Origin of the sequence: Psychromicrobium silvestre (assembly GCF_013408295.1) — a bacterium.
In the GTDB taxonomy this organism is placed as follows: Bacteria; Actinomycetota; Actinomycetes; order Actinomycetales; family Micrococcaceae; genus Renibacterium; species Renibacterium silvestre.
Genome location: NZ_JACBYQ010000002.1, coordinates 1,316,627 through 1,431,969, shown reverse-complemented (window position 1 = coordinate 1,431,969; position 115,343 = coordinate 1,316,627). Strand labels below are relative to the sequence as shown.

Here is a 115,343-nt window from a genome sequence, read left to right as displayed (position 1 = left end):
ATGGCACCCGGAGTCTTGTGATAGGCCACCAGGAGTGCCTGCTCAATGGTCGGAATGAGCTTTTCCAGCGGAATCTCACGTTCGCGCTCCAGCAAACGCAGCGCGCTCATGTCAATATCCATCTCATTCCTGACCTTTCTGATCGGGTTCTTCCCCGAGCTGTTCGTGCGTTCCGGCATCCTCCGCCTGAGCGAATTCCACCTCGACATTGCCTCGACGGATTTTTTCGAAACCGATGAATTCGGGCTCGGAAATTTTTGGTTTCATACCTTTTTTGATGATTCGCTCCGAGCGCAGGAGTATCCCCTTTTCCTGCACCTCAACCAGCCGCCCGCTGAGATTTTCTCCTTGCAGGACGTTCACCCGAACCATTCTGCCAAGTGCCCGGCGCCAGTGCCTGAGCTCGGTGAGCGGCCTGCTCACTCCGGGAGAGGAAACCTCAAGGTCATAGGGCTTGCCATCATCTTCGGGGTCCTGGTCCAAGGCCGCGGAAAGCTGCTGGGCGATCTCCGCGATGGCGTCCAGGCTCACGCTGCCACCTTCGGTCTCCGGCAGATCAACGACCACCTGTACCGTGCGCTGCGCCCCCGCGAGGTGCTCGCTAACATCTTCCAGGTAGAGACCCTGTTCGATCACAATAGGTTCAAGCAGGCTATAGAGCCGCTGCGAGCGATCCGGCTTGGACATACTCAAAGCCCTCCTGCGCCCTCAGCGGCCGCCACGTGATGATGTTGTAAATGTATAGCTTATCAAGCGCACGGGGTGGTGAGTTCGGTATCGGATGCATTGCGGATACGAACATGGCATGATCGAAGCCGTGACTGACCCGATGGCCATGCAGCAGCCCACCGCGCCCCAAGAGTTCGACCGCGGCGCAACCGAAGCTGCCGAGGTCACCGCGGCGGCGGGCTTGGCGCCGCAAATCAGGGTCAGCAAACGCGGAAAATCAAGGCGGGCCAGCGCGCCTGCAGGGCCACCGACTCTGCCCGCGGTTGTCCCGGCAGAGCCCGAGACAAAAGTCCTCCAAACTGCCTCGACCGAATCCAGTCCTCAGTCGGAAACCGCAGTCGAGCCCGCTCAAGAGCAACCAACTCTGGAGGAACCGCTTCAAGAGACAGGGTCCGAAGAGGACACTCCAGCCAGTGAAACCCCGGTGGAGAGCTACCAGTTCGATGACTTTGGGCTAGCTCCTGCCCTGGAGCCCGCGAGTCCCCCCTTGGCGAACGTCGAGGCAGAACCCGCTTTCCTGGCAGCTCCGGGGCCAGTCGAAGAGCCGTCCCTCGCGACAGAGCCAAAACCAGCCCTGGTGCCGGTCACAGAACCAAAACTTGAACCAGAATCGACCCCGGCGGCCGAGCCGATTGAGCAGGCCCCTTCTGAGCAGGCCCCTTTTGAAGACGCCCCTTTTGAAGACGCCCCTGCTGAGCAGGCACCCAGCAGGCAGGCGCTGCGGGCCCAGGAGGCCGCAAAAAAGGAAGAGGGCAGCAGGAGCGCAGCGCGCGCCTTGGCTAAGGATGCCAAAGGCTCCGAGCACCGAATTGGTCGGAAAATCTGGCGTTGGACTCGCCGGGCGTTGCTGCTGGCTTTGCTCGCGGTGCTCTTAGTGGCGCTCGGCAGCACCGTCGCAACGAATGTTCCGGCAGGTCCCACCGCCACCGAACAAGCCCGCTCGCAGGCTCTCAATTCTTCCCAGCAACTACTCAGCGAGTCCCAGTTACTTTTGACGGCCTCGCCCAAGGCTGCGCTGCTACCCGCCCTGAAAAACGCTGAAAGCACACTCAGCGCCGCGGTTAAATCCTTGAGCCTGACGACGGCAACTGTCACCGCTTCGACCACCCCTCAGAGCACCTCTCAGGGCACCCAAAAACCCACTGTTGCGGAGTTTGTGGCGGGCTTGGATGCTGCGGCACAAAGCAATCTGAGCACCTCGGCCTCGGTTGATCCCGGCCTCGCCCGTTTGCTTGCTTCGGTGGGTTCCGGGCAAGTTATCGCCAGCCAGTACCTCGCTCAGCTTTCCGGACTGAAGCATTCGGCGGTGAGCGCCCCCACCGTGACCGCGCCGCCGTCGTCCTCTTGTTCTACTAGCTCATCGAGCAGCGCCGGAACGGCCAGTTCCGCCAGCCAGCAAGCACCCGCCAGCCAAGATGCGCTTAACGCCGTGGCACTGGCTGAGCAAAAGGCCATCTATGCCTACCAGGTGGCCGCTACCCGGATGGAAACCCAGCAAGCCACCGATTCCACCCTCAAGCTATTGGCAAGCCATCAAGCCTCCCTGTCGGCTGCGCAAAACCAGTTCCAGGCGCTCTGCCTGCAAGCACCCGCCCAACAGCCGGGCTTCCCGCTGAGCGCCGCGTTCTTGACCTCCCCAAACACCGTGCTAGCCAGCCTGGAGAACCAATTGAGCCTGGTCTACGGCGATCTGGTGGGACTGAGCGACGGTAGCTTACGGCAATGGGCGATCGCTCAGTTGCTCGCCAGCGGCAGGAACGCACTGCTCTACTCGGCTCCCCAACAACCACTTCCAGGACTGAAATTGTGAGCGTCCCCTTCCCGGAAGATCTGCAAAGGCGCTATAGCAATACCGCCGAACGCAGATCCTGGTTGAGTCGCCTCCCCGGGCTTTTGGAGGACGCCTTTCAGCGTTGGCAGGTGCGCCCCGACCTTGCCGAGGGAGAACTGCCCTGGAATGGTTACACCGGCATTGCAGTGCCGGTAATAACCCAGGATGGCTTTTCCGCGGTGGTGAAGATTTCCTTCCCTTACGAGGACATCGCGCACGAACCGGATACACTCCGGCTCTGGGCGGGCCACGGTGCCGTTCGGCTCTTGGACAATGATCCGGAGGATCGGGCCATGCTGCTGGAACGCCTTGACGCCGATCGCTGGCTGCAGGCAGCCCCGATGCCGGATGCCATCGCGGTCTGGGGCGTGCTGGTCCGCGAGCTATCAATTCGGCCGGACGGCCGCCCCGAGTGGCGACGCATCCCCTCGCTCGCGGACCAGGCCGAACGTTGGAATGACGAGCTCCCGGCGGATTGGAAGGATCTGGCCGAGCCCTTCCCACGGTGGCTGTTAGAAGCGGCCCTGGAGGTAACCCAGACCCGCAGCGCGGTGGGTCGTCGGGAAGATCGCGATGTGCTGGTACACGCCGATCTGCATGGCATGAATATTTTGGCCAGGCTCGGAACCGAGGGCTGGAAGGCCAGTGATTTCTTGGCCATCGATCCGCAGGGAATCGTTGGCGAGGCCGAATTCGCGGTAATGCCCATGCTGAATAATCGACTGCTGGATCTACCGGAGAAGAACCCGGAGCTCGCTCTCTTGGACCGGCTCAATATGTTGTGTGAGGCGGCCGGACTGGACGCCGAGGTGGCCAGGCAGTGGACCATCGCCCGCGAGGTGGAAAACGCCTTGCTCTACGCCTCGCGGAGAGACCATCAGGACGATCTGAATCGCTCGTTATGGATTGGTAGCACCTTAGCGGGACGGACCATCCCAGACCTACCGCATCCGCACCTCTTGGACCGGAAATAGCCCGCTAGAGACCCCAGGATGAAAGACTCAATGAGCGTGTAGAACGTTTTCCTGCCAGACGTCCCAGCCAAGTTTAATGATCAACACGGCAACCACCACCAGGAACACGATCCTGATGAACTTATTACCCTGCCGCACTGCCATCCGGGAACCCAGATAGCCGCCCACCATATTTGCCCCGCCCACCATCAAGCCCAGTCCCCAGAGGATTGAGCCGTGCGGTAGAAAGAACAGCAGCGCGCCAGCATTGGTCGCCATATTGACGATCTTCGCCTTGGCGCTGGCCTCCAAGAAGGCATAGCCCATCAAGCTGACCAAGGCGATCACCAGGAAGGAGCCGGTGCCCGGCCCGAGCAAACCATCGTAGAAGCCGATTACCGCGCCGATCAAACAGGCCAGCAGGTAGTGCCGGTGTCCGGCATGCTTGAGCAGCGTTTGACCACCGATATCGGGCTTGAGTGCGGTGAAAATAGCCACCGCAATAAGCGCCAGGACAATGATCGGCTTGAACACCGACTGCGGCAATTGCGCGGCCACCACGGCACCGGAAAAACTGCCACCGAGCGCTATCAACGCCATCGGTACCGCGGTTTTGAGATCCGGTCCCACCCTCCGGTAATAGGTCACCGAGCTGGTGGTAGTACCGAAGATTGAGCCCATCTTATTGGTAGCCAGAGCCTGTACCGGGCTAATCCCGGGCACCATCAGCATGACGGGCAGCATGATCAACCCACCACCACCCACGACGGCGTCCACCCAGCCCGCGGCCAGCCCGGCCACTACGACCAACAGGATGGTGTAGAGCTGGATGTTCTCGAAGCCGGAGACCATTACAGCGAGTCGCGCAAAGCCACAACCCTTTGAACCACCTGTTCTAGCGGTACGTTGTCCGCTTCCCCCGTGGCCCGGTTCTTTAGCTCCACCACACCGTCGGCCAGGCCACGACCCACGGCGAGCACTATCGGCACCCCGATCAGCTCGGCATCACCGAATTTCACCCCGGGAGAGACCTTGAAACGATCATCGAAAAGTACCTCGACGCCGGCCGCCTCGAGGTCTGCGGCGATCCGCTCCGCGGCGTCAAAAACCGCCTGGTCCTTGCCCACGGCCACCAGATGAACGTGCGCGGGAGCCACCGCAATGGGCCAGATCAGGCCGCGGTCGTCGTTGTACTTCTCGGCAATGGCCGCCACCGCACGGGTCACCCCGACGCCATAGGAACCCATCGTCACCACAACCTGCTTGCCGTTCTGGTCGAGTACCTTGAGGTCCAGGATCTCGGCGTATTTGCGGCCCAGCTGGAAGACGTGTCCCATTTCCACGCCACGAGCGATTTCCAAGGCACCGCTGCCGTCGGGAGCCTCATCGCCTTCACGGACCTCAACGGCCTCGATCACACCATCCCAGCCAAAGTCGCGACCGGCCACCAGTCCGAAGACGTGCTTGCCGTGCTCATTGGCGCCGGTGATCCAACGACTGCCGGAAACCACGCGGGGGTCCACCAGGTAGAGCAGCTTGCTGCTTGCCTCGGTGCCCAGAACAGGTGCGTCGAGAGAAAGTCCGGGGCCGATGTAGCCCTTGACCAACAAAGGATTCTTCTTTAGATCCTCCTCATTAGCCGCTTCTACCTCGACCTCGCCGCCGATGCCCAGGTGCCCGGCAATATTGGCTTCAATACGCTTCAGATCCACCCCGCGGTCACCGGGCAAGCCGATCACCACAAGCCGACGCTCGCCCGCTTTTTCCGCGGTTCCGGGCAGATCTACCGCAAGCACCACGTTCTTCAAGGTGTCGGCACCGGTATAGGCCTTGCCGTCCGCGCGGGGAACTAGGGCGTTGGCAGCCGCCACCAGGGTATCGATGGTGGGGGTATCCGGGGTATCTCGGACCTCGGCCGCGGGGAAAGTCGAGTAATCGATCTCCTCCGGGATGACCGTGCTGACAGCCTCAACATTGGCAGCGTATCCGCCTGTCGAGCGCACGAAGGTATCCTCACCCACAGGCGTCGGGTGCAGGAATTCTTCGCTCCTGGAGCCACCCATCGCACCGGAGGTCGCCTTCACCGCCACCACTTCTAGACCGAGCCGCTCAAAAATTCTGAAGTAAGCGGCCCGGTGCGCTTCGTAACTGGCTTCCAGCCCGGCGTCGTCAATATCGAAGGAGTAGGAATCCTTCATAATGAACTCGCGGCCACGCATCAGCCCGGCACGCGGACGCGCCTCATCACGGTACTTAGTCTGGATCTGGAAGAGGCTCACCGGCAGATCCTTGTACGAGGAGTACAGGTCCTTGACCAGAAGGGTGAACATCTCCTCATGGGTTGGGGCCAGCAAATAGTCGTTCTGCTTGCGATCCTTGAGTCGGAAGATGCCGTCTCCGTACTCGGTCCACCGATTGGTCGCCTCGTAGGGCTCACGCGGCAGCAAGGCCGGAAAATGGACTTCCTGTGATCCAATCGAGGCCATCTCCTCGCGAATGATCTGCTCAACCTTGCCCAGCACCCTCAGGCCCATCGGCAGCCAGCTATAGATCCCAGGAGCCGCCCGGCGAATGTACCCGGCCCGAACCAGCAGTCGGTGGCTAGCAATTTCGGCATCGACGGGGTCCTCACGCAAGGTGCGCAGGAATAAGGATGAGAGGCGAAGAACCACCGGCGTGGCTCCCTTCTGACTGGGTCTGATTCTGCAAGTAAAAGCTCGGTACCAATCTACCCGGCGTTGGGAGTCTGACAGAACGGTGCCCTAAACTCGTCCCATGGCTCCCTACTCCACCCGTTTATTGGTGCTCGGCGTGGTCCGGATCTTTGAGCCCGCCCACGGCTATCTACTCTTGCAGGAGCTCAATTCTTGGAAAGTCGATCAGTGGGCCAATGTGAAACCCGGCTCGGTCTACTCGGCCTTACGCACCCTAACCAAGGATGGCTTACTAGAGATCGTTCCACAGGAGGAGGACGACGACGGCTCGGCGGCTAGAGCGTCCTACCGAACCACTGACTTTGGGGTACAGGAGTTCGAAAAACTGCTGAAATACGCGCTCACCGATATCCTCTCCTCTACCGTGGCTACTACTATGGCCGGGCTGGCCTTTATGCCTTTCCTGGAACGGGCTGAAGTAGTGGAGCTATTGGAGCAGCGAAAGATCTCTCTGCTGGCTGCCTTAGCCGTAGAAGCCAAAATGGTGAGCGGCTTCAATGGCGACAATCCGCACGTGCCCCCGCACGTCGTCGAACTTCATCTGCTCACCAGTGAACGCTTGGCGGCTAGCCTGCGCTGGACCGAGGGTCTACTTACCCGGCTGCACTCCGGAAGCTACTCATTTCGTCATGAAACGACCGACTGGGCACCCCCGCCTAACGACCCGATCTGGGGCAGCCGCTTCCAAGGTCTAGACAGCCCGGGCCCCGAGGCTTAAGCTCAATTCATCACTCGTTGAATTTAGGCTGGCTGAGGTCAATGACAACAGCTTCACAGCAGGCTCCCGCAGCAGAGGTGGCCGGGCTGGCGATCCGAACTGGCAAAGGGTCGCCCATTTTGGACGGCATCGATTTCGTGCTGGCTCCCGGTGCCATTACCGGCCTGCTCGGTCCTTCGGGAGCCGGGAAAACCACCCTTATGCGCACCCTGGTGGGCGTGCATAAGATCAGCTCCGGCACGGTCAAGGTGTTCGGTTTAGCGGCGGGCGCACCCGCCTTGAGGGGCGCGGTGGGTTATGTCACCCAGGCCCCCAGCGTCTATCAAGATCTGAGCGTGCTGGAGAACGTCCGCTATTTCGCCGCCCTACAAGGACTCCCCCGTGCTTCCGCCCTCGAGGCCATTGACGCCGTCGGGCTCTCGCCGTTATCGCATCGGCGCGCTTCAGGGCTTTCCGGAGGGGAGTTCAGTCGCGTCTCGCTTGCCTGCGCACTGGCCGGAAAGCCGCGACTGCTGGTGCTGGATGAACCCACCGTGGGACTGGATCCGGTTCTTCGGGCCGAGTTATGGCAACGCTTCGCCGCACTCGCCCAGGAGGGCACCAGCCTGCTGATCTCCAGCCATGTAATGGAGGAAGCGAGTCATTGCCAGACCCTATTGTTGCTCCGCCAGGGCAAGTTATTGGCTCAACTCACTCCACAACAGTTGCGCGAAAGGGGCCGCTCCGAGGATCTGGAGCTGGCTTTTTTGCAACTCATCAGGGATCAGGAGGTGGCGAAATGAACTACAAACTGATCGGGGCGACGGCGGTCAGGGTGCTGGCTCAATTGCGCAGAGATCCGCGCAGTATCGCGATGATCCTGGTGCTGCCAGCACTGCTCCTCACCGCCGTCTATTTCCTCTTCGAGAACGAGAAGCTGCCGCCTGGCGCACCACGCAGCTTTGACCGGATCGGCTTGATTATGCTGGCGGTCTTTCCCTTTGTGGTGATGTTTCTGGTCACCTCGATCACCATGCTGCGCGAACGCACCTCGGGCACCCTGGAGCGGCTGATGACCACACCGATCCACAAGGCGGATCTAGTTCTTGGTTATGCCGTGGCCTTCTCCGTGATGGCGGCCTTGCAATCCGTGGTGGCCACCGGCATCGCCTACTGGTGTTTCGGTCTGAACGTCGCGGGCTCGGCCGGTTTAGTGGTGCTGCTCGCGGTGCTCAACGCCATTCTGGGTGTTTCGCTGGGCTTACTTTGCTCAGCCTTCGCCCGCACCGAGTTTCAGGCGGTGCAATTCATGCCACTTGTGGTGATCCCGCAGTTATTGCTCTGCGGTCTGTTCGTGGCCAGGGATCAGATGAACGAGGTACTGCAAGGCTTGGCCAGGGTGATGCCGCTGAGTTACTCGGTGGAAGCCCTGGGGGAAGTGGCACGGCATAGCAGCATGACCGATTTGCTCTGGGCTGATCTGCTGATCTTGGCTGCTATCGTCGTGGCTATGTTGCTTCTTAGTTCGCTCACTCTGCAACGCAAAAGGTCCTAAGTGAGTACTGCTAACAGCCTCGGCAACTCCAAACGTGGTCGCCGCCGGGGCAGCGAGGACACCCGGGAACTAATCCTCACCGCCGCGCGGGGGCTTTTCGCCGAATCCGGCTTCGACGCCGTCAGCATCCGGCAGATCGCACGGCTGGCCGGTGTGGACCCGGCGCTGATTCATCACTATTTCTCCTCAAAGGATGAACTCTTCGAGGCTTGTGTGGAACTGCCCGCCAATCCCGCCGAGGTACTGGCCGAGATCGGTGACTACCCACCCAATCAGCGCGCGGAGCCGCTGCTGCTGGCGGTTTTGGGTCTCTGGGAATCCCCCGCCCAAGCGGCATTGCTGGCTTTACTGAAATCCGCGGTCAACTCCCCCGGTCGAAGCGCCCTGATGCGCCAAGTTCTGGGCAAGCTGATGCTGCCCCGACTGATCCTCGGACTTGAGGAGGATCCTGAGTTGCAGCGTTTACGTGGCTCGCTTGTGGTGAGCCAGGTCTTCGGCTTAGTGATGACTCGGTATGTGCTCAAACTCGAACCGCTCAGCTCGGCACCGCTTCCCGAGGTGGTGCGTTGGGCGGCCCCCACGGTCCAGCGTTACCTGACCGGAAACCTCGACGGCGGAGAGCTCTCCGGCGGGCTGCCAGAATTTGTCGATGGGTAGTCCTCCCCATCGCTACCTAAAAGGCTTATGCCTAAGCTTGAACGGTGAGTAGCAAGGTACGCCCGGGATGAACGGTGAGATGCTTGGCGCTAGCCCAGAAGAGTTGCGCTCGCTCTCCGGGGATTTTGTGCGGGCCGCTCAACTGCTCAGCGAGGCACGAGCGGCGCTGACAGCCAAGATTAACGGCCCGCTGCAGTGGCACGGCCCGGATTCTTTCTTCTTTCTGCACGCCTGGAACTCTTCCCACGCACCCACCCTGCAGCGCGCCGTAGAAATGCTCCAGAGCACGTCCCGTTCGCTCCTCGATCAGGCTGCCAAGCAGGAGCAGACCAGCGCACACTAGGGCTTCGCCCCGGCCAGAACCGCCCCAAGTCAGCCAAACACCGGCTAAATGCCCAAAAAAAAGTTATGGATTTAGGGGGTTTGCATTTCCACTACTTAGCGCTACTATGTACTAGTAGCTAGTAACACTGAGTAGTTAAAGGGGGTGCCCGATGGGCAAGCAAATGACGGAGATGCTCAAGGGGACATTGGAAGGCATCGTTCTCGCCTTCCTGGTCGGAAAGCCGGCTTACGGATACGAGATCACGACGCTGCTCCGAGAGCAGGGCTTCACCGAGATTGCCGAGGGCACCGTGTACGCGCTGCTCGTCAGGATCGAGCAGAAGGGCCTGGTGGACGTCGAAAGACGGCCGTCCGAAAAAGGTCCGCCACGCAAGGTGTACTCGCTCAATGCGCAGGGCAAAAAAGAACTAGACGAATTTTGGAACACGTGGAGCTTCCTGTCCGAGCGACTGGAACAGCTCCGAGAAGGAGGAAAGTAAGATGGCCGCAAAATGGATCGAACTGGTAACCGGCTCACTTGAGCAGAAAAAGCAGTACAAGCAGGCCAAGGCACGGCTAGACGCGCTGCCCGAGCCATACCTCACCGTGGCGAACGCCTTCAACCGGTACTTCATGTACTACGGCGGCGCCACCGAAGGCGACACTATCGTGCGGATGTACGACGACCTCGCGGACCTGTGGGAACGCGCTGCCGTCGACGGTACCCCGGTGAGCGAGATCGTCGGCGAGGATCCCGTCGAATTCGCCGAGAGCTTCGCCCAGGCCTACGGAGGCAAGCGTTGGATTGACAAGGAACGGGCCCGCCTAGTGGAGGCTGTTGTTGAGGCGAAAGCGAAGGAGACCGGATCATGAGCCTCACCTCAGCACCGGGAGCTGCCATCCGGGTGACGGGCATGGAAAAGTCCTACGGATCTTTGCAGGTGCTCCGCGGCGTTGACTTCGAGGTGGCCCGCGGCAGCATTTTTGCCCTTCTCGGCTCGAATGGAGCCGGGAAGACCACCATGGTGAAAATCCTGTCCACGCTGCTGAAGCCGGACGCTGGCACCGCCACCGTTGAGGGATTCGATGTAACAACGGAGCCGCTCGAAGTTCGCCAGTCCATTAGTTTGACCGGACAGTTCGCGGCGGTCGATGAGATCCTCTCCGGCCGGGAAAACCTGGTGCTCGTAGCCAAACTGCGGCATCTGAAGGACCCGGGCCAAATAGCGGACGAACTTCTTGCCCGCTTTGACCTCACCGATGCAGGGTCACGAAAGGTAGCCACCTATTCAGGGGGGATGCGTCGTCGTTTGGATATCTCCATGAGCCTGATCGGGCAACCCAAGGTGATCTTCCTGGACGAGCCGACCACGGGGCTCGACCCCGAGGCGCGACTTGAGGTGTGGCAGGTAGTTCAGGAGCTCGCCAACCAGGGAACCACCGTGCTACTCACCACCCAGTATCTCGACGAGGCCGAACAACTTGCCGATCGGATTGCCATTCTTCACCAGGGGCGGATCATCGCGAACGGCACCCTTGCCGAATTGAAGCAACTACTCCCACCGGCGGAAGTTGAGTACGTCGAAAAGCAACCAAGCTTGGAGGATATCTTCCTCACGCTCGTTGGGGGCGAGGGCGCGGAGGATTCGAGCAAGCTCGAGTCAACTAAGGACCAGCCATGAGCCAGCACTTCTTCGCAGACACCTCCGTTTTACTCGGTCGTTCCATGCGTCACATCTTCCGCAGTGTGGACACCATCATTACCACCGCGATCACACCGATCGCCCTGATGCTGCTGTTCGTCTACGTCTTCGGCGGAGCGATCAAAACCGGCACCGAGAACTACGTCAATTACCTGTTACCCGGGATCATGCTGATCGCCATTGCCTCGGGCATTGCCTACACCGCCGTTCGATTGTTCACCGATATGAAAAGCGGCATTTTCGAACGATTCCAGTCCATGCCGATCGCCCGATCCTCTGTGCTGTGGGCACATGTGCTGACATCACTGGTTGCCAACGGAATCTCGGTGCTGATCATCGTCCTGGTGGCACTGTTGATGGGATTCCGCACCTCGGCAAGCGTTCTGGACTGGCTGGCCGTTGCCGGAATCCTGGCGCTATTCACCCTAGCGCTGACCTGGCTGGCCATCATCGCTGGTCTCACGGCTAAGTCCGTGGATGGTGCCAGCGGGTTCTCCTACCCGCTGATCTTCCTGCCCTTTATTAGCTCGGCCTTCGTGCCCACCGAAACCATGCCTACTCCGGTTAGAGTTTTCGCCGAGAATCAGCCGGTCACTTCGATCGTCAACACCATTCAAGATCTCTTCGCAGGACGGCCCATTGGGGGTAGCATCTGGATCGCTCTCGCCTGGTGCCTGGGCATCCTGGTGCTGGCCTACATCTTCGCCATGATCAGTTACCGGCGCAAGATCAGCTAAGCACACCGCGAAGGCTCCTCGCTGTCCCTCGGGGGGGGCGAGGGGCCTTCAGCCGCTGGCCACAGGCTTAGAACAACACCGTTGCAAAGGTCCCGATCCGCTCGAACCCCACTCGCTGATAGCTAGCCAGGGCCTTGGTGTTGTAGTCATTCACGTACAGGCTCACCACCGGTGCGAGTTGCCGAGCTAACCGGACGACGGCGGCCATATAGCCTGCGCTCAGCCCCAGTCCGCGTTGGTCCGGTCGCAACCAGACCCCTTGTACTTGGCTGGCTTGCCTCGAAACGGCTCCTAAATCTGCTTTGAAAATCACTTCGCCGCGTTGATCGAGGTGGCTCAGCGAATGCCCTTGCCTGATCAGGTTGGCCACCCGGCGGCGATAAAACTCCTCGCCGCCCAGATAGGGAGAATACCCAACTTCTTCTTCGAACATCGCCACCGCGGCGGGCAAGATCTGATCGAAACTGTCCATCAGGCTCGGCTGCAGTCCCGGGGCAGGATCGAGCGAAGACTCGCCAGCCATTGCCATCAGTGGCTGGCACTCGCGTATCTCGGCGGCACGGAAACCCAACTCGCTGAGCCTTCGAAAAATGTTCAGCACCGCTTCTGCTGGCCCGTAGATGCTGGCATGTCGCCTACCTAAACGGCTCAGGTAGTCGCCGAAGGTCGGGGCCAGTCGCTCCGTCACTCCAAGTGGGATCACATTGGCACCGACCCAGCAGGCGGCGAGCAATTCGCCGTCGTCGGCAAAATATCCCACCGTCTGTGCGCCTAGGACACTGGGGACGGCGCTGGCATGCTGATCGAGCTGTGCGGCCATAAAGACGTTGGCTACCGGGTCCCGATCCACCAGGGCGCGCAAGGCAGCCGTGTCCGGGTGGCTGAGCACCCTGATCGGTGAATCGGCGGGTTGATCCCGTTTAGGAAACGCTGACCACGGGACTGCCCTTGACGCCATTTTGGCCATCAATTCCACCCGCCTCTTCCGTTTCCTCGGCAATTCGCATGGCTTCTTCGATGAGTGTCTCAACAATCTGATCCTCGGGGACAGTCTTGATGACTTGTCCCTTCACAAAGATCTGCCCCTTGCCGTTACCGGAAGCCACACCCAGATCTGCCTCGCGGGCCTCACCAGGACCGTTCACCACGCAGCCCATCACGGCCACCCGGAGCGGGACTTCCATACCCTCCAGGCCTGCGGTGACCTGCTCGGCCAGGGTGTAAACGTCCACCTGGGCGCGGCCACAGGAGGGGCAGGAGACGATTTCGAGCTTGCGCGGGCGCAGGTTGAGGGACTGCAAGATCTGGTTGCCGACCTTGATTTCCTCGACCGGAGGAGCCGAAAGCGAAACTCGGATGGTATCGCCAATGCCCTTGGAAAGCAGTGCCCCGAAGGCGGTAGCTGACTTAATGGTGCCCTGGAAAGCCGGACCGGCCTCGGTGACTCCTAGGTGCAGGGGCCAGTCACCGCGCTCGGCCAGCAACTCGTAGGCTCGCACCATGACCACCGGGTCATTGTGTTTGACCGAGATCTTGAAATCGTGAAAGTCGTGTTCCTCAAACAGTGAGGCCTCCCAGACAGCGCTCTCTACCAGAGCCTCCGGGGTCGCTTTTCCATACTTCTCCATCAGCCGAGGGTCCAGCGAGCCAGCGTTGACGCCGATCCGGATCGAGACGCCGTGATCCTTGGCCGCTTGCGCGATTTCCTTGATCTGGTCATCGAACTTCCGGATATTTCCGGGGTTCACCCGAACCGCCGCGCAACCCGCCTCGATGGCCGCGAAAACGTATTTGGGCTGGAAATGAATATCGGCGATCACCGGAATCTGCGATTTCTTGGCAATGATCGGCAGCGCCTCGGCGTCATCTGCGGAGGGGCAAGCCACCCTGACGATATCGCAGCCGCTCGCGGTCAGCTCGGCGATCTGTTGAAGGGTCGCATTGATATCCGTGGTGGGCGTGGTGGTCATCGACTGCACGCTGATCGGTGAATCCGAGCCGACTCCTACCGAGCCGACTTTGATCTGTCGGGTCTTCCGTCGGGGTGCGAGCACCGGCGGCGGTGCGGCGGGCATTCCTAGACTGATTGAGGTCATTGTTTGGACTCCATTGCGTGGTTCACGTCCGGCCCGACGGTTGCGGCGGACGTCCTTCTTATTCTAAGCTCCCTCGCGCTCAGGCGTATTCCTTGAGCAGTCCAATCAGGGGATTCCAGGCGCTGATGCGGGAACCGGCAATGCAACCTTGCCGGGCGAAGGGGTCCTGCGCCAGCACGCTCTTGAGTTCTTCCTCGTCGGCGGCGCTGAAGATGATCAACGCACCGCTGCCATCTGCATAGGGACCGGAGGCGAGCACCACCCCGGCGTCTACTTGGCTGGCCAACCAGCTGCGATGATCGGGCCGATGCTGATCACGCAATTCGGCGGCTTCCGGGGCATAAACATACTCAACGGCAAAGGCACTCATATCTCCACCCTACACATTCCCCACCCCTCCTCCCCCAACTCAACCCAGTTGTCCCACCGGGTGTTGCAGGAGTGAAGGATGTTGCTGATTTGAGCCGACTTCTGCCCCAGCAGTAACACCCAGTGGGATAGCTGGGAAGGGATTGGGGCGAATCGGCTCGAGATGGGTGCGGTTAAAGCATGGCGATGAACCAACGGGCCAGAATTCCTACCAGGGTTGCCCAGATCAGGGAGGCCAGGGTGCCGATGATGAATCGCTCGCTTGCGGCCGGGCTCTCTTTCAGCTCGGGATACCTTCCCAAGCCCTTGACCGCAATAACGTAGGCGATCGCCACGGGTTGGTCGAAAACGATGCAGAGTACGACGGCGAGGCGCTCCAGAATCCCGATCAGCAGTCCGCCACGAAGCACCTTCGCTTCGGTGAGAGGCTCCGGTGCCGCAGAAACGGGTGTCGCCGAGACGGCTTCCTGCCTCACGGCGGGGAGCTCCGCTTGCGGCGAATCCGCGGACTCCAAAACACTCTCCTCGGAAACCGGCCTGGCATCCACGCTGCGCGCCAGTCGAAGCACTAAGGCGGTCAACGGCCAGCCTAAGAACGCTGCGGCTAGCAGTGCCGCGATCAGGATCAGCGTTGTCATACCCCTACCCTACGATTACCTGCATTTGCCCGACAGTCCGGCACCCTTAGCTCCACTCCTGCACGGTGCGATCGGCGAGGTCCAGCAGCAGCGCAGCAGCCTCCCGTCCGGACCATTCCTCCAGCCAGCCGGATCTGCGCACCGCATTGCTGACTGCCTGTGGACTGATCTGCAATGCGGTTGCCACTTCGACCTGATTTCCGCGCACCCCCGGGGTGAGCTGGTCCAGGATCCGCCATTCCGCAGCGCTCCGGGCAACCACCAGGCCGCCGAGCAGGCGGAGCACCGCCTCGGCGGCGTCTACTTGTTTGCTCGGGACGGCTCCTCGAACCGCTAGCGGCACCCGGTTTCCGGATTTCTTTGCCTGTTCCACGGCCTCTCGGGCAGCAATGAATGCGCTGCCGCTGGCTTCTCTGGACGTCTGGGGCAGAGGTGATCCAATCTGCCCCACCCCGATGCCGATATGCCAGTGCCCCGCCCGCAGCGCCAGCATCGAGGCCTCCACTACTGCGGCGGCCTCGGAGAGCACGGCCTGGAGTTCGTCTCCGGTAGAACGATCGAAGGGCAATACGGTACTAACCTCTGCTAGCTGGCTGATCAGCAGCGGGACCAGATCGTCGTTCTTCCGGCTATTACGTTGATCAATCGTCATAACGAACATAAATCAACTGTAATCAATTGCTCTTAGAAGATCAACCGCTTTAATTTGATATTTGAAAATCAATCGCTGGCGATCGAAACGGGACAAGGTTAGCCAAAGAGATTGACCGGTTTGACGATATCGGCGTAGATCAACAACGCACCCATCACCAGCATCAAGCTGGCCACCACATAGGTCACCGGCAGCAGCTTGGCGATGTCGAAGGGGCCGGGGTCTTTCCGTTTGAAGATCTTGGCGACCCGCCGCCGTGCGGCCTCGTAGAGCGCGCCCAGCACGTGACCGCCGTCGAGCGGCAAAAGCGGGATCAGGTTGAAAACGCACAGCGCGAAATTCAAGCCAGCCATCAAGCCGAGCAGCGTGGCGAAGCGTGCGCTCAGCGGCACGTCCTCCATGGCCGCAACCTGACCGGCCACCCGACCGACGCCGACCACGGAGACCGGGCCGTTCGGATCACGCGGCGCGGAGCTGAAGGCAGCTTGGGCCACCGCAACCAGACGTTGGGGAAGATTGAACACGACGCCGGCCACCTGGGTGATATTGCTGCCCACCGCGGGGAGCACAGCGGTAATCGGCTGCTGCACGTTCTCGGTGGTTGGGCTGACCCCGAGGAAACCGACTTCCTGGGTGACGGCTTTGCCGCTGGCGTCCTTCTCCGGGGTACCGGCAGCGGTCAGTACGGGGCGGGCGCTCAGCACTGGAGTGATGGTGAGCTGAAGCGGCTGACCGTTGCGCTGCACGGTCACCGAGACGTTCTTACCGGCCGAGGAACGGATCCATGAGCTCAGTTCATCCCAGCTGGTGACATTCTTCCCGTCGAAAACGGTAATGGTGTCACCGGGCTTCAGGCCAGCCGCAGCGGCCGGTGTGGGTGTGCAGTTATTGACATCCGGGGTGGTCTCGCCGTCTTTGACCTGGCAGGCGTTGACCACCGAAAGGGTGGTGGTGTACTGCGCGGTGCCGAACCCCATCAGCAGCACCGCCATCAGCACGGTACCGATCAGCAGGTTCATAAAAGGGCCGCCGAGCATGATGATGATCTTTTTCCAGACCGCGAGCTTGTAGAACACCCGGTTCTCGTCCTCCGGCCCAACTTCCTCGTGCGCAATGGCGCGGGCCTCGGTGGCGAGTTGCTCGAATCGCCCGCTCCGTCGTTTGGAGTTCTTCACCCGGCCGGCGCCGGATTCCGCCAGGGTCTGGAACATGCCGGTGCTGGAGGGTCGAATGCTGCCGTCCGCTTTGTTCGGTGGGTACATGCCGATCATCGAAACGTAGCCACCGGCGGGAATGGCCTTAATGCCGTATTCGGTCTCGCCTTTTTTCTTCGACCACAGGGTGGGGCCGAAGCCGATCATGTACCGGGTGACCCGGACCTTGAAGAGCTTCGCGGGCACCAAGTGGCCCACCTCGTGCAAGGCGATAGACACGCCGACCGCGAGGACCACGAAGAGCACCCCGAGAATGAAAAGCAATACCGTCACTGTGTGTACTTACTGTTGTTCCGATGAGTTCTGCAGAGTCAAACGTTCCTGGGCTCGCGCACGTGCCCAGGTTTCAGCTTCCAATACGGATTCTAGGCTCAACGTGGAATCCGCTGAATGTTCGCTGAGGATCGCTTCGACCGTGTCCACGATATCCAGGAAGCCGATTCGGCCGGCATGGAAGGCCAGCACGGCCTCCTCATTGGCGGCATTGAAAACGGCCGGGTGGGTGCCGCCCTGCTTGGCAGCGTCCTTGGCAAGTTCGACGGCGGGGAAGGCGGCGGTATCGAGCGGTTCGAAGGTCCACTCCGTGGCCTTGCTCCAATCACAGGGCTGTGCGGCGCCGCGGACCCGTTCCGGCCACGCCAAACCGAGAGCGATCGGCAAACGCATGTCCGGCGGCGAGGCCTGGGCAATGGTTGAACCGTCAATGAACTGCACCATGGAATGCACCACGGATTGCGGATGCACCACCACTTCGATCCGATCCAAGGGGACATCGAAAAGCAAGTGCGCTTCGATCAATTCCAGCCCCTTATTGACCAGGGTGGCCGAGTTTGTGGTCACCATAAGACCCATGTCCCAGGTGGGATGTTTAAGCGCCTCAGCAGGAGTGACCCGGCTGAGCTCGTGCCGCTTCCTGCCCCGGAAGGGGCCGCCCGAGGCGGTCAGGATGAGCTTCTCTACTTCCTGTTCCGTGCCGGAACGCAGGCACTGCGCTATCGCGGAGTGCTCAGAATCAACTGGAACCAGCTGCCCGGGAGCGGCGGCATCCTTGACTAGTTGACCGCCGACAATCAGCGATTCCTTATTGGCCAGCGCCAAGATGGCACCCGACTTGAGCGCGGACAGGGTGGGAGCCAGGCCGATAGAACCGGTGATTCCATTCAGGACGACGTCGGCCTCGAGTCCGGCAATGGTGGCCGCGGCCTGCGGACCGGCTTCGATCTGTGGCTGATATCCCGGAGCCAGTTCGTGGATTTTCTTCAGTAATTCGGCCGGGTCACCGCTTGCAATGCCTATCACTGCTGCCCGAGTACTGACCGCCTGCCGAGCCAGCAGGTCCAGATTGGCTCCCCCGGCGCTCAGGGCGGTGACCAGGAACCGCGGCGCACCCTCCTCGTCAAAGGCACGTTCGACGACGTCGAGCGCCTGAGTGCCAATCGAACCGGTCGAGCCAAGAATCGCCACCCTACGCGGGGCGGCATTACTAATGGCAGGGTTCTCACGGCGGGCATCAATCGACATGTTTCCAGTATCCCGCATTCATCGAGTGTGGAGATCTGCACGTTATAAACCGGTTTTAGCGTGCAGATCTCCACACTCGGCGATTCAAGAGGACGCCCTCCGCAAAGTCTGCTCGGCCTGTTTGAGCACCGGGCCATCGATCATCCTGCCCTGGAAGCTAAAAACACCATTCTCTGCTTCGTCCGCAGCCATCAATAACGCCTGGGCATATTCGATATCGGCTCGTGGCGGCAGGTACGCCCGCCGAAGATGCTCAACTTGAGAAGGGTGAATGCAGGCGGTAGCGGAAAAGCCACAAGCCACCGCATCCTGTGCCTCTTGGTAGAGTCCGTCGATATCCGGGATGTTCAAATACACCGCATCAATCGCCGCTTTACCGAAAGCGCCCGCGGCCAGTAGCACCTGGGACCTGGCCTGTAGCGCCACTGCCCGGTAGCCGCCGTCGTCCGTTCTGGAGGAGCTACCGCCCAGCGAAGCCACCAGATCCTCGGCACCCCACATCAGCCCCACCACATTGCGGGCTTGAGCAATTTCGGCGGCTCGCACCACGCCGAGCGCGGTCTCGCAAAGGGCAAGCACCGAATAATCGGTGAGCGCGGCGACAATGGCCTGGCCGCTCTCCGCTTTCGCCACCATCACGGTCCGGTACGGGGTGGCCCGCAGCGCCTCCGTATCGAGGGCAAATTCCGGGGTGCCGAGCGGATTCACTCGGACGATGGTTCGCTCCGGATCGAGCAGGTTTTCCTGCAGCGCCTGCCGAGCCGCAGCCTTGGCCTCGGGGGCGACGGCGTCCTCCAGATCTAGGATCACCGCATCCGCCCGCTCGGCTGCTTTCGCATAGCGCTCGGGCCGATCCGCCGGGCAGAACAGCAGCGAGGGCCCCATCTCAAAGGGCGGGTAAATCACCGTCATGACTGGGCCTCTTTTCCTGCTTCTTTCCCTGCTTCAGCCTTGCGCTGAGCTTCCGCGTCCACCCAGATCAAACACGTCCTACTGGCCAGCCCCACCACCTCGCCGTGCTGATTTTTGCCGGTGTGCCGCATCGTGACAATGCCCTGTCCAGGCCGGGAGCCGGAGAGCCTCTTCTCGGTGACTTCGGTCTCGGTGTACAGGGTGTCCCCGTGGAACAGCGGGTGCGGGAAGCTGATCTCGCTCATCCCAAGCTGGCCAATAATGGTGCCCTGGGTTAACTGGGTTACCGATTGGCCCACCATCGTGGAGAGCGTGAACATCGAGTTCATCAGGCGCTGCCCAAAGGGCTGTCCGGCGCTCCAGGCAGCATCCAGGTGCAGCGCCTGGGTGTTCATGGTCAGCGTGGTGAAAAGGACGTTATCAGCCTCGGTTACGGTGCGTCCGGGCCGGTGGGCATAGACGACGTCGGTCTGCAGCTCAGCGTAATAGAGGCCGCGCTGCTCGACGACGGGAAGCGATTCGCCCTTCGATTCAGGCATCGAGCTCCACCTTTAACGGCGCCCCGGTGGCCGCGACCACATCCTCGACGCTCAGTCCGGGAGCGACCTCGCGGAGCACCAAGTGCTTCCCGGCACCTTCCTCATCGGCCACCACATCAATCACCGCCCGATCGGTAATGATCCGGTCCACGCAGCCCTTACCGGTCAGCGGAAGCGTGCACTCGGCCAGAATTTTTGGCTTCCCGTTCTTGTCCACGTGTTCCATCATCACGATCAGCCGTTTGGCACCAAAGACCAGATCCATCGCGCCACCCATGCCTTTGACCATTTTGCCCGGGATCATCCAATTGGCCAGATCACCGTTCTGCGCCACCTCCATGGCACCGAGCACAGCCACATCAACGTGACCGCCGCGCACCATGCCGAAGGAAGCCGCAGAGTCGAAGAAGGCGGCGCCCTGGTTCACGGTGACGGTTTCCTTGCCTGCATTGATCAGGTCCGGGTCCACGGCATCCTCGGTGGGATATGGCCCGGTGCCTAGAATCCCGTTTTCGGAGTGCAGCACCACCTCGACGCCTTCCGGAATGTAATTCGGGATCAGTGTGGGCATGCCGATGCCCAGGTTCACGTATTGGCCGTTCTGTAGTTCCTGAGCCACCCGGGCAGCCAGTTCGTTACGACTCAGTCCTTTGATTTCCAGCGCCATTGCCTTAGCCTCCTACGACTTGATTGGGCCCACTGCCGCTGGGGTCCCCGGCCGAGCTCGCGAGGTTGGGGAGCGGCAGGGGATGTTCGGCAGCGATTTTCGCAGTGTCCGCGGCCGAGGCCGAAACCGTCCGCTTCTCAATTCGTTTCTCCGCCTGCGGCGAACCCGCGGGTACCTCTACGATCCGTTGCACAAAGATGCCGGGCAGATGAATCTGCTCGGGGTCCAACTCACCGGGTTCCACGAGTTCTTCCACCTCGGCGATGGTGACCTTGCCCGCCATCGCACAGAGCGGATTGAAGTTCATTGCGGTGGCGTGAAAAACCAGATTGCCGTGCCGGTCCCCTTTCGCTGCGTGCACCAGGGCAAAGTCGGGAGTCAGCGATTCTTCCAGCACATAGTCGGCACCATTGAATTCACGAACTTCCTTAGCTTCGGAGGCGATCAGCACATTGCCCTCGGCATCATATTTCTGCGGCAGGCCGCCGTCGGACACTTGGGTGCCCACACCGGCGGTGGTGAAGAAAGCGGGGATGCCCGCTCCCCCAGCTCGCAGCTTCTCTGCCAGGGTACCCTGCGGGGTGAGAACCACCTCCAGCTCACCGGAGAGGTACTGCCGGGCAAATTCCTTATTCTCCCCCACATAGGAGGAAATGGTGCGCCGGATCCGGCCGTCCTTGAGCAGGATACCCAGCCCCCAGTCGTCCACGCCGCAGTTATTGCTCACCGTTTCCAGCTCGGAGGTGCCCTGAGCGTGCAGTGCATCGATCAGCGCCACCGGGATGCCGCACAACCCAAAGCCGCCGACGGCGAGCGAAGCGCCGTCGGGAATGTCCGCGACCGCCTCTGCGGAGCTAGCTACTGTCTTGTCGATCATCGTCGATCCCTTCGCTGTTCGGAGGCGCTGTTCAGACTCTTTGTCCAGAAGCTTAGAGGCCCAATTCCCTGGCGATCAGCATCAGCTGAACCTCGGTGGTGCCTTCACCCACCTCCAGTATCTTCGAATCGCGGTAGTGACGCGAGACGGTGAACTCATTGATGAAGCCGTAACCGCCGAACACCTGGGTGGCGTCCCGGGCATTGTCCATGGCAGCCTCGCCGGCCACCATCTTTGCCATCGCGGCTTCGGTCTTAAACGGCTTACCGGCCAGCATCCGGGCTGCGGCGTCGTAGTAGGCCAGTCGGGCGGTGTGCGCCCTGGCCGCCATCCGGGCAATCTTGAACTGGATGGCCTGGTAGCTGCCAATATTGTTACCGAAGGCGAAACGCTGCTTGGCGTAGCGAACGGATTCGTCCACGCAACCTTGTGCTGCACCGGTAGCCAGCGCGGCAATCGCGATCCGGCCCTCATCCAGAATGGAGAGGAAGTTCGCGTAGCCTCGACCCTGCTCACCGAGCAAATTTGCCTCCGGGACCCTCACGTCCTTCAGGGTCAGCGGGTGCGTATCGGAGGCGTTCCAGCCAACCTTGTTGTAGGCCTTCTCCGCGGTGAACCCTTCTGTATCGGTGGGTACCAGAATGGTCGAAATTTCCTTCTTCACGCTACCGTCAGCCCGGGTGGATTCCCCGGTTACCGCGGTCACCGTGACTAATCTGGTGATATCGGTTCCGGAGTTCGTAATGAACTCCTTATTACCGTTGATCAGCCACTCACCGTTATTCAAGCGAGCCCGGGTCTTGGTGCCACCGGCGTCGGATCCCGCTTCCGGCTCGGTCAGCCCGAAACCGGCGAGCGCCTGAGCGGAGGCCAGCATCGGCAGCCACTGCTGTTTCTGCTCCTCGGTACCGAAGCGGTAAACCGGCATGGCACCGAGCGAGACTCCGGCCTCCAGGGTGATAGCCACCGACTGGTCCACCCGGCCCAATTGCTCCAGAGCCAGAGCCAGCGCGAAGTAATCGCCGCCCATGCCACCGTATTCCTCCGGGAACGGCAACCCGAACAGGCCCATCTCCCCCATCTGCTTGACCACTTCGTAAGGGAAGCTGTGTTCCTCATCGTGTTTCGCGGAGACCGGAGCCACCACTTCATCGGCGAACTCGCGGACCGTGTCACTCAGGTCCTGGTACTCCTCGCTCAGGCCGTAGCCCTCGGATGTGGTCATGATTGCTCCTCGATGGATTCTGCCTGGCTTGTGACCGGCTTGGGGTGAATAGTGGCGACGATCTGATCCGCTTTGACCAGGTCACCGGTGCGCACAGAGAGCTGGACGATGCCGGCCACCCCGGCGCTCAGTTGGTGTTCCATTTTCATGGCTTCGACGGCGAGCAGGCTCTGCCCCTCGGCGACCTCTTCGCCGTCGCTGACCGAAATCGAGACCACGGTGCCGGGCATCGGCGAGCGCAGCACCGGATCGACCGTACCCTCGGGACGACCCATTGAATCGTTCTTGGCCTGCACAAGTTCCCGGCGGCTCACCTTGCGCAAGGCAAAGCTCGCGCCGTCCCGTCCGAGCCACAGGGTTTCGTCCGATTCGTCGAAGGCGAAGGTCCAGTGCTCCCGCTGTCCATCGACGGTCAAGGCCAGTTGGTCGCCGTCGAGCTCCAAGTCGCCATCGCCAACCGTTACCAGGTGAATATCGGCACCGTAAGCTATCGAGAAGCTGAGCTGCCGGTGCGCCCCGACCCGCCAGCCGTCGGCACGGTTCCAGACGCCGTCGCCAATCAGCCGGGCCGCGAAGAATTGGGCCGCTGCTTGGAACTCAGCCGCCCCGGGAGCCGCGAATTCAAAGGCCCCGGCCGCCAGTTTCCGCTCGATCATGGTGGTGTCGAGCTTGCCCGCCCGCACGTCCTGATCATTGATCAGCATCCGCAGGTACTCGGTGTTAGTACCCACTCCGAGCACCACGGTATTGGCGAGGGCGCCGTCCAAGGTGTTCAGCGCCGATTCCCGGTCTGGACCCCAGGCAATGATCTTGGCCAGCATGGGATCGTAATTCGAACCGATTTCCAGCCCGTCGATCAGTGCGGAGTCGTTGCGGATCACCCCACCTCGGGGCTGGGTGGGGCCACTGCCGCCGGGGTACCCGGCCGAGCCTGCGAGGTTGGGGAGGGACTGGGTGGGCCCACTGCCGCCGGGGTACCCGGCCGAGCCTGCGAGGTTGGGGAGCGGCTGGGTGGGGCCACTGCCGCCGGGGTACCCAGCCGAGCCTGCGAGGTTGGGGAGCGGCTGGGGAGGATCGTGGTGGACCAGCACGGTGCCGGTCTCCGGCAGGAAGCCACGTTCCGGGTTCTCCGCGTAGAGCCGGGCTTCCACGGCATGCCCCTTGAGTACGACGTCGGCCTGAGACATGGTGAGCGGCTCACCGGCCGCGATCCGCACCTGCCATTCGACCAGGTCGAGCTGAGTCACCATTTCGGTGACCGGATGTTCCACCTGAAGTCGGGTATTCATCTCCATGAAGAAGAACTCGTCCGGGGCTTGATCGGAGACCAGGAATTCCACCGTACCGGCGCCGCTGTAGTTCACGCTGCGGGCGGCATTGCACGCTGCTTCACCAATCCGGGCTCGGGTCGCTTCGTCCAGCAGCACCGAAGGAGCTTCCTCAATCACCTTCTGATGCCTTCTTTGCAGCGAGCATTCCCGCTCGCCCAGGTGGATCACGTTGCCGTGGTTATCCGCCAGGATCTGCACCTCGATATGCCGTGGGGTAGCTACCAAGCGTTCTAGGAAAAGGGTGTCGTCGCCGAAGGCGGAGGCCGCCACCCGACGCGCGGTTTTGAGCGTCTCCGGCAGCTCCTCAGCGGAGAAAACAGAGTGCATGCCCTTGCCGCCACCACCCGCGGAGGGCTTGATCAGGATGGGATAACCGATCTGTTCGGCGGCCTCAATCAGGGCTTCATCACTCAGCCCCGGCTCGGCTATCCCCGGCACCACGGGTACGCCATGTTCCTGGACATGATTCTTGGAGCGAATCTTGTCACCCATCACGTTGAGCGCGCCCACGTTGGGGCCAATAAAGGTAATGCCCTCGGCTTCAAGCGCTTGGGCGAAGGCCAAGTTCTCGCTCAGGAAGCCATAGCCGGGGTGCACGGCCTGCGCTCCGGATTTCCGGCAAGCCTCCAGGACGGCCTCGATATTGAGGTAACTCTCGGCAGCCGATGCGGGGCCAATGCACAGCGCCAGGTCCGCTTCCCGTACGTGCCGGGCTCCGGCGTCGGCCTCGCTATAGACCGCGACCGAACGGATGCCTAGCTGGCGCAGGGTTTTGATCACCCGGCAGGCGATTTCGCCCCGGTTGGCCACCAAAACCGTCTGAAACATGCTCATCCTTGACCGATCACATCCTGAACAGGCCGAAGGAGGTCTCCGGCAGCGGGGTCTGGGAACACACTTGGAGGGCTAGGCCCAGAATGTCCCTGGTATCGGCCGGATCGATAATGCCATCGTCCCAGAGTCGGGCGGTGGAGTAATAGGGGCTGCCCTGCGCCTCGTACTGTTCCTTGATCGGCGCCTTGAACGCCTCCTCGGCCTCGGCCGACCACTCTTCGCCGCGGCCCTCTAGCTGCTCGCGGCGCACCGTGGCCAGCACGGAGGACGCCTGCGCCCCACCCATCACCGAGATCCGGGCGTTCGGCCACATCCAGAGGAAGCGTGGGCTGTAGGCGCGTCCACACATCGAGTAATTCCCGGCGCCAAAGGAGCCGCCAATCACCACGGTCAGTTTCGGTACCCGACAGCTGGCCACCGCGGTGACCATTTTGGCGCCGTTCTTGGCGATGCCACCGGCTTCGTAATCCCGTCCGACCATAAAACCATTGATGTTCTGCAGGAAGAGCAGCGGAATGCCACGCTGATCGCAGAGCTCAATGAAATGCGCCCCTTTGAGCGCGGATTCGCTGAACAGCACGCCATTATTGGCCACGATCCCCACCGGGTGCCCATGGATGTGAGCAAAACCGGTGACCAAGGTACTGCCGTAGTTCTTTTTGAATTCGTGGAATTCACTGCCGTCCACGATCCGGGCAATCACCTCGCGGACGTCATAGGGAGCCTGCACATCGGTGGGCACGGCCCCGTAGAGTTCCTCGGGTGCGACGGCGGGTTCCCGGCTCGGCTGGGTGTCCCAGGCTGGCGCTTCTGGTAACGGCAGCGTGGAGACGATGTCTCGGACGATTTGCAGGGCGTGCTCATCGTTTTCCGCCAGGTGGTCGGTGACTCCGGAGATCTTAGAGTGCAGTTCGCCACCGCCCAGTTCTTCGGCCGTGACGATCTCACCGATTGCTGCCTTCACCAGTGGCGGGCCGCCCAAGAAGATGGTGCCCTGGTTCCGCACGATCACGGTTTCGTCGCTCATCGCCGGAACATAGGCTCCGCCCGCGGTGCAGGAACCCATCACCGAGGCAATCTGCGGGATCTTGGCGGCGGAGAGCCTGGCCTGGTTGTAGAAGATTCGGCCGAAGTGTTCTTTATCCGGGAAGACCTCGTCCTGTTTGGGCAGGAAGGCTCCACCCGAGTCAACAAGATAAATGCAGGGCAGCCGGTTTTCCAGGGCGATCTCTTGAGCGCGGAGGTGTTTTTTGACCGTCATCGGGTAATAGGTGCCGCCCTTGACCGTGGCGTCATTGGAGACCACCATCACCTGGCGGCCATGTACCAAGCCAATACCCGCGATCACCCCGGCTCCGGGGCACTCGTCATCGTAGAGCCCGTCGGCGGCGAGCGCGGCGACTTCCAAAAAGGGGCTGCCCTCGTCAAGCAGTTGGTCAATGCGTTCGCGGGGAAGTAATTTCCCCCGGTCCAGGTGGCGCTGCCGGGACCGTTCCGGGCCGCCGAGGGCCGCCGTCGCCAATTTTTCTCGCAGCTGCACAAGGAGTGCCCGATGTTCCGCCTCATTGCCTACAAAGCTCTCGCTTCCCGGCGCGACCGACGTGGTCAGGGTCTCCATTGACTTCCCCTCAACTGGACGAACCTTCGGCTAGCCCAGGAAAGCACCTGGGTTAGTGTTCGCTAACTGAGTTTTAGGTTAGTCTTTATTAACTGTGGTGTCCACCACGGAAGGCGGAGTTGTGGAAATCCATATCGACGAGGCGGAAAAGAACCCGGTTGAGCCCGAGGTGGGTTCCGCCGATTCCATGCCCACCCAACGCAGCCAAGCCAAGGCCAGCCGCCGCGAGGCTTTACTAACCGCCGCGGCAAGCCTGTTCGCTCAACGCGGCTTCAACGGTGTCTCCATTGAGGAGCTCGGCGCCGCCGCTGGAGTCAGTGGTCCGGCCGTCTACCGTCATTTCAGTGGTAAACAGGCCGTATTGGCTGCCCTGCTGGTGGGAGTCAGCGAGGATCTACTCTCCGGCGGACGCTCGGTGGTTGCCTCCCATCAATTGCCCACTGAAGCGCTGAGTTCGCTAGTGAGCTTCCAGGTGGACTTTGCCCTAACTAACGCGGACATCATCAGGGTTCAGGACCGCGATCTGGCCAGTATGAGCGCCGAGGACCGCCACGCCGTCCGAGCCCTGCAACGCGATTACGTGCAGCTCTGGGTCGATACGCTCAGCCGCCTGCATCCGGAATCCGAGGACGCGGAGCTGCGAATCCGAGCACACGCCGCCTTTGGTCTGATTAATTCGACGCCTCATTCGCTCCGCTCACACAACCGTTCCGGAAGCGTCCCGGCCAAAACGGCTCGCCCGCTGCTGGAGCAGATGGCGCTAGCCGGGCTATTGGCCTAGTTCCAGCACTTTCACCCACGCCGAGTGTGGAGATCTGCATCTTTTGACCGGGTTTTACCGTGCAGATCTCCACACTCGGCGGAGGTTGGTGGGAGGGAGCGGAGGTCGGGGAGCTTAGATCATGGTGATGAGCATGCCCGGATCGGCAAGAATGGTGCCAATATCCGCCAGGAACTTCGAGCCCTGCTCACCATCCACCAAGCGATGGTCAAAGGACAGGCTGAGCGTCATCACCTGACGAAGCGCCACCTCGCCCTGATATTCCCAGGGCTGACGGCGCACCGCACCCATCGCCAGGATCGCGGCCTCCCCCGGGTTCAGGATCGGGGTGCCCGCATCAATACCAAAGACCCCAATATTGGTGATCGAGATAGTACCGCCGGAGAGCTCGGCGGGACTGGTCTTCCCGGCCCGGGCGGTCTCGGTCAGCTCGGCAAGAGCCTGAGCAAGTTCGGTCAGCGAACGCGATTCGGCGTCCTTGATATTCGGCACCATCAGCCCGCGCGGGGTGGCCGCAGCAATGCCTAAGTTCACGTAGCTCATCGTGACGATTTCCTGGTTCGCCTCATCCCAGCGGGAGTTCAGCGAAGGATTGCGGCCGACGGCGACGCACAGCGCCTTGGCCACGATGGTCAAGGGAGTGAGCTTGAGACCCGCGAAGGCTCGGCTGACCTTGAGCTTAGCCAAAAGCTCCATGGTCGGGGTGACGTCCACGGTCAAAAACTCGGTGACGTGCGGCGCGGTAAAAGCGCTGCTGACCATCGCGGCTGCCGTGTACTTGCGTACCCCCTTGATCGGCGTGCGCACCTCGCGGGGCAGCCCGGCAGCCGCTTGTCCCGCAGCAAACGGGGCGGCAAGCTGAGCTGAACCAAGAACCTCCGAGCTCACAACGGCGGCCTGGACATCCTCGCGGGTGATCAAGCCACCCACCCCGGTACCGTTCAGAGCGCTCAAATCCACGCCGAGATCCCGAGCCAATTTGCGCACCGGCGGGGTTGACCTCGGTCGCTCTCCAACGTTTTGGACAACGTTTTGAACCAGGTTTTGGACCACCGCCGCGGCAGGCAGCGACACCGAAGCCGCCGGTTCAGCGGCAGCCTGGGCCGCCGTCGTCGAAGCAACAGCTAAAGCAGCCCCCGGACGTGCCCGTCTGGCGGGTCTACCGCCCTTTTCCGGCTCCGCGCCGTAACCCACCAGGGTGGGAACTCGTTTGCTGTTCTGCTCCTCGGCGGGAGCGTCCGGCGCGGAATCCTCGGAACCTGCAACTTCGAAGGAGACAATCGGATTGCCCACCTCCACCACGGTACCGGGCTCCTCGTGCAGCCTAGAGATCACGCCTTCGTAAGGCGAGGGAAGCTCCACCACGGCCTTGGCGGTTTCCACCTCGGCGATCACCTGGTTGAGCTTAACGGCATCCCCCACGGCAACTTTCCAGGAGACGATTTCGGACTCGGTCAGGCCTTCGCCCAGATCCGGAAGAGTAAAAACCTTGATCATGCCTGGCCATCCAAAGAATCGAGCGAGCTCAGTGAGTTATGGCGTCCGAGAGCCCGGTCCACGCCGTCCAGGATCCGGTCCAGATCCGGCACGTGGTGTTTTTCGAGTTTCGACGGCGGATAGGGCACATCGAAACCGGTCACCCGGACCGGAGCGGACTCCAGGTAGCTGAAGCAACGTTCGGTCAGGCTGCTGGCAATCTCGGCACCCAGTCCACCGGTCTGCGAAGCTTCATGGGCAATCACCAGACGACCGGTCTTGCGCACCGAGGCTTCCAGCGGCGCGTAGTCGATGGGTGCGAGCGAACGCAGATCGATCACCTCAACGGAAATACCTTCATCCTCGGCGGCGAGCGCCACGTCCTTTGCGGTGGCAACCAGCGGGCCATAGGCCACCAGGGTGACGTCGCTTCCGGCAGTAACCACCCGAGCGTTACCCATCGGCAACGCACTGGACAGCTCGGCGCCCTCATCCACCTCGCCCTTGGTGTGGTACCGACGCTTCGGCTCGAAATAGAGCACCGGATCGTCGCTGGCAATAGCCTGTTGAATCATCGTGTAGGCGTCCTGCGGATTGGAGACGCTGACCACACGCAGACCCGAGGTGTGGGTGAAGTAGGCTTCCGGCGATTCCGAGTGGTGCTCCGGGGAGCCGATGCCGCCACCGAAGGGAACCCGGATGGTGATCGGCATTTTGACCTTGCCCTGGGTACGGTAGTGCAGCTTGGCTACCTGGGCCACGATCTGGTCGAAAGCCGGGTAGATAAAGCCGTCGAACTGGATCTCCACCACCGGTCGGTAGCCACGGAAGGCCAGTCCGACGGCGGTGCCCATGATTCCGGACTCGGCAAGTGGGGTGTCGATCACCCGGTGCGCGCCGAAGTCCTTTTGCAAACCATCGGTGACGCGGAAGACGCCGCCGAGCTTGCCGATGTCCTCCCCCATCAGCACGACCTTGGAATCGAGTTCCATGGCTTTGCGTAGGCCCGCGTTAATCGCGCGGCCAAAAGTCAGCTGGGTCATGAGTTGGCTCCTTCGGCAACGGCGTTCTCGGCCTGGTCGAAGCCGGCTAGATAGCGCTGGTAGTGATCCCGTTGCCGCTCCAGTGCGGAATTCGGCTCGCTATAGACGTGGTTAAAAACGTCGAGCGGCTCCGGATCGGGAAGGCTGATGGTGTTGGCGCGCAAATCCTTCGCCACGGCATCAGATTTCGCTTCCACGGCTGTTTTGACTTCCTCGGTGAGCAAACCCTTGGATTCCAGCAGAATGGCGAGTCGGGCAATCGGGTCCTTGGCCGCCCAGTCTTCCAGTTCATTGGCGTCGCGATACCTGGTTGGGTCGTCCGCCGTCGTGTGCGGTCCCATCCGGTAGGTGACCGCTTCAATGAAGCTGGGGCCACCGCCCTTCCGTGCCCGATCCAGGGCAATTCGGGTTGCCGCCAGCACGGCGAGCACATCGTTGCCGTCCACTCGCATCGAGGGGATACCGAAACCTGGGGCTCGATCTGCAATGACCTGATGAGCTTGCAAGCCCACCGGCTCCGAAATGGCCCAGTGGTTGTTCTGGCAGAAGAAGATCACCGGAGCTTGGAAGGAAGCCGCGAAGACCATGGCCTCGTTCACATCACCCTGGCTGGTGGCGCCGTCGCCGAAATAGGTGATCACCGCGGAATCGGCACCATCGTTCACAATGCCCATGGCGTACCCCGCGGCGTGCAGCGTCTGCGCGCCAATAATGATCTGCGGGGTGGCCATATTGAATTCGAAAGGGTCCCAACCGCCGTGGGTATTGCCACGCCAGATTTTCAGGGAATTGACCAGATCTAAGCCGCGGACGTAGGCAACGCCGTTCTCTCGATAGCTGGGAAAGACGAAGTCCTCCGGAGCAAGTGCTCGGGCGGAGCCGATCTGCGCGGCTTCCTGTCCCAGTAACGGGGCCCAGAGCGCCAATTGCCCCTGCCGCTGCAAGGCGGTGGCCTCGGTATCGATCCGACGAACCACCACCATATCCTCATAGAACTGGATTAGTTCCTGGTCGGTGACGTCCTGGACCCACGGATCGAAGTCCGGGTTTACCAGCCTCCGGCCATCGGCCGTGATCAGCTGGATGAAGTTCTCATCGGCGGGTACCTGGCGTCCCGCAAGACCGGCCAGGCCAGCAAGGCTGGAATCCTCTCCGCCGCCGGGTGTTTCGGATGACATGACGTCCCCTTCCTCCTCGGACCTGGGTGCGGTGCCGAGCATTGTTCTCGATGCCGGGAATCATGGTGGATTCTCGGTGATCTACCGGCCCAGCAGCCGCTGTTTTCAACCGCCGAGCCACCCCGATCCCCCTCGATCGGTTCTACTGTGACGATACTCACAGCCCGCATTCAGCACAACTGGCGATTCAAATACTCATCATTATGCTCAAGTTTTGCCCCTCGAACTGTGCTAATCTTGCGCACTATGCGAGCTTTAGATAGTACCGATCTGCGACTGCTCATGACCCTGGTTCAGGACCCCCGGCACACCGTGGTGGCGCTAGCTCAGAAACTAGGACTCTCCCGAAACACCGTCCAAGCTCGGATGACCTCGCTGGAGCGAAAGAATGCCTTCCTCTCCTTCGATCGGCGGATCAACCCTGCCACTCTGGGTTACCCGCTGACCGCGTTTATCACGGTGCATGTGCAGCAGCAGAAGCTGAGCCAGCTGGCCGGAGAGCTTTCCGAGATCCCGGAAGTTTTGGAAGCGCACGGACTGGCCGGCGAAGCCGATCTGCTGGTCCGGGTGGCGTCCCGGGACGCCGAGGATCTGTTCCGAATCACCGGCAAGATTCTGGCTTGTGATGGAGTGGAGCGCACCGATACCGCCCTGGCGATGAACGAGTTCGTACCTTTCCGGATCGAACCGTTGCTAAAACAGGCGGTGGCGAGCACTTAGGCCAGCAACCTCTAGTCGATAGAGGCCATTAATTCGATTACTCGATCGAGGAAGGCGTCTACCTGCTGTTCTTCGTAGCCTTCTTTTCCGTTTGCTGCACCGAAAACAGCCCGCCGCGGCACATCGACGCTCAACGGCTTATCCTGCTCGAAGTATTCGATCAGCTGCCCGCAGAGCAGATCCACATCGGCAATCCGGTAGCTGCGCACGTTCCGGCGAGGACGACGGAATCGCTCCCCTTCCGCCCGGTGCAGGCGCGCCCGCAACACTCCGGACAACCTGCCGATCTGCGCTAGCCAGGCGTCCTCGCCCTTGCTAGTGATCAGCGCATCGCGTTCGCGCTGTGCAAAAACGTCTTCCAACCGGTCCAGAGCGGCGTCCACGGCCTGCGGTTCGTAGCCGCCGTGCACAGCGTCGAAGGTCATCTCGCGGACATCTCGGCTGCTCAGTGCCTTCTCACCATCCTGCTCGGAGGTGTAGATTTCGCGTGCCTTCGCCAGGAACTGATCAACCTGTTTGGGGTTGTAGCCGTAGTTCTTACGATCGACTCGGGCGAAGGGCGAGGCCGCAGCCTTGTCCGGAAGTGTCTCTGTCACGGGTACATTCTATCCAGTAGACCGGCTCAGAACAGCTCAAGCAGGGCATAAATCAGGAAAGCCACCGGCGCCGCGAACAGGATTGAGTCGAGCCGGTCCATCAAACCACCGTGACCGGGCAAGATACTCGACATGTCCTTCACTCCGAGTTCGCGTTTAACCATGGACTCGGCCAGGTCACCTGTGGTGGCGGCGGCCACCATGCCTAGGGCTAGCAGCACACCGACCCACCAGGGCTGTTGCAGAAGGAAGATCGCAGCCAATACGCCGACTATCGCCGCTCCGAGCACGGATCCGGCAAAGCCTTCCCAAGACTTTTTCGGGCTGATCTTGGGAGCCATCGGATGTTTCCCGAAAAGCGCCCCGACCAGGTAGCCGAAGGTGTCATTGGCCACCACCAGGAGCAGCATGGTGGAGACCCGCAGCGCTCCAGCGCTGGCCGTCCAATTTCGGAATTCGAAGAGGCTGGCCAGATTATTTGGGTCCCGCAGCACCAGTAAGGCAAAACTGATCAGAAACGGCACCCAGGCGAGCACAAAGATACCCGCGAAAATACTTTGTCCGGCACCTGGCACCGGGTCCAGGGTGCGCCAGATCAGGATAGCCAGAGCACAAGCGCTGAGCGCGAAGAGCAGCCCCTCGGCTCCCGCATAGTAAGCAGCCACCGGCATGGCCAGCACGCCGACCATCATCGGCACGAGAGGCACCCGGACATCGCGTTGCAGCAGTCCCCGGCTGAGCTCCCAAACCCCTAAGGCGGCAGCCAACACCACCATGGCTAAGAATGCTGGCGGATAAAGCAGCAGGCCGACCAAAACGGCGACTAACAGGAGAAGGCCGACGCCGATTGCGGCTGGAAGGTCGCGACCGGCACGGGATGCCGGGGCCGTCGTGGTTTGAACGGCGCCGGGCTCACTCACCGGGCTCTCCGCCTTCGGGGGCAAGGCTAGCGTGGGCTCCCCTATCGGGGCGACCGGAGCCATCGCAAAGGCACCTTTGGGCAGTTCGGTGAGGGGCGACGTCGGGCGCGGTATGGCAGGTACCGATCTGGCCCGGGCAGCGGGCACCGCCGGAATCGCACCGGTCAAAGGCGCCTTGTGCGCCTCGGCCGAGGATGCCCGCGAAGGCACCTGCTCCGTCGAAGACTCGGGAAGCCCGGCACCAGACTGTCCGGTGGCTTGCTTTTCCGCCTCGCGTTCGGCGGCGCGCAGAGCCCTCCGGCTAGGTAGGGGCGCTGGTTCGGAGGGCTCGCTCATGGCTCAGACCTCGAGGAGTTCGGCTTCTTTGCGCTTGAGCAGCTCGTCGATGTTGTCGGTGTGAGATTTGGTCAACGCGTCGAGTTCTCTTTCGGCGCGTGATCCCTCGTCCTCACCGGCGTCGCCGTCTTTGACGATCTTATCGAGCGTCTCTTTCGCCTTACGGCGGATATTGCGGATCGAGACCTTTGCGTCCTCGCCCTTACCCCGGACGATCTTAACGTAATCCCGGCGACGCTCCTCGGTAAGCTCAGGAATCACCACTCGGATCACGTTGCCGTCGTTCGAGGGGTTCGCCCCAACCTCCGAATTGCTCAGCGCCTTCTCAATATCCGCCAGGGCGGAGCGATCATAAGGGCTGATCAGCAGGGTACGGGCCTCCGGCACGGAAAAGGAGGCGAGTTGCTGCAAGGGTGTGGGGGTGCCGTAGTAGTCGACCATCACCTTGGAGAAAAGGCTCGGATTGGCTCGGCCGGTACGGACCGAACTGAAGTCTTCTTTGGCCACCTCGACTGCCTTGTCCATCTTCTCTTCGGCCTCGAGTAGGGTTTCTTCAATCACTGATATCTCCTGGTTTGAAAGCTGCTCACATTCATACTACGGCTACTAGGCGGTGACCAAGGTTCCCAAGCTCTCGCCCCGGATTGCCTTGGTGACGTTGCCATCGCCTTCCATCCCGAAGACCAGCATGGAGAGATCATTGTCCTTACAGAGGCTGAAAGCGGTCTGGTCCAATACCCGGATATCGCGCTGTAAGGCTTGGTTATAGGTCAATCGCTCCAGTTTGACGGCGCTCGGATCCTTCTTCGGATCGGCGGTATAGACACCGTCCACCCCGTTCTTAGCCATCAGGACGATATCCGCGTGTACCTCAAGCGCCCGCTGAGCCGCCACCGTATCGGTGGAGAAGTAGGGCAGGCCCGCACCGGCACCGAAGATCACCACCCGCCCCTTTTCGAGGTGTCGGATGGCGCGGCGGGGAATATAGGCTTCAGCCACCTGCCCCATTGTGATGGCGCTCTGCACGCGGGTTTCCACTCCGGCCTGTTCCAGGAAGTCCTGTAACGCCAGACAATTCATCACGGTACCCAACATGCCCATGTAATCCGCCCGGGAGCGGTCCATACCGGATTGGGAAAGTTCGGCGCCGCGGAAGAAGTTTCCACCACCGACGACGACGGCCACCTCCACGGTGTCAACGGTCGCCGCGATCTGTTGCGCAATGCCCCGGACGGTCGCCGGATCGACACCTAATTTACCGCCGCCGAAAACCTCGCCGGAGAGCTTCAAAAGCACCCGCCGCTTGGTTTTGGCTGGAATGTTCAGTGGTTCTTTGCTGTTCTCGGTGCCAACAGTGCTCTCCATAGCGCCTTCCCGGGGGCTCGCGATGCTCTTATAGGGCCTGAGCTAGATTATCGTGTTCCGACCCCGCCGGGCGAACCGTGGTTGTGCGTTGACCGCAAGCTTCGGTCAAAACGGGGTGGATCAACGGAACAACTTGCAGCCACTTACGGCTATAGAGCGGCCTCCGGCGTTGCAACACACTGCAATAAGAGTTCAACAGCTCGCTGCCCGATCGGTCGGTGCACTATCGATTCCTTGATGAGCACCGAAATCTGCCGTACCGGTTCCGGATCGACCACCGGAATAGCCCGCACCGTGTGCGGCAACTTCCGAGCCGCGAGCCCGGGCAGCACGGTAACCCCGATTCCCTCGGCCACGAACGCAATAGCGGTGAAGTGGTCCTGCGCCTGAACCTGGAACCGAGGCGTAAATCCGGCGGCGTCACACGCGCCCATGATGACATGCCTGCACATTCCATTCGCGAAGTCGTTATCCACCCAGATTTCGTCCCTTAGCTCGGCAAGCGATACGGCTGCCCGCCCCGCAAAAGGATGTTCTTGATGCACCACGGCTACATAGGGGTCATCGGCGAGATGTTGTTGCCGATACCCAGTGGGAAGAGGCCGCTCGTAGTAGCGCGATTGCACAATCACATCGATATCGGGATGGATGGACTGCTGACCATCGGGGAATTCGTTGAGAATCAAGTCCAGCCTCAACTGCGGGAATTCATCCATTAGCTTTCGAGCCATTCTGGGCACCCAGCTCGAACCGGCGGAAGCGAAGTAGCCCATCGTCAATCGACCTGTCACGCCGTCACGCAGATCGGCAACCACACCGGACAAGCGACTCAGACTTGCTATTACCTCGTCGCTCTCCACGGCCAGCGCCTTGCCGTAGGAGGTGGGCACAATCCCCCGCCCGGAGCGTTCAAAAAGGGTCAGGCCGGTCTCACGCTGCAGCAGAGCCACTTGCTGACTCACCGCCGAAGGTGTGTAGCCAAGCTGGCTGGCGGCAGCCTGAATGGAACCGTTGGCGATAACCGAGCGAAAAATACGCAGCCGATGCGGATCAAGCATGACTTAACCATACAGCAACGCTTAACTGTTAGATAGAAACAATCGCTTGTGCTGAAGTATTGTTGCCCCTCAGCATGAAGTATGAAAACTTTTCAACACTGGTTTCGCTCTCAGGCTCGCAGGTTAACGCTTAGCCAAGGCAATGCGGGCTTCCCACTCGGCGGCCAGACCCCTTCGGATCGGGATTATGCCCGCATCTCGCACGATTTGCAGGCGGTGCAGCAACATCAGGACAATGCCCACACCGGGAAACCTTGGAAGAAGGTTCGATAAGCGATACTCGGCATCAGCTAAAGCGCTATTCGGCGTTCACCGATCACGGTCAGGGCGGCAACCCCGCCGGAGTGGTACTCAATGCTGAGGCGCTCGACGCCGGGGCGCGGCTGGCTTTAGCGAACGAGGTCGGCTACTCGGAGACCGCCTTTGTGGAACAAGGCGAGGCACCCGATCATTACCGGGTCCGCTACTTCAGCCCGAAGGCCGAGGTGCCCTTCTGCGGCCATGCAACTATCGCCACCGCGGTCGCCCTAGCGGAACTACGAAGCCCTGGATTACTCGACTTCAGCACCCTAGCCGGGCCCGTCGCCGTCGAAACTGCACTCACCCCGGAAGGCATCAGCGCCACTTTGCGGAGCGTTCCGAGCCGGATTGACCCCGTGGCACCGACCGTCTTAGCTGCCGCCTTACGGAGCCTCGGCTGGGCTGAGGCCGATTTAGATCCTCGATATCCACCACGAGTCGCCTATGCAGGTGCCCAACATCTAGTCCTGGTGGTAGCTAGCCGAGCACGGCTAGCGGCCCTCGACTATGACTACGCCGCCCTTTCGGAACTGATGTCGGCTCAGGACTGGACGACGCTCCAACTGGTCTGGGCGGAAAGCCCCGCCCTGTTCCACTCCCGTAATCCCTTCCCACCCGGCGGGATTATCGAGGATCCGGCAACCGGTGCCGCCGCCGCAGCATTTGGCGGCTATCTGCGCGCACTGAAGCTGACCGAAGCAGCCAGCCAGTTCACCATTCTGCAAGGCGAAGAGATGGGCAGGCCCAGCAGATTACTCGTTGATTTACGCCCCGGCGAAGCTGGTGTGCGGGTCACCGGCCTTGCTTCCCCCATCATCACCACGGGCTGAGCAGGCGCAGGCTGGGCAGAACAAGGCTGAGTAGAACAAAAAGGCCCCAGGAACGACCCAAGAGGGTCGTTCCGGGGGCCTTTTGAAGGAAACTTAGGCGCCTACGCGGAAGCGAGCGAAAGCAACCGGAGTCGCCTTGGCCTCTTCTAGCACCTGAGCGATGCTCTTCTTGGCATCCTTGGCGAAGGGCTGATCCAGCAGCACATTCTCCTTGAAGAAGCCGGTCAAACGACCTTCCACGATCTTGGTCAGGGCAGCCTCGGGCTTGCCCTCGGCACGAGCGGTCTCATCCGCAATCCGGCGCTCGCTATCAACGAGTTCGGCGGGCACCTCTTCACGGGTCAGGTAGTTCGGGCTGTAAGCGGCGATGTGCACGGCAACATCGTGTGCAGCAACAGCAGCCTCGTCACCAGCACCCTCGACGGCGAAGAGCACGCCAACCTGAGCGGGCAGATCCTTCGAGGTCTTGTGCAGGTAAGCATCAACCACGGCACCGGTTACCCGTGCCAGGCGGCGGACGGCGACCTTCTCACCCAGCAGCGCGCCAGCTTCGATCACCAATTCGGAAAGCGGCTTGCCTTCCACCTCGGCGGTCAGCAAGCTATCGACGTCTTCGGCACCCGAAGCCACAGCAGCAGCCAGAACCTTGTTCGAGAACTCGATAAAGGGAGCAGCCTTGGCTACGAAGTCGGTCTCGCAGTTGACCTCGACCATGACGCCGACGCCGTCATTGACGGTAGCGGCAACCAGGCCTTCGGCGGTGGAACGGCCTTCACGCTTGGTGGCGCCCTTGAGTCCCTTGATGCGAATCAGTTCGAGCGCCTTTTCGGCGTCGCCGTTCGCCTCGTCCAGGGCCTTCTTGACGTCCATCATGCCAGCGCCTGTGCGCTCGCGGAGAGCTTTGATATCAGCGGCGGTGTAGTTCGCCATATGAACTCCTCAGTTATGGGTGAATAAGTTTCGGGCAGAAAACTGCCGGAACACCAACGGCCGTTGAGGCTTGGCTAGCATTCCGGCAGCATCCCGCAGCAAAATTACTTGCTTTCGGTGCCTTCTTCGGCAGCAGCTTCCTCAGCAACGGCCTCTTCGGCAGGAGCAGCAGCTTCCTCGGTAAATACCTCGGCGGCCTTCTCGGCTTCGGTTCCGGTGATGACCTCGGCGGCTTCCTCAGCGGGAATCGCCTCGGACTCGCTCTGTGCGGCGGCGTGGCCTTCGAGCAGCTCGCGCTCCCACTCAGCCATCGGCTCGGCAGCGGCGGTTCCCTCATCGGTGCCAGTTGCCTTGGAGTTACGGGCAATCAAGCCCTCGGCCACGGCGTCAGCAACCACGCGGGTCAGCAAGTTGACGGAGCGGATCGCGTCATCGTTACCCGGGATCGGGAAATCAACCTCATCGGGATCACAGTTGGTATCCAAGATGGCGACCACCGGGAGGTTCAGCTTCTTAGCCTCGTCAATGGCGAGGTGTTCCTTCTTGGTGTCCACGATCCAGATCACCGAGGGGACCTTGGTCAAATTGCGGATACCGCCCAGGTTGGCTTCCAGCTTGGTCAGCTCACGCTTGAGCAGCAGGAGTTCCTTCTTGGTGTGACCGGAGGCGGCGACGTCTTCGAAGTTGATCTCTTCGAGTTCCTTCATCCGCTGGATCCGCTTGGCCACGGTCTGGAAGTTGGTCAGCATACCGCCGAGCCAGCGGTGATTAACGTAGGGCTGGCCCACGCGAGTAGCCTGCTCGGCAATGGCTTCCTGAGCCTGCTTCTTGGTGCCGACGAACAGCACGGTGCCGCCGTGGGCAACAGTGGCCTTGACGAACTCGAAAGCCCGGTCGATATAGGACAGCGACTGCTGCAGGTCAATGATGTAGATGCCGTTGCGCTCGGTGAGGATGAATCGCTTCATCTTCGGGTTCCAACGACGGGTCTGGTGACCGAAATGTACGCCGCTGTCTAGCATCTGGCGCATAGTGACGACGGGCATGCCGACGCTCCTTAGAGTTGAATTTACGGTTATTCCTAGTGCCCAGGAGGCGCCCTTTTCCTTCAAAACCATTGCTAGCTCCGAGGGACCGTGGGGCGTCAACCCGCTCATCGCTGTAACCTGATGATTGCGGAGATGGGCACGCGTAGTCAGCGCACCTTGGGAAGACCCCAGACGCCCTGCTGGTATTAGTGTACAGCAAGGCACAAGGTCACCAGCTCCCGCAGCGTGGTCTCGGCGACGGCCCGAGCCGCCAACTTCTCCTGCACAAGTAGTCCTTAGGAGCGCTTTCCCCACATTGCACGATTCCGTACTAGTCAGCGCAGCGGAACTGTAAAAATCTGGGAGGGTGTTCAACTCTCCCCCAGCACCGCTACCTCTGCCGGTTCTTCCACCAGTCAAAAGTCGCTGGCGTCCACCACCAATCCTGCAGACTGCCTTCTTCCTGCTAGCAATCCTGGCTCTAGTCTCAGCCCTGCTGCCCGCGCCACCGCGAGCAGCCCTCGCTGCGAGTAACGCCTCATGGAGCTGGCCAATACAACCGCGAGCAACCGTGTTGAGAGGCTTCGAGCCAACCGCGCAACCGTGGCTCGCAGGTCATCGCGGCGTGGATTTAGCTGCGAGTCCGGGAACCAAGGTGTATTCCCCCGCTGACGGTACGGTCATCTTCGTGGGCTGGGTGGTGGATCGAAACGTGCTGACCATAGATCACGGTGGCGGCTTGCGGAGCAGTTTCGAACCGGTAGACAGTAAGCTCCACGAAGGCGAACGAGTGACTCGCGGTCAGCTCATCGGGGTTCTAAGCGCCAGTGCGGCCGGTGGGCCCAAGGCGACCGGTGGGCATTGCGCACCAGCTAGTTGCCTGCATTGGGGCGTCCGCCGCGGGGAGGTTTATCTGAATCCCCTGATCTTCCTGGGTGACAGGCGCCCTTCGGTGCTGCTCCCGCTCGGCCCGGCGGACGCAGCTTTGACGCCCGCCGGAGGAGCAAGGACATCAGACGATAGCGGAAATCCCGGTGATCGCTCTCGCCGTCACCAAGGAGTTGATCTCGTAGGTGCCCTCGTAGGAGTAGATAGCTTCCGCATCGGAGAAGATCTTAGCCATCTCGTAGTCGGTGACAATACCGTTGCCGCCCAGAATACTGCGCCCCAGCGCCACGGATTCACGCATCCGTGCGGTGGTGTAAGCCTTCGCCAAAGCCGATTGCTCATCCTTAGCCTGACCCAGATCTTCGAGCTGCGAGAGCCGTACCATCATGGACATCGAGGCTACGGTGTTGCCGAGGATCTGTACCAACTGATCCTGCACCAATTGGAAAGAGGCCAGCGGACGACCGAATTGAATACGCTCGACGGCGTAGCGGCGAGCCACGTCGAAGGTCGCCAACTGCTGGCCCACAGCCTGCCAAGCCACCGCCAAACGGGTCACCTTGAGCACCTTATTGGTGTCCCTAAAAGAATTGCCGTGCGCCAGCTTGAACTCCTCCGGTACCACCACATTTTCCAAGGTGATGTCCGCGTTCTGCACGCTGCGCAGGGCGATCTTATTCTCAATCTTCGTCGCGGTATATCCCTCGGAGGCGGTATCTACCAGGAAGGCTTTGACCTGATTATCAGCTTCATCGCGGGCGTAGATGACAACCCAGTCGGAGAAGGTGGCATTACCGATCCAACGCTTAGCGCCGTTGAGGATCCACTTTCCACCCTCCTTACGTGCGGTAGTCCGGGTGCCACCTGCCACATCGGAGCCACCCAGGGGTTCGGTCAAGCCGAAGGCCCCGATCTTCTTCAGAGAGTAGATATCCGGAAGCCATTCAGCCTTCTGCTCTTCGGAGGCGAGAGCTTCGATTGATCCGGTGAACAAGCCGTCGTGAACGCCCATGAAGGTGGCAATGGAGGTATCCGCTCGGGTGAACTCAGCGTGCACCAGACCGGCAAAGAGATTGCTATATCCCTGCCGACGCACCGGACTCATCACGTCCAACTCGGCTAGCTTGGGGATCAGGTCCATCGGGAATTCCGCACGATTCCAGTAGTCAACCGCAATCGGCTTAACCTCTTTAGCCAGGAAGTCCCGGATCTGCTGCAAACGCTCGCGTTCCCCATCAGTGAGCAATTGCTCGAAGGAGTAGAAATCGCCATCGGCATAGGGCAGGTTGTTCACATCTACAGCACTCTTGGACATAACGATCCTTTGCAAAAGAAAGATAGGTTACTCAGAAGTAACCTATCTCAGATCTCGTCCCCGGTAAAGCGCTTGAGCCCCGTGCTCCGCCGGAGTTATCCCGCCTTCTCGCCACCGTTGGTCATAAGGATCATCGAGTATCCTCGGAGTTGCCCCTAGGCGCTCTCGGCGTGGAGACTAACTGAGCACTATTTGTCGGCGGACAGGAATAGGGTGGCAACCATGACGACGTGGACATTTGCTGAAATCGAAGAGGCTTTCCGCGCCTCCTGGAGCAATGAAACCACCTGCCTGGACGCAAAGTCACTGGCTCGGTGGACCCCCGGAAATCCTGCGCATGGTCAGTGTGGACCAACGGCTTTAGTAGTCCAGGACCTCCTCGGTGGAGATCTCTTACTCGCCGAGGTGACAGGTGGCGAGGAAGCCGCGGAGGTGCATTATTGGAATCGGCTTAGTGAAGTAGAAATAGATCTCACCAGGGAGCAATTCTCAGCCGATCGAATCATCGGAACACCTCGAATCGTCGTACGACCACCCGAAGGGCCGCGAGCGCACCGCGCCGAATATCAGCTACTTCATTCCAGGGTCTTCGCCGCGCTCGGCATAGCCCACCAAGACAAATAAAAACCGTAAGCCAGTCGCGAAAGAAACGCTGCTGACCCACGGCTTTTGGTAGGGCTACTCGGACTTGAACCGAGGACCAAGGGATTATGAGTCCCCTGCTCTAACCAGCTGAGCTATAGCCCCGTGCGTTGACTCTCACGATGTAGATCGTGAAAAGTTCAACTGTGCCATCTTAGTAGAAATCGACAGAAACTCTAGCCGCTTACCATCAGGCTGGCGGCAGTCGCTGCGACCGAACCTAGACGATTTTGTCCTCGTAGCTCGCCCCATAGTAGAGGTCTTCGAAGGTCTTCAGGGTGGCCTCGATGCCATGCCGGTCTGCTACCGCCCGGCTGGCCGCTCCCATCACTTCTTGATCTGCCCGAGGCAGGGAGAGGATCCGAGTGAGCTTCTCGGCCAGATCAGCACTGTTCCCGGGCTCAAAGAGGAAGCCATTCTTCTCTTCGTCGATCAGATGCGGCAAGGCCATGGCATTGGCCAGCACCAAGGGCGTGGAAGCACTCGCCGCTTCCAATGAGACCAGTGATTGCAGCTCTGCGGTACCGGGCTGGACGAAAACGGCAGCCCGAATATAGGCTTCGCGGAGTTCCTCGTCCGGGGCAAAACCCAGAAAGCGAACTCGGTCCGTCAGCCCTAATCGACTTACTTGTTCCTCCAGCATCGGCCTGAACTCGCCGCCACCGACGATCTCCAAATGTGCATTCAGCTCGGCGGGCACCTTGGCCAGCGCGTCGATGAGCACATCGACGTGCTTCTCCTCTGCCAACCGGCCGGCGAAGAGCACCGTGGGGTAATCGTAACGGGTGATCTGCTCGTCTTCCGCGGCCTGGTAGGCGGCTGCATCGATGCCGTTGGAGACCGGGAGCACCTTACGCAGGAAGGCGTGATCGTGCATTGCCTTGGCTGCGAGCGGCGTGGGCGTGGTCACCACAGCCGCCTTACCCATCACCTTGCCCATATCGCGCCAAGAGTTCTTGGCCACGATCTTCAAGAACCAATCGGGGAAGGGCAGGAAGGGGTTCAGGTTCTCCGGCATGAAGTGGTTGGTGGCGATCACTCGGATGCCCCGGCGCACGGCTTCCTCAATGGTCGCCTTGCCGATCATGTAGTGGCACTGAATGTGTACGACGTCGGGCTTTACCCGGTCGAAGAGCAACGCGATCTCACGCTTGATCTCCCAGGGGTAGCACAGCCGGTAGGTCGGGTGAGTGAAAATCGAGTGTGAACGGAGCCGATGGACTTGCGCTTCCGGACGCAGCTCGGTGAAGCTCGGCCCGGTGTCGTTACGGGCGGCCAGCACATGCATCTCGTGTCCGCGAGCACCCATGCCCTTGGCCAGCCGGTAACAGAACTGGGCTGCGCCATTGACGTCCGGCGGGTAGGTATCGGCCGCGATAAGCACCACCAAGGGCTTCCGAGATTGGCTGGCTTGATCGGGTGTCGAACTCACGTATGGCTCCTGAAGTCACTGCCCTGCGGGCACTACTGATTGGGCATTATTTGCGTTGCGCCCGCTTGGCCGCATCTCTCGCGTCCCGCTTTCGTTGCACCACATCGGGGTGATGCCGCGAAAGCACAATGACACCAACGATAGCAAGCAAAGCCGCCACCACCATGGCAATAGCGATCACGGCGGGCACGTTGGGCTGCAATTCCTGCAAAATAGCGATGCCGATCGCGATGCCCACAATCGGGTCAATCACGGTAAGCCCAGCAATCACCAGATCGGGTGGTCCGGAAGCGTAGGCGCTCTGCACAAACCAGGATCCTAGGCCACCCGCCACCGCAATAGCGATCACCGAGTACCACTGCAGATTGAGCAGGAACAGCCCGTTTGGATCGAAGAGCTGTTTGGAGATGATCCTGGTCAGTACGGCAACAAAGCCAAAGAGCACACCCGCGCCAATAATGTAGAAGAAAGCTTTGAGTCGGCGCCTCCACAACAGCACTGAACCGCCCAGGACGCCTACCACGATGATCAAGAGCAACACGATGGTGAGCTCCTCCTCCACCGTGACATGGGTGTTCTCTCGGACCACATTGACCGCGAGCAATACGAAGGAGGCGCTTCCGGTCACACAGATCGTAATGGCCACCACGGTGGCTCGATTGATCCGGATGCCCTGGTCCTTAGAGTTGACGATCGTGGTGATCACCAGGGCGATGGCTCCAATCGGCTGAATCACGGTGAGCGTGCCCAGGCTCAGCGCCACCACGTTAAGTACCATTCCGGCCCCGAGCAGCAGCAAGCCCAATACCCAGCGTGGATTGCCCAGTAAACGCAGGAAACCGTTACCACCCAGAGCCAGGCCGCCGGTGTTCGCTTGCACCGCGCTGCCCTGACGCTGCGCCCCGAAGGCAAGGAAAAATGCCCCGGCTATCGCGCAGGCTACCGCCAACCAGACCATAGAGGGTTACGCCTCGTGATCCGGCGTCGGGCCCTGCGCAGCGGGTCGGTGTAGCTCGTGATGCTTGCGGACAATGGCCCAGAAGTAGTTATAAGCCGCGATGAGGTGACCAATAATGCCGAGGGTCAAAATAATCCAGGCGATCCAGCTGAGTACATTCGGCTCGTGTCCCAGGGCCTTCGCGAGCAGCAGCATGGGGGTGCCAATGAGCAGTGCGGCTGTGCGTAGTTTGCCAATGATGCTCACCGGCAAATCCGGGTGCCAGCGGAAGAAGACTAAAGAAACGGTGAAGAGTACCGCGTCCGGCACAATGATCACTGCGAGTAACCACCAAGGGGCGACGCCGGCCACCACCAGGGTGATGGCTACCGTAATCAGGGCAATCCGGTCGGCAAGCGGGTCAAGAATCCGGCCGAGCTTGGAGGTCTGATCAAAACGTCGGGCGATGTAGCCATCCACCCAATCGGTGCTGCCCATGGCGGCCAACACCACGACGCCCCAGCCGTACTCCTGTTTTGCTAGCACCAGCCACATGAAGAGCGGGACGCCAAGAAAGCGGACCACGGTAAGCACGTTCGGGATGGTGAAGATGCGATCATGGTCCACGATCGGCTCACCTGGGCGGGCCCCAGCACCGATCAGTCTCATTCACGCTCCCTTCAATGTTTGTGGTGGTTTCCCTAGGAATGCCTCGGGGCGATTACTTCTTGAACAACTTTCTCAGCAGAACGAAGAAAGTCGTGGTGGACACGGCGGCAACGCTCAAGGGAAGCCATTTTTGCCGGACCAGGTTGACGGGCGAACCTGGATCGTCCAGCAGTGCCTTAGCCTGCTTTTTCACATCCATCCGCTCAACGAGGTCCTCACGCAGTCCCAGCAGATGCGCACGGCGGGCGGTAAGCCGCTCCCTCAATTCTGCCTCGGTGGGTACCGGATCAGCCGCTGCTGCCTTAGCCTCACGCTCGGCCTTAGCAGCTTCCGCCTGAGCTAACTTCTCGGATTTGAGAGCGGCTTTCTCTTCCTTGCTCAGTTCCGGCTTGACCAGGGTCTGGGGGTCGAAGCTAACACCCTCGCGCATCACACCCAGATCATGTTTTAGCCCACGGATCGCTTCTTCCGGCATCAACGGAAGCGCCTTCTTGAAGAAACGCAGCCCCAGCAACGCTGAAATCGCAATAATCAGCAGGAAGAAAGCTGCCACGATCAAGGCCGCCAACCAAGCGGGCAGCACCGTGGCCAAGCCCATAATTGCGGCGACCACCAGGGCAATGACCAGCAGTCCAAGAAACACCAGCGCGGCCCCGAACATCCCAGCCGCGATGCCAACCTTGACGCCCTTGGCTTTCAGCTCTTCTTTTGCGAGCGAGAACTCGTCGTTGAGCTGCCTTGGCGCCAATCTGAGCAGTGTCCGGGCGTTGCCCAGCAAGGAATTGTCGCCGGTATTGCCCGGGGTCTGGGCTTGTGGACTGCTCATCGGTCTTGCCTCCATGGCTCTGCTGCTGCGGTAGAACGCATCTACCCATCAAAATTACCATTCAGCGGGCACACAGCGTTCCACAGGAACTTAGCGCGAGGTCCCGCTTCGGGCGGAGTGACAAGGCAATAACATGTAAAAGTGACCATCCCGACGCACTCAGCTCCGCGCCCACGCTGGTGGAGCGTCCGGTCTCTGGCGCTTCCGGTGATCCTGCTGTTGCTCTTCTGGCTGCTCGGCGCGTTGACAAATTCCTTGCTGGACGGACCGGCGGATCCGGTGCTGCACAGATTTGCCCTGGATTTCAGCACCGCCGCCCTGCAACCCTGGACGCTGATCAGCTCAAGCTTCTTCGCCACCGGACTCGCCGACTACCTGATCAGTAGCGTATTGCTACTGGTCGGGATCGCCTTCGCCTGCCGTTTCGCTGGGAACTGGCGCACTATCTTAGCCTTCGTATTGGGCGCTACGCTGAGCTCATTCCTACTCAATCTGATGATCGACTGGGGTGTTTCCAACGATGCCCAGTGGCTCGGGTACCTAGGCGGCGATTACCAGGTGGGCTGCTACGCCGGGCTCTGCGCGGCAGTCGGTATGGCGACGGCGGCGCTGGAGTCGCTATGGCGCCGTCGCCTTCGGCTATGGCTACTGGCTGGCACCATTATGTTCACCCTCTATCTTGGCGTTGGGCAGAGCATTCTTGCCTTTCTTGGCGCACTGATCGGCATCCTGCTCGGTTCGCTGCTCTTACGCAGCCGGGCGGAACATCGGCTACGCCACTCCAGCCTCCGCGAGACCCGGGTGCTGTTGGCTACCGTGGTAGCCGTGTTCGCGATCGGGCCGTTGATCGCCCAGTTCACCGCGAATTTCTCGGCTGGGCCGCTCTCCTTCGTCAATGAGCTGACCTTGCAGAGCAGCATGAATAGCCAATCGGTTCAGCAAGCCTGCAACGGCCAGGCCACCTGTGAAACCCTGCAATCCATCGTGGGTGCCAGCAGCCCTGGCGCCGTACTTCTCACCTTGATCCCGGTTTTACTCTCCCTGGTCTGCGCTGAGGGACTACGCCGAGGGCGGCGGCTTCCGCTCTGGATCACCATTGCCGTCCAAGGCTATCTAGCGGCTCTTTCGCTGCTGGTTACGGTGCTTTATCTGACCGATCCGAGCAACGAGCAGTCCCCCGATCTGCTCAGCTTCCTCGCCGTGTATCTTGCCCCTATGGTGCTCGCTCCGCTGGTGACCGTGCTGGCGCTGCTGCTGAACCGGCATGCCTTCCAGGTGCGCTCCAGTCCGGAGAGCGTTCGCGGCCTGGCGCGCACCGGCCTGGCGCTCGCGGTCAGCTTACTGCTGGTCTACGTGGTGGCCTGGTTCGCCGAGGACAATCTCAGCACTGATGTGCTCGGCAGCCTACTCAGCCAGCTTCCACATCTACTCATCCCCTTTCCCGGCCCGCTGGATAGCAATCTGCCCCAGGGGTTGATCTGCACCCTGCTCTACACCTTCGGCGCTGCCGTCATCTGGCTCATAATGCTGTACCTGATGGTGCGCGACTACTGGCGTTTCGGTGGGCAAGGAGCCGATCAGGCAGCTGATCGCGCCATTGCTGCTGGATTGATCCGCCGCGGTGGTGGTGCGCTTTCCCATATGGCACTCTGGGAAGGAAATTACTATTGGTTCACCGCGGACGGCCAGGCCGGCGTCGCCTATCAGGTCCATCACGGGGTGGCCCTCACCGTTGCCGATCCGTTTGGTGAGGAAGCCTGGCGGGCAGCCGCAGCTCAGGGTTTCGTGACACATTGCATCGAACAGGGCTTGGTACCTTGTTTCTACTCCGCCTCGGCCGCGCTAGGACCGGGAGTGGCGGAACTAGGTTTCCGTCCGCTCGAGGTGGCGGAGGAGACCCGGCTCGAGGTGACTTCCCAAGCCTTCCGAGGCAAGGAGTGGCAGAACGTACGCACCGCCCTGAACAAAGCCCGCAAACTCGAAGTGCGGAACATCTGGGGCACTTTCGCCTCCTTCAGCCCAGCGGTGCGCAGCCAGATCGCTCAGCTAAGCGAAGAGTGGGTGGCGGAGAAAGCGCTGCCACAGCTTGGCTTCACCCTGGGCGGACTAGAAGAGCTGAAGGATGATTCGGTGCTTTGCTGTGTGGCCATGGATGAAGCCGGGCAGGTATTGGCGGTGACGAGCTGGTTGCCCGTCTATCGGGAGGGCCAGATAGAGTCCTGGACCCTGGACTTCATGCGCCGCCATCCGGATTCCTTCAATGGCGTGATGGAGTACATGATCGCCTCTGCGGTAAGACACTTCCAGCAGCAGGTCGAGGTGATCTCCCTCTCCGGCACCCCGCTGGCCAGCGCCGTTAGCGAGGGCGGCGGACGCCCCGAGGACGCCATGTCCCGGCTACTTTCTTTCCTGGCCGCAGCCCTGGAACCCTTTTACGGATTCCGCTCGCTGGCCGCTTTTAAGGCGCGCTTCCAACCCAGTCATCGCACCATGTTCATGTACTATCAGGATCCCCTGGCGCTTCCCTCAATCGCTTTGGCCGTCACGGAAGCCTACCTACCCGGCCAATCAGCCCGGCAGCGCACCCAGATGCTACGGCAATTGCTGTCGAAATAATCCGGCACCGATCTCATACCTGGGTTTGAGCGGTCACTGCCAAGGTTCATGCCTAGCGGCGAGGTGACGACGGCGTTGGCGCGGAAGAGTGGAAACATCACCTCCGCACCACGAAAGGCCCGTCATGATCACGGCAAGCAGCAACGCTGATTCGCTCGGTAAGCTAACCAATCTGGGCGCGCTCGCCGGAGTCGGAGGTTTCGCCTTGATTGGCTTGGCGCTCATTGTTCTGACCGTCAGCCTGATCGGCTTGGCCGGATTATTGGCGCAATATCAGGACTCCCGAATCCGTGGCTTGCCCGCCTGGTGCTGGGCCGCCGTCGTACTTCTGGTCCCGCTGCTGGGCACCGGGCTGTGGGCGTTGCTCGCTCGACGCCGGAGCACGACCGAAAGAACCGTGCCTCGGGGTGAATCCGCTCTGTTCCTGAGCCCGCTGCGGAGCTAAAATTCAGCTGTGTCCTCTGCACCGCATCCGGACCCACAGCCTGCCATTTGGCTGCGGGTAGATAGCACTTTGCTGCCATTGTGGTGGGAGCGGCTCTCTGCGCAGCTAAGCCCGGTTGCGGCGGCGAGCTTTGCCGCCGGATTATTCGCCGAGGATCGACGCCGACCGATTGCTCAGTGGCATAACCCCGCTCTGGGTGCCGCACTGCTAGTTGCTCCGGAAACCGCCGCCGAATGGCCGCTGCAGCGGTTCGGGATCTTTTACGCCCCGGCTTCCGGCGGAGTTCTCAGAGTGCATTCCGAAGTGCATGGCTGGCAGCCCAGGAACCCCGCCGATCCCGCCACCGAGGCTGAGGCTTTCCACAGCGCGATCGTCGAAGCCGAGCGGTTCCTTCAGGTGGAAATGGACTTCGTCTGAGTAGGCTTCCGACGGCGGGAAACAAGTCTCAGTGCCAGCCCGCAGCCAAAAAATCCAATTGCCCAAGCACTCATCCCCAACTCCGCCCCGGTATTAGCCAGATAGGCTTCGGCGGGGTCGATGAACCAGGTATCTACCGTCGAGGGGAGGGACGATATTGGCTTTTCGGGCGGGATGAGCGCCACCGTGGTTCCGGTGTTCTGCACATGACCGGCGTCGATATCTGCCTGGGTCACCCGATAACTGGCCATCGCGGTCACCTCCTGCCCCGGCAATAATCTCCCAACGGGCCCCGGCCACGAATAAGTCAAAGCAGATAGTCCCGGGAGATTGTCGGTGATCTTCACTTCGGTCAGAGTCAGGTTTCCGGTGTTCTGCGAGCGGAAATGGTAGCGAATGACATCCCCTACCCGAGCCGGAATCTCCACTCCCGAGGCGTCCGCAGTTTTCGTCAAGGAGATACCCGGCGCCGCCATCAAAAGGGTGTCTGTGCTCGATGGGGTCGGTATCACCGCTGGCCCGGAAGGCGGGTTGGCACTGCCACTTGCGGTATTACGGACGTGACCGGCGTCGATATCAAGCTGCGTGGGCCGGTAGCTCGCCGTCGCCGTGACGCTTTGGCCGGGCAGCAGCGTTCCCGGCATGCCGGGCCAGGAGTATTGCAAGGCCGATAAACCTGGGAGGCGATCGATGATCTGCACTTGCGTCAACGTAGTGTTCCCCGTGTTCATCGAGCGGAAATGGTAGTTGATCACATCTCCCAGCCTGGCAGGATTCCTGACCCCGGAATCATCTGCTGTCTTCGCCAAGGAGAGGCTGGGGGCCGCCCGCACCGTGGTACTCACCGAAGCATCATTGTTCTGGAGATTCGGATCGCTGTCTGTTCCGAACACCGTCGCACTGTTCGTGATCACCGAACCGGCAGCAAAAGGTGCTACTCCGGAGAGCACAATGGGTCCGAAGGCAGAGCCAGCAGGCAGAACCGTGGTTCCAGCCTGAGCGGAATTGGCGCAAGCCAGATCTACCCAGCTCGGCACAGTAGAGTTCGCCGACCCGGAGCAGCCCGGTGGCGCCGCCGAACAGCGCAGATTGCGCCCGCTAAGCTGACATCCCGACGGCGCCGAAACAATAGCGGGTTTCATGACATTTGCGGGAACGGCGTCGTTGACAATGAATCCATGTGAGTCAGCGGGACCGTTATTAGCAACCTTGATGCTCCAGCGGATGGTGCCGTTGCTCGCCACCGTGGCTGGGGCAGATTTGGAGATTGATACATCCGCCGAAGGCAAATAGCTGTTCACCGTGGTGCCACCCACCCCAACGCCCGAGACCACCGCATTAGTCGTATTCTTGGTGACCTCCTGCATCCAGGTATTCGCCAGGCGGAAACTTGTCACCTGACCGCTTATTTTGAGATAAGCTATCCCATAGCTTGTTGGTGCGCCACACTTGGTGCCATCAATATAGGACTGCGGGAGGGTCAGAGCATTATTGGCAAAAACGAAGGTTGAGCTATTGGACTGTAGCGTCAGCAGGCCATTAGCCGGCGCCACACCGTTCACCGCTGCGATAGCGGTATTGTTCCACCCGGCAACGCACCAGTCATAGGGTTGGGTACCACCCGCGCTTCCCCCGCCGCCCATCTGAATTCCGATAACTGGGTCAATCACCGGGTGCGGAAAAGTGAAGGTGCCCAAGTAGCTTGCACAGTTGTTCTGCTCCCTTACGGGCCGGCCCACTACGCAGCTATCCTTAAGCGCCGCTACCGAAGCCGCACTGGGCAAAAATCTGGGGGCGTTGATTCCGTCTTGGGAATACGTGTCGGTACCGAGCACCATGTCCTGCTGACCGGTCGAATTATTGCTTGCTATTTGCGCCCCAAATCCGGCAGCATTCCCGGGCAGCGGGCTACTAGCGACCGCTCCAACCGTCCAAGCCGTGGACGGAGCGTATCCGGAGGGTGCGGCTGCTTCGGCGGAGACAGCCCCGAGGCAAAGTGAAACCGAAGCCGCAATGAACGCTCCCAGCATTGAAGCCAAGGCAATGAGCCGTCCCGCCCGGTTCCCAGGCCCGAAATATCCCTGAAAAATTCCTGATTCACGCCGCACGTTTATCTCCACCTCGATCCACTCCGATCAGGCCAGCTTGCCGGCAAATAATGCCACAAATCCAGCTTCCCCGCCTTCTAATCACAGTTCAAGTACCAATACCCCCGCAAAGCAGTTGATGGGCAGCGGGAAATTCCCGCTGCCCATCGTTTGGGGGTGATGTTAGGTTTGCCGCGATACCTCAGCCGCACCATCCCGCTCGGCAACGGGTTTCCTCACCACCGCAAGACGGAACAGCAAAATACCGCAAACCACCAGAACAGCCGCAATCAAAGCAACGGTGAAAGAGCTGAAACCGGTATAAGCCAAAGAACCCACACCCGCCACGCCACCACCAGCCACGCCGGTGATTAAACCGCCACCACCGTGAGTGCTAGGACCAGATCCATACATAAGGGCTTACCTCCTTTAGGACCGAATCCTCAGGACCGAGTCGCGACAGCGCGACGCCGCACCAAAAACACCCCACCAGCAAGCAAGGCAGCAACCACCACCGCCCCACCAGCAACCAAAGGATCAACCATCGGCGCACCCGGATCAACAGGAGTCTTAAATCCGATCGCCTGTGGGGCACTGCCCACGATCTGACCGTTGGTATTTGTCCACCCGATAGATCCGTCATTGAAGGTCGAGCTATACGGCGCACCCGGGTTAGCGGTCAGATGCACCATCAAATCCAAGTACCCCACTTGCCCGCTTCCCGCGGCCCCCACCGTAGTGGAGACGTTGGTGCAGGTCATGGTTTTGTTTCCGTTGGAGAGCACGCATCCTGCGGCTGACCAGTTGGTTGGCTGGGTCTGCCCATTGGCAGCCTGTGTTCCAGTGGTGACTCGCTGGCCGATCTGATTGTCCGTGAAGGTGGAGTTCGACGGCGCCTGCATAGTGAAGGTCAGCGTATCGGTGTGTGTTACTCCGTCGGGATTGGTGAGAGTGATCCCCGCGGTGCCGCTGGCCCCGGGAGCAATAGTCTGGAGAGTCATTTCATTGCTATAGCCTGCAGCAGCCTGAGCGATAGCTGCCCCACCGGCTAGTATCCCCAATGCCAGGGCCGGAACAGCGGCCCACTTCAGAACTTTCTTTTTATACGTCTGCATCTCGCTCCTCGTTGTTTTTCACTTACGGACGCCTACCCATCACTCCCCCACTTCGAGGGACCCCCGATGGGCGGCTCGCCTTAAAGTACGCATCCGATACAAAACATGGCGCGCCGATTCTGTGATTCAAGTCACAGTTCGGATGATGCGTGTTTCTACCCGCAGAACGTTGCTACCCACCGAGGATCAAATGGCCATGGGCAGGCAGATAATAGGAAGCAGATGGACTCGATCCAGCCCCTGGTCGAGTCTCTCATCAGGGATTGAAGGGTCTCGTGTTCGCTTTGGCAGCAAGCACTCAGCGTCTCAGCTACTACTTGTTTACCGCACCCCTCGGTGCCCTGGCCCCGACCCCTGAAACTTGCCGACCGCCGTCGTCCGCTCCGATCCACAGACCAATAAGGAGCTCGCGCAACACTATTTCGACTCAATCGGTACTTCTTATAGATGGGCCCTGGAGCGGAGGTGAGCCCTAGTGCCTAAAGGGGAGATATTTTTGGAAAAACTCATTGAAATAGGGGACAGCGAGCTCATCACCCGTAGTCGTACGGGAGATGCCGAAGCTTTCGCTGAATTATTTCGTCGGCACCAGGCTCTGGCTCGCGTTGTGGCGATCAGGAACGTCGATTCGCATTCCGATGCGGAGGATGTGGTTTCGGAGGCTTTCGCCTATACCTTCACCAAGCTCAAGGAAGGCCGGGGGCCGGAAAGCTCATTTCGTGCGTATCTATTGACCGCTGTCACCAGGATCGCGCACAGAATGAATCTTAAGAAGTCAAAGACCATTCCGACCAGCGATCAGCAAATTCTCGACCAGCACACCGATTCGAAGGACATCACCCTCGATGCCTTCGAATCCGCCATCATCGCCAAGGCCTTTCGGGAGCTACCCGAACGATGGCAGGCGGTCCTTTGGTATCTCGATATTGAGGGGCAGAAACCCGCAGCGGTAGCAGTCATTTTAGGGATTACTTCCAACGCCGTCTCTTCTTTGGCGGGAAGGGCACGCGAGGCGCTTCGAGCCAACTACCTGCAAAACCACATTAAGCCTTCAAATCCGGAATGTCATGAGAACGCGGGCAGATTGGGCGCCTACGTGGCTGGCACCCTCCGGGCGTCGATCAAGAAACAGGTAGAGGATCACCTCGCTACTTGCGGCAGTTGCACGGCGTTGCTCACCGAGGTCCGGGATGTGCGTTCCGGCTTACGCGCCGTTATGGTGCCGCTTATCTCTGGGCTATCTGTTCCCGAATTCCAGGCGGCAGTTGCCCAATTACCGAATCCCGTTCCCACAGTCTTGCCGGGCAGGATTCGGAGCCTTCAGAAGGCTGGCGCTATCTGCGCCAGCGCGGCCCTGATCGCGCTCTTCCTGCTGTTGCTCCTGCCAAGTAGTCATTCTCCGCAGCGCGATTCCGCGGCTTTGCCCTCGGCACAGAGTCCGCTCCCGACCCCGTCACCTCGTCCCAGCCCCCGTCCCAGCCCCATAAGCAGGCCGCCCTCTCCCAGTGCTCCGGCGGCGACACCCGCTCCGTCCGTACCCTTGGTGATACCGGCGCCTGCACCGACCTCGGCTAAACCTATCCCGACCGTGCCGCCGCCGGTGACAATTTCGGCTCGAACCGTTTCGGCTCGTCTGCCCAACGGCGGATCGGTGACAACGGTTACTCTCACCAGCCCTGAGAAACTCCCGTCATCCGGCGTCTCAGTGGTCCTAAATCTGAGCAGCGGCCGGAAATTCAGTGCAACGCAACCCGCGCAGGGCCAAGGATGGAGCTGCGTTTTGCTGAGCTCGGCTAGCCTCAGTTGCAAAACGGCTCGGATCGATCAGGCTCAACCTCAGATCGTCACTCAAATAGAGCCAGGGTCGGCGGCCACGCTCAACGTGACCATCTCCGGGCCTGAGGTCACCCCCGCTAGCTACGTCAACCAGTTCTGAGGCCCCTTGCCGATTTCCCCGCCAGAAATGAGATGCTGGGCTGATGGATGTGACGCTCAAAAGAGTCTACGAACCCGCGGCGGACGACGACGGATTCCGAGTTCTGGTTGACCGGCTCTGGCCGCGCGGTGTCAGTAAGGAACGAGCGCGTCTCGATCTGTGGCTCAAGGAGGTGGCGCCTTCGCCGGAGCTACGTCAACGCTGGCACCACGATCCAGAGCATTGGGACAATTACGCCGAAGAATACCGGAACGAATTGCAAAGCAACCCCGCTGTTCCGGGCTTTCGCGAACTACTTGAGGCTCAATCCAAAAGCACCTTGCTCTACGGTGCAGCGGACCCGGAACGTAATCACGCCCGGGTCCTGCTGGAAGTGCTGAGTACGATAGCGGGCTGAGTTCTCCCCGCTAGTGTTTCTCCGCCTCTTCGGCTAGCAATCAGCTATTGCCGCCGCTGCCGCCGCCGCCGTTATTGCCGCCACCGCCGCCGCAAGTCGCTGTTGCGGGGAAGGTCCACACCGTGGTGGAACCGGGAGCGATAACGTAGCCGGGGGCTGCGGTTGCGGTATCAGTGATGACTAAGGAGCTTCCCGAACCGGTGGAGGTCTGGGTGTAGACGACTCCGGTCTCTGTCGGATCGGTCACCAGCAGCGCGCCGACGGAATCACAGCTAGCGGTAGGAGCTGTTGGCGTCACCGTAATTGCGGTCGGAGTGGGGGTAGCCGATGGCGTTGCGGTGCTGCTTGCGCTCGGGCTGCTGCTCGGAGTTGCCTTCGGGGTCACCGCCGGGCTGGTAGCTGGGTTTGTGGTCGGAGCGGGTGCCGGGCTCGTTGCCGGGGTAGTGCTGGGCGCGGGGGCCGGCGCTACCGCAGCGGGGTTGCTTTGGAGTGGTGCCGGCGCGGTCGCATCGCATTCGGCAGAGGCTGCTGCGCTCGAGGGCTGGGCGGCGTTAAGGGCGAAGCCGCCAAAGGCTAACAGTCCAATAAGCACCAGAGCTCCGGTGGCGGTGCTCTTTCCGCGTCGACGACGCGTGATAACAACGATTACCGCACCCAAGATGAGCAAGGAGAGTCCCAAGATGAGCGGAATGGTTGGATTGGCGCCGGTATTTGCCAGGCAAGAAGTCATTTTGGTTCCCCCGAGAGCTGTTGATCAACAGCCGATATTAACATTTTCTGTTTCTGCCCCGTCAAATGTGACGAAGACATAAATTTTTTGGGGCTTGGGCGGTGAGGGGGATGTTGCGGCCCGGGCCTGTTCGTCGAGTGTGGAGATCTGCATGTTTTGAGCGCCGTTTAGCGTGTAGATCTCCACACTCGTTGGGGTGTTTGGGGTGGGTTTTGCTGCTCTTTACCTCACCAGCCAAGAACGACCGATTTGCTTCCTACTCGGGATCGGTTTGAGTGACACGATCAATCCGCGCATCGGCCTAGACGAACGGGCCAGGGCCAGTCCTTCCACCCCTGGTTTCGGCGCAGATATCTTCTGCTGGGAAAGAGATCCTCACCCAAACCATCCAGCACGTCCGGAAGCTGAGTTCCGAACCCCGCAGAGACTCTTTACGGCAAAGAAAAATCCCGTGATCCGGGCTAAAACCGGGATCACGGGATTTCCGTGGCTCCTCCTGCTGGACTTGAACCAGCAACCCTTCGATTAACAGTCGAATGCTCTGCCAATTGAGCTAAGGAGGAATGAGGCAGGTATTACTCTAACAAAGGATTCGGGCGCTGTGAAATCGGCCCCTCATTCCTCCCTCAGCACCCGCCGTCGGACCTCCAGCTCCATCAATTCACGCTGCAGCAGCTGGTACTTTTCTGGGTCGGCCACCGGGTCCATTCTTTGCAGTGCTCCAAGCTTCTCGGCCTTCTGCCGGGTCAGCTGCATCTCGAAGAGACTGCGCATCATTGAGACGCAGTAGTTCTTCAAGCTCTCCGCGGAGGTCGCCGGAAGCGCTATTACGGTGAGCTCGGAAATAAGTGGCAGCAGCGGCTCCGGGGTCTCCTGGGTGACCTTCTGCAGCCACAGCGAGGCACTCCCGGCCGCCGCTGGGGAACCCGCTGCCCTGACGGCGTCGTGCACGGCACGATAGGCAGGCACAGCGAACTGCACCTCACCGAAGTGCAGCCAATCAGCGTCACTCAGCACCCCCGGCTCCTGAAGCACCACTTCGAGCGCTTGCCGCTCAATCCGCGCGGCCGGGTCCCGCGGGTCTGGCCTGCTAAAGCCGGGCTCAGGGTTCGACGGCGCCTCCTCGGTTTGGCTCCCCCTGCTGGCTTCCAGTTTCCCGGCAGAGTGTTCGGCCTGACCGGAACGACTATGCTGCTTTGCGGCAGCATTGACGGCGCGCAGCACCTCGTTCGGATCGGCTATGCCCAGCCAACCGGCCACCAGTTGGCTGTAACCGACCTTGGTGGAGTTATCCCGGATATCGGCCAGAATGGGTGCCGCAGAGCGCAGTCCTCTCACCCTGCCCTCGACACTACTCAGATCGAACTTATCCAGCTCGGTGCGCACCGCGAATTCGAAAAGCGGCTTCCTGAGCGAGATCAAGTTCCGCACTGCTTCCGGGCCACCAGACTGCCGCAGATCGCACGGGTCCATACCATTCGGTTCCACTGCAACGTAGGTTTGGGAGAGGAAGCGCTGGTCCAGATCGAAAGCCTTACGGGCCGCATTCTGACCGGCTGCGTCGCCGTCGAAGGTAAAAATCACACTGCCACTGCCGTCGTCGGAAAGTAGCCTACGTACCACCTTGACGTGGTCGGCGCCGAAGGCGGTACCGCAAGTGGCCACGGCGGTCTCTACTCCGGAAAGGTGGCAGGCCATCACGTCGGTATAGCCTTCGACTACAACGAGTTGCTTCTCCTTGGCGATCGCCTTCTTGGCTAGGTCAATACCGTAGAGCACTTGCGACTTCTTATACAGCGGGGTCTCCGGAGTGTTCAGGTACTTCGGTCCCTGATCCTCTTCGAAGAGCTTGCGTGCCCCGAAGCCGATGGTCTCCCCCGCAATGTCTCGGATCGGCCAGATTAGCCTGCCACGAAAGCGGTCAAACATTCTGTTTCCGGAGCTGCCGGTGGAGAACATTCCGGTCAGCCGCAGTTCCTCCTCGGTGAATCCCCGCCCGCGTAAGTGCTTTAGCAGCGAGTCCCACCCCTGTGGAGCGAAACCGACCCCGAAGTGCTCGGCAGCAGCCCGGTCGAAACCCCGGCCACTCAAAAACTGACGCCCTGCTGCCGCAGCGGGAGTGAGTAATTGCTCCCGGAAAAACTCGGCAGCCACCTTATGCGCGTCCAGCAACCTTTGACGTCGGCCGATCTCCTCGCGGCGCGGACCGGTACCGCCATCCTCGTAGTGAAGCTCGAAGCCAATCCGTCCGGCGAGCTTCTCCACCGCCTCCGCAAAAGTTAGATGATCCACCTTCTGAATGAAGGAAATGACATCCCCACCCTCGCCGCAGCCAAAGCAGTGATACTGGCCCATCTGGGGCCGAACGTTGAAGGAAGGACTGCGTTCATCGTGAAAAGGGCACAAGCCCTTCCAGGAGCCGATACCGGCGCTTTTGAGCGTGACGTAGCCCTCGACGACTTCTTTGATATCGGTGCGGGTGCGGAGTTCTTCGATATCCTCCCGCTTGATCAGTCCGGCCACCCAGTTAGTCTATGGCAGCGTCCCGACAAGATGAACGCAGTTCACCGAACGCTAAGCGGATCGGTCCACTGCGAGCCAGCCAAGCCGCAAAAGCTCACCGCAAGTCGCAAAGTGGAGAGCTAGTGACCCAGACTAAAGGTCAGGATCAGGGCAAAGGCGACCGCCAGAATGGCGAAGCCAACACCTCCCAAGGCAAAGCCCAGTCCGAGCTTGGTGCTTTTGTCCATCTTTTTCTTCCAGCCCGAGGGCACCATCACGGCGTCAACAAACCTCGACATTTCCCGGCTGTCGAAGTTATAGCCGCCCACCATCGAGCCGTCCTCTTGAAGCCCGACGGTACGCACCGCGCTGATCTCAATCATGCTGCCCATCTTGACCGATTTGGCGGCTTCAAAATAGGGCACAAATCCAAGCGGCCCGGCACCGGCCTTCCAGCGCATCTCCCTGATGATTTGCTCCCGGCTATAAACCTGGTGCGCCTCGTCAAGCAACAGATTAATGCTGTATTCCTTATCCAGCTTGTACTCATAGAAGAGCGTCAGCCAGTGCAGATCCGCCACATTTAGATGCACCCGCAAACCGCCCTCAATGGGAGTCACCGTATAGGGCGTACCCTGAGCCTGAGCTGTCAGTTGCTGGTAAATCTGCGCTGCCGTCATCATGGCACCAGTGTAGACAACCGACGATGCCATGCCAGAGCCGAAACATCGGTCAACGAGGCCACCTGATCGATCACCACGCGCAAGCGCTCGGCATCATTCTGCGCCGCACGCCAATCCGCCGCAAACATGGTTTCCAGGTGTTGATCTCCGGAGGCCACCAAGATAGCCACTAATTCGTGCAGCACCTCTTGCTGGTGCTGATAGATCGGCTGCCGGCGATCCGTTGTCATCACAAAGGTAGTGGCCAGTCCTTTCATCACCGCGATCTCAATAATGGTTTCCTGCGGCACCACCACATCGGCGGCAAAGCGGGTCAAGGGCTGCGAACCATAAATTGCGCGGGTGGTATCCAAGGCGCTCTGGCAGAACCGGCCGATCAGCTGACTGGTCATGTTCTTCAGCGATCCCATTGCGGCTCGCGAACCATCGGAATGCCGCACCCAAACCTCGGTGGCTTCCAAGCGCTCCAGGGCAGCATCGATTTCGGCGGGCTCGGTATGCGGCAGGTACCACTGTTGGGTATAGCCAATCACCCGGTTCCTGTTATCGGAATCTCCCAGTTCGGCGAGCTGAAAGCTCCCGGCCACAATGGCATCTTCCACATCGTGCACGGAATAGGAGATGTCATCGGCCAGGTCCATCACCTGAGCTTCGATGCAGCTATGCCCCTCCGGAGCACCCTCACGCAACCATCGAAAAATCGGTTCGTCGTCGGTATAGACGCCAAATTTACTGGTCCGGTGGCCGTGCACCACCGGCGCATCGGCAGCCAGCCAGGGATACTTACAGGCCGCGTCCAGGCTAGCTCTGGTCAGATTCAAGCCAGCGGGACCGCCGTCGGAATCGAGAACTTTCGGCTCCAAGCGGGTCAGTAATCGTAGGGTTTGGGCATTGCCTTCGAAACCGCCAATTGCGTGTGCCAGTTCGTTCAGCGCGGCCTCGCCATTGTGCCCAAAGGGTGGATGGCCCAGATCATGGGAAAGGCATGCGGTATCGACCACATCTGGATCGCAGCCGAGCACCCGGCCCAGTTCACGACCCACCTGCGCCACTTCGAGCGAATGGGTCAGTCTGGTCCGCACAAAGTCATCGCTGTCCGGAGCCACCACCTGGGTTTTCGCCCCCAGTCTGCGCAGCGCCGAGGAGTGCAGTACCCGCGCCCGATCACGTTCAAAGGGGCTGCGATAAGAATTCTTAAAGGGCTCGGCAACCATTCGCTCCGCATCGGCGTCCCGATAGCCAGAACCCGGGTTCTCCAGAGCTGAGGTTTCCGCCGCCAGCCCCCTAACCGCTGGACCCTCAGCCACCGGAGACATCCAATTCGGCCGCCGCGATTCCTGCGCGCTGCCCCTCATCCAAGTCCTTGCTATTCAGCCAGCCATCCGGAAGCGCGGTGCGCTTTGGCGTGCCGGCTCGGCCGCGCGGACCCTCGGCGTCGACACCCGGATAAGGTGACTCCATATCGAGCTGATCCAGCAGCTCACGCAAAACCTCAAGGCTTGGCACCGCAGCGAGTTTGGCGCGCAGCTCGCCGCCCACCACATAACCCTTGAAGTACCAGGCCATATGCTTTCGAATATCCCGCAGCGCCTTGTTCTCCTCACCGAAGGTCTCGATGAGGAGTTCAGCGTGCCGGTAAACCGTCTCGGAGACTTCCTTCAGACCGGGCTGAAAACGTTGCGCACTCCCGTCGAAAGCGGCCATCAGATCACCGAAGAGCCAGGGACGTCCCTGGCAACCGCGGCCAATCACCACACCATCAACACCGGTCTCGCGGACCATCCGGATGGCATCCTCCGCGCTCCAAATATCCCCGTTACCCAGTACCGGAATGTCAGGCAAGGCCTCACGCAGCCGGGCAATGGCTGACCAGTCGGCGGTACCGGAGTAGAACTGGCTGGCGGTGCGGCCATGCAGTGCGACGGCGGCAACCCCCGAGTCACGAGCGATCCGGCCGGCTTCCAGATACGTCAGATGATCGTCGTCAATTCCCTTGCGCATTTTGACGGTCAGCGGAATATCCCCGCGGGAGGCTTCCCGGACAGCAGTGCGCACGATTGAGGTGAAGAGTTCGGTCTTCCAAGGCAGCGCCGCTCCCCCACCCCGGCGGGTCACCTTGGCCACCGGACAGCCGAAGTTCAGGTCGATATGATCGGCCCGATCTTCCTCCACCAGCATTCGTACCGCTTTACCAACGGTGAGCGGATCGACGCCGTAGAGCTGCACCGAACGAACCTTTTCGTCCTCGTCATGGGAGATGATCCGCAGGCTCTCCGGGGTGCGCTCAACCAGGGCTCGGGAAGTCACCATTTCGGCAACATACAGGCCACCACCGTACTCACGGCAGAGCCGCCGGAATGCAGTATTGGTGATGCCCGCCATCGGAGCCAGCACAACGGGGGTATCCACCGTAATATTGCCCAGCCGCAACGGCGGCAGTTCCAACCGGTCGGTGGCGCTGGGTAGATCAATACTGGGCAGATCAATAACAGTCACGGTTCTATTCTCTCAAATCCGGCAAAATCTAGAGCAACCAGCCGTTTTCCTCCGCGGTATGCACGGCCTCGGCCCTGGTCCGGGCAGAGGTTTTACCCATCGCACTGGAGAGATAATTCCGGACGGTTCCCTCGGAGAGAAAGGTTGCCTTGGCAATATCTGCCACCGTACCGCCCTGGCTAGCGGCCCGTAGTACCTCAGTTTCCCGGTCGGTCAATGGGCTCTCGCCGCTGGTCAGGGTCTCCGCGGCAAGCGTGGGATCGACCACCCGAAGCCCCGAGTGAACCCTCCGGACGGCATCGGCGAGTTGTTTCGCCGGGGTGTCCTTCACCACGAAGCCGCTCGCTCCGGCTTGCATGGCCCGACGCAAATATCCTGGCCGACCGAAGGTGGTCACCATCAGCACCCTGCACCCCGGTAGACCCTTCCGCAGTTGCGCTGCCGCGGCGATGCCATCCAAGCCGGGCATCTCGACATCCAGAAGGGCAACTTGAGCTTGATGTTCGACGGCGGCAGCCAAGACTTGATCACCCCTGCCCACCTCAGCAACCACTTCAATATCGTGCTCCAAGCCGAGCAGCGCGGCGAGGGCTCCCCGTACCAGGGCTTGGTCATCGGCTATCAGCAGGCGGATCATAGGGACAATCTACCGGAGCTCAAAGATCCACCCGGAGCCGGAATCCGCCGTGCTCACCCAGCCCGGAACGTCCGATGGAAAGTGAAGCACCTTGCGCTTCAACACGCTCCCTCAGGCCCGCCAGCCCGTTGGCGCTGGAAGGGGGTTGCTGCCCGGAAAGCCCAACGCCGTCGTCGTCGATCTGGATGAATCCGGAGCCCATGGTCACCTTGACCCGGCTGGCGTGGGCATGCCGGACAATATTTGTGGTGCCTTCACGTAAGGTCCAGCCGAAGAGCTCCCGGTATTTCGCTGGTACCTCATCCGCCGCTCCCGGCAGTTCCGCATCGATACCCCCGGCGGCGAGCGCGGTACGCGCATTGGCCAGTTCAGAGAGCACATTCACGCCGCGATAGCCGCTCACCGTGGCTCGCACATCGGCGAGCGCGCCGCGAGCCAGATCCTCCACCTCACGGATCTCGATGGCAGCCCGTGCCACCGCGGTCTGCTTAGCTGCAGCCTGATTCGGTGTGGTCTGCTCGGGTGTGGTCTGATCAGGGATGACCTGCTCGGGGATGACCTGGTCCTGGGCGGCTTCGATCAGCCGACCGGCTAGTTCAGCCTTGACCGCGATCACGGTGAGTGAGTGCCCGAGGATATCGTGCATATCCCGGGCTACCCGATTGCGTTCCTCTTTTACCGCAACATCAGCCAGTTCCTGTTGGGTGCTGCGCAGCACCCGCAAGGCTTCGATCTGCCGGGAGAACGCGACCATCATCAAGCCAATTGACCCGGCCACCGCCGCCATCGAAAAGGCATCCTCGAAGGAGGCTCCCAGCAGCAACTGCCCGATGATAATCAACACCACAACGGTGCCCATGATGGTCAGCGCGGTTCGCCGTCGATACTGTTGCATGGCCGCGCAGACCGTGATGAAGGTGGCGAACCAACCACCGGATCGGCCAAGGAACAGGATCGACGCAGCTGCCAGGATTATTAGCAGGATTAGCAGGCTCAGTTTAAAAGCTTGGCTGCGGCCCCAGCTCAGCGGCGGGATGAACATGAAACCGATCAGCATCAGCAGGTTGAGCCCAAGATAGGTCCACGCCGAGCCGCTAGAACCACCAGAGGCAAATAATGCTGGCAGGCTATTGAATCCCCAGATCAGCACCGCGATGCCCGCCCCCAGATACCAGCGCCGAGCCCCGTGCGAAACGAGAAGTTCGCCGGGGCTCAGCGGCTGGCTGAGGTCTTGGGCAATCCAGCTCAACCTGCCCGCCATCCGATTGACCTCGCCGTTGATATCGGCATCGGTTTCGACCCGATCAAGGTTCGGTCGGAGGACGGAGGGATCGCCGGAAGCGGATGGTTCAGACACAGGGCTACTTTATGTCAGACGCGTTTGGTGTCGCGGCGGAAGGCGAAAGCCGCTCCGACGATGAAGATGAGGAGCCAGAGGAAGACATTGCCCAGGGCCAGCCAATTGAAGTCACCTCCGGTAAGCGGGGTGCGAGCGATCACGCCGATGCCGTAGGTGGGGGTCCAGGCTCCAACGTCCTTCATCCAGCCGTCCAGAGGGAAGAACAAACCGCCGAATAGCGCCAGGAAGGCGATGGCCGGTCCCATGAACTGCATAACGTTTTCACTGGGTACCAGGTAGCCCACCAGCAAGCCGAGGGCGGTAAAGACTAGCGAACCGAGCAACGCGGCGAGAGCACCGATAATCCAAATGCTCAGATCCATCCGAACACCAATGGCAAAACCAGCGATGTAGACGGCCGCGATGGCGATGGCTCCTAGTACCAGCGCCCCAACGATTTTCACCGCGATATTGGCTGCCGGGCTGAGCGGAGTGAGTCTGAGCTGACGACTCCAGCCCATGGAGCGTTCGATGGCGACCGCGCCACCTGCCGATGTAGCGGTGATCATGCAACCGTAAACAGCCATCGAGAGCATGATGTAGGCGGCAACCGACTGGCCACCGGCGCTGATCGGATGGCTCGGATCAAGCGGGGTGTTCTTGACCTGCAGGCCGATGATGAGGAACATCGCCACCGGCAGCACCATGGCAAAAATGACGTTGCGGCGATTGCGCAGTCGGCGCTTCATCTCAATGCCGAGCAAGGTCATGTTGAAGCCGCCGAAGGGCGGAACCCTGCGCTCGGTGGAGATGCTTGACGGGATGGTATTGGTAGTCATGGCTTTCCTTAGTTCTCGTCTAGTTCTCGTCCGAAGTCAACGCCAAGAAGGCGTCTTCAAGGTTGTGCGAGGTGATCTCCAGATCGTGCGCATCCGTGTGGTTGAGCAAGTAGCGGGCGACGGCGTCGGAATCCTTGGTATGGACCGTCACCATCCCGGCGCGCAGCTCCACCTCGTCAACCCCGGGCAGTGCCGCGACTGCGGTCTGCTCAAGGTCGGAGACACTGGCTTTGACCGTTCGGCCGGAGGCGAGCGCCTTGATCTCGGCACTCGTACCATCGGCCACGATCTGTCCCCTGCGGACCAGAATGATCCGGTCGGCATAGGCATCGGCTTCATCCAGATAGTGGGTGGCGAAGATAACGGTGCGCCCGCGACGCGCATCGGTGTGAATGGCGTTCCAGAAGTCACGGCGGCCCTCCACATCCATGCCGGTGGTTGGTTCATCGAGGATGAGCAATCCCGGATCCGAGACTAGTGCCATGGCGAAGCGCAGGCGCTGTTGCTGCCCGCCCGAGCACTTGACCACTAGCCGGTCCCCGATGTCCTTGATCCCGGCGCGTTCCAGGCATTCCTCGGCCGGCCGGGCCTCGGCGAAGAGCGAGGCGGTGAGTTCAACGGTTTCCCGCACCGTGAGGTCCTTGAGTAAGCCTCCGGTCTGCATCACCGCGGAGACCTGGCCGTGTGCGATTGCTTGCCGCGGACTCTTGCCGTAAACCGTGACGCTGCCCTGATCCGGCTTGGAGAGCCCGAGCAGCATATCGATGGTGGTGGTCTTGCCTGCGCCGTTCGGGCCGAGGAAGGCCACGATCTCTCCCGGCTTGATGCGTAGATCAATGCCATTGACGGCTTTGGCTTTGCCAAAGGACTTGTACAGGCCTTCCGCGTCTACCGCGTAGAGATCGGTGGCGGTGCTGGTGGTGCTAGTGAGCAGTTGACTCATGATGTTTCCTCTTCTTGGACTTAGCGGGCCTGGCTTGAAGCCGGTATCCGGGAGAGAGTGGCGAAGCGCTGAGCCGCGAGAGCAACGGCCAGATAGAGCAAGATTCCAGTGGTACCCAAAGCCTCGGCTCCCGCGCTTTGCTCAGCAGGAGAGAGTTGCACACCGAGCCAGTCGATACCCAAGTGTAGGGCGATACCGACCACCCAGAGCACGATGGTGATCCAGTTTCCCTGACGCATCAGAGTTCCGTCATCTGCGCGCCAAAGATGGGTCAAGCGGCCACGCACCCAACCAAAAACTGCACCGGTCAGCAGGCCGATCACCAAAGCAGCGTAGCCAATCGCGGAGATATCCACCCGGTTCGCCAACTGCACGATCTGCATGAGTCCCAGCACCCCCAAAACCAGCATGATCGTGTAGGGATTGCGCTCCTTGATCGGCTTGGCTTGCAATTGTCGGTAGAGGACCCAGCACAGGATCACGACGGCGAGCAAGATATTGAGCACTACTTGCGATGACATTATTGGCACTTTCCTTCTGGCACCCCTTTGGTGCCTCAAGAAAATCATCCAGCCGATTCCCGTTTTCGACCGCAACCAGCTGTCATCAACCGTCGATGACAAATGTCATGGGTTCCGGAGTGCAGACTAGATCGCTTTGGGGCCGAATCCTGTCGGTGCCGAATCCCGTCGGGGTCAAATCCTGTCGGTACCGGGAGGCATACTGGGGAAATGCTTACCGAACGACTAGACCTGTCTCCGCTACGCCCCGAGGACCTGGACGATCTGTACCAGATCTACTCCGACCCCGAGACCTGGCAGCACCTGCCTTCCGGGCGGCATACCGAACCCAGCCGTAGCCTCGCCATGATCGAGTCCTCGGAGCGCGATTGGCAAGAATCTGGGGTGGGGCGATGGGCCATCAGACTGAGATCTCCGGAGGCAAAACTGCCCGCCGGAAGTTTTATTGGCGCGGGCGGGCTCAGCCCGACCGTGGGTGGAGCCTGGAACCTCGGCTACCGATTGGCACCTGCGGCCTGGGGTCGCGGCTTCGCGACCGAATTTTCTTTGGCTTGCCTTGAATTGGCGGCACAAACCGGGCCGGAAAAACCGGTGACCGCTAGGGTGCTGGAGAACAATCCAGCCTCGGCAACCGTGCTGGAAAAAGTCGGTTTGAAGCTTTTGTGGGCTGCGAAGGGGGTACCGGAGGGAGTTCCCGAGGGACCCACCACCAACCTCCCCCGGCGGATTTATGCGGATCGGGTGCTAGACGACGGGCTATTGCGCGCCCTGATCGGTCTGGGCTGAAAATAGTGGGATGGAGTCCGCAGCGGCTTGGGCGATGGTGACGTCATTGAGCAGCTCAAATGAGTGGATCCGGTGATCCAGGGAGCTACGCCTGGGTCACCGGGAAGCCGAATAACGCCCCGATCAGCGCCGTTGAGGTGCGGGTGGAAACTGCGTGCAAGAAATTAGGACATCACTCACCACCAGCCCGGGCAGAATGGAGAAGGCCAGTACCAGCTAGGCCACCACCAACGACTCGAGCCCGGAGTTCGAACGTGGCGTTCAGAGCCTTGCCCCACAGCTCGGGATAGCTCCCTGGCTTCGCGATAGCCCAATGACGCGACAGGAAGCTATCGCCAAGCTAGTGGACTATCGCGAAGCAACCGGAGCGCCGGAATATATTCTGACCGGACCCGTTACACAGCCATGACAACTCTTGGATTAATAGGCAGCGGGCATATTGGCAGCGCGCTAGCGAGGCTCGCCGTGGACCACGGTTACGACGTCGTACTGAGCAACTCGCGGGGGCCGGAAACCTTGCAGGATCTGGTTGCCAAACTCGGCCCGAAAGCCCGGGCAGCTACCCCTGCGGAGGCTGCACAAGCAGGAGATCTGGTGGTGGTAACCATCCCGCTGAAGAACTACCTGCAGGTTCCCGTCGAGCCGCTGGCGGGCAAGGTGGTCATTGACACCAATAACTACTACCCGCAGCGTGATGGCCAAATCACCGAATTGGACTCCGAGGAGACCACCGTGAGCGAGTTGCTGCAAAAGCACCTACCGACCTCCAAGGTAATCAAAACCTTCAACAACATCGCCTCGGCGGACCTCGCTAGCCAAGGAGTGCCCGCTGGAACGGAGGGGCGTCGTGCTCTTCCATTAGCGGGCAACGACGATGCTGCCAACGCCAAGGTGGCCGAGTTGATCAATCTCTTCGGCTTTGAACCGTTCGACGTCGGCCCACTCAGCGAGGGCTGGCGTTACCAGCGGGATACCCCGGCTTATGTGAAGAGATTTGATACCGCAGGCCTCAAGGAAGCGCTGACCGCCGCCAAGCGCTACGCCGAGCAAGCCTGATCCGGGTTCCATGGCTGTACTCCGTTAGGATTGCGGCCATGGAGAGGTTCTTTCGCGCTATGCGACCGTGGGTCATAGGACTGTCTATTGTTGTCTCTCTTGCGATGATGGCGTCGGGAATTTACAGTATCATCGGGGCCCTTGACTCCCACCGGACGATCCGCCCTTTCCCATTTCCCGGCTATTTCGGTCTGGTAATTAGTTTTACGGTGTTTTGGCTGTATTGGGTAGGGAAAAAGCCCTATATAGATACAAAATCGCCCTACTGGCTTTGGGAACGAGGGGCTGAAAGCGTCGGAAAGGTCTCGATTCCGCTGCCCACAGAACAGGTCTATCGGGCAGTGGCGAAGGTTCTGGACGAAGACCCCAAAGTTCGTATCCATGAACAGCACCCCGATTGGCTCTGGGCTTCCCTCGGAAAGAACTATGACCGGGCCGGATACTGGCTGGCGGCTTACCTAGCACCAAATCAGCAAGGCACTACGCTCACTCTGGGGATTTGGTCGAAAAACTACATCGCTTACAATTTTGGCCGCAATAAGCGCAAGGTTGCTCGACTTCTCGATTCCTTAACTGCCGAGCTTGCACCAGCACCGTTAAAGCCGGAGATTTACCTGCATAATGCAGTCGTATCGACTGCGCCGGCCGCTATCTCAGCTCAGCAGCCGCAGTAATAATCCCCGCCGCCACCGCATCGAGCGCCGCGGAATGCAGTCGCCATTGCTGCCAGTAAAGCTGGATATCGAGATGGTCCTCACTGAGAAGTTGCAAAGACCCACCAGCAAGTAGCTCCAAGCATTGCTGCTCCGGCAGCATCCCCCAGCCCAGTCCCAGTTCCACCGCCCGGAAGAAATCATGCGAGGACGGGATGTAGTTCCGCGGCGGCTCCAGCGGAACGGCACTGCGCTGGCGTAGATAGCGGTCCTGTAAATCGTCCTTACGGTCGAAGACCACCATCGGAGCGAGCCCAAGAGCGGAAACTGTAGCGCCGCCGTCGAACCATTGAGCCGCAAAGCCCGGTGCACAGACCGGAAGGTAGCGCATCACCCCGAGTCTGCGAGAAAGACAGCCCGGCATCGGCTCGGCATAGGAGGTAATCGCGGCGACCGCACGCCCCTCACGCAACAGCTCAACCGAATGATCCTGATCCTCGCGCAGGATCTCTAAGCGTTGCCGGGAGCTCAGTTCGGCGAGCGCGGGCAGCGCCCAGGTGCTGAGCGAATCAGCGTTGACCACGACGGCGAGCGCGGGTTCAGTTCCCGGCTCCAGTTCCAATTCGGTCAGTACTTCGTTGCCGAGCAGCTCCACCTGGCGCGCGAAGCGGAGCAAGATTTCACCGGGTTCGGTCAGTCGTAGCGGCTTGTTCCGCCAGAGCACCGGGCGGCCGAGTTGTTTTTCCAAGGCTTTCATTCGCTGGCTAATCGCGGACTGGCTCACTCGGAGCTCTAGGGCAGCGGCTTCAAAGCTGCCGTGAGTGGCAATGGCGTTGAGCGCTCGAAGCTGGTCTAGCTGCACATTCAACATAAGTAAATCTTATCTTGAGTAAGAAATATTAGCTTTACTGAATTTCAGATGTTGCCTAGCCTAGATCTGTGGACATCCTCTCTGCCCTTGCCGGGCTAGGCACCGGTCTCTCCTTGATCATTGCTATCGGCGCTCAGAACGCCTTCGTACTCCGACAAGGATTACGCAAGGAGCATGTCTTCATTATCGTGGCGATCTGCGCTGGTTCGGATGCCCTGTTGATCCTGTTGGGCATCTCCGGCATCGGTCTGGTGGTGGCAACGGCTCCCCTGGTGCTAACCATCGTTCGTTTTGTCGGAGCGGCTTTCTTGATCGGCTATGGCCTGTTGGCAGCCCGTCGGGCGCTGCGGAAAGAGAAGCTAGGAGCCGATCCAGCCGGTAAGCCACTGTCGCTAGGCGCCACAATTGCCACTTGCCTAGCGCTGACCTGGCTCAACCCCCACGTTTACCTAGACACCTTGCTGCTGCTCGGCTCTATCGCAAATACGCACGGTGATCCGGGGCGATGGTTCTTCGGGCTGGGCGCGGTGGTGGCGAGCCTGCTCTGGTTCGGAGCCCTGGGATTCGGCGCGCGGCTATTGGCGCCGCTCTTCGTCAAGCCCATCGCCTGGCGGATCCTGGATGGGCTGGTGGCCTTGGTGATGCTGGGCCTGGGCATCATGCTGCTACTCGGCTCGCTCTAAACCTCGGCTCTAAGCTTCTTTACCCGCTTCTCTCCCCGGTTCGAGATAGCCCAATAGCTTCGCGATAGCTCAATGTGCCTACATTGAGCTATCCGGAAGCCAATGGACTATCGCGAGCAGATGCAACACCGGGTGTCACCGAGGTGGCACGAATAAGCTGAACGGATGAAGAGATTCTTTGGACAACCCTCAACGATCTGGGCTTCACTGCGGAATCGATTGCATGTCTATGCGCTCCCGGATCCGGAACTCCGTGCCGCGCTGGTCGATTATCAACGCGCGCTAACGCCCTTCAGCTACTGTTCTGTTCAACCTCCAAAGTTCCTGCACGCCACGGTTCAGCAGTTTGCGGTGACCAGCGAGGAGGTCACTCAGCAACAACTCGCCGCCTTTGCTTCAGAGCTCGAACGACTGGCCAGCTCCATGAAGCCCTTCGAGATTGCACTGAGCACACCAGTGGCCGATGACTGGTCACTCGGCGTCCGGGGGAAACCCAGCCTCGAATGGGAGAATCTGGTCTCCGGCGTGCGCTCCGCCGCCCAGCAGACCATCAATCTCGACCGGGAAATGCCCAGAGCACCTTTCGGGCCTCACCTCACCCTGGGTTATGGCGTGGCTCAGGGCAGCTCCGAGCAGGTCCAAGCGGCTTCCGATGCGCTGAAACTCTCCGAATTACCGCCCTTGAAAGTGCAGGAAATTCATTTCTTGGCCGTGCATCAGGACGTAGAACATGGCATATTCCATTGGGATTCCAGCCAGGTTTTCCGCAGCCCAAGGTAGCTCAAGCCACCCCCAAGATAGTCCAATGACATCGCGATAGCTCACTGCACGGACAATGGACTATCCCGAAGTCAGTGAGCTATCGCGAGCCAGCGAAAACCCTAACACTGGGACGACTAGGAAGCGCGAGGAGCCGTGAAAGAGCCTAATCCGCCACGATGATCGTGGTGGCACCAAGCTGCCTTGCCTGACCTGCCTCGATCAAAGGATCTACCAGGGCGGTCAGCGGTTGCATTGAGCTGTCCACCTCCAGCACAACGGGGTGCTGATAAGCGACGAGGGCAACCAGATCGTGAACCGCATCGGCGGCATCTTCTGGCTCCAGCTCAGGCTCCCAGCCCAGGAACACGTCCGCGGGCGGGTCCTCGGACGGAGCGGCGGCCGGATGCGGACCATAGCTCACCGCGAAAGCCCGAACCCTGCCCTTCTTGATCGGCTGCACCTCAGCGCCGAAAGCACTCTCCGGCTCGGCACGCAACACAATAGCTCCCTGCGCACCGCTCGAATCCGCCAGGAAGAACGACTGCACGGCGCCGGGACTCAGTGGCCCGGTGGGGCTCCAGTCACGATGCACCGATTCATACCAGCGTCCGACGACGTCAGTCAGCTCCACCGATCCGGTCGCCAGATCCTGCACCAGTTCGGAACCGGCGTCCTCATCGGCTTGATCGGATTGCTTCGGAAAGCGCGGTAGGGCTAAAACTCCGGGATCTACCTGTACGAATCGAGAAGTTTGAATGACCTGCCAGCCCAGAGCCTGCACAAAGGCAGCCCCGGAAGTGCCTTCGTCGACCTTGGTGGTCACCGCGCGGACCCCACTCGGTGCCTGCTCGGCTTCGTGCCGAAGCATGGTCAGCAAGGTGGCAGCCACGCCGTGGCGGCGGTGATCCCTGGCCACCTCAACGTAAATCCAGAGCGCGCTGGAGTGCAGCCCTTGCTCCATCACCATCCCGGCGGCTACCGGGATACCTTGATCTGTCGCGACGATGCAACGCTTCCAGTTACGCCGTGAACCATCCGGCTGCACGCCGCCGTCGTTACTTGGCTCCAGGGTCTGCCGGAACCAGCTAACTTGCTCCCCTTCCGGGTCACCCCAGATCTGTAGCAGTTCTCGATCATCGCCTTCGAGCCAGGGGCGATACTCCAAAGCCATCAGGCGCCTGCCAGATGCTCGCCAAGGTAGCTGCGCACCTTGTCCAAGGAAACGCGTTCCTGGCTCATCGAATCCCGTTCGCGAATGGTGACGGCCTGGTCCTCCAGGGTGTCGAAGTCCACCGTGATGCAGAACGGCGTGCCGATTTCATCCTGGCGACGGTAGCGGCGGCCGATGGCACCGGCGTCATCGAATTCGATATTCCACAATCCGCGCAACTCGGCGGCCAGACCCTTTGCCTTGGGCGAGAGGTCTTCGTTGCGGGATAGCGGCAGCACCGCGGCCTTGACCGGAGCCAGCCGCGGGTCCAGCTTGAGCACGGTGCGCTTATCCACACCGCCCTTGGTGTTTGGCGCCTCGTCTTCGGTGTAGGCATCGATCAGGAAAGCCATCATCGAACGAGTCAGACCGAAGGACGGCTCAATGACATAGGGCGTGTAGCGCTCATTGGTGGCCTGATTGAAGTAGCTCAGCTCGGTCCCTGAGGCCTTGGAATGATTGTTCAGGTCAAAGTCGGTGCGATTGGCAATGCCCATCAGCTCACCCCATTCGGAACCCTGGAAACCAAACTTGTACTCCACGTCGATGGTGCCCGCCGAGTAGTGCGCCCGATCCTCTTCCGGTACGTCGAAGCGGCGCATGTTCTCCGGGTTAATGCCCAGATCGACGAACCAGTTCCAGCAGGCTTCCACCCAGTGCTTGAACCACTCGTCGGCGTCTGCGGGCGCGGTGAAGAACTCGATTTCCATCTGTTCGAACTCACGGGTCCGGAAGATGAAATTCCCCGGAGTGATCTCATTGCGGAAAGCCTTGCCCATCTGGCCGATGCCAAAGGGGGGCTTCTTGCGTGAGGTGGTGACCACGTTATTGAAGTTCGTGAAAATCCCTTGCGCGGTCTCCGGGCGCAGGTAATGCAGGCCCTCTTCGTTATCTACCGGACCCAGGAAGGTCTTCATCAGCCCGGAGAACAGCTGCGGCTCAGTCCAGTTGCCCGGCTGCCCGGTATCCGGATCCTTGATATCGGCTAGCCCGTTCTCCGGAGGGTGACCGTGCTTGGCGGTATAGGCCTCAATCAGATGATCCGCGCGATAGCGCTTATGCGTGTGCAGCGATTCAACCAGCGGATCGGTGAAGGTCTCCACGTGTCCGGAAGCCACCCAGGTAGGAGTGGGGAGGATTACCGAAGAATCCAGGCCAACCATGTCATCGCGACCGCGGACAAAGTTCTGCCACCACTGCTTCTTGATGTTTTCCTTGAGCTCCACGCCAAGGGGACCGTAATCCCAGGCCGAGCGCGAACCGCCGTAGATCTCTCCGGCCTGGAAGACGAATCCGCGGCGCTTAGCCAGCGAGATGATCGGGTCGAGGGATGATTTGGCGGCCATAGAGGTCAGCTCCTGGAATAGGCGGACGGCTGGATGCAGACCGCAGGTGGGATAAACAAGATAAGCCTACCGGGCGTCCGGTCCAGCACCGAAGTTGAGCCAGGCTGGCTTGCACCTGTCGGAGCTCAGCCAATCAGCAGGCAACTCGGCGTACCGATCTCCACTTCCTGCAGTCGTTCCCCGATCAAGCCGTCGTCCCGCAGGCGGAAAACCACAATATTGTCCCCGAATTGATTGGCCACGTAGAGCAAGCCATCTCCCAGCGCGAAGTGCCTGGGCCAGCTACCGCCCGAGGAAACTTCCTGAACCAGCTCCGGCAGCCCGCCGTCGTCCATTCCGGAAAGCTCCAAGACGCTGAGCTGATCCTGTCCGCGGATGCTCAGATAAGCCTTCGCTCGGTTGGCAGAGAGTTCGATATGCGCCGGATAGCTCTTGCCCTCGACCTGCCAACTGCACAACGGCACCGCACCACGATGCCGCCATTCCCCGATGGCCGCTCCCGGCTCACCTTCCAGCACATGCAGCTTGCCGTCCAGCTCCCCCACTACCAGTAAGTGTGCGACGGCGGCTCCCGCCCTGAAGGCCAGATGTCTCGGTCCGGTGCCAGCAGGTAGCCGAAAGCTGGACTGTTCGATCAACGAATCACCTAGCACCTTGAACTCGATCAGACGATCCGCGCCAAGATCGCTCACCAGCACCGTTCCCCGACTGGTCAGCGTGGCTTGGTGGGCGTGCGGACCTTCCTGTCGCTCAGCCACGGGCCCGGAACCGCTTAGTCGAACGGTATCGAGCAGTTCTAAGCCGGGAGCAGGGCCAAGCAGGCAGACCGTACCGGAGCCGTAATTCGTCACCACCACCCGGCCGTCCGGAAGGAGAACGAGGTGGCAAGGATCTGCCCCGGTCAGCTCAGACCGGCCGATGAGTTCCGCATGAGGTTGATTCGCTCTAGCCCGCAAGGCCACGACCCTGCCCACCTCGCCCTCCAACACGGCATAGATCAGGTCCCCTGATCGAATCAGAAAGGAGGGATTCGACTGCTCGGCAAGCAGAGCGGGCGCACCGAGCAGCCCCTCCGGGCCGAGGGCTAGGGCGCTGATCCCAGCGCCATGACTGTCTTCAGAGGTGTACGATCCAACGAAAAGTTCCACCCATTCAGCCTATCCCTCGGCCCCGATGCTCAGAGCTGCAAGTCCAAGCCGTAGCTACGCACCCAACGATCCATTTGCAGTACCGACTCGGCTTGATACCGCTCCGAGGAGGCCCCCGAACCGCCGGTTCGGACCAGTTCCTTGAGCCGAGGGGCATCAACCAAGTCAATGATCGGGCTATCGCCGCGATCCAGCACCTCGCCCAGCAAATAGAACAAGGACTTGTTATAGGCCGGGTCCTGGGTGGAGGGATAGGGGCTTTTCACCCGCTGCACCACGGACTCCGGCAGTAAGTGTTTCGTCGCTGCGCGCAGTAGAGACTTTTCCCGGCCATCGAAGGTCTTCATGGCCCAAGGCGTGCCATAGACATACTGCACCAAACGATGGTCACAGAAGGGCACCCGGACTTCAAGGCCCACAGCCATACTCATCCGATCCTTGCGATCCAACAGATTTGGCAGGAACCGGGTCAGGTAGAGGTAACTCACCTCGCGCATCCGGGCTTCCAAACCGGTTTCACCGGCTCGGCGCGGCACTTCGGCCAATGCCTTGTGATACTCGCCCTGCACGTAACCGGGCATATCGAGTTTTGCCGCGAAAGCAGAGTTCCAGGTACCCGTTCGGCCAATCCCCCTTGCCATGGCACCCGCAAACCAGGGGAAAGTGCCCGCGTCGCGAGCCTGGGGGTCGTGGAACTCCTTGTAGCCGCCGAAAACCTCATCGGCGGACTCCCCGGAGAGCGCCACGGTGGAATGCTGGCGCACCGCTTTAAAGAGCAGATAGAGCGAGGTATCCATGTCCCCCATGCCCGGGAAATCACGAGCGGTGAGCACGGCAGAGCGGGCAGCCGGGTCCATCAGCTCATCATTATTGAGCACCAAATTGGTGTGCTCCGATTTGGCGTACCTTGCTTTAAGATGCTCGGCTACCGCAATAACGTAGGGACCATCCGGGGTATCCCTGAGTTCGTCGGCCTTGAAATCGTCCTCATAGCCCGCGAAATCTACCGAGAAAGACCGAACGCCTTCGCCGGACCGATCGAGTTGCTCAGCCGCCAGGGCAGTTAATGCAGAGGAGTCCAAACCTCCGGAAAGCAGCGTTCCCAAGGGAACATCGGCGATCAACTGGTGTTCGGCGGTGTCTTCGAGCAGCTCACGAACGGTTTTAATCGTGGTATCCAGATCATCAACATGCTCGTGATCATCGAGTGCCCAATAGCGCTGTTCGGTGATGCCCTGGCGATTGATCCGGACGATATGAGCGGGCGGTACCTCTCGCATCCCCTTGAAGACCGCGTTCCCCGGATTACCAACAAAGCCGAGCAGGCGTCGCAGCCCATCCAGGTCAACGGATCTCTCGGCAAGCGGATTAGCCAGGATCGCTTTAGGCTCCGAACCAAAAAGAACCCCATCAGCGGTGGGCAGGTAATAAAGGGGCTTGATGCCCAGACGGTCGCGAACCAGGATCAGCTCTTCTTTCGCGGTGTCCCAGAGTGCGTAGGCGAACATGCCATTGAAGCGTTCGACGGCGTTCCGCGGCTCGGTAGCGCCCCATTCGTGATGTGCCTGCAGCACGACTTCGGTGTCGCTGCGGGTGCGGAAATGCCGTCCGGAGTTGCTGAGTTGCTCGCGCAGCTCACGGAAGTTGTAGGTCTCGCCGGTATAGATCAGCACCTCCCGAGTGGCGCCTTCGTCCTGGCGGAGCATGGGTTGTTTGCCGTTATCCAGGTCGATGATGGAGAGCCTGCGATGGCCAAGAGCCACATGTCGGTCAATCCAGAGGCCCTCATCGTCCGGGCCTCGGCAAATCATCGTTTCGGTCATGGCTTGTGCTACTTGCCGCTCCTCGCGCAGATCTCGCTCGAAGGACACCCAGCCTGCAATTCCACACATAGTGCTTCATCCTCTCATTTAGTTGCCTTAAGTAACGTTATGGAGAGATGAGAGCGCATACAAGCGAATCTCGGGAATCCCGGAGAACTCCCAGCCAAAAGGAAGGAAATCCCCAGTTTCAATCGACGTCGCGTCCCAGACGCCGATTGAGGTGGTGCGGGACGCTCAGGAAACACGCTTCCGGCGTGGCCAGGGCAGTGTGGCGAGCACCATCGCCAATAGGGTCAACAGGGTTCCCAGCCAGGTGGCGGTGGCAATCACCGATCCCGGGGTCGGGAAAATCAGATCCAGAGCCAACGAGCCAAGCAACTGGCCGGCAATGGTACCCAGTCCGGTCAGCAAGACACCCAGGCCCCGGACTAGCCAAGCGCTCAGCCCGATGAAAAGGCAGCCGATGGCTCCACCCAGGTAATACCACCATTCGGACGGCAGCGGATTTCCCACTCCCGCCACCGAGACCTTGATCAACCACGCGATCAGCAGCACCAAAACCCCGGAGCCAAAATTGATCAGGGTGGCCGCCAGCGGGGTGCCGTAGTGCACCGTTTGGGTGGCATTCATGGCTTGCTGGAAGCTCATCAGGAAGCCTGCAGCCAAGGGCAGCACGACCGGCAAAAGCCAGTGCGAGGCATCTTCCGCTTGGGCGAATCGGGGAGAAACCGCCCAGATCACCGCGGCGATGGTCAGTACGGCCGAAATTACCCGGATGGGGGTGATCGCCCGCTTTCCGGCTGGTGAAAGGCCGATCCGATCCACCAGTAGCCCGCTCAAACTCTGCCCGGTGACCACCGCGACGGTGAAGAGCGCAATCCCGATCAGCGAAACGGTGAGCCCCTGAGTGAGCACGAAGAACGCCCCGATCGCCCCGGCCGCCAAATACCAGCGCGGGAATTTCCGCTCCCGCAGGGATGGCAGAATGGCCCGAATTCCCCTCCTACCGGAAGGCAAGAGCAAAGAAACCAGAACAATCACCACTAAACCGCTGCCGAAGCTCACCACGGCCGCGGCCAGCCCGTCGTTGAGCCGGGCACCCAGCGCACCGTTGATCCGGCCCTGCGCCGCGATGCCGAGGCCCGCAAGTACCGCGAGTGGCATACCGAGCAGCACGGGCAGTTTATGAGCAGTCATCGGCTTCCTCCGGTTTTGCTGATGTTGTCGGTGTGGGGATCGTGCTTCACATCCAACTTTCTAAGGCATCATGGATGCTATGTCCCCTATCGATGAAATCACGATCCGCGATGAAACCATCCGACTCGGCCAATTGCTTAAGCTCGCCAATCTGGCCGATGACGGTTTACAAGCCAAAGAATTCATCGAAAACGGCCTGGTGAAGGTCGATGGAGAGATCGAAACCCGGCGCGGTCGGCAGCTACACTCCGGCTCGGTGGTGAGCTTGAACGGCCAGTCGATCAGGGTCGTTGGTTCCTGAGCTACTCAGCCAGAACCGTGGCGGTCAAGAATTCCGAAACATGTTTGATCTCGGCCGCCGAGATGCCATGCCACATCCCGTTGTAGAGCACCTTGGTTAGCACGGTGTGCTTCGGCAGCCAGGCATTGCTGCTCTCCACAAGCGGCTGCGGAACCACTGGATCAGCCTGGTCGCGGCCCCAGAAGAAGGGCAGTTTGCGCGCTGCCAATTCTTGGTCGCGGAAGAAATCGTCCTCCGCGGTGTCCAGCACAAAGCCGGAAAGACCGACGACGGCGGCGAAGTCGGTGGGACGATGCCTCGCCAGAGTGCTCACAATGGCCATCCCCTGGGAGAAGCCCAGCAGACTGACACTGCTGTGCTCGCCTCGCACGCTATCAATCCAGGAGCCGATTTCGGCGCTGACCCGCTTCACTTCTTGAGGATCAAAGCTCAGGCCGCCTTCGCCGTCGGGTCCCAAGGGGAACCAGGCATAGCCCGGACCCGCGGCAAGCCCGGCACGCACCGAGGCAACGGTGAATTCTGCCGGGAGTTCCTCGGCCAGGCCGAATAAATCGGCTTCATTGGCGCCGTAGCCGTGAAACAGCAGCAGAAGTGGGGAGCCCGCTCGTTGCGAGGCGTCTTTGGACCATAGAGTGGCTTCGCTAGTCATCAGCCCATCCTGCCACGATTGGGCCAGGTCCATGACGGCACGTCAAGCAGTCCGCGTCCCTCCAGCGTTGTCTCGCCAAGCTGTTTGGACAACTCATGCCGATGCACGGCACCCGGGGAATGTTCAAGTTCTCCAATAAGCAAGGGTGAATGGGTCACCACCAGGAGCTGGCAGTGCTCCGAGGCGTCAAGCAATAACTGTGCCAGGGCGGGCAGCAAATCAATGTGTAGGGAGGTCTCCGGTTCGTTAAGCACCATCAGCTCGGGCGGCCGGGAGGTCAGCAGGGCCGCACAGAGCAGTAGATATCGTAACGTTCCATCGGAGAGTTCTGCCGCGCTGAGTGGACGAAGCATTCCGGCTTGTTTCAGCGTGGTCTGAAACATGCCCTCATGCTCCTCGATGCGGACCGCGCTGCCCGGGAACGCGCGGTCAATTGCGAGCGCGAGGCGTTCGCCACCTCCGGCTTCGATTACCGTTTGAAGCGCGGCCGCTAGGTCGTCTCCGTGATGGCTCAGGATGGGAGTGCGAGTACCCACTTGGGCTTGCCTTGCCGGGGCCAAGGGATCGGTACGGAAATGGTCATAAAATCTCCAGGCACGCATCATCTGCCGAACCCGGTACAGCTCCGGTGAACGCTGTAAATCGGCCACCTCGTTGAGCATCGATTCGTGACTGTGCAGATTTCGGCTCAGTTCCTGCCAGTGGCCCTGTTCGTCCCGTCCCCGCACCAGGCTGCCATTGCGCTCGGTCAGTACGGCGGCGGGCCTGGCCGAGGGACCCGCAAAAACCTGTTCGGCTTTAATGATCGGATCGCGGCCAAAGGAGGATTCACCCGGCACCGGCAGGCCGAGGTCGAGTAGATAACCAAAGTCCTCCGAGGCGAACCCCAGACGCAGACTGACAGGCTCCTTACGCACGGTGCCCTGCACCGGAATCTCGCCCGATAACATACCTCGACTCAGGGATTCCGGACCGGCCCAGAGCACCGAATTGAGCCCACCCTGGCGGGCAAGCGAGCCGATCACCTCGCCGTTGGCGCACTCAGCGAGCAAGCGCAGCGCCTTATAGAGATTGGATTTTCCGCTGCCGTTTGCGCCGGTGACCAGGTCAAGACCATGCAGATCCAGCACCAGGTCGCGGATGGATCTGAAATTGCGGATCGCCAACGTGTTGATCAAGGTAGTGCGGCGAATTCGCTGAGCCAGTAATCGGAGCCATCCCGAACCCGCGCCAAATAGTCGTAATCCACCATCGCCCGGCGCAGCCCCGGAACATCGTCGCTGACCACTCGGAGCAGTCCGTTGACTTCCGCCTCGGAGTAGTGCTTACCGGGTTCGAAGAGCCTCCCGCAGAGCAATCTCAGCAGCGCCTCCCGATCGGTGCGGTTCTGCGGCAGCCCTTCGAGCTTCCCCAAGCTCAGATATCGCTGCAAACCCTGTGGTTTCTGCCGCTGCTCCGCCTCCAGCGTCTCGGCATAAAAGGACTCATTGACCCGGTACTCGCCCTCCACCAGAAGCAATAGCCCGGCCTGGCGGAGTCTGGCCAGGCTCGCTTCCGGTAGCTCGGAGTCCCCGATGAGCATCCGAGCGTAAGCCTCACGCAACTCCACCTTTTGTAGAGCTGCAAACGCTGCCTGCCAGCTAGGCATCGGATTCTGCGGGGGTAAAGCTGCCCGCGAGCGCCGGAATTGCTGCCGCGGTCCAGTGCGAGAGAGCCTCGCTGCGTAGTGGCAAACCCTCCAGCGCGGAACTCAGCTCCGGGCGCCTCACCCAGGCACCAGCTTCTTCCGCGATGAGCGCGCCGGCGGCAAAATCGTGTTCGTAGAGCCCGTATTCCAGATAGGCATCCACACCACCCTCCGCCACCGCACAAAGTTCGAGAGCTGCCGAGCCCAGCCTGCGGAAATCTCCGAAGGCTTGCATTCGTCCTTCCAGCTCACCGATCAGCCGGGATTGAATCTCGGTCTCATAGGTCAGCCCGGTGGCGAGCAAGCGTCCGGTGCGCTCTTGCCGCGGACCATTCAACGGACGAGTCAGGATCTTGCCCTCGGCTCCACGCTGTTCAAGCCAGGCTCCGCCGGCCTTGCTGGCATAGTAGGTCCGGCCCAGCGCCGGTGCGGCAACAACGCCAGCTAACCAGCTGCCGTCGGGTCCTACCACCGCAACCGAGGTGCAGTAATAGGCGATGTTCCGAACAAAATTCATGGTTCCGTCTAGCGGATCAACCGACCAGCGGTAGCCGGAAGCCGGTTCGCTTACCGAAGGCGCCAGCTCCTCCCCGGTGATCGAATCGTGCGGACGCCTGAGTTGAATGGCCTCCCGGACGGCGCGTTCCGCCGCCAGATCAATTTCGGTGACCAGATCGGTCTCGCCACTCTTCACGCTCGCGGTGAACTTCTCCGGATCCCGTTCAGCAAGCACAGCAGCCCCAGCGGCCGCCGCCTCTCTGGCAATCTCCAGCAGCGCCGCTGTCGAATCATCAGTCATCCTGGCCAAGCTCCTCAGCTGTTTCGTCGGCTACCGCTTCATCCCCTGCTGCTTCATCCTCTGCCGGACCGTGACGCAAAAGCAATTCGAAGCCTTCCTCGTCGAGGATCTTCAAGCCCAGTTGCTCAGCCTTGTCCCGCTTAGTACCGGCATTTTCCCCGGCCACCACATAGTCGGTTTTCTTAGAGACGGACCCGGCAGCCTTTCCACCTCGACTGATCACGGCTTCTTTAGCTTGATCACGGTTGTAGTTCTGCAGCGAACCGGTCACCACAATGGTCAGCCCCTCAAGCGTCCGCGGAACGGTTTCATCGCGTTCATCGGCCATCCTGACCCCCGCGGCTGCCCAGGCTTCGACGATCTCCCGATGCCAGTCTTCGCTAAACCATTCGATCAGCGCCTGGGCGATGATCGGCCCCACTCCGTCTACCTCGGCTAGTTCCTGCTCGCTCGCGGCGCGGATCGCTTCCATCGAGCCAAACGCCGTGGCCAGCGCGCGCGAGGCCGTGGGCCCGACGTGCCTTATCGATAGCGCCACCAGAACCCGCCACAGTGGTTGGCTCTTCGCCTTTTCAAGCTCCGCAAACAGTTTGAGGGTGTTAGCCGTAGGTTCCGAAGGTTTCTTTGGCGTGCCCTTGGTGTAGAAATAGGGCACCAGCTCGAGTTCCCCACTGGGCTCGCCCTTCAACCGTTTCTGCCGCTCGATCCGAACTTCCGCCAGATCCTCGGCCTTGAGGGTGAAGATCTGCGCTTCGTTTTGCACCGGCGGTTCGGCTGGCTCGGCTGGCTGGGTGAGGGCAATTGCCGCTTCCCAGCCGAGCGCCTCGATATCGAAGGCTCCGCGGCCGGCTAGATGGAAAACTCGCTCTCGCAACTGAGCGGGACAAGACCGGGAATTAGGGCATCGAATGTCTACATCGCCCTCTTTGGCTGGCGCCAAGGCGGTGCCACAGGCGGGGCAATGGCTTGGCATCACAAATTCCCGCTCGCTGCCATCCCGAAGTGCGACCACGGGGCCAACGATCTCAGGGATGACGTCACCGGCTTTGCGCAGCACCACAGTATCGCCAATCAGCACCCCCTTGGCCTTGACCACGTCCTGGTTGTGCAGGGTGGCCATCTCGACAGTAGAACCCGCCACCTTAACGGGTACCATCACGCCATAGGGGGTCACTCGCCCGGTTCGCCCAACATTGACCTGAATATCGAGCAGCTTGGTGTTCACTTCCTCCGGCGGATATTTATAGGCGACGGCCCATCGTGGCACTCTCGAGGTGTAACCAAGAGCTCGCTGAGTAGCAAAATCATCGATTTTCACCACAATGCCATCAATCTCGTGCAGCAGATCATGTCGATGCTCGCCGTAGTGGGCGATGAAATCAAGAATTTCCGAATAGCCACTGAACACCTTGAAGTAGGGGCTAGTCGGCAGACCCCACTCCTTCAGCAGGGCATAGCTCTCGGACTGGCCGCCTACCTCAAAGCCCTGTCGAGCACCGATGCCATGAACCAACATGCTCAGCGGCCGTTTAGCCGTCTCCGCCGGATCCTTCTGCCGCAGGGAGCCCGCCGCGGAGTTCCGTGGGTTGGCAAAGGGCGCCCGTCCAGCGGCCACCATTTGCTCATTCAGCTCGGCGAAGTCTTTGGAGGCGATAAAAACCTCACCCCGGATTTCGACTTCCTCCGGGAGGTTCTCACCCTTGAGTTGACGCGGGATTTCCTTAATGGTGAGCACATTATGGGTAATGTCTTCGCCGGTGATCCCATCTCCCCGGGTAGCTGCCCGCACCAGGGTGCCCTTGCGATAAAGCAGGTTCACGGCCAGACCATCGATTTTCAATTCGGTTAGCCAGCGTAGCGGGCTTTCAACCAATCGTTGCCCGGCAAGTTTCTCCGCACTGAGCTGAGCCTTAAGCACCCAGGCCTCCAACTCATCGAGGGAGAACACGTCTTCCAGACTGTACATCTGGCTGAGGTGTTGCACAGGGGAGAAAACGGCCGAAATCTCACCGCCCACTTCCTGGGTGGGCGAGTCATTACTGACCAATTCAGGATGCAGCGCCTCGATCTCCTCCAGACGACGGAAGAGCTGATCGAATTCCGCATCGGAAATCAGCGGCGCGTCTTCGTTGTAATAGGCGAAGCGGTAACGCCGGACCGACTCGACCAGCGAATCGTACTCGGCGCGAAGCGGCTCAGAGGGGGTATCAGCTTTGCTCACAACACCATCTTGCCGCATCCCACCGACATTGTGGCGAGCTACGGCTTCGAAATGCGGCCAGTATCCAACTGTCTGGAAACCCGTTAAAGCCGAAGTTAAAGCCGAAAAGGGCTCCATCCGAGGATGGAGCCCTTTTCGCGTTGACTGAAAGAAACGCTCTGACCTTAGTGGCCGGAGGTCTCGATCTGCTGCTGACGCTGCTTGGCCACGTTCTGGCCAACGCTGCGCAGGTCCTCAGCGACCTTGTTCAGCTGGCTCTTGTGCTGCGGCCATTCGGTGTGCTTGAAGTTGTTGGCGTCCTGACCGTGCCACTGTACCGAGGTAGCCTTGGCATCCAAGCCGCTAACCGCCTGGTGAATCTGTTCGACAGCCTGGTTGATCTTCGTGACCAGTTCCTGCATGTCTTCCGGATTATTACCGAGGAATGCTTCACCCATGAGATGCACCTTTCGTGTAAGAGTCCTGGAAGTTCCACTGGACTCTACGCTCAGCTAGCTTGTCCGGCTGAGCAACTAATAAGAATCTATAAGAGACTAAGTATTAGTGTCGATGGGGAGGACTACCCATGCAGAACTCCCCATCCCCGCACAGGCTCGGAACTCAGCGATCCAAGGTGTTTGCAATCTGCACCTTGAAAGCCTTACCTCGACCCACGATGTAGCCGCGACCAGCCACAAACTTATTACCGCGGATCCGGCCCAAGGGCGTGTTCATCAGGGTGTCGCCTTCGGTGTCTCCCGGATTCAAAAGCACCCCTCGGCGACCGGCCTTGAACAGGCCCGCTAGGTTCCAAGCCGCCGACCAGGTAGATGTCTCCGCTTCCCCAACTACCCACTGTCCGGTCTTGATGGCGCCCTTGATCAAGGTCGCCAAATCCATTTCGGCGGCGGAGTCGGTAAATTCGGTAACTCCCTCAATGAAGAAAGCCACGGTATCCGCATTCTGTTCGGTGAGCGCGGTCAATCGTTCCAGTTCTTCTTTGACCAGAGCCGGGGTGGCAAAGGCTTCATCCCAAACTCCAAGCGAGGCGATGGCCGATTTCCGAGCTCCAAAATAGACCCGGCGGGTGCGTGGCGCGGAACGTTTAAGTGCCTCCGCTAAGGTGACTAACGCCGTCGTGCGTCCTGCCCCGGGTGGACCGGTGATCATTAAGGCACCGGAAGTAGCCACTCCGGCAGGCTCCAGGTTGAAATCATCCACCCCGATAATCGCCGTGCCAGGCGCTCCAGCGGGCAGCACGTCTAGGTCAATATTCTCCGGTAGCGCCAGCACCCCGGGAGCCTCCGGAACGCCCTGCCTACGCATTGATTCGGCCAGCTTCTCCACCTGACGGGATTGCAGCGCCAGGTTGGCATTCCCGCCGAAGATGGCGAGCTGAACTTCCTGCTTCTCCAGCAGACCTCGGCCCGGAGGTGAGGAGGCGTTCAGCACATCGCGCGGCACCCCCATCGAGAGATAGTCGTCCGTATTGGCCATCCGCAGCGCCAGGCGACGCTGGATCGAGGCGGCTAGCGACGGCGGCAAGGACTTGGGGCTGTCACCGGCCACCACGACGTGCACACCCATTGGACGGCCGTCGGTGGCGATCTGTTGCAGGGTCTCGAACTGGGTCATCCCGGTTTTGAACTCATAGGTCTCCCGGAAGGCACCCAGCCCATCGATCAGCAGGATAATTCGGGCTTCCTCCGGCTTATTGGCAAGCCTGCGATATTCGGCAATGCTGCCTGCTTTGACCGCGGAGAAAGCCTCGGTGCGTTTTTCAACCACTTCACGCAAATAGCGCAGCAGCCTGCCCACCCGCTCATGGTCATCGCCCGCTATCACGTCACCGACATGGGGTAACTGCTCCAGCATCTGCAGGCCATTGGAGGCGGCGTCGATACCGTAAACCTGTACCGGACCACCCCTTGGGGTGATGGCAGCGGCGATGGCGATGGTGCGCAGCGCCGCCGATTTTCCGCTACCCGAGGCTCCGACAATGGCCATATTGCCGTCCCGGTCCGGTTCGTAGAACACGGTGGGTTGAGCCTGATTGGCCGGATCATCGACCACGCCCAATAAGAGCCGCTCATCGGTACGCGGATTAGGCAGTAGGGAGAAATTGTAGGTGGTGGCCAGCTCCTCCATCCAAGGCTTCCGGGGAGCCTTAATGCCCAGTTCAATGGCTGCCTGTGAGATGTTATCCACCACCCGGGCAATGTCATTCGGACCGGCGTCCTGCTCCACCGGGGCCTGCTGTAGTTCCTGCTCCCATTGCGGGCCCGAGCCAAAGTCCATTTCGACGATGTCGATGCGCGGACGCTGCGGGATTCTGGTGGTCCAGCCACCGGCATAACCGGTCTGGAAACCCTGGATTCGTCCCGGTCCGGTTTTAGCGGCTCCGCGGCCGGGAATGGAGGGACTGAAATAGGCGGCCATCTGGTCACCGAGAATGTCCTGGGAATCGTCAACGTCGGCCATTCGCAACGCAATCCGCATATTGGTATTGGCACGTAGATTGTCCTTGATCACCCCGGCCGGGCGCTGGGTAGCCAGGATCAGGTGTAGGCCGAGCGAACGGCCACGGGCGGCGACATCCACCACACCGTCAACGAACTCCGGCACTTCCTTCGCCAAGGCGGCAAACTCATCCACCACGATGATGAGCGAGGGCGGAGTTTCCGGATCGGCCTCTCGTTCCATCGCGAGCAGATCCTTAGCCTTTTTCCGGTTGAACAGGTGCTCACGGTAGTGCAGTTCTGCGCGCAGCGAGGTGAGGGCGCGGCGCACCAAGTGCTGGGACAGGTCCGTTACCAGCCCCACCGTGTGTGGCAGTTTGACGCAGTCAGCAAAGGCCGCTCCACCCTTGTAATCCACGAAGAGAAAGGTCAAACGGTCCGGACTATAGGCGGCAGCCATGCCGAGCACCCACGCCTGCAAGAACTCGGATTTCCCGGCGCCGGTGGTGCCACCCACTAGGGCGTGCGGGCCTTCGGTCTTCAGGTCCAGATACATTGGTTCAACGCCTTTGGAACCCACCAGCGCACGCAGCGAGCCCTGGTGCTTCCGGTTTGGCACCGCCGTGGAGGCTACCGAGTTGTTCTCTTTCCAGCGATCGGCAATCGGCGAGGTACTCTCAATGATCTCGATGCCAGCCAGGGTTGCCCAGGACACGGACTGCGGCAAATCGGAGTCGTCATCAACGGGCTTAGAGACATCCACCACGGGCGCGAGCATCCGCGCCAGTTGGACGGCGAGTTCGGCATCCACGCTTTCGCAGCTCACCGGATAGCTCAGTTCACCGAGCCGCACCTGGCCAGTAGTGGTGCCATTCTGCCCATCGATCTGCATGAAGTCGCGGCAACTGGCTGGCAGCCCCGCAACTGAGCCCGCTAACCAGATCACATGGATGCCGACGTCGGCGCCGTGTTCCGCCAGCCGAGCCATCCGGCCACGATCCACCCTGGCATCATCTTCGACGATGACCAGAATGCTCGGCAATACCGGGGCTGGGATCTGCTCGTTTTGCTTGTTTTTCTCGATTGCTCCCCGCAGCTGGGCGGAATTGGCGGCAAGCGAGCCACCTCGAGCCGCCAAGAGATCCTCCAGCTTGGAGAGCAGAATGCCGCCAGCACCGGGCCCCGCCGCCAGATGATCGCCACCGAGCGGAGAGTGCGGCGAGCCGACATGCGGTAACCATTGCAGCCAGCTCCAGCGGCCCCGGGACTCGGCACTAGTGAAGGCGGTTACCACTAGTTCAGCAGGTGAGTGCAGCCCGACGACTTGCAGCACCATCCCGCGGGCGACGTCGTCGAGCACCTCACGCGGACCGGCCAAGCCGAGCGCGCCGGAGGTGCGCAATTGCGAGACCACCGGGACGGCTTCGATCATCTCGTATTCGGCTTTGGTTTGCGTGATGACCTTCTGAATCTCCGCCACCGTATTGCTCGAGCCCGGTACCTTGACCGGAATCCGGGAGGGCTGCCGCCCCAGGCCAAAGCGCAGCGACATAAAACCGGTGTGCTCGGGTCGGTGGGTCCAGAGCAGCGGCCCGAGTTTGTAAATACCGTCCACGGTCTCGGCTACCGAGGGGCTCTCGGCCACCCGGACGGCTCGTTCCAACTGCTGCAGCTGACCCATCTGGCCGTGGAAGACCTCCAAGTTTTGATAGAACGCCTCGGTGCCCAGGCGCAGCATTTTCTTCGCATTCACCCGCTGGTCAACGTAGCTCGCGATCAGCATCAGCGGCATCATAAAGATGAAGACCAGGCTGAAGACGTTCTGCGTAACGGCGAACATCACCCCGCCCATCAGTACGGGCGCAATCATCATCACCATCGGGAAGCGCTGAGGTTGCGGGCGCTGCGGGCCCTCTGGGATGAGCTGATCATCCGGACCAAAACGCGGTACCACCCTTGGCGAGCGGTTGAATTCGACCAGCGGGCTGGTAGGTGAGGAGCCGCCGGAACCACCCAGGGCCACTATGCTGAGCGTGCTATCGCCTAGCGTGATTTCATCATTGGGGCCCAGCACCACCCGGCTTACCGCCAGCCCCTCCATGGTGAGCCCATTGGCCGAGTTGGTGTCCACGATCTCGATGGTCTCCCCCACCGTGACCCTGGCGTGGCGCTTGGACATCATCGGATCGCCGAGCCGCACGTCCGCGTCCCGATCCCGGCCGATATAGCTGGTGCCGACCGGCAACGAAAACTCCCTGCCGACATCGGGCCCGGCCACCACACGAAGAGTTGCCGCCGCTGGCCCTCGGTTCTGACCCGGGGTGGAAAAATTTTCGCTGACCTGGGTCAGTGAAATAGTGGATCCGGGGCGTAATCCCGATTCCATCAGATTGCCGGTCGGGTCCAGGGCTCGGCCCTTGACGCTCCCGCCGGCCATCGGCGAATCCTCCACCAGCAGGGACAGGTTCTGTGGCACGGGTGATCCCTGGCGGCTTGGATCGGCGGAGAACAATTCGGCAGCAATATCCCCTACCGTGGCGAGGCCGTCGACGGTGACGGCCAGGTCCTTCGCGGGTTCAGGATCGCGGCGCAGGGTTAACCTAATTCTCATTGATCTTCAGCCCCGATTATTCTTCGTCCAGTAATTTTATGGTCTCCAAAAGCGGTAGATCTGCGGCGGTGACCAAATGTGAGGTCACCGAGTGTTCTACCAATCGCGCCCGACGATTGGTAGCCAGCTTTCCGCCGCCACCGCGCAGCCCGGCCACTCCGACCCGGTCCAGTTTGTCGCAGACATTGTCCAGTTTTCGATTGAATCTGGTCAGTGCCCAGCCCAGCCGCCGTGCGGCCTCCGCGGAGGACGGAATCGCGGTAAACCCGGTGCCTTCGCGCCGCAGCATCGGCTCGGCAAGCGCAACAATCACGGCTTTCTGTGAGTCGGTGAAAATTACCGGGCCGATTGTGGTGTCGCCGACCGAATCCTCCTCGGAGCTCTGTTGCTTGAAAGAGGGGCTCTTCAGGTGCGCAGAGAATTCATAGGTGGTTGGCCCGGCGGTAAAAACCACATTGATCTGGCCAAAGACCAGCGGAATCCGGGCCCCGGGAGCAAGCCATGCCTGCATGCCGCCCTTGGCATCGGCAACCGTGGCAGAGAGAATGCTCCCGGCGTTGGTCAACCACCAGATGCCGTCGTAATAGGCGATCTGGAGGAACTTACGGTGCAAATAAGGGTTGTCATCAACCTCTAAGTCACCTTCGCGACCGATGCTGAACACCTCCGTTTCGGAGGGCTCGTACCATTCGCCGCAAAAATCTATCGTCAAATCAGGCATTGCCGGTTGCCTTCTCTCGGGGCTCTAAAAGCCGATAGTCAATCAGGGAGAACACTTTTTTGCTTCCTCGGATGAGGAGCCATCTTTTCGGATCAGAATCACCGAAATACAGGATTTTCCCTGATTGTTGTCGGCTACGAAAACAGCGGGCGTAGTGATGATTTTGAAATCGGGATCTGTGCTGAGTTGGCTGACCGAAGCGTATTGATATTTATCACCGTCTTGCGGGTCCGGATTTTTCCAGCTCCAATTCGATCCGCCGTCGCCCGGAGTGGACTTCAGGTTTGTCACCATCGGCACCTGTTTACCGAAATTAATACCGCTCGGGGTCTGGCTCACGGTGATGGAAGCCTTCGGGTTGCCCTGCGGTGCACCACCGAGATTAACCATCACAATCGCGATCACCACGGCAGCGACGATCACCACGCCGCCGATCACCGACCAGAGCAGCCGGGCCTTACCCGCGGATTTTTCGGGCTCGCTTGGGGTCTCCGGCGGTGCCGCCACCGGCCGGTTCACAGTCTGCGCCAAGGCCTCTTCCGGCTCGGCTCCCGGGCTCTGAGTCCAAGTGGGCGGAGCGGCAAGGAAACCTTGTTGAGCCCGGGCCGCGTTGACCCCCGGTACCGCGCTGATGCTCGGTCCCTGGGTAAAGCTCGGCAAAGACGTTTGGGCCTCGCGAGCCGTCGTCGGAATGCTGTCTGCGGTGGGGTTGCGGTCAATAGTGCCCGCGCGATCGGCCGTCGAGCCCCATTCCATCGCCGGAAATCTGGCACCAGTTCGACCATTGAAGGATTTCCCGGTGGTGGCATCGGGATCGATCGAAACCACGCTGCGGATCCGGGTTTCCTCGGTATTGTCCTCCTCCGGGGTGCGCTCCTCGAGGTGAACATCCTCCTGCACCTCGAAAGGGGTCATCGATAAGCCAAGCTCGGTTTGCACGCGTTGCAGCGCCCGGGCGAAGTCCTGAGCCGAGGCGTAGCGCGAGCCCGGAGACTTCGCCATTGCGGTAGCCAAGACGAGTTCGAGCGCCTCCGGCACATCGGCCCGGCCCAGGCGCGGCAACGGGGCCGAGCTAATCCGGTTGATCAGCTCCCGCTGTGAGTTGTCCGCCCCGGGAATTACGAAGGGTGAGCGGCCCGCCAAAAGCGTGTACAGGGTGGCACCAAGCGCCCAGACATCGACCTTTACCCCGTCCACATTGCGACCGCTAAAGGACTCCGGCGGCGACCAGGGAATGGACATCCCGGCATCGTCCTCATCGGAGGAATCCATGGTGGCGGAAATACCGAAATCGGTGAGCGCGGGGCGGTTGTAGTCGGTGACCAAGATGTTCGCGGGCTTAATGTCGCGATGCACGATCCCGGCTCGATGTGCGGTCTCTACTGCGGAGGAAACCTGGACTCCGACGGCAAGCACCTCGTCCACGCTGAACCGAGCCCGCCGGTAGCGTACGTCCAGGCTGGGCCTGGAGCAGTACTCCATGGCCAAATAGGAGTGCCCTGCGGCGGTGACCTCTGCCTCGTAGATGGTAACGATATAAGGATGGCTGGAGAGCTGAGCCATCAGGTTGGCTTCGGATTCGAAGCGGCGACGGGCACCTTCGGTCTTCAAATCGGAAATCAAGACTTTGACGGCGACCCTACGCCGCGGTCGATCCTGCTCATAGAGGAAAACGTCAGCAAAGCCACCAGATCCGAGCAAGGAAATATAGTTGTATCCCGGAATCTCTGGCGGCGGCGCAGGCGGCCGCTTAGCGCTCACAACAGGCCCTCAAACCTCAAAGACACATCCTCCCCCAGCTCCGCAATATCGCCGTTGAGCAGGAGCGCCTGCTCGCCTTGGCCGAGCCTGCGTGGCGGCTGACCGTCACGCACCAGGACGGTGCCGTTCGTCGCCTTCAAATCGACCAGAACCACATCCCAGCCTTCCAGGCGGATCTCGACATGAGAACGCGAGATATCGCCGGCCTGGCTGCGCACCTGGATCAGCTTCGGCATTCCTTCACCGTTCACCCGGGATACCGATGGCTGTCTACCCACCACGAGGGAACGATCCAGATCGATCACTTCGCCCGTGGAGATTCGCATCTGACCGAGCACCGGGCGTCGCACCTGGAGCGCATCGCCGCTCATCGGCTGACCACAGGCGGCGCAACGCGCATACGTCGGCGGATTGGCATGACCGTTAGCACATAGCCGGGCCAGCACTAAGGCACCCGTGCCCACGGCGGGCTCGGCGAAGGCTTGCTGTGGCGCGGGCTGATCATCCAGTTCCGTGCGCATCACGGTCTGTCCATCGTGGTCCGCATTGGCCGGAGCGGGTTGTGGGACTCCGGCTTGAACGGAGGCCGCGGAGGGGTCAGCATCGGTGTGCTGCCAGGGCACCGAATCAATCAACCCACTCGCAAAAGGGGATGCCGGAGCGGTCGACGGCGGCTGCACGGGCTGCCCGAAAGCGGGCGGTGCCTCGGCTACTTCGGGCGCTCCTGGTACTTCGGGCGCTTCTGCGGCGAGTTCCTCAGCCGCCGGGGCGGCCTGCTCTGCTGCGACAACGGGTTCCAAAGGGGTTTCGGCTTCTTCGGAGGCCCGGATTGCGGCGTCTTCAACCGAACGCGATACGGTACGGTCCCAAAGGTGGTCATAGCTCGTCGTGCTCTCCTGGGCCTCGGTGACAAGCGGCTGATCGGCCTCTTCGCTCTCGGCCAAGGCTCCGGCCGTTGACGGCCCAGGTTCAATCGGCTGCTCGGCAGCCTGGCTTAGCGGTTGCTCGGCTAGGTCTGCGAAGTCTGAACTGGCAAGCGTCCTGCTCAAATCAGCCTCATCGACTTGGGCTGGAGGCTGTTCCTGGGAAAGCTCGGGAGCCTGCACCGGAGTGATGAACGGGGTCTCCGCTGGACCGGCAGACTCCTGCTCGGCGGGCTCCGGCTCGGCGGGCTGTTGGGGAGCAAAAGCTGGCTGCGCGGGGACAATCGGCGTCATGGGCACTGACGGCAGTGCAGTATCCGCAGAGGCCGTGGGCTCGATCTGCCCGGCGTTAACCTGCTCGGCGCTAATTTGCTCGGCACCGGCTGGTTCGGCACTGGCTGGTTCGCCCAGTAGCAGGCTGGAAAGCCGCACCACGCCTTCGGCAAGCGGCAGCTCGGGTCGACTCTCGCCTACGCCGCCCAGTCGCAAGGTGAGCTGATCCGCCGTCGGAAGCGACCGCTCGCTCCAAGTGGTGACCTCCCGGCCGGAGACCTCAAATTCTGAGGTACCGGAGCGGGCCAGCAAGTTCATCTCGCCGCGCAGGATGGCCAGCGGCCGCTCCCCCAGGGTAATAATGCCGAAAGAAGGCATCCCGGTTAGTTCGGTGCCGAAGCCGGTAGTGACTTTGTTAAGCACTTCGTGAATCTTGGGTGCGTTACCCAGGAAATCCCAGAGCTCCGTAATGACTTTTTCCTCGGTGCTCTCATCGAGCACTATCAGGGTGTCCGATCGCAGCAGACCCAGCCAGGGGCCAGGGGTGTAGCTAATTCTCATCCGGTTCTCCCCCATCCTCGTGGTCCGATTCGGCCGCAGCGGCTTCGGACTCATCCAGAATATCCTTTATTAGGTCTAATGGTCCTGGCTCAAAGGTTTCGTGCTCAAATGTTTCGGCGGCGATTGTTTCGCCTCGCCAGGCTTCCTCTTCGAATGCTTCCGGCTCGAAGACCTCCGGTGGGGCTTCATCCTCAGCGGCAACGGGGACTTCGGAAACCACGTCGATCGGCTCCTGGACCGCGGGAAATCCGCGCGGCAAGGTATCGGCCTCCACTTCGGGTCGCGGTGCGGTGGTCAACAATTCTCGCTCTTGCAGCACATCGGTGGCATCCACCACTATGACGGTGACATTGTCACGTCCTCCCGAGCGCAGCGCGGCTTGGACCAGTGAATCGGCGGCTTCCTGAGGCTGAGCCAGGGTGGAGATGGTTCGGAAGATCTGATCGTCGGAGAGCTCCCCGGTGAGCCCATCCGAGCAGATCAGGTAACGGTCGCCGTCCTCCACCGGGATCAGCCAGTAGTCGGCCTCAATATCGTCCCCGGTACCTAGCGCACGGGTGACCACATGGCGTCGCGGATGAACGAGCGCCTCGGAGCGACTGATATAGCCAGCATCGACCATCTCCTGAACCTCGGAGTGGTCCACGCTCACCTGCTCAAATTTTCCCTTGCTGAGTCGGTACGTCCGCGAATCGCCGACGTTGAAGACCAACCAATATGGGGTGTCTCCCTCCTCAACGAGCACCACGCCGGTGACAGTGGTACCTGCTCGGGCGTCGGTTAGCTCACGAATTCTGGCATCTGCCAGCAGCAATGCCGTCTGGATATCGGCTGCCGCCGCCCGGCGCGATCCGGAGGCCAAGGCCTGCGACTCGCTCAGGGTTCGAATGCATTCCCTGGAGGCAACCTCGCCTGCCTCGTGACCACCCATCCCATCGGCTACCGCGAAAATAGGATCGATGGCCAGGAAGGAGTCCTCATTCAGTTCCCGGCGCAGTCCGCGATCGGTCTGGAATCCGCTGTGCACCGTGATCTGATACGCGTTGATCCGTTCGGCCGTCTCGGCTACAGGTGCTGGGCTTAGGCCATCTGGGCTTTGCACGGTATCGGCATCGAGGTCGTCGGTCAGTGGTTCAACCGGGTTCTCGCTCATGCCTTGCCCACGGCCAGGCTGCGGTCGCCGAAGCGGATGGTGGAGCCAAACGGAGCCAACACGGCATTGCCCGGGGTCAGGCGGTTAACCATCCCCTCGGCGCTGACGACGGCGCTGCCGTTCGTCGATTGGCGGTCGGTCACCCACAGTCCCTCGGCTGCAGCCTGCACATGCAAATGGGTTTTGGAAATAGAGCGGCTCTCATCAGGAACCGCGATCAGCTGATCAATCACCTCACTATCGTATCCAGAGGGATTACGTCCGATCAGTGCCGCACCACTCACGATGGCTGTTCTTCCGTCGTCAAAAGTCATCGCGACACTCGGCGTCACGCCTCGTGGCCGGAACTTAGTCTCTCCCGCTTCCTCATCCGGATGCGGAGTGCCAGGCATTGGCTGCCAAGCCTCGGGAGCCTGAGGTTCGGGCGGGGCTTGCCACGATGCAGGAGCCTGGACTGCTGGCGGGGCAAAGGGGTTCCCGAGCGCCGGGGCTGACTCGATCCGGACCGGACCGGAGGGCTCCGGTGAAATGACCAGCGGAGCGAGCGGCGCTGCCGGCGGGACAGCGGGCTGCGGTGCGGCTTGAGGCGAAAAGGCCTGAGCACTCTGGAGCTGCCCAGCCTGCGGCGCAGCAGCCTGCGGCGCAACGGCTTGCGAAGCGCCAGCCACCGGCGAGTTCACCGGCATCATGCCAGGAAGCTCTACCGGTGCAAAAGACGCTGGACCATCGATACCACCCGAGGTGAGCGGGTCCCGCCCGGCCTTGATATCGAAGACCAAGGTGTGCGCGGCTTTGTCCTGCCAGCCCTGGCGTTTGCCGTTCTTATCCCAGGCGCTGGAAAGCATCACCAGAACACCACCAGCCAGCGCGATTCCGAAACCGATGGTAATGATCAGGTTACGCACGAAAATCGCCAACATTCCGGGAGCCAAGCCCTTCATGTCCGCGGTGCGTAGACCAAGCAGCAGGTTCCCCGGGGTCTTGCCCGCTTTAGCTTCCCAGAACCACAACAGCACCCAATAGACCAGACTCAGCAGCGAAGCGGCGCCGAACCAGATCAGCAACCAAGTTGAGTCAACTCTGACGGCTTGATCGTTGACCCGGGTGACCACAATGTTGAGGAACCCTACGATGGCTCCGACCGCGGAAAGTATCGAGGGAAGCACCATATCGATGAGCTTGGCACCCAGCCGTTTTCCCGCCCCCGCACCGACCAGATTCAACCGCGCCATCTCGTCTCCCAGCTCGTCCGTCTTCGGCGCTATCACCGGCCCCCTACTAAAGGGGGTCACCGGGATAATACCCGGAATCTGGATCTTCTGGTCGTTTTCCGTCAGCGGCTCGGCCGGACTCTGCTGGCTGGTACGCCCGGCCCGGTTGTAGACGGCGGCACCGCAGAGGGTGCAAAAGGAGGCTCCGGCAGCCAGCTTGGTGCCACAATTTCGGCAGGTCAATGTAGCGGCGTTCATCGCTGCGTCCCCGGATCCTCTGGGCGTGGCCGAGCCACGGTCTGTTCGTCCGGCTCAGCGTAATTCCCCGGTTGCTGGCTCGGCGGTTCCCCCGCCTCCGGCTGTTGTTCGGGTTTCTTGGTGCCGCCCTGCGCTACCGGCGAAGGGCCTACGGGCGAGGGTTTCCCCGTCGAAGACTTCGAACGAATAGCAAGCGCAACGCCTGCTTCGCTCAGCAGCGAGCGGGGCGAGAATTTAGCGCGCAGCCGGTGCCAGCGCCCCACTGACTGATTCATATCCTTTAATGAGTCATCAACGATGCCCCAGAAGCTTTGCACTTCCTGCTCGCTCGGCTGCCCGGCACCAAAGATCACCGAATCAGCACGCTGGGCAAGCGCCGTCGTGCTGCTCTGCGAACCGGGGAAAGCCTCTACCAAGGTATTAGCTGTCTCCCTGCGGGTCTGCTTGGGATTGACGGCCGCACCTAGGTCCGTGGCCAAGGAGAGCATCTCATTCCAGCCGCCACCCACCCGTTGCGCCGGATCGCCTTGGCTGAGCCGCTTCTTCCGCCGTCGCCTCTTCAACAAGGCAATCAGCACGAAGGGAATAGCCAAGATTACCAAGGGAATCAGGGCATAGGCGATGATCAATAGGATCTGGCCTAGAAGAGCCCAGGGATCCTGCTTCTTCTTATCATTGTCCAAAGCATCCGGAGAGCTGTCCGGTGGCAGTTCGGCCTGTTCCTGCGGCGGAGGCGGCGGTTGCAATACCTGCGGCTTGGGCGATGAGGCGTTTTGTGGATCCGGAGGGTTGGGCACATGGTCCTTGTCCGGAGTGGGGTCGAAAGGTACCCAGCCGTACCCGTCAAAGTTCACCTCGACCCAGGCATGCACATCCGAACCTTTGATCTCTACCGTGCTGGCACCGTAGTCGGCATCCTTCGGATCGGGATAGAACCCCATCACCACCCGCGCTGGGATACCCAAGTAGTTGGCCATCAAGGCAGTAGCTACGGCGTATTGCTCATCGTTGCCGACGATCTGCTTGCCGCTGAGGAATTTGTTGATCCGGGCTGCGCCATGACCGGAGAGACTCTGTACAGATCCGCCCGCACCCGTACTGTATTTACCGGCCTGGCGGAAATAATTGACCAGCGCCTCGATCTTCGCGAACGGAGTTGCCTTGTCCCCGGCAATATCGTTGGCCTTGGTCCCGATCAGTTGCGGGACGTTCTCCAGTTTCGGCATGGTCACCCCGCCGAAATTTGCCTTGGCTAAATCCTTCGGGTCCACCCGGTTGGGGAAAGCTACCGAGACGTTGTACTTATCCCCCGTCTTGACGCCGTCGAGCTTCACTGCGGTATCCGATTCGGTATTCAGATAGAGCGGGCTTTCCGCACCATCGGCCTGTTCGTACTGCAGCGACCGGGCCACCCGAGCATCCGGAATGTAGACCCCGGAGTAGTCCTGGATTTCGAAGCTGAGCTGGCTGGTACCCTCGCCACCGGCGTTACCACCCAGGGCTTTAGGGTCACCGATCGGCGCGAAGGAGCCGGAGCTCGGTCCATCCACATTGAAAACGATGCCGTCATAATCATCCAGCGCTGCAAGCCGTACCCGTCCGTCCTGGGGCAGCCCAGTCACCGAAAACAGAACCTTTTCCTTGTCCTGGTCGATATAGCGGCGGAAGTCGGTCAGCGGCGAGGGTAGATCGTGTGGGTCCAGCGGAGGGATCACCGCATCCCGGAGCACCTGACGGTCGTCAGCCTGGGAAATCAGCGGAGCCGCGGCAACGGTTACCCCACCAGCAAGCAGTACGACGGCGGCACCCGCCACCAGCCGACGGTTCCGGTTCGCGGTGGCCGCCAAGGGTTTGCCAGCCTCCGCCGGACGGGCGGCGGCACGCTGCGCACCCGGTTCCCGTTGGGCAAGCTCCCTCCGGTAAGCCAACCAGGCAATGCCTCCGATCCCGAGCAAAGCACCGCGGATTACCGGGAAAAATGCTTCCGAGGTGCCAAAGGCAATACTGGTGATGAACAGAGCAAGCACGGGCAGCATAGTCCAGTAAGGACGGCGCAGTCGCCAGGCCAAGGTCCCTGCCACTACCGAGGTGAACAGTGCCGAGAGATATGGAACCACTAGCACCTCCACCGAGACGCCAACCGGCGCGGCAATGGTGAGTAACTGCTTCCAGGAGAAGACAATGCCAAGCAGTAAACCTCGGAGCGAGCTTCCGGTCGGGATGAAGCTGAGTAAGGACTCATGCGGTGCAGCCAGTGCACTGCCGAGCAGCATATAAGTAACAAAGCTGAGCGCAACCATGAGGACTAGCCCGAGTCTCCAGTGCGCTCCCGCTGCGGCAATCAGCAGGCCAACGGCAATTCCGCCGAGCCCTGCGATCAGGTAGGCGGGGTCACCGCCAAAACTCGGTGCGAAGCCAAGCACTGCGATGCCGAGCAGCACGAACAGCACCCCGGCATCGAGCCAGTAATGCCAACGTGGCCGTCCCGAGCTGAAGGCAGAGGGCTTCAGCTGCTTGACTTGTTTAGCTTTTTTGACCGGCTGGCCATTACTGGACGGGATACTCATGCCGCCGCCTTTCGCAACACCAGGGCAAGATCGCTCAGTTCGCCGAGAGTCAGCACGGTGAGATCGGCAATATTGGCTCGACTCGCTGGGGCCTCCTCCAGGCAGCGGATCGCGAAGGTACGTACACCCAGGGGCACCGCGGCGGCCGCGGCACGAAGTTGCGCCGGGGTGACCAGCGAACCCACCACGAAGAACATCACCGAAGCACCGGGCACGGCATCGGAGATCTCCCGAACTAAATCGACACTCGCTGGGAGCCGATCTCCACCCACAATTCGAGTCATATCGTCCATCAGGGTGCGGCCGGTGGCGCAGTTTAAGGGACCACGCTGCACATGCACGCTCAACTCACGCTGCTCCCGAATGGCTTGCCTGCCAATCGATGCCGCCGCGGAAATAGCTAGTTCGAATGCCGTCTCGGACTCATACTCGCTCGTGTTGATGCTCAGTGCTATCGCGATATGAGCCCGCCGGGTCTCTTCGAACTGGCGAACCATCAGCTTGCCGGTGCGCGCCGTCGTCTTCCAGTGGATATGTCGCCGGTCGTCACCCGGAATGTAATCCCGTAGCGCGTGAAAGGAGACGTCCGCGCTGGAAAGTTCGGTTGTGGGCAGCCCCTCAAGATCCTTGAGGAAGCCGGCAGCCGAGCCAAGCAACGGCGTGGTCCGCGGGTGCACGTACAGGTCGGTTTGCTCGGTCCACAGCACCTGGCGGCGCAAAAGCCGCAAGGGGTCGGCGCGCACCGAACGCACCGGGCCCACCGCAATCACGGCGCGCCGACTAGTGGGAATGGTGAAGAGGTCCTCGTGCACTTCCTGGGGTTTCATCCGGGGCAGGTGAAAAACCGCGGTGTTACCGCCCACGGGCAGTTCCAGGCTGGCCGGGAGTAGTGGCCTAGTCGAGGTATTTGAGACCGAGATGCTGCCGACCGCCTGATCCCCTACCGCAACTCGGGTCCGAGCTAAGTCCATGTCAATCCCATAAGAAGAGCGCCCGATAATGAACCCGATGGCAATCATCAGCAACAGGCTGCCCAGCAGGGCCATCGCCTGAGCCTCCTGCCAGCCGAAGATTCCACCCAGAATCCAGAGTCCCAGCACCACGGCGAGAACCATCCAGCCCAGCGGGCTGATCGGCGCGAACACGGGGCCCAAGTACTTGCTGAGCCAGCCCCAGATCTTGGCCCAGATCGGCCCAAAGAACGCCCCAGCGAGCTTGCCCGCCTCCGAGAAAATGGAGGCGGGGTGCAGCCTTCCACGTGCCCTGTTCCGCTTGAACGGTTTACGTAGGGTGGCCAAGGCGTTGGAGGCCATTGAACTGATCGACATTGAGGAGCTTCCCGGAATTTTCGGCTGCGGCTTAGGCGCTGGCGCGCTGCTGCGGCGCGGCCACCTCAGCGAGGACGCGCTTGAGGACGACGTCGGGAGTTGCCCCGGCGAATTCAGCCTCCGGATCCATCACCAAGCGGTGCGTCCAGACCACAGGAGCCAGTTCCTTAACATCGTCGGGGAGCACATAATTGCGGCCCTGGGAGGCAGCCCAAACTTTAGCTGCTCTGACCATGGCGATAGCACCACGGACGCTGACGCCCAGCCGGGTCTCGGCGGCGTTGCGGGTTTCTTCGCAGAGCCGTGAGATGTATTCCAGCACCGCCGGGTCGGCGTGTGTGGTGGCTGCCAGATCCGCCATATCGGCCACGGCTGCGGTGGTAATAATGGCTTGCAGGGTGGAGGTACGGTCGCGCTGGCTGGAGCCGCTGAGCACCTGGACGGTGGAAGCATGATCGGGGTAACCGATGGAGGTCTTGATCAGAAAACGATCCAGCTGCGCTTCCGGCAGCCGGTAGGTACCAGCCTGCTCGATCGGGTTCTGGGTAGCCAGCACCATAAAGGGACGGCCCGCTTCATAGGTCACGCCGTCCACGGTGACCCGAGACTCTTCCATTACCTCCAATAGTGCAGACTGGGTCTTCGGCGAGGCACGGTTAATCTCATCGGCAAGCACAATGGTGGCGAAGATCGGCCCCTTATGGAACTCAAACTTCTGCGTCTTCTGATCGTAGATGGTCACACCGGTGACATCGGAGGGCAGTAGATCCGGGGTGAACTGGATGCGCGAGTTACTGCCCTGCACGGTTGCTGCCAAGGCACGAGCCAGCATGGTCTTTCCGGTGCCGGGAGCGTCCTCGAACAGCACATGGCCCTCGGCGAGCATCGCGGTCAGCGTCAGCCGCACCACATGCGCCTTACCTAGTACCGCCTGACCAATATTGGCCACCAGCTTTTCGAAGGTTCCAGCAAACCAAGTGGCCTGCTCCGCGGTCATCGTCATCTATTGTCCTCTTTGTCGGTTCACTATTTTCAAGGCTCAAGTTCCTAAGAACACGGTAGCGGGCCGGAGCCTGGCGCCTTTCGGGTTGTATTCGCACGAACCCATCGATTATCAAAGGGGCCACCGGTGATGTGGTACCAACCGCTGGTACCCCAGGGGCTTCCACACCGATCGATCACCACCGGCTTATTGATATCTAGCCAAGGGAACGGCGGATTCTGATTAGTTCCGCCGTCTTTCCCTGCGCAAGTGGGTCCACTTGGGTTGTAAATAGTTGTGTGTGGACCATCGGGCTCCGTGCAAGTGTCGTCGGGATAGGCTTCGACCTTGGCCTGGGGCGGAGGATTATCCGCGCCTGTGGTTGCACTCGCACCGGCCACAGGGCCTACATCGCCGGGCTTGTTCGAATTGATATTCCTTACCTTGATGTTGTGTTTCTGGTCAAAACCGTCCCCCACAGAGATGCTTCCGCTAGCTTGCACCTTAGACCAGCCACCCCCATCAATACTGATTTGGGTAACCTGAACATCTGCGTTACTCGGCTCAGACCAGGTGAAAGTGACCGTTTTGTCGCCCTGTTTGCCGTCCTGTCCACTCACTGTGGCCGCCTTGGCTGTGCCGTGTGGGATAACCTCATTCGAATGATCGGAGGCGTCGCCATCCCCCTCATAGGCTCTGGATTCGGCGACTATCGTAACCGTCGTCGGTGTGCCGTTCGGTGCTGCCACCATGCTGCCTGGCGAGACTTGAACGTGTTGGGCGCCCGAAGAGATATTGGCGTAGTAGGTCATCTCGCTGGGATACGAACCATGCAATTCTGGCCCGCTCAGTGGCTTGAAATTAATGATGATCCTATTACCAGCATTCGCGGTGTCGGTGGGTACGATACTCGGAGTCGCAACCCTGTCCGGCCTGCTAATCGAGCGCTGTGCCGCAGAACGCGGGCTGGCCGCAGAGGTACCAGCCTTGTTCTTGGCCTTGACCGAGAAGTAATAACCCTCCTGTGAGTTCGGCAGAGTTACCGTCGCCGTTGTCGCCGTCGTCGGCGCCAGGGTCTGAATCACCGTGGTTCCCCGATAAACCGTCAGGGTATAGGTCATATTGTTATCGCCATTGCCATCCGGCGCAGTCCAATTCACCTGAGCCTGATTCGAGCTACCCACCTGATTGGTCGCCTTCGAGGTCGGCGCGGCAGGAGTCAGGGGCACGCCCGCAGGCACCTGCTTAACGGAATAGCTGCTCCACGGGCTGGGTTCCTTGGCCTTATTAATGGCCTGGATTCGGAAGGTATAGGCTGTTCCGTTGCTCAAGCCAGGCCAAACCAAGCTGGTGCCGGAAACGGTTTTCTGCGGATTCTGCCCGGCCGGGGCAGGGGAAATCTGCACATTTAATTTGGTCACCGGGCTGAAATCGCCGGTTGGGGTCACCCAAGTGAGCGAAATTTCCTTATCGCCGAACTTTGCAGCGGGCGCTGCCGGAGCGCTCGGTGCCCGATCCGGCGTTGCCGAGGCCGAACTGGCGGAAGTCCCAGACTCGCCGACGGCGTTAATCGCCTTGACCGTGAAGGTGTAACTCTGATTATTGGTCAGTCCAGTAATCAAACAAGTGTTAGTCGGGCAAGGATGAGTATGGCCTTGTGAGTCGATCACCTCGTAACCGGTGATCGGCGAGCCATTATCAGCTGCCGGAGACCAATTCAGCAGCACCGACTTGTCTTTGGCTTCCACCACCCGTGGAATCCCCGGCGCATCCGGTTTGCCTTTCACGGTGATGTGGATCCGACCATTGACCCGCCGTGCGGAATCCCCGGTAGCGTCCTCAATCGTGTAGCGCACCACCACATCGCCCTTGAAGTCCTCATTCGTGCCGACCTCAATACGACCGTGCGATCCAGTGACCTTCACAGAAACATTCGTTCCGCCGGCCTCAACCACGGCGTCAGTGATCGCAAGTGGTGTCTCCGGGAACGGATTCACATCATTGGCCAGCACATCCACGGTACTGGTTGCCCCAGCGTTCGCCTCAAGCACGTCATCATTCGCCACCGCTAACGGCTTATCCGTGGAGATGGCCAGCAGGTTGATCTGTGCTTTGACCTCGTCGCTTTTACCATCGGTAACGGTAAGCGGAAGGATGGCATTGGCACCCGGCTTCACATCGCCCTTGACCCCGACCTTGAGCGTCTGTCCGTTCAGATCCACATCGAAATCGCTGGGTTTGTTCCCCTCGATCTTGAACTTGAGCTTGGCATTGTCGTCCGGGTCCGGATCGGTGGCCAGCGTGGTCAGATCCAGTTCCTCAGTATTCCCCTTAGCCACCTCAAGAGTAGTTCCGGTGAAGGAGGGCGGCCGGTTCCTATTCGGATCCGGGATCACATCGACCATCACCGTCAAGGTGGACTTCAGCACGTCGTTATCCTGCGGATTAGCCCCATCCATCACCTCGAAAGTGATCGATCCCAGGCCATAGAAATCAGCATTGGCGTGGTAGTTAATGGCGGTTCCGTTGTTCGCGATCAGATCCTTATTGCTGTTGTCCCCACCGATCAGCGATATCTTATCGGCCTGAGTCAGCTTGGGTGAGTGCCCGGTACGCACCTTGACCCACTCATTCAGGTTCATGGCGACGGTCTTACCGGCCATCACCTGAAGGTGGTCGTTCTTCGACAGCACCGGATACTGCTTTCCCAAGCCAGGGAGCCAGATGATCGCGGTGGCCTTCTGTCCGTCGATATCGGTCAGCGTGTAAGGAACCAATTGCGGATCTTTACTCAACGTGACCCGCACGGTGCCATCCGGGTTAACGCTGGCCTCGGGGTGACCGGCTTCGATGCTGAGCTTGAGCTCTTCGGTAACGCCGTCCGGGTCCTCATCGTTCTTTAGCACCGGTACGTCCACCGCTGTTTTGCCCAGGGTATCCTGCTCGGTGACATGATCGTCTCGACCTATCGGCGCTTGCAAGGGCGCGGTGGGGGTGACAGTCATTTTGATATTGGCTCGCGCCGTCGACTTCTTATCGGTGATCGTGTAGTTCATCGTGTAGACGCCGGGATCTTTCGGCGAGGTCAAAATGACCCTGCCTTGCTGACTCAGGTGCGGTTTCATCTCGGCCGGGCCGTTGAAGCCATCGACCTTGACCTGTAGTGCGTCGCCGTCCGGATCGGAATCGTTCAGCAGGGCGTCAATGGCCACATTGCGGCCCGGACGCATCGAGATCACATCATCATTGGCTACCGGCGGGTGATTGACCGCTTCAGCGGGGGCGACGCCGACCTTGACTGTTGCGGTTGCCTCGGCTCCCAGCCGGTCACGAACCCGATAGCTGAAGGTATCCGTACCCGCGGAACTCGCGGCCGCAATATAGGTCAGGTAGTTGCTGCCAACCACCACGGTACCCAGGCTCGGCACCTGGTCGATGCCAACCAGTTGGACGGAATCCCCATCCTGATCGATACCGTCCAACGGCACCTGGATCTGCTGACTGGTACCAGCGATCACCCGTCCGGTGAGTTGCTTAGGGGTAGGCGCGGAGTTATTCGCCGGGTCGGCGGGAAGAATGTGAATGGTCACCACGGCAGATTCGCTCTGTCCGGAGGCATTGGTGATCTTGTAAATGCCCTGCACCGTTCCTGCAGTCGGCCCGGCCAGGAAACGCAGTTGGTCCTGGTCCACGAACAGTTTGCCTTGGGCGGCGGTTGGGGCCTGAGTGATCTGGGGCGATTTGAGCGGCTGCCCATTGGGATCGATGTCATTGGCCAACACCTTGATATTGACCACATCGCCCACCCGGACGTTCACGTCATCGTCCTTAGCCACCGGCGGCAAGAGCTTGGCCGGGCGCGGAATCGGGATCACGTTGATTACTCCGGTGCTGGAGCCGGCGGCATTGGCCACCACGTAGTTCAGTTGCAGTGGTGCATTGAGCCCGCGCAGATCGGTAAGTTTGACCACATTATGATCCAGCACGGTTGCCGAAATGGGTGAGCCTGCCGGAGCCTGTACCGATTTGACCACCAGCACCCCACCGCTCGGATCGGTGTCATTGCCCAGCACGTCGACCAGGCTGGAACCCCCTGCGGGGAGCATCGCCAGGTCCTTCACCGCAGTGGGTGGTGCGTCCTCCTGCTTAGCCTCAACGTCGACTCTGATCAGTCCGGTGGCACTTTGCGGACCGTTGCTGACCTGATAGGTCAGGTAAATAGCACCGGTTTTGCTGCTCTCGAAGGTGAAGGTGCCGTCATCGGCAGGATCGGAGATCTTCACCGTGTTATTGCGCTCCACCTGCGCCAGCCGCAGGCCCGCGCCGGAGGGATCGACGTCGTTCTTCAAAGGCGCGACGGTCACGGTCTGGCCGACCACGGCTCGAGCAAAATCGGCATTGGCCAGCGGCGGTGCGCCCCCGGCGGGCTTGACGCTGACCTTGATTTGCCGCGGAGCTGTTTCGCGGCCATCAGAGACCACAATGGTTAAGCTCTTGAGGCCACTTGAGATGCCCAGATCGGCATAGCTGAGTTGTCCATCGGGGGTGGTTTTCACGTTTGCGGAACCATCATCGGACTTTGCCGAAACCAGGAAAACATCGTCACCATCCGGATCGGCCCAATCCGAAAGCACGTTCTGACTTAAGGACTGGCCCTGTTCCAACACCAAGGTGGGCAGCGCGCGTTTAGGGGCTGGCGGATGGTTTTCGGAGTCTGGCACTACCTTGACGGTGACCGAGGCGGAAGCTTCTCCACCTCTGCCGTCGTCGGCCGTGTAGCTAAAGGTTTCCGGGCTGCTGGAGGCATTCGGTGGCACCGTGATTTGCAGACCGGTGCCACCATAAACGGTTTCCAGATTGCCAATCTTCGGCTGCTTCGAAGGCTGCTGCACGGTGAGCACGTCACCGTCCGGATCGGTGTCGTTATAGAGCACCGGAAGCAGCGTGGTGCGCCCGGCCCGGACTCCGAATTCATCCGCCTTAGCGTTCGGTGACCTGTTGGGCTTGGTCCGGTCGGGAAGTGTATTCACGAAGCTGGGGTCTGCGGAGTCCTTTTTGGCATCCGCATTGTTTTTGGTCTGGGTCTCCAGATCCTGCCAATTGTCCACCAGCACCATATTCTGGTTGACCAGCCAGACATTGCCGCCCTTGGTGTCGTTCAGCACCACCACATCGCGGTTCTGCCGGAACACCAGTTCCGAGCCCACCCCGGCTTTGGGCACCGGGATCGCATTGTTATTGTTCCCCGCGCAGAAATGCAGGTACTTATTCAATCCCGACCAAGCCATGTGAATGCAACCGGCCTGCTGAATCGGTGCGGCCGGAGTTCCGGTCGATTTCAGATCGAAATTCTGCGCGGCAGAGCCGTTCAAGGGCTGCTGGATAAGGCCTTTGGTGGTACCGATTGCGACAAAATCGGCGGCGCTGCCGTGCTGTTGCAGCAGGGCGCCTTCCGCGTCCGGGACCTGGACAGTTTTATTGCCCGGCAGATAGAGCTTTCCGCCGCTGGGATCGAAAACCACCGGCTGATCGCCGACTACGCTGATTTGCAGCGGGCTATCCGTTGACAAGCCATCGATCTTGCTGCTTTTTTGCTCCTTGACCTGCCCGCTATCGTCCACGGTCATCGTGGTTAGGGTGCCGCTCTTGCCATCGACGGCGTAAACGGCATCGTCCAGGCCCACCACCACGGCTGGGTTCTGCTGGTTTTCTAAGGTTGGTTTCGTCGATTTGTCATCGAAGGAACCGGCCGTGGTGGCGGTGGCCAGCCAGACCGAATGTTTGCCGCTATCGACCAGAGCCAGCACCGAGGAACCGAGGGAGGTCTGCTTGCCGCCGCCGAGCTTTGCCTCCGGCTGTAACGCCATCTCCGGCACGTTAACCGTCGAAAGGCTAGAACCGGCGTCGTTATCCATGAACACATTGCTGGCCTGCTGCAGAACGTCGAAGCCACTCGTGGTGGCAGTGAATCCACCGTCCAATATCTGTGACTGGTAGTTAAGATGGCCCACCAGGTTCTTACCTTTATTGGTCACCCAGACGCTACCGTCGTTGAGATTGACGTCGGCCGTGGTGAAGCCGGGGTAAATCACCGCACCGGCCACCACTAGAGCACCTACAACAGCGAGCGAGCCCGCTGCGATGTATCGAGACTTACTTTTCAGTCGTTTAGCTACGTTCCCCAAGGCCATAATGGTTCACAATCCGCATTCTTCGTTACCGACGGGCACGCTCGATGCCCTGGGCATCTCCTAGTTTGCCTGTCAGATGTGATTACCGCAATGGGGACCTCTCCCCATCGACAGTTCACGCAGAGAAGATACCTAGAAGATCCTCAACTGCGGATGCTAGGTCGAATTTAGTCCAGCACCAGGCCGCTGCCCAGGCCGCGGCTCAGCAAGATCGGCCGAACGTCTCCGAAGCCTCGGACGTGCTCGGCCTGCTGCGGAGTGAAAACATAGCGCTCATCCGCGCTCAGCGCGGCCGCTGTCATCTCGTCAACCAGCACGGTGCCCGGCTCCGCCAGCGCGGTCAGTCTGGCCGCCAGGTTAACCGTCGGTCCGTAAATATCGCCGAGCCGGGACAGGATTCTGCCCCAGACCATGGACACTCGGGCTTCAGGCAGGATCTCGTCCTCCGTGAAAGCCTGAGCCAGCGCCAGTGATATCTCCGCACCGGCCACCGGAGTCTCCGCGGTATAGAGGACTTCATCACCAATCGTTTTGATCAGTCGGCCGCCACCTACCGAGATGATTTCGGCACATTTATTTTCAAAACGTTGCACAAGTTGAGCGAGCGTCTTCTCATTCATTCGGCGGGAAAGCGAGGTGTAGCTGACCAAATCGGCAAAGCCAACCGCCCGGGCGAGGGGCAGCGGTGCATCGTCCTCATCGCCGTCGCGTCCCTCTGCGGAGGCGTCCAGTCCGGATTGCGCCCGCACCGCCATTCGCTGCACCCCGGCAGCTAATTGTCGCCGCCAGGCATAGACCAAAATCTCCTGCAGTGGCTCCACCAGCTCCGGTAGCGCGGAAACCAGCTCCTGCCGAGCCTGCGCGTCGGTGAGTCCGCGCTGGGCAACCAGATCCTCCACCATCGCCTCAACCTGCCAGACCACGATCCGATCCGTCATCTGGCCCACGGCCCGGGTCAGCGAAATAGCTGCATCTTCGGTCAGTTTGTCTTGGCGCACCAACTCGATGATGGTGGTCAGGGCTTCTTCATCGCGCGAAGTGAAGGCCTTATCGTCATCACCCAGATTCGGAAAGCCCAAGGCGCGCCAGATTTTCCGGGCAGAGAGTAGCGAGACTCCGGCCCCGGCGGCCACCTCGCGCCTGTGCAGGCTACGTTCACCGCCAAGGAGCTGCGATTCCAGGGCTCGGATATCCTGTCGGAGCGCCGTCGGCATGGCCGTGTCTGCGGGAGTTTGTTCGGCGAGGCTGGGCGCCGCTGGGATCGACACCGGGTCGAGCGCTACAACGTCATCGCTTTCCATAGCTCTCCTCCCCACCGAAATTTTCACTAAGCTCCCCGTTAAAACCGATCTGTTGCGGACGCTGGCTGATCGGCGGCGCTTCCCCAAACTGAGAATGTGGCAGCTCGGCAATCGCCTCCAAAGCCAAATTCTTGAACTTCATCACCTCAGGAATATCGCGCATCAACATCGTCTCATCCACGCCTGAGATCAAGGTTATGTTCCCGGATCGCAAAATTCGCTGCAGAATGCCTTGATGTGTGCTGAGAGTTCGCAGGGTATACAGCGGCACGTCCCGATTCCGTCGGCGGAGCAATCCACCGCGCACCACAATGCGGCGGCTGGTCAGAATGTAGCGCGTGGAAAGCCAACGGAAATAGCGCCGCACCGGATAAAAAAGGAGCAAAATTCCGGCCAAAAACAGCACGCCGATCGTCGCAGGGCTCTGCCAAGGCTGGGTGTCAGCGTCCCAGGGGACTCGGCTGAGCCAAGCTAAGCCCATTCCGCCGGCCATTGGGATCAGCACAACAAAAACCGCAGGCCAGAATAATGACCGGGCCTGTGGCCTGCTGATTACGATCACTTGTTCCCCCGGAGTCAGCCAGCTACGCATAGCTGCCTTCGGACTTACGCAGGTGTACGACGTCGGCCGCTGAGACCGCTGTGCTACTCCCCTGAGCGTCGGTGATCAGCAGCGCGCCTTGAGCATCAATGCCGGTGGCGGTGCCGATCAGGAACTTCCCGCCGGGTAGTTCGGCTCGCACTTGCTGCCCCAGGCTGAGCAGCCGGGATGTGACCTCCTCCGCCATCGAGGCGTCGCCGGCCTCCGTCCGCAATAAGGCGTGACCGGCGACGGCGGCATACCTCTTGTACAGCGAGGCAAAGTTCCGCGCGTATTCGGTCAACAGCACGTTTCGATCCAGCTCGGCGCCACCGGAGAGGAGCACCGAGGTGGAGGTCTCGGTGGGCAACTCCTGAGCTTCCTGGCTGACATTAATTCCGGTACCAAGCACCACAGCCGGGTGGGCCCCAGGGAGCGTGACTAGCTGAGCCAAGATTCCGCAGACCTTTTTGGCTCGGCCGGACTGATCGAGAATCAACACGTCATTGGGCCACTTAATGACGGCCTTCAGCCCAGCAACCTCTTCTAGCAGTTGGCAAACGGCTACCGCGCTGATCATGCTTAGCCAACCGAAGGACTCCACCCCGAATTCGGTGGGCCGCAAGAGCAGGCTGATCGCCAGGGCAGAACCCTGTGGAGCCACCCAGCTACGATCCAAGCGACCCTTACCCTGCCGTTGCACCTCGGCGGTGAGCACGCTCAGATCCGGCCATTCCTGCGGCGACTGAGAGGATTCCTGAGCCAGCACGGTATTGCTGGAATCTACCTGGGTCAGGCATTCCACCCTGTTCCAAGGCCCCGCGGGAGAGAGCAAACTGGCGCGAAGCAGCTCTGCGTCGAGTGGCTGGCGTGAGCTTTCGGCGGCGTGGTCCATGCTTCGATCTTAGATGCCCGGCTGGCTCTGCCCAGGAATCACTCCTCTGAGTCCAGGGTCCTAGTCCAGGAAGAAGTCCTTGATCAGCTGGTCCTCGGGTGCGCCCAGGCTATAGGCGGAGAAATCGCTGAGCCCCTCTTCGCGCAGCACGTCTTCATCGGTGTAGAAGTTGCCACTGGACTGGCTGCTCGGGCGGCTCAGAATGGCGTGTGCAGCGTCCGCCATAATGTCCGAGCTGCGGGAACGCTGTGCGGAGGATTCGCCGCCTAGCAGGTTCCGGATCGCGGCGGTATCGATGGTGGTCACCGGCCAGAGCGAGTTGACCGAAATATTGTCTGCTTTGAGTTCCTCGGCCAGACCAATCGTGGTCATGCTCATCCCGTATTTCGCCATCGTGTACGCCAGGTGACCACCCAGCCACTTCGGATCGAAGTTGAGCGGCGGTGAAAGCGTCAGAATGTGAGCGTTCTCGGAACGGCGCAGGGCAGGAAGCGCCAGTTTGGAGAGCAGGAAGGTGCCACGGACATTAATATCGGCCATCAGATCGTATTTCTTCATGGCGAGTGCGTCCGTGGAGGAGAGGTCTATCGCGGAGGCATTGTTCACCACCACGTCGATTCCACCGAAGGCATCGATGGTCGCCTGCACAGCGGCCGCCACCGACTCGTCGTTGCGCACATCGCCGACAATCGGGAGCGCTTCGCCGCCGGCTTGCCGGATCTGCTCTGCCGCGGTGTGCACGGTTCCTTCGAGGGCCGGGTGCGGTTGATCTGTTTTGGCTAGCAGGGCGATCTTCGCTCCATCGCGAGCTGCCCGCAAGGCAATGGCCAAGCCGATCCCCCGGCTTCCACCGGACATCAGAATGACTTTTCCGGACAGTGATCGGCCTGCCGCCGCACGGTAAACGCTGTTCTGTTCGCTCATGGGCCAAGCCTATAACTTGTTCGAGGAAAATGTTACTGGACGGTAACTTGCCACCTCTATTACAAGTTTTTTGTAGGTTTCCTACATCCATGACGCAATTTTGGCTGACTAAGCTGGAAAGGGATTAGAGGAATTATCCAAAGGAGCCGGAGCAACTATGAGCCATGACCTGACCACCACCGCGGGAAAGCTTGCAGATTTCCGCGATCGGATCGCGTCTGCGGCCCAACCTTCCGGCCCCGAAGCCATCGAAAAACAGCACGCGCGGGGTAAGCACACCGCCCGGGAACGCATCGATTTATTGCTGGATGAAGACTCCTTTGTGGAGTTCGATGCCCTGGTCACCCACCATTCCACCGCCTTCGGGATGGAAAAGAAGAAACTTCTCGGCGATGGCGTGGTCTCCGGCTACGGCACCGTAGACGGACGGCTGGTTGCCATCTATAGCCAGGACTTCGCGGTCTACGGCGGTTCGTTGAGCCAAGCCAATGGCGAGAAAATCGTCAAGGTCCAAGAGTTTGCGCTGCGCAATGGCTGCCCCGTGGTCGGTATCAACGACGGCGGTGGCGCACGCATTCAGGAAGGCGTGGCCTCGCTGGCGATGTTTGCCGATATCTTCCGCAATAACGTGCACGCTTCAGGCGTAGTGCCGCAGATTTCCCTCATTATGGGGCCCTGTGCGGGAGGCGCGGCCTACTCCCCAGCGCTGACCGATTACGTGGTGATGGTGGACAAGACCTCGCATATGTTCATCACCGGTCCGGATGTGATCAAGACGGTCACCGGCGAGGACGTTGATATGGAAACTCTGGGCGGCGCGCGCCAGCACAATGCCACCACCGGCACCTCCACCTATTTGGCCGCCGACGAAACAGATGCCATCGAATTCGTCCGCGAGCTGCTGGATTTCCTGCCTTCCAATAACCTCGCCGAAGCTCCTCTCACCGAACACGATCAAGAACTAGAGATTGACGACGCCGATCTCGCCTTGGACACCTTGGTCCCGGATTCCGCCAATCAGCCCTACGACATGCGCACCGTGATTGAGGGCATAGTTGATGAGGGGCACTTCCTGGAGATGCAGGCGCTCTACGCACCGAACGTGATCATCGGTTACGGACGACTCGAAGGGCACACCGTAGGCATCGTGGCCAATCAGCCCATGCAGTTTGCCGGTACCCTGGACATCAATGCTTCCGAGAAGGCCGCCCGCTTCGTCCGGCACTGCGATGCTTTTAATATCCCGATCCTGACCCTGGTTGACGTGCCGGGCTTCTTGCCCGGCAAGGATCAGGAGTTCCAAGGCATTATTCGCCGCGGTGCGAAGCTGCTCTACGCCTATGCTGAGGCCACCGTACCCAAGCTGACCGTGATTACTCGTAAGGCCTATGGCGGAGCCTATATCGTGATGGGCTCGAAGAAGCTGGGTGCCGATTTGAACTTTGCCTGGCCCACCGCGCAGATCGGCGTAATGGGTGCGCAGGGAGCGGTGAATATTCTCTATCGCCGTGAACTGGCTGCCGCTGCTGCCGAGGGCGCTGACGTTGAGGCCCGCCGCGCCGAGCTCATCCAGCAATACGAGGAAGAGCTGCTGAATCCCTACCAGGCGGCTCAGCTGGGCTATATCGATGCGGTCATCGCGCCATCCGAAACCCGAGTCCAGCTGATTCGCGGGCTACGCGCTCTGCGGGATAAGCGAGCCGCGCTGCCCGCCAAGAAACACGGGAACATTCCCCTATGATCCCCAGCCAAATGCCCAATGCCCAATCTCCTGCCGATACAGAGGACGCTCCGCTGTTCCAGGTGACCAAGGGCAATCCGAGCGCCGAGGAGCTCGCCGCGCTGACCGCCGTCGTATTGGCCGTGGCCGCCGCCGCGGAAGCCGAAGCCGAAGCTGCGCCCTCCTCCGGCCGGAGTTGGGCGCGCCGCAGCAACCTTCGGCTGGCTCCTGCTCCGGGGCCGGGAGCCTGGAAGCGCAGCACCTGGCGCTGAGGGCTCGAACTTTGAGTCCGGCCCGGGCTGTTCGGGATAGCCGACTATCCTGAGCCCGGGAAGCCGATTAGGCTCACAGTGTGACTGAGAACACCAAACCCACTCGCACCCCGTCCGCCATCGATGAAGCCGCCGAGGAATACTCTCGCCAGCTTTTCGAACTGAACCCGGAACTGGCCACCTCGCTCGGTCTACCCGGCCACGAAACCGAGTATCACGATCACTCCCCCGCAGGCCTTCTGGCCCAGGCGGAACTCGACCGGCAAACCCTAGCCCGGCTGGATAGTCTAGAGCCCTCCGACGACGTCGATCGGGTCACCCTGGATGCGATGCGCGAACGGCTTGGGCTGAGCCTAGAGCTCCACGAGAGTGGCTGGGACCTAGCCGATCTGAATAATATTGCCTCCCCCGCGCAGGGAATCCGCGCCGCCTTCGACCTGATGCCCACCGAGACCTCCGAGCAGTGGAGCCACATTGCCGGGTTGCTGCACAACGTTCCCGGCGCCATCGACGGCTACCTCGAATCCCTGCGTACCGCCGATGCGAGCGGCAAAGTGGCCGCCGCCCGACAGGTCCAGATCGTGGCAGAGCAGACCACCCGTTACGCGGAAGATGGCGGCTTTTTCGATAAGCTCGCCGAGGACGGCACCGGGAAAGCCGCCGAGCTCAAGGACGAGCTCGCCGCGGGCGCCGCGCTAGCCAAAACCGCCTACCGCAAGCTCTCCGCTTTCCTGAGTTCCGAACTGCTGCCGGTAGCGCCAGCTAAGGACGCCGTCGGCCGTGAACGCTATGCACTCGCCTCACGCGCTTTCCTCGGCGCAACCGTCAATCTGGAGGACACCTACCGCTGGGGTGTTGAAGAACTGGATCGAATCATTGCCGAGCAGGAAGCCGTGGCCGAGCAGATCAAGCCTGGCGCCAGCATTGAGGAGGCTAAGACCATCCTCAATCAGGACCCTGCGCGTCAGCTCAAGGGCACCGAGGCGCTCACCAACTGGATGCAAGGGCTCTCCGATACTGCGGTCCGGGAACTCGCTGGGGTGCACTTCGACATCCCGGACATTATGAAGAAGCTCGAATGCATGATCGCCCCCACCCAAGACGGTGGCATCTACTACACCCCGCCGAGCGACGATTTCTCCCGCCCCGGGAGGATGTGGTGGTCGGTTCCCGAGGGCGAGGATTCCTTCACCACCTGGAGCGAGACCTCCACGGTCTATCACGAGGGCGTACCGGGTCACCACCTGCAATGTGCCACCGCTGCCTATCAGAGCGGACTGCTCAATATGTGGCGTCGCAATCTGTGCTGGGTTTCGGGCCACGGCGAGGGGTGGGCGCTCTATGCAGAGCGATTGATGGGCGAACTCGGCTACCTCTCCGACCCCGGCGACAAAATGGGCATGCTAGACGGGCAACGGATGCGCGCTGCCCGGGTGGTCTTCGATATCGGTGTGCACCTGGAGCTTGAGGTACCCGCACGCTGGGGCTCGGGAAGCTGGACGGCGGAGGCGGGTTTGGAGTTCCTCCGGCAGAACCTGGACATCAGTGAAGGTCAGCTCAACTTCGAATACCTGCGCTACCTGGGCTGGCCCGGACAGGCCCCGTCCTACAAGATTGGCCAACGGATCTGGGAGCAGATCCGGGCGGAGCGAGAGAGCCGCGAGGGCGTAAATTTCGACGTCAAGGCCTTCCACACCGAGGCGCTCAACCTCGGTGGTCTCCCGCTCGACGTGCTCAAAAAAGCGCTTCTGGGCTAAATATTTCGTGCTTAATATTCTGCGCCAGCGGAACCGCTCATAGAAGCTTCAAAGGCTTCCGTTCCAGGTTCCGCTGGTGCAGAGTTTCGCTCAGGGATATTCTAAGCGCAGCATATATTTCTAACCTCAAGGGGAAAACATGATTATCGTGACCAGCAACGACGTTCCCGGCTACAAGATCGATGCGATTTTCGGCGAGGTAATGGGTTTGACCGTCCGGGCCCGGAACATTGGCGCCAATATCACCGCCGGCTTTCGTTCACTCGGCGGCGGCGAGCTGCCCGAAATGACCAAGGCGCTCTACGAAAGCCGCCACGAAGTAATGAACCGGATGGTCAACGAGGCTCAGCAAAAGGGTGCCAATGCGATTATCGCGATGCGCTTCGACACCTCGGAAATGGGTCAGACCTGGACCGAGGTTTGTGCCTACGGAACCGCTGCCTTTGTTATCCCGCTAGCCGCTGGCGAGCCAGGTTCCACCGGTCAATCCGCCTACCTGGCACAGAACCCGCAGACCCCGCAGCAGCCTGCACCGACGCAGATGCCGCCGAACGTCCAGCAAGCCTGGTAAGAACTCGGTTAGGAGCTGCCGTGCAGCTGATCCTCGCCTCGGCTTCACCGGCCAGGACCAAACTGCTCAACGACGCCGGAATTAGGCACCGGGTGCTGGTCTCCGATGTCGACGAGGATGCGGTGACCGAGCAGCACGGAGTCACCGATCCCAGTGAGACTGCTTTGCTCCTGGCGCGGGCGAAAGCCGAGGCGGTGGCTGCATTGCCGCAGAGCGCCGATGCTTTGGTACTCGGTTGCGATTCGGTTTTCGAATTCGAAGGTACTGCCTACGGCAAGCCCTATCGAACCGAGGTAGCCAAGGCCAGAATCAGCGCCATGAGCGGGCGCTCCGGAGTGTTACACACCGGGCATTGGCTGGTGGACAACCGACACCAGAGCACCTCCGGTGAAGCAGCTCAGTATGGCTGCTTGGCCTCGGCTACTGTGCATTTTGCGGCCATGAGCGAGGCGGAGATCGATGCCTATGTGGCCACCGGCGAGCCCTTGCAGGTGGCCGGCTCCTTCACCATCGACAGCCTGGGTGGCGCCTTCATCACCCGGGTCGACGGTGACCCGCACGCTGTCGTAGGACTTTCCGTCTCCACGCTTCGCGGATTGCTGGCCGAGGCCGGGCTGGGCATCACGGAGTTCTGGGAGCTACCAACACCCTGAACGGCTTAGGATGTAGGAAAGTCGGATCGTAGGGGACGGTCAAAGGTGAAAGCAACGATGCCTTCAAGCACCGGAGCTGTGTCTACTATTGGGCAGCTCGCGCTCACCGATGCCGAGTTGCAGCGCCGGGCTTTCTCCGCCCATGAACGATTGGCCGATTTGCGCACCGTGGATTCCCGGCTGCGTGCTGTGGTCCGGGCGTCTTGGGAGCGGTCCCTCAACCACCTCCAAGACCTCCGAACGGCTCAGCCTGCCACTGTCTGGGGCGAGCAAGAGCTACGCGACTACCGGGACACTCATCCGTTGGCTGCCGTAATGCCGGTGATCCGGAAACTACTTATTCCCTCGGGCAAGCATTCTGGACTCTTGATCGCGGTGGGCGATGAAGCTGGCCGGCTGCTCTGGGTGGAAGGCGAGCAAAAACTCCGGGACCGGGCTGAGAACACCGGGTTCATGGCTGGTACCGACTGGTCGGAGGCGGCGATGGGCACTAGTGCCCCGGGCACCGCGCTAGCCCTTGGCCGCGGCGTACAAATAGCCGGTGCCGAGCATTTCAATCAGATCGTGTACTCCTGGAATTGCACAGCGGTCCCGATCCACGATCCGGCGAGCGGGCGATTGCTGGGCGTGGTGGATATCTCCGGGGATAGCAGTGCGGTGGAAAGCCATGCGCTCTCCCTCGTGGAGGCCACCGTAGCGGCTGCCACCGCCGAGTTGAGCTTGCAACAGCTGCGGACTCAACTGGCCACACCTCACCGGCCTGGCTTCCGCCGGAAGCCAGAACTAGTAGCGCCCTCCCCCAGTCTTCAAATCCTTGGCCGAGACCGTGGCTTGCTGAACTTGGGCGGAGAAGCCATCACGCTGAGCGAGCGGCATACCGAGCTGATCACCTTATTGGCTCTGCATCCGGCCGGCCTGTCCGCCGAGGAACTGACCGAGATGATTTACCCCCGAGGAACCCCGGCCAGCACCGTCCGGGCGGAGCTGCTACGTTTACGCAGATTGCTACAGGCTCAGGGCAATACGCTGGAGCTGAAGTCCCGGCCGTACCGCTTGCTGCCTAAGCTTTCCCTCGATGCGCACCAGGTACTGAGCCAACTGAGCCGGGGCGCACATCGTCTCGCCCTGGACGGC

General features: G+C 60.6%; 105 protein-coding genes, 2 tRNA genes and 1 pseudogene (2 of these 108 running past the window's edge). 34 read left to right on the top strand and 74 right to left on the bottom strand.

Annotated features, from left to right (window positions below; all coding sequences use genetic code 11):
* Positions 1-122: the beginning of a transcription termination factor NusA gene (gene nusA, locus FHU41_RS14605; RefSeq protein WP_179390326.1), read on the bottom strand. 868 nt of this gene lie to the left of the window's left edge; the window shows 122 of its 990 coding nt (coding positions 1-122); the start codon lies at positions 120-122; its stop codon lies beyond the left edge, outside the window.
* Between the two features lies 1 nt (position 123).
* Entirely contained in the window at positions 124-687 is a 564-nt protein-coding gene (locus FHU41_RS14600) for a ribosome maturation factor RimP (protein ID WP_179390325.1), read from the bottom strand.
* Between the two features lie 118 nt (positions 688-805).
* Here FHU41_RS14600 and FHU41_RS14595 point away from each other — a divergent pair, with 118 nt between their 5' ends.
* Both FHU41_RS14595 and FHU41_RS14590 read left to right on the top strand, forming a co-directional pair.
* Entirely contained in the window at positions 806-2,539 is a 1,734-nt protein-coding gene (locus tag FHU41_RS14595) for a DUF4439 domain-containing protein (RefSeq protein WP_179390324.1), read from the top strand.
* Complete coding sequence (locus FHU41_RS14590; RefSeq protein WP_343046345.1) at positions 2,536-3,534, top strand: aminoglycoside phosphotransferase family protein; 999 nt, start codon at positions 2,536-2,538, stop codon at positions 3,532-3,534. Before FHU41_RS14595 ends, FHU41_RS14590 begins: the two co-directional genes overlap by 4 nt.
* 27 nt (positions 3,535-3,561) lie before the next feature.
* On the opposite strand, the gene FHU41_RS14585 is transcribed toward FHU41_RS14590, so the two are convergent.
* Both FHU41_RS14585 and FHU41_RS14580 read right to left on the bottom strand, forming a co-directional pair.
* A complete protein-coding gene (locus tag FHU41_RS14585) occupies positions 3,562-4,365 on the bottom strand; it encodes a sulfite exporter TauE/SafE family protein (RefSeq protein WP_179390322.1) in 804 nt (267 codons plus the stop codon).
* Positions 4,365-6,185, bottom strand: a complete 1,821-nt coding sequence (locus tag FHU41_RS14580) for a proline--tRNA ligase (RefSeq protein ID WP_179390321.1) — start codon at positions 6,183-6,185, stop codon at positions 4,365-4,367. The genes FHU41_RS14585 and FHU41_RS14580 overlap by 1 nt, the downstream gene beginning before the upstream one ends.
* A 103-nt stretch (positions 6,186-6,288) precedes the next feature.
* Here FHU41_RS14580 and FHU41_RS14575 point away from each other — a divergent pair, with 103 nt between their 5' ends.
* The 9 genes from FHU41_RS14575 to FHU41_RS14535 all read left to right on the top strand — a co-directional run bounded on the left by FHU41_RS14575 (position 6,289) and on the right by FHU41_RS14535 (position 11,900).
* Positions 6,289-6,945 (top strand): PadR family transcriptional regulator, encoded by a 657-nt coding sequence (locus tag FHU41_RS14575; protein WP_179390320.1) that lies wholly within the window; start codon positions 6,289-6,291, stop codon positions 6,943-6,945.
* 41 nt (positions 6,946-6,986) lie between these two features.
* Complete coding sequence (locus FHU41_RS14570) at positions 6,987-7,727, top strand: ABC transporter ATP-binding protein (RefSeq protein ID WP_179390319.1); 741 nt, start codon at positions 6,987-6,989, stop codon at positions 7,725-7,727.
* The gene (locus FHU41_RS14565) at positions 7,724-8,479 is read left to right on the top strand and encodes an ABC transporter permease (RefSeq protein WP_179390318.1); all 756 of its coding nucleotides are present in this window, start codon (positions 7,724-7,726) and stop codon (positions 8,477-8,479) included. Before FHU41_RS14570 ends, FHU41_RS14565 begins: the two co-directional genes overlap by 4 nt.
* Positions 8,480-9,136 (top strand): TetR/AcrR family transcriptional regulator, encoded by a 657-nt coding sequence (locus FHU41_RS14560; protein WP_179390317.1) that lies wholly within the window; start codon positions 8,480-8,482, stop codon positions 9,134-9,136.
* A gap of 67 nt (positions 9,137-9,203) precedes the next feature.
* A complete protein-coding gene (locus FHU41_RS14555) occupies positions 9,204-9,479 on the top strand; it encodes a hypothetical protein (protein ID WP_179390316.1) in 276 nt (91 codons plus the stop codon).
* A gap of 151 nt (positions 9,480-9,630) precedes the next feature.
* Entirely contained in the window at positions 9,631-9,960 is a 330-nt protein-coding gene (locus FHU41_RS14550; protein WP_179390315.1) for a PadR family transcriptional regulator, read from the top strand.
* Between the two features lies 1 nt (position 9,961).
* Entirely contained in the window at positions 9,962-10,333 is a 372-nt protein-coding gene (locus tag FHU41_RS14545) for a DUF1048 domain-containing protein (protein WP_179390314.1), read from the top strand.
* The gene (locus tag FHU41_RS14540; protein ID WP_179390313.1) at positions 10,330-11,142 is read left to right on the top strand and encodes an ABC transporter ATP-binding protein; all 813 of its coding nucleotides are present in this window, start codon (positions 10,330-10,332) and stop codon (positions 11,140-11,142) included. Before FHU41_RS14545 ends, FHU41_RS14540 begins: the two co-directional genes overlap by 4 nt.
* Positions 11,139-11,900, top strand: coding sequence for an ABC transporter permease (locus tag FHU41_RS14535; RefSeq protein WP_179390312.1), 762 nt, complete (start codon positions 11,139-11,141; stop codon positions 11,898-11,900). Before FHU41_RS14540 ends, FHU41_RS14535 begins: the two co-directional genes overlap by 4 nt.
* Before the next feature lie 67 nt (positions 11,901-11,967).
* Here FHU41_RS14535 and FHU41_RS14530 read toward each other — a convergent pair whose 3' ends face one another.
* From FHU41_RS14530 to FHU41_RS14465, 14 genes are all read right to left on the bottom strand, one after another.
* On the bottom strand, positions 11,968-12,858 hold the full coding sequence (locus tag FHU41_RS14530; RefSeq protein ID WP_179390494.1) for a GNAT family N-acetyltransferase: 891 nt from the start codon (positions 12,856-12,858) through the stop codon (positions 11,968-11,970).
* A complete protein-coding gene (gene ispG, locus FHU41_RS14525) occupies positions 12,821-13,996 on the bottom strand; it encodes a flavodoxin-dependent (E)-4-hydroxy-3-methylbut-2-enyl-diphosphate synthase (RefSeq protein WP_179390311.1) in 1,176 nt (391 codons plus the stop codon). Before ispG ends, FHU41_RS14530 begins: the two co-directional genes overlap by 38 nt.
* A 79-nt stretch (positions 13,997-14,075) precedes the next feature.
* A complete protein-coding gene (locus FHU41_RS14520; RefSeq protein ID WP_179390310.1) occupies positions 14,076-14,366 on the bottom strand; it encodes a YciI family protein in 291 nt (96 codons plus the stop codon).
* Positions 14,367-14,538: 172 nt separating this feature from the next.
* The gene (locus FHU41_RS14515; RefSeq protein ID WP_179390309.1) at positions 14,539-15,003 is read right to left on the bottom strand and encodes a hypothetical protein; all 465 of its coding nucleotides are present in this window, start codon (positions 15,001-15,003) and stop codon (positions 14,539-14,541) included.
* Positions 15,004-15,049: 46 nt separating this feature from the next.
* On the bottom strand, positions 15,050-15,664 hold the full coding sequence (locus FHU41_RS14510) for a MarR family transcriptional regulator (protein WP_179390308.1): 615 nt from the start codon (positions 15,662-15,664) through the stop codon (positions 15,050-15,052).
* Positions 15,665-15,753: 89 nt separating this feature from the next.
* Positions 15,754-17,142 (bottom strand): site-2 protease family protein, encoded by a 1,389-nt coding sequence (locus tag FHU41_RS14505; RefSeq protein WP_179390307.1) that lies wholly within the window; start codon positions 17,140-17,142, stop codon positions 15,754-15,756.
* Between the two features lie 9 nt (positions 17,143-17,151).
* Positions 17,152-18,390 (bottom strand): 1-deoxy-D-xylulose-5-phosphate reductoisomerase, encoded by a 1,239-nt coding sequence (dxr, locus tag FHU41_RS14500; RefSeq protein WP_179390306.1) that lies wholly within the window; start codon positions 18,388-18,390, stop codon positions 17,152-17,154.
* 84 nt (positions 18,391-18,474) lie between these two features.
* A complete protein-coding gene (locus FHU41_RS14495; protein WP_246279624.1) occupies positions 18,475-19,302 on the bottom strand; it encodes an HpcH/HpaI aldolase/citrate lyase family protein in 828 nt (275 codons plus the stop codon).
* Positions 19,299-19,841: a MaoC family dehydratase gene (locus FHU41_RS14490; protein ID WP_179390305.1), complete on the bottom strand. Its 543-nt coding sequence runs from the start codon at positions 19,839-19,841 to the stop codon at positions 19,299-19,301. Before FHU41_RS14490 ends, FHU41_RS14495 begins: the two co-directional genes overlap by 4 nt.
* Positions 19,834-20,508 (bottom strand): CoA transferase subunit B, encoded by a 675-nt coding sequence (locus tag FHU41_RS14485; protein ID WP_179390304.1) that lies wholly within the window; start codon positions 20,506-20,508, stop codon positions 19,834-19,836. Before FHU41_RS14485 ends, FHU41_RS14490 begins: the two co-directional genes overlap by 8 nt.
* Positions 20,509-20,512: 4 nt before the next feature.
* Positions 20,513-21,385, bottom strand: a complete 873-nt coding sequence (locus FHU41_RS14480) for a CoA transferase subunit A (RefSeq protein ID WP_179390303.1) — start codon at positions 21,383-21,385, stop codon at positions 20,513-20,515.
* A gap of 52 nt (positions 21,386-21,437) precedes the next feature.
* Complete coding sequence (locus tag FHU41_RS14475; protein ID WP_179390302.1) at positions 21,438-22,610, bottom strand: acyl-CoA dehydrogenase family protein; 1,173 nt, start codon at positions 22,608-22,610, stop codon at positions 21,438-21,440.
* Entirely contained in the window at positions 22,607-24,775 is a 2,169-nt protein-coding gene (locus tag FHU41_RS15210; protein WP_246279623.1) for an ATP-binding protein, read from the bottom strand. Before FHU41_RS15210 ends, FHU41_RS14475 begins: the two co-directional genes overlap by 4 nt.
* Before the next feature lie 10 nt (positions 24,776-24,785).
* On the bottom strand, positions 24,786-26,393 hold the full coding sequence (locus tag FHU41_RS14465; RefSeq protein WP_179390301.1) for a carboxyl transferase domain-containing protein: 1,608 nt from the start codon (positions 26,391-26,393) through the stop codon (positions 24,786-24,788).
* 187 nt (positions 26,394-26,580) lie between these two features.
* On the opposite strand from FHU41_RS14465, the gene FHU41_RS14460 reads away from it, so the two are divergent.
* On the top strand, positions 26,581-27,174 hold the full coding sequence (locus FHU41_RS14460; protein ID WP_179390492.1) for an SACE_7040 family transcriptional regulator: 594 nt from the start codon (positions 26,581-26,583) through the stop codon (positions 27,172-27,174).
* A gap of 114 nt (positions 27,175-27,288) precedes the next feature.
* Here FHU41_RS14460 and FHU41_RS14455 read toward each other — a convergent pair whose 3' ends face one another.
* From FHU41_RS14455 to pdhA, 3 genes are read right to left on the bottom strand one after another with little or no spacing between them, the layout of a single operon-like run.
* The gene (locus FHU41_RS14455; protein WP_179390300.1) at positions 27,289-28,671 is read right to left on the bottom strand and encodes a dihydrolipoamide acetyltransferase family protein; all 1,383 of its coding nucleotides are present in this window, start codon (positions 28,669-28,671) and stop codon (positions 27,289-27,291) included.
* On the bottom strand, positions 28,668-29,693 hold the full coding sequence (locus tag FHU41_RS14450) for an alpha-ketoacid dehydrogenase subunit beta (RefSeq protein ID WP_179390299.1): 1,026 nt from the start codon (positions 29,691-29,693) through the stop codon (positions 28,668-28,670). The genes FHU41_RS14455 and FHU41_RS14450 overlap by 4 nt, the downstream gene beginning before the upstream one ends.
* A complete protein-coding gene (gene pdhA, locus FHU41_RS14445; RefSeq protein WP_179390298.1) occupies positions 29,690-30,871 on the bottom strand; it encodes a pyruvate dehydrogenase (acetyl-transferring) E1 component subunit alpha in 1,182 nt (393 codons plus the stop codon). The genes FHU41_RS14450 and pdhA overlap by 4 nt, the downstream gene beginning before the upstream one ends.
* A 246-nt stretch (positions 30,872-31,117) precedes the next feature.
* Between pdhA and FHU41_RS14440 the strand changes: the two genes are divergently transcribed.
* Positions 31,118-31,591 (top strand): Lrp/AsnC family transcriptional regulator, encoded by a 474-nt coding sequence (locus FHU41_RS14440; RefSeq protein WP_179390297.1) that lies wholly within the window; start codon positions 31,118-31,120, stop codon positions 31,589-31,591.
* 11 nt (positions 31,592-31,602) lie between these two features.
* Here FHU41_RS14440 and FHU41_RS14435 read toward each other — a convergent pair whose 3' ends face one another.
* The 5 genes from FHU41_RS14435 to FHU41_RS14415 all read right to left on the bottom strand — a co-directional run bounded on the left by FHU41_RS14435 (position 31,603) and on the right by FHU41_RS14415 (position 35,866).
* Positions 31,603-32,187: a DivIVA domain-containing protein gene (locus FHU41_RS14435; protein ID WP_179390296.1), complete on the bottom strand. Its 585-nt coding sequence runs from the start codon at positions 32,185-32,187 to the stop codon at positions 31,603-31,605.
* A gap of 26 nt (positions 32,188-32,213) precedes the next feature.
* On the bottom strand, positions 32,214-33,170 hold the full coding sequence (locus FHU41_RS14430) for a phosphatidate cytidylyltransferase (protein ID WP_425503330.1): 957 nt from the start codon (positions 33,168-33,170) through the stop codon (positions 32,214-32,216).
* Positions 33,171-33,446: 276 nt separating this feature from the next.
* Positions 33,447-34,004, bottom strand: coding sequence for a ribosome recycling factor (gene frr / locus FHU41_RS14425; RefSeq protein WP_179390294.1), 558 nt, complete (start codon positions 34,002-34,004; stop codon positions 33,447-33,449).
* A 45-nt stretch (positions 34,005-34,049) separates the two neighbouring features.
* A complete protein-coding gene (gene pyrH, locus FHU41_RS14420; protein WP_179390293.1) occupies positions 34,050-34,808 on the bottom strand; it encodes a UMP kinase in 759 nt (252 codons plus the stop codon).
* Positions 34,809-34,957: 149 nt separating this feature from the next.
* Positions 34,958-35,866, bottom strand: coding sequence for a LysR family transcriptional regulator (locus FHU41_RS14415; protein WP_179390292.1), 909 nt, complete (start codon positions 35,864-35,866; stop codon positions 34,958-34,960).
* 81 nt (positions 35,867-35,947) lie between these two features.
* Between FHU41_RS14415 and FHU41_RS14410 the strand changes: the two genes are divergently transcribed.
* Together FHU41_RS14410 and FHU41_RS14405 are read left to right on the top strand one after the other, a co-directional pair.
* A complete protein-coding gene (locus tag FHU41_RS14410) occupies positions 35,948-36,139 on the top strand; it encodes a hypothetical protein (protein ID WP_179390291.1) in 192 nt (63 codons plus the stop codon).
* Positions 36,121-36,996, top strand: a complete 876-nt coding sequence (locus tag FHU41_RS14405) for a PhzF family phenazine biosynthesis protein (protein ID WP_218847234.1) — start codon at positions 36,121-36,123, stop codon at positions 36,994-36,996. Before FHU41_RS14410 ends, FHU41_RS14405 begins: the two co-directional genes overlap by 19 nt.
* A gap of 93 nt (positions 36,997-37,089) precedes the next feature.
* Here the strand turns inward: FHU41_RS14405 and tsf are convergent, their stop codons facing one another.
* Both tsf and rpsB read right to left on the bottom strand, forming a co-directional pair.
* Entirely contained in the window at positions 37,090-37,926 is an 837-nt protein-coding gene (tsf, locus tag FHU41_RS14400) for a translation elongation factor Ts (protein WP_179390290.1), read from the bottom strand.
* A 104-nt stretch (positions 37,927-38,030) separates the two neighbouring features.
* Positions 38,031-38,972, bottom strand: a complete 942-nt coding sequence (rpsB, locus tag FHU41_RS14395; protein ID WP_179390289.1) for a 30S ribosomal protein S2 — start codon at positions 38,970-38,972, stop codon at positions 38,031-38,033.
* A gap of 349 nt (positions 38,973-39,321) precedes the next feature.
* Between rpsB and FHU41_RS14390 the strand changes: the two are divergent.
* Positions 39,322-39,864 (top strand): annotated as a pseudogene (locus FHU41_RS14390) (M23 family metallopeptidase); the annotation flags it as partial.
* Between the two features lie 102 nt (positions 39,865-39,966).
* On the opposite strand, the gene FHU41_RS14385 reads toward FHU41_RS14390, so the two are convergent.
* Entirely contained in the window at positions 39,967-41,157 is a 1,191-nt protein-coding gene (locus FHU41_RS14385; protein ID WP_179390288.1) for an acyl-CoA dehydrogenase family protein, read from the bottom strand.
* Positions 41,158-41,379: 222 nt separating this feature from the next.
* Between FHU41_RS14385 and FHU41_RS14380 the strand changes: the two genes are divergently transcribed.
* Positions 41,380-41,781: a YunG family protein gene (locus FHU41_RS14380; RefSeq protein WP_179390287.1), complete on the top strand. Its 402-nt coding sequence runs from the start codon at positions 41,380-41,382 to the stop codon at positions 41,779-41,781.
* 46 nt (positions 41,782-41,827) lie between these two features.
* Here FHU41_RS14380 and FHU41_RS14375 read toward each other — a convergent pair.
* From FHU41_RS14375 to FHU41_RS14355, 5 genes are all read right to left on the bottom strand, one after another.
* A tRNA-Ile gene (locus FHU41_RS14375) sits at positions 41,828-41,904 on the bottom strand.
* Positions 41,905-42,019: 115 nt separating this feature from the next.
* A complete protein-coding gene (locus tag FHU41_RS14370; protein WP_179390286.1) occupies positions 42,020-43,231 on the bottom strand; it encodes a glycosyltransferase in 1,212 nt (403 codons plus the stop codon).
* A 46-nt stretch (positions 43,232-43,277) separates the two neighbouring features.
* Positions 43,278-44,189, bottom strand: coding sequence for a DMT family transporter (locus FHU41_RS14365; RefSeq protein ID WP_179390285.1), 912 nt, complete (start codon positions 44,187-44,189; stop codon positions 43,278-43,280).
* Between the two features lie 6 nt (positions 44,190-44,195).
* The gene (locus FHU41_RS14360; RefSeq protein ID WP_179390284.1) at positions 44,196-44,837 is read right to left on the bottom strand and encodes a CDP-alcohol phosphatidyltransferase family protein; all 642 of its coding nucleotides are present in this window, start codon (positions 44,835-44,837) and stop codon (positions 44,196-44,198) included.
* Positions 44,838-44,889: 52 nt separating this feature from the next.
* Entirely contained in the window at positions 44,890-45,663 is a 774-nt protein-coding gene (locus FHU41_RS14355) for a phage holin family protein (RefSeq protein ID WP_179390283.1), read from the bottom strand.
* Positions 45,664-45,804: 141 nt separating this feature from the next.
* Between FHU41_RS14355 and FHU41_RS14350 the strand changes: the two genes are divergently transcribed.
* From FHU41_RS14350 to FHU41_RS14340, 3 genes are all read left to right on the top strand, one after another.
* On the top strand, positions 45,805-48,279 hold the full coding sequence (locus tag FHU41_RS14350) for a phosphatidylglycerol lysyltransferase domain-containing protein (protein ID WP_179390282.1): 2,475 nt from the start codon (positions 45,805-45,807) through the stop codon (positions 48,277-48,279).
* 124 nt (positions 48,280-48,403) lie between these two features.
* A complete protein-coding gene (locus FHU41_RS14345) occupies positions 48,404-48,724 on the top strand; it encodes a hypothetical protein (protein ID WP_179390281.1) in 321 nt (106 codons plus the stop codon).
* A 9-nt stretch (positions 48,725-48,733) separates the two neighbouring features.
* On the top strand, positions 48,734-49,141 hold the full coding sequence (locus FHU41_RS14340; RefSeq protein WP_179390280.1) for a hypothetical protein: 408 nt from the start codon (positions 48,734-48,736) through the stop codon (positions 49,139-49,141).
* Here FHU41_RS14340 and FHU41_RS14335 read toward each other — a convergent pair.
* The 3 genes from FHU41_RS14335 to FHU41_RS14325 form a co-directional block, all read right to left on the bottom strand.
* Entirely contained in the window at positions 49,117-51,249 is a 2,133-nt protein-coding gene (locus tag FHU41_RS14335) for a DUF7507 domain-containing protein (RefSeq protein WP_179390279.1), read from the bottom strand. The two genes, FHU41_RS14340 and FHU41_RS14335, sit on opposite strands and share 25 nt — an antisense overlap.
* A 162-nt stretch (positions 51,250-51,411) precedes the next feature.
* On the bottom strand, positions 51,412-51,642 hold the full coding sequence (locus FHU41_RS14330; RefSeq protein WP_179390278.1) for a hypothetical protein: 231 nt from the start codon (positions 51,640-51,642) through the stop codon (positions 51,412-51,414).
* Positions 51,643-51,671: 29 nt separating this feature from the next.
* The gene (locus FHU41_RS14325) at positions 51,672-52,343 is read right to left on the bottom strand and encodes a hypothetical protein (protein ID WP_179390277.1); all 672 of its coding nucleotides are present in this window, start codon (positions 52,341-52,343) and stop codon (positions 51,672-51,674) included.
* A 496-nt stretch (positions 52,344-52,839) separates the two neighbouring features.
* On the opposite strand from FHU41_RS14325, the gene FHU41_RS15345 reads away from it, so the two are divergent.
* Both FHU41_RS15345 and FHU41_RS14315 read left to right on the top strand, forming a co-directional pair.
* On the top strand, positions 52,840-54,279 hold the full coding sequence (locus FHU41_RS15345; protein ID WP_179390276.1) for a sigma-70 family RNA polymerase sigma factor: 1,440 nt from the start codon (positions 52,840-52,842) through the stop codon (positions 54,277-54,279).
* A 43-nt stretch (positions 54,280-54,322) separates the two neighbouring features.
* On the top strand, positions 54,323-54,676 hold the full coding sequence (locus FHU41_RS14315; RefSeq protein WP_179390275.1) for a DUF488 domain-containing protein: 354 nt from the start codon (positions 54,323-54,325) through the stop codon (positions 54,674-54,676).
* Positions 54,677-54,716: 40 nt separating this feature from the next.
* Here the strand turns inward: FHU41_RS14315 and FHU41_RS14310 are convergent, their stop codons facing one another.
* The 11 genes from FHU41_RS14310 to FHU41_RS14260 form a co-directional block, all read right to left on the bottom strand.
* Positions 54,717-55,406 carry an LPXTG cell wall anchor domain-containing protein gene (locus FHU41_RS14310; protein ID WP_179390274.1) on the bottom strand — a complete coding sequence of 230 codons (690 nt, stop codon included), beginning with the start codon at positions 55,404-55,406 and terminating at the stop codon, positions 54,717-54,719.
* A 487-nt stretch (positions 55,407-55,893) separates the two neighbouring features.
* Positions 55,894-55,969, bottom strand: a tRNA-Asn gene (locus FHU41_RS14305).
* Positions 55,970-56,021: 52 nt separating this feature from the next.
* Positions 56,022-57,929 (bottom strand): DNA primase, encoded by a 1,908-nt coding sequence (dnaG, locus tag FHU41_RS14300; protein WP_179390273.1) that lies wholly within the window; start codon positions 57,927-57,929, stop codon positions 56,022-56,024.
* 119 nt (positions 57,930-58,048) lie between these two features.
* Positions 58,049-58,591, bottom strand: coding sequence for a hypothetical protein (locus FHU41_RS14295; protein WP_179390272.1), 543 nt, complete (start codon positions 58,589-58,591; stop codon positions 58,049-58,051).
* Positions 58,588-59,907: a deoxyguanosinetriphosphate triphosphohydrolase gene (locus FHU41_RS14290; RefSeq protein WP_179390489.1), complete on the bottom strand. Its 1,320-nt coding sequence runs from the start codon at positions 59,905-59,907 to the stop codon at positions 58,588-58,590. Before FHU41_RS14290 ends, FHU41_RS14295 begins: the two co-directional genes overlap by 4 nt.
* Positions 59,891-61,087: a tRNA dihydrouridine synthase DusB gene (gene dusB / locus FHU41_RS14285; protein WP_425503318.1), complete on the bottom strand. Its 1,197-nt coding sequence runs from the start codon at positions 61,085-61,087 to the stop codon at positions 59,891-59,893. The genes FHU41_RS14290 and dusB overlap by 17 nt, the downstream gene beginning before the upstream one ends.
* A 28-nt stretch (positions 61,088-61,115) precedes the next feature.
* Positions 61,116-61,724: a response regulator transcription factor gene (locus FHU41_RS14280; RefSeq protein WP_179390271.1), complete on the bottom strand. Its 609-nt coding sequence runs from the start codon at positions 61,722-61,724 to the stop codon at positions 61,116-61,118.
* Positions 61,725-61,743: 19 nt separating this feature from the next.
* Entirely contained in the window at positions 61,744-63,081 is a 1,338-nt protein-coding gene (locus FHU41_RS15450) for a histidine kinase (protein WP_218847233.1), read from the bottom strand.
* 14 nt (positions 63,082-63,095) lie between these two features.
* Positions 63,096-63,902 carry an ABC transporter permease gene (locus tag FHU41_RS14270; protein WP_179390270.1) on the bottom strand — a complete coding sequence of 269 codons (807 nt, stop codon included), beginning with the start codon at positions 63,900-63,902 and terminating at the stop codon, positions 63,096-63,098.
* Between the two features lie 19 nt (positions 63,903-63,921).
* On the bottom strand, positions 63,922-64,845 hold the full coding sequence (locus FHU41_RS14265) for an ABC transporter ATP-binding protein (RefSeq protein WP_179390269.1): 924 nt from the start codon (positions 64,843-64,845) through the stop codon (positions 63,922-63,924).
* 20 nt (positions 64,846-64,865) lie between these two features.
* Positions 64,866-65,366 (bottom strand): DUF1453 family protein, encoded by a 501-nt coding sequence (locus tag FHU41_RS14260; protein WP_179390268.1) that lies wholly within the window; start codon positions 65,364-65,366, stop codon positions 64,866-64,868.
* Positions 65,367-65,576: 210 nt separating this feature from the next.
* Between FHU41_RS14260 and FHU41_RS14255 the strand changes: the two genes are divergently transcribed.
* The 3 genes from FHU41_RS14255 (at position 65,577) to FHU41_RS14245 (ending at position 67,882) form a co-directional block, all read left to right on the top strand.
* Entirely contained in the window at positions 65,577-66,152 is a 576-nt protein-coding gene (locus tag FHU41_RS14255) for a GNAT family N-acetyltransferase (RefSeq protein WP_179390267.1), read from the top strand.
* A gap of 405 nt (positions 66,153-66,557) precedes the next feature.
* Positions 66,558-67,208 carry an NADPH-dependent F420 reductase gene (locus FHU41_RS14250; RefSeq protein ID WP_179390266.1) on the top strand — a complete coding sequence of 217 codons (651 nt, stop codon included), beginning with the start codon at positions 66,558-66,560 and terminating at the stop codon, positions 67,206-67,208.
* 38 nt (positions 67,209-67,246) lie between these two features.
* On the top strand, positions 67,247-67,882 hold the full coding sequence (locus FHU41_RS14245) for a hypothetical protein (protein WP_179390265.1): 636 nt from the start codon (positions 67,247-67,249) through the stop codon (positions 67,880-67,882).
* Here the strand turns inward: FHU41_RS14245 and FHU41_RS14240 are convergent.
* The gene (locus FHU41_RS14240; RefSeq protein WP_179390264.1) at positions 67,857-68,732 is read right to left on the bottom strand and encodes a LysR family transcriptional regulator ArgP; all 876 of its coding nucleotides are present in this window, start codon (positions 68,730-68,732) and stop codon (positions 67,857-67,859) included. The genes FHU41_RS14245 and FHU41_RS14240 overlap by 26 nt on opposite strands.
* Positions 68,733-68,800: 68 nt before the next feature.
* On the opposite strand from FHU41_RS14240, the gene FHU41_RS14235 reads away from it, so the two are divergent.
* Both FHU41_RS14235 and FHU41_RS14230 read left to right on the top strand, forming a co-directional pair.
* Positions 68,801-69,415 (top strand): LysE family transporter, encoded by a 615-nt coding sequence (locus FHU41_RS14235; protein WP_179390263.1) that lies wholly within the window; start codon positions 68,801-68,803, stop codon positions 69,413-69,415.
* A 165-nt stretch (positions 69,416-69,580) separates the two neighbouring features.
* Complete coding sequence (locus FHU41_RS14230; RefSeq protein WP_179390262.1) at positions 69,581-70,195, top strand: 2'-5' RNA ligase family protein; 615 nt, start codon at positions 69,581-69,583, stop codon at positions 70,193-70,195.
* 145 nt (positions 70,196-70,340) lie between these two features.
* Here the strand turns inward: FHU41_RS14230 and FHU41_RS14225 are convergent, their stop codons facing one another.
* From FHU41_RS14225 to FHU41_RS14205, 5 genes are all read right to left on the bottom strand, one after another.
* Positions 70,341-71,348: a GNAT family N-acetyltransferase gene (locus tag FHU41_RS14225; protein WP_179390261.1), complete on the bottom strand. Its 1,008-nt coding sequence runs from the start codon at positions 71,346-71,348 to the stop codon at positions 70,341-70,343.
* Positions 71,348-72,733: a glycine--tRNA ligase gene (locus tag FHU41_RS14220; RefSeq protein WP_179390260.1), complete on the bottom strand. Its 1,386-nt coding sequence runs from the start codon at positions 72,731-72,733 to the stop codon at positions 71,348-71,350. Before FHU41_RS14220 ends, FHU41_RS14225 begins: the two co-directional genes overlap by 1 nt.
* Positions 72,734-72,858: 125 nt before the next feature.
* Positions 72,859-73,881 (bottom strand): beta-propeller fold lactonase family protein, encoded by a 1,023-nt coding sequence (locus tag FHU41_RS14215; RefSeq protein WP_179390259.1) that lies wholly within the window; start codon positions 73,879-73,881, stop codon positions 72,859-72,861.
* A 29-nt stretch (positions 73,882-73,910) separates the two neighbouring features.
* Positions 73,911-75,773, bottom strand: a complete 1,863-nt coding sequence (gene asnB, locus FHU41_RS14210; protein WP_179390258.1) for an asparagine synthase (glutamine-hydrolyzing) — start codon at positions 75,771-75,773, stop codon at positions 73,911-73,913.
* A 165-nt stretch (positions 75,774-75,938) separates the two neighbouring features.
* Positions 75,939-76,901, bottom strand: a complete 963-nt coding sequence (locus tag FHU41_RS14205) for a DMT family transporter (RefSeq protein ID WP_179390257.1) — start codon at positions 76,899-76,901, stop codon at positions 75,939-75,941.
* 79 nt (positions 76,902-76,980) lie between these two features.
* Here FHU41_RS14205 and FHU41_RS14200 point away from each other — a divergent pair, with 79 nt between their 5' ends.
* Positions 76,981-77,202, top strand: coding sequence for an RNA-binding S4 domain-containing protein (locus FHU41_RS14200; RefSeq protein WP_179390256.1), 222 nt, complete (start codon positions 76,981-76,983; stop codon positions 77,200-77,202).
* Position 77,203: 1 nt separating this feature from the next.
* Here FHU41_RS14200 and FHU41_RS14195 read toward each other — a convergent pair whose 3' ends face one another.
* The 20 genes from FHU41_RS14195 to FHU41_RS14100 form a co-directional block, all read right to left on the bottom strand.
* Positions 77,204-77,851, bottom strand: coding sequence for an alpha/beta hydrolase (locus FHU41_RS14195; RefSeq protein ID WP_179390255.1), 648 nt, complete (start codon positions 77,849-77,851; stop codon positions 77,204-77,206).
* A complete protein-coding gene (locus FHU41_RS14190) occupies positions 77,851-79,029 on the bottom strand; it encodes an AAA family ATPase (RefSeq protein WP_179390254.1) in 1,179 nt (392 codons plus the stop codon). The genes FHU41_RS14195 and FHU41_RS14190 overlap by 1 nt, the downstream gene beginning before the upstream one ends.
* Positions 79,026-79,499 (bottom strand): DUF2087 domain-containing protein, encoded by a 474-nt coding sequence (locus FHU41_RS14185; protein ID WP_179390253.1) that lies wholly within the window; start codon positions 79,497-79,499, stop codon positions 79,026-79,028. Before FHU41_RS14185 ends, FHU41_RS14190 begins: the two co-directional genes overlap by 4 nt.
* Positions 79,492-80,337 carry an inositol monophosphatase family protein gene (locus FHU41_RS14180; protein WP_179390252.1) on the bottom strand — a complete coding sequence of 282 codons (846 nt, stop codon included), beginning with the start codon at positions 80,335-80,337 and terminating at the stop codon, positions 79,492-79,494. The genes FHU41_RS14185 and FHU41_RS14180 overlap by 8 nt, the downstream gene beginning before the upstream one ends.
* Positions 80,330-82,576 (bottom strand): NAD-dependent DNA ligase LigA, encoded by a 2,247-nt coding sequence (gene ligA / locus FHU41_RS14175; RefSeq protein ID WP_179390251.1) that lies wholly within the window; start codon positions 82,574-82,576, stop codon positions 80,330-80,332. The genes FHU41_RS14180 and ligA overlap by 8 nt, the downstream gene beginning before the upstream one ends.
* A 146-nt stretch (positions 82,577-82,722) precedes the next feature.
* A complete protein-coding gene (locus FHU41_RS14170) occupies positions 82,723-82,995 on the bottom strand; it encodes a hypothetical protein (RefSeq protein ID WP_179390250.1) in 273 nt (90 codons plus the stop codon).
* A 163-nt stretch (positions 82,996-83,158) separates the two neighbouring features.
* The gene (locus FHU41_RS14165) at positions 83,159-87,607 is read right to left on the bottom strand and encodes a type VII secretion EssC family protein (RefSeq protein ID WP_179390249.1); all 4,449 of its coding nucleotides are present in this window, start codon (positions 87,605-87,607) and stop codon (positions 83,159-83,161) included.
* Positions 87,608-87,623: 16 nt separating this feature from the next.
* On the bottom strand, positions 87,624-88,328 hold the full coding sequence (locus tag FHU41_RS14160; protein WP_179390248.1) for a hypothetical protein: 705 nt from the start codon (positions 88,326-88,328) through the stop codon (positions 87,624-87,626).
* 42 nt (positions 88,329-88,370) lie between these two features.
* Positions 88,371-90,089, bottom strand: a complete 1,719-nt coding sequence (locus FHU41_RS14155; RefSeq protein ID WP_179390247.1) for a protein kinase domain-containing protein — start codon at positions 90,087-90,089, stop codon at positions 88,371-88,373.
* The gene (locus FHU41_RS15445) at positions 90,086-91,900 is read right to left on the bottom strand and encodes an FHA domain-containing protein (RefSeq protein WP_179390246.1); all 1,815 of its coding nucleotides are present in this window, start codon (positions 91,898-91,900) and stop codon (positions 90,086-90,088) included. The genes FHU41_RS14155 and FHU41_RS15445 overlap by 4 nt, the downstream gene beginning before the upstream one ends.
* Positions 91,836-92,999, bottom strand: coding sequence for a PP2C family protein-serine/threonine phosphatase (locus tag FHU41_RS14145; protein ID WP_179390245.1), 1,164 nt, complete (start codon positions 92,997-92,999; stop codon positions 91,836-91,838). The genes FHU41_RS15445 and FHU41_RS14145 overlap by 65 nt, the downstream gene beginning before the upstream one ends.
* On the bottom strand, positions 92,996-94,468 hold the full coding sequence (locus FHU41_RS14140) for an RDD family protein (protein WP_179390244.1): 1,473 nt from the start codon (positions 94,466-94,468) through the stop codon (positions 92,996-92,998). Before FHU41_RS14140 ends, FHU41_RS14145 begins: the two co-directional genes overlap by 4 nt.
* Positions 94,465-97,035 (bottom strand): transglutaminase TgpA family protein, encoded by a 2,571-nt coding sequence (locus tag FHU41_RS14135; RefSeq protein WP_218847232.1) that lies wholly within the window; start codon positions 97,033-97,035, stop codon positions 94,465-94,467. Before FHU41_RS14135 ends, FHU41_RS14140 begins: the two co-directional genes overlap by 4 nt.
* The gene (locus tag FHU41_RS14130; RefSeq protein ID WP_179390243.1) at positions 97,032-98,363 is read right to left on the bottom strand and encodes a DUF58 domain-containing protein; all 1,332 of its coding nucleotides are present in this window, start codon (positions 98,361-98,363) and stop codon (positions 97,032-97,034) included. The genes FHU41_RS14135 and FHU41_RS14130 overlap by 4 nt, the downstream gene beginning before the upstream one ends.
* A 31-nt stretch (positions 98,364-98,394) precedes the next feature.
* Entirely contained in the window at positions 98,395-99,366 is a 972-nt protein-coding gene (locus FHU41_RS14125; RefSeq protein ID WP_179390242.1) for an AAA family ATPase, read from the bottom strand.
* A gap of 44 nt (positions 99,367-99,410) precedes the next feature.
* Positions 99,411-105,536, bottom strand: coding sequence for an Ig-like domain-containing protein (locus tag FHU41_RS14120; RefSeq protein ID WP_179390241.1), 6,126 nt, complete (start codon positions 105,534-105,536; stop codon positions 99,411-99,413).
* A gap of 167 nt (positions 105,537-105,703) precedes the next feature.
* Positions 105,704-106,837 carry an adenylate/guanylate cyclase domain-containing protein gene (locus FHU41_RS14115; protein ID WP_179390240.1) on the bottom strand — a complete coding sequence of 378 codons (1,134 nt, stop codon included), beginning with the start codon at positions 106,835-106,837 and terminating at the stop codon, positions 105,704-105,706.
* Positions 106,824-107,429, bottom strand: a complete 606-nt coding sequence (locus tag FHU41_RS14110; protein ID WP_179390239.1) for a PH domain-containing protein — start codon at positions 107,427-107,429, stop codon at positions 106,824-106,826. The genes FHU41_RS14115 and FHU41_RS14110 overlap by 14 nt, the downstream gene beginning before the upstream one ends.
* Positions 107,422-108,312: a biotin--[acetyl-CoA-carboxylase] ligase gene (locus FHU41_RS14105; RefSeq protein WP_179390238.1), complete on the bottom strand. Its 891-nt coding sequence runs from the start codon at positions 108,310-108,312 to the stop codon at positions 107,422-107,424. Before FHU41_RS14105 ends, FHU41_RS14110 begins: the two co-directional genes overlap by 8 nt.
* A 60-nt stretch (positions 108,313-108,372) precedes the next feature.
* Positions 108,373-109,236, bottom strand: coding sequence for an SDR family oxidoreductase (locus tag FHU41_RS14100; protein ID WP_179390237.1), 864 nt, complete (start codon positions 109,234-109,236; stop codon positions 108,373-108,375).
* Between the two features lie 157 nt (positions 109,237-109,393).
* Here FHU41_RS14100 and FHU41_RS14095 point away from each other — a divergent pair, with 157 nt between their 5' ends.
* The 6 genes from FHU41_RS14095 to FHU41_RS14070 form a co-directional block, all read left to right on the top strand.
* On the top strand, positions 109,394-110,977 hold the full coding sequence (locus FHU41_RS14095; RefSeq protein WP_179390236.1) for an acyl-CoA carboxylase subunit beta: 1,584 nt from the start codon (positions 109,394-109,396) through the stop codon (positions 110,975-110,977).
* Positions 110,974-111,228: an acyl-CoA carboxylase epsilon subunit gene (locus FHU41_RS14090; protein ID WP_179390235.1), complete on the top strand. Its 255-nt coding sequence runs from the start codon at positions 110,974-110,976 to the stop codon at positions 111,226-111,228. Before FHU41_RS14095 ends, FHU41_RS14090 begins: the two co-directional genes overlap by 4 nt.
* Positions 111,229-111,308: 80 nt before the next feature.
* Positions 111,309-112,985: a DUF885 family protein gene (locus tag FHU41_RS14085; protein WP_179390234.1), complete on the top strand. Its 1,677-nt coding sequence runs from the start codon at positions 111,309-111,311 to the stop codon at positions 112,983-112,985.
* Positions 112,986-113,124: 139 nt separating this feature from the next.
* Complete coding sequence (locus FHU41_RS14080) at positions 113,125-113,556, top strand: YbjQ family protein (protein WP_179390233.1); 432 nt, start codon at positions 113,125-113,127, stop codon at positions 113,554-113,556.
* 20 nt (positions 113,557-113,576) lie between these two features.
* Complete coding sequence (locus tag FHU41_RS14075) at positions 113,577-114,209, top strand: Maf family protein (RefSeq protein WP_425503315.1); 633 nt, start codon at positions 113,577-113,579, stop codon at positions 114,207-114,209.
* A 57-nt stretch (positions 114,210-114,266) separates the two neighbouring features.
* Positions 114,267-115,343, top strand: partial view of a GAF domain-containing protein gene (locus FHU41_RS14070; RefSeq protein WP_179390232.1) — the 5' portion only. 252 nt of this gene lie beyond the right edge of the window; only the first 1,077 of its 1,329 coding nucleotides appear in the window; its start codon is at positions 114,267-114,269; its stop codon lies beyond the right edge, outside the window.

Excerpts from the sequence above, each read along its gene's own strand:
- FHU41_RS14600 (WP_179390325.1), bottom strand. The coding sequence starts at position 687 with ATGTCCAAGCCGGATCGCTCGCAGCGGCTCTATAGCCTGCTTGAACCT.
- FHU41_RS14595 (WP_179390324.1), top strand. The coding sequence starts at position 806 with ATGATCGAAGCCGTGACTGACCCGATGGCCATGCAGCAGCCCACCGCG.
- FHU41_RS14585 (WP_179390322.1), bottom strand. The coding sequence starts at position 4,365 with ATGGTCTCCGGCTTCGAGAACATCCAGCTCTACACCATCCTGTTGGTC.
- FHU41_RS14575 (WP_179390320.1), top strand. The coding sequence starts at position 6,289 with ATGGCTCCCTACTCCACCCGTTTATTGGTGCTCGGCGTGGTCCGGATC.
- FHU41_RS14570 (WP_179390319.1), top strand. The coding sequence starts at position 6,987 with ATGACAACAGCTTCACAGCAGGCTCCCGCAGCAGAGGTGGCCGGGCTG.
- FHU41_RS14565 (WP_179390318.1), top strand. The coding sequence starts at position 7,724 with ATGAACTACAAACTGATCGGGGCGACGGCGGTCAGGGTGCTGGCTCAA.
- FHU41_RS14555 (WP_179390316.1), top strand. The coding sequence starts at position 9,204 with ATGAACGGTGAGATGCTTGGCGCTAGCCCAGAAGAGTTGCGCTCGCTC.
- FHU41_RS14550 (WP_179390315.1), top strand. The coding sequence starts at position 9,631 with ATGGGCAAGCAAATGACGGAGATGCTCAAGGGGACATTGGAAGGCATC.
- FHU41_RS14545 (WP_179390314.1), top strand. The coding sequence starts at position 9,962 with ATGGCCGCAAAATGGATCGAACTGGTAACCGGCTCACTTGAGCAGAAA.
- FHU41_RS14540 (WP_179390313.1), top strand. The coding sequence starts at position 10,330 with ATGAGCCTCACCTCAGCACCGGGAGCTGCCATCCGGGTGACGGGCATG.
- FHU41_RS14535 (WP_179390312.1), top strand. The coding sequence starts at position 11,139 with ATGAGCCAGCACTTCTTCGCAGACACCTCCGTTTTACTCGGTCGTTCC.
- FHU41_RS14530 (WP_179390494.1), bottom strand. The coding sequence starts at position 12,858 with ATGGCGTCAAGGGCAGTCCCGTGGTCAGCGTTTCCTAAACGGGATCAA.
- ispG (WP_179390311.1), bottom strand. The coding sequence starts at position 13,996 with ATGACCTCAATCAGTCTAGGAATGCCCGCCGCACCGCCGCCGGTGCTC.
- FHU41_RS14520 (WP_179390310.1), bottom strand. The coding sequence starts at position 14,366 with ATGAGTGCCTTTGCCGTTGAGTATGTTTATGCCCCGGAAGCCGCCGAA.
- FHU41_RS14515 (WP_179390309.1), bottom strand. The coding sequence starts at position 15,003 with ATGACAACGCTGATCCTGATCGCGGCACTGCTAGCCGCAGCGTTCTTA.
- FHU41_RS14510 (WP_179390308.1), bottom strand. The coding sequence starts at position 15,664 with ATGTTCGTTATGACGATTGATCAACGTAATAGCCGGAAGAACGACGAT.
- dxr (WP_179390306.1), bottom strand. The coding sequence starts at position 18,390 with ATGTCGATTGATGCCCGCCGTGAGAACCCTGCCATTAGTAATGCCGCC.
- FHU41_RS14495 (WP_246279624.1), bottom strand. The coding sequence starts at position 19,302 with ATGACGGTGATTTACCCGCCCTTTGAGATGGGGCCCTCGCTGCTGTTC.
- FHU41_RS14490 (WP_179390305.1), bottom strand. The coding sequence starts at position 19,841 with ATGCCTGAATCGAAGGGCGAATCGCTTCCCGTCGTCGAGCAGCGCGGC.
- FHU41_RS14485 (WP_179390304.1), bottom strand. The coding sequence starts at position 20,508 with ATGGCGCTGGAAATCAAAGGACTGAGTCGTAACGAACTGGCTGCCCGG.
- FHU41_RS14480 (WP_179390303.1), bottom strand. The coding sequence starts at position 21,385 with ATGATCGACAAGACAGTAGCTAGCTCCGCAGAGGCGGTCGCGGACATT.
- FHU41_RS14475 (WP_179390302.1), bottom strand. The coding sequence starts at position 22,610 with ATGACCACATCCGAGGGCTACGGCCTGAGCGAGGAGTACCAGGACCTG.
- FHU41_RS15210 (WP_246279623.1), bottom strand. The coding sequence starts at position 24,775 with ATGAGCATGTTTCAGACGGTTTTGGTGGCCAACCGGGGCGAAATCGCC.
- FHU41_RS14465 (WP_179390301.1), bottom strand. The coding sequence starts at position 26,393 with ATGGAGACCCTGACCACGTCGGTCGCGCCGGGAAGCGAGAGCTTTGTA.
- FHU41_RS14460 (WP_179390492.1), top strand. The coding sequence starts at position 26,581 with ATGCCCACCCAACGCAGCCAAGCCAAGGCCAGCCGCCGCGAGGCTTTA.
- FHU41_RS14455 (WP_179390300.1), bottom strand. The coding sequence starts at position 28,671 with ATGATCAAGGTTTTTACTCTTCCGGATCTGGGCGAAGGCCTGACCGAG.
- FHU41_RS14450 (WP_179390299.1), bottom strand. The coding sequence starts at position 29,693 with ATGACCCAGCTGACTTTTGGCCGCGCGATTAACGCGGGCCTACGCAAA.
- pdhA (WP_179390298.1), bottom strand. The coding sequence starts at position 30,871 with ATGTCATCCGAAACACCCGGCGGCGGAGAGGATTCCAGCCTTGCTGGC.
- FHU41_RS14440 (WP_179390297.1), top strand. The coding sequence starts at position 31,118 with ATGCGAGCTTTAGATAGTACCGATCTGCGACTGCTCATGACCCTGGTT.
- FHU41_RS14430 (WP_425503330.1), bottom strand. The coding sequence starts at position 33,170 with ATGGCTCCGGTCGCCCCGATAGGGGAGCCCACGCTAGCCTTGCCCCCG.
- pyrH (WP_179390293.1), bottom strand. The coding sequence starts at position 34,808 with ATGGAGAGCACTGTTGGCACCGAGAACAGCAAAGAACCACTGAACATT.
- FHU41_RS14415 (WP_179390292.1), bottom strand. The coding sequence starts at position 35,866 with ATGCTTGATCCGCATCGGCTGCGTATTTTTCGCTCGGTTATCGCCAAC.
- FHU41_RS14410 (WP_179390291.1), top strand. The coding sequence starts at position 35,948 with ATGAAAACTTTTCAACACTGGTTTCGCTCTCAGGCTCGCAGGTTAACG.
- tsf (WP_179390290.1), bottom strand. The coding sequence starts at position 37,926 with ATGGCGAACTACACCGCCGCTGATATCAAAGCTCTCCGCGAGCGCACA.
- rpsB (WP_179390289.1), bottom strand. The coding sequence starts at position 38,972 with ATGCCCGTCGTCACTATGCGCCAGATGCTAGACAGCGGCGTACATTTC.
- FHU41_RS14385 (WP_179390288.1), bottom strand. The coding sequence starts at position 41,157 with ATGTCCAAGAGTGCTGTAGATGTGAACAACCTGCCCTATGCCGATGGC.
- FHU41_RS14380 (WP_179390287.1), top strand. The coding sequence starts at position 41,380 with ATGACGACGTGGACATTTGCTGAAATCGAAGAGGCTTTCCGCGCCTCC.
- FHU41_RS14365 (WP_179390285.1), bottom strand. The coding sequence starts at position 44,189 with ATGGTCTGGTTGGCGGTAGCCTGCGCGATAGCCGGGGCATTTTTCCTT.
- FHU41_RS14360 (WP_179390284.1), bottom strand. The coding sequence starts at position 44,837 with ATGAGACTGATCGGTGCTGGGGCCCGCCCAGGTGAGCCGATCGTGGAC.
- FHU41_RS14355 (WP_179390283.1), bottom strand. The coding sequence starts at position 45,663 with ATGAGCAGTCCACAAGCCCAGACCCCGGGCAATACCGGCGACAATTCC.
- FHU41_RS14345 (WP_179390281.1), top strand. The coding sequence starts at position 48,404 with ATGATCACGGCAAGCAGCAACGCTGATTCGCTCGGTAAGCTAACCAAT.
- FHU41_RS14330 (WP_179390278.1), bottom strand. The coding sequence starts at position 51,642 with ATGTATGGATCTGGTCCTAGCACTCACGGTGGTGGCGGTTTAATCACC.
- FHU41_RS14325 (WP_179390277.1), bottom strand. The coding sequence starts at position 52,343 with ATGCAGACGTATAAAAAGAAAGTTCTGAAGTGGGCCGCTGTTCCGGCC.
- FHU41_RS14315 (WP_179390275.1), top strand. The coding sequence starts at position 54,323 with ATGGATGTGACGCTCAAAAGAGTCTACGAACCCGCGGCGGACGACGAC.
- FHU41_RS14310 (WP_179390274.1), bottom strand. The coding sequence starts at position 55,406 with ATGACTTCTTGCCTGGCAAATACCGGCGCCAATCCAACCATTCCGCTC.
- FHU41_RS14295 (WP_179390272.1), bottom strand. The coding sequence starts at position 58,591 with ATGATGACGGCAGCGCAGATTTACCAGCAACTGACAGCTCAGGCTCAG.
- FHU41_RS14290 (WP_179390489.1), bottom strand. The coding sequence starts at position 59,907 with ATGTCTCCGGTGGCTGAGGGTCCAGCGGTTAGGGGGCTGGCGGCGGAA.
- FHU41_RS14280 (WP_179390271.1), bottom strand. The coding sequence starts at position 61,724 with ATGATCCGCCTGCTGATAGCCGATGACCAAGCCCTGGTACGGGGAGCC.
- FHU41_RS14270 (WP_179390270.1), bottom strand. The coding sequence starts at position 63,902 with ATGACTACCAATACCATCCCGTCAAGCATCTCCACCGAGCGCAGGGTT.
- FHU41_RS14265 (WP_179390269.1), bottom strand. The coding sequence starts at position 64,845 with ATGAGTCAACTGCTCACTAGCACCACCAGCACCGCCACCGATCTCTAC.
- FHU41_RS14260 (WP_179390268.1), bottom strand. The coding sequence starts at position 65,366 with ATGTCATCGCAAGTAGTGCTCAATATCTTGCTCGCCGTCGTGATCCTG.
- FHU41_RS14255 (WP_179390267.1), top strand. The coding sequence starts at position 65,577 with ATGCTTACCGAACGACTAGACCTGTCTCCGCTACGCCCCGAGGACCTG.
- FHU41_RS14250 (WP_179390266.1), top strand. The coding sequence starts at position 66,558 with ATGACAACTCTTGGATTAATAGGCAGCGGGCATATTGGCAGCGCGCTA.
- FHU41_RS14245 (WP_179390265.1), top strand. The coding sequence starts at position 67,247 with ATGGAGAGGTTCTTTCGCGCTATGCGACCGTGGGTCATAGGACTGTCT.
- FHU41_RS14240 (WP_179390264.1), bottom strand. The coding sequence starts at position 68,732 with ATGTTGAATGTGCAGCTAGACCAGCTTCGAGCGCTCAACGCCATTGCC.
- FHU41_RS14230 (WP_179390262.1), top strand. The coding sequence starts at position 69,581 with ATGAAGAGATTCTTTGGACAACCCTCAACGATCTGGGCTTCACTGCGG.
- FHU41_RS14225 (WP_179390261.1), bottom strand. The coding sequence starts at position 71,348 with ATGGCTTTGGAGTATCGCCCCTGGCTCGAAGGCGATGATCGAGAACTG.
- FHU41_RS14220 (WP_179390260.1), bottom strand. The coding sequence starts at position 72,733 with ATGGCCGCCAAATCATCCCTCGACCCGATCATCTCGCTGGCTAAGCGC.
- asnB (WP_179390258.1), bottom strand. The coding sequence starts at position 75,773 with ATGTGTGGAATTGCAGGCTGGGTGTCCTTCGAGCGAGATCTGCGCGAG.
- FHU41_RS14205 (WP_179390257.1), bottom strand. The coding sequence starts at position 76,901 with ATGACTGCTCATAAACTGCCCGTGCTGCTCGGTATGCCACTCGCGGTA.
- FHU41_RS14200 (WP_179390256.1), top strand. The coding sequence starts at position 76,981 with ATGTCCCCTATCGATGAAATCACGATCCGCGATGAAACCATCCGACTC.
- FHU41_RS14195 (WP_179390255.1), bottom strand. The coding sequence starts at position 77,851 with ATGACTAGCGAAGCCACTCTATGGTCCAAAGACGCCTCGCAACGAGCG.
- FHU41_RS14185 (WP_179390253.1), bottom strand. The coding sequence starts at position 79,499 with ATGCCTAGCTGGCAGGCAGCGTTTGCAGCTCTACAAAAGGTGGAGTTG.
- FHU41_RS14180 (WP_179390252.1), bottom strand. The coding sequence starts at position 80,337 with ATGACTGATGATTCGACAGCGGCGCTGCTGGAGATTGCCAGAGAGGCG.
- ligA (WP_179390251.1), bottom strand. The coding sequence starts at position 82,576 with ATGCGGCAAGATGGTGTTGTGAGCAAAGCTGATACCCCCTCTGAGCCG.
- FHU41_RS14170 (WP_179390250.1), bottom strand. The coding sequence starts at position 82,995 with ATGGGTGAAGCATTCCTCGGTAATAATCCGGAAGACATGCAGGAACTG.
- FHU41_RS14165 (WP_179390249.1), bottom strand. The coding sequence starts at position 87,607 with ATGAGAATTAGGTTAACCCTGCGCCGCGATCCTGAACCCGCGAAGGAC.
- FHU41_RS14160 (WP_179390248.1), bottom strand. The coding sequence starts at position 88,328 with ATGCCTGATTTGACGATAGATTTTTGCGGCGAATGGTACGAGCCCTCC.
- FHU41_RS15445 (WP_179390246.1), bottom strand. The coding sequence starts at position 91,900 with ATGAGTCCGAAGCCGCTGCGGCCGAATCGGACCACGAGGATGGGGGAG.
- FHU41_RS14145 (WP_179390245.1), bottom strand. The coding sequence starts at position 92,999 with ATGAGCGAGAACCCGGTTGAACCACTGACCGACGACCTCGATGCCGAT.
- FHU41_RS14140 (WP_179390244.1), bottom strand. The coding sequence starts at position 94,468 with ATGAACGCCGCTACATTGACCTGCCGAAATTGTGGCACCAAGCTGGCT.
- FHU41_RS14135 (WP_218847232.1), bottom strand. The coding sequence starts at position 97,035 with ATGAGTATCCCGTCCAGTAATGGCCAGCCGGTCAAAAAAGCTAAACAA.
- FHU41_RS14130 (WP_179390243.1), bottom strand. The coding sequence starts at position 98,363 with ATGTCGATCAGTTCAATGGCCTCCAACGCCTTGGCCACCCTACGTAAA.
- FHU41_RS14125 (WP_179390242.1), bottom strand. The coding sequence starts at position 99,366 with ATGACGATGACCGCGGAGCAGGCCACTTGGTTTGCTGGAACCTTCGAA.
- FHU41_RS14120 (WP_179390241.1), bottom strand. The coding sequence starts at position 105,536 with ATGGCCTTGGGGAACGTAGCTAAACGACTGAAAAGTAAGTCTCGATAC.
- FHU41_RS14115 (WP_179390240.1), bottom strand. The coding sequence starts at position 106,837 with ATGGAAAGCGATGACGTTGTAGCGCTCGACCCGGTGTCGATCCCAGCG.
- FHU41_RS14110 (WP_179390239.1), bottom strand. The coding sequence starts at position 107,429 with ATGCGTAGCTGGCTGACTCCGGGGGAACAAGTGATCGTAATCAGCAGG.
- FHU41_RS14105 (WP_179390238.1), bottom strand. The coding sequence starts at position 108,312 with ATGGACCACGCCGCCGAAAGCTCACGCCAGCCACTCGACGCAGAGCTG.
- FHU41_RS14100 (WP_179390237.1), bottom strand. The coding sequence starts at position 109,236 with ATGAGCGAACAGAACAGCGTTTACCGTGCGGCGGCAGGCCGATCACTG.
- FHU41_RS14095 (WP_179390236.1), top strand. The coding sequence starts at position 109,394 with ATGAGCCATGACCTGACCACCACCGCGGGAAAGCTTGCAGATTTCCGC.
- FHU41_RS14090 (WP_179390235.1), top strand. The coding sequence starts at position 110,974 with ATGATCCCCAGCCAAATGCCCAATGCCCAATCTCCTGCCGATACAGAG.
- FHU41_RS14080 (WP_179390233.1), top strand. The coding sequence starts at position 113,125 with ATGATTATCGTGACCAGCAACGACGTTCCCGGCTACAAGATCGATGCG.